Annotated in this window: 109 protein-coding genes (1 of these 109 running past the window's edge); 68 read left to right on the plus strand and 41 right to left on the minus strand. The window is 67.7% G+C overall.

The genetic code is table 11. The annotated features are described in order from the left end of the window. The coding region (locus ACI3KS_RS00005) for a DDE-type integrase/transposase/recombinase (RefSeq protein ID WP_404913889.1) at positions 1–441 on the plus strand (441 nt) is incomplete at its 5' end. Positions 442–602: 161 nt separating this feature from the next. Here the strand turns inward: ACI3KS_RS00005 and ACI3KS_RS00010 are convergent. Continuing rightward, complete coding sequence (locus tag ACI3KS_RS00010; protein ID WP_404913891.1) at positions 603–2,258, minus strand: MDR family MFS transporter; 1,656 nt, start codon at positions 2,256–2,258, stop codon at positions 603–605. Further along, complete coding sequence (locus ACI3KS_RS00015; protein WP_404913893.1) at positions 2,259–2,870, minus strand: TetR/AcrR family transcriptional regulator; 612 nt, start codon at positions 2,868–2,870, stop codon at positions 2,259–2,261. Between the two features lie 96 nt (positions 2,871–2,966). Here ACI3KS_RS00015 and ACI3KS_RS00020 point away from each other — a divergent pair, with 96 nt between their 5' ends. From ACI3KS_RS00020 to ACI3KS_RS00075, 12 genes are all read left to right on the plus strand, one after another. Then, entirely contained in the window at positions 2,967–3,581 is a 615-nt protein-coding gene (locus ACI3KS_RS00020; protein ID WP_404913895.1) for a TetR/AcrR family transcriptional regulator, read from the plus strand. After that, positions 3,571–5,004 (plus strand): MFS transporter, encoded by a 1,434-nt coding sequence (locus tag ACI3KS_RS00025; protein ID WP_404913897.1) that lies wholly within the window; start codon positions 3,571–3,573, stop codon positions 5,002–5,004. Before ACI3KS_RS00020 ends, ACI3KS_RS00025 begins: the two co-directional genes overlap by 11 nt. 3 nt (positions 5,005–5,007) lie before the next feature. Then, the gene (locus ACI3KS_RS00030; protein WP_404913899.1) at positions 5,008–6,201 is read left to right on the plus strand and encodes a M20 family metallopeptidase; all 1,194 of its coding nucleotides are present in this window, start codon (positions 5,008–5,010) and stop codon (positions 6,199–6,201) included. 160 nt (positions 6,202–6,361) lie between these two features. Beyond that, positions 6,362–6,796 (plus strand): Asp23/Gls24 family envelope stress response protein, encoded by a 435-nt coding sequence (locus tag ACI3KS_RS00035; RefSeq protein WP_404913901.1) that lies wholly within the window; start codon positions 6,362–6,364, stop codon positions 6,794–6,796. Beyond that, positions 6,793–6,984 (plus strand): hypothetical protein, encoded by a 192-nt coding sequence (locus tag ACI3KS_RS00040; protein WP_404913903.1) that lies wholly within the window; start codon positions 6,793–6,795, stop codon positions 6,982–6,984. Before ACI3KS_RS00035 ends, ACI3KS_RS00040 begins: the two co-directional genes overlap by 4 nt. Further along, complete coding sequence (locus ACI3KS_RS00045; RefSeq protein WP_404913904.1) at positions 6,981–7,328, plus strand: hypothetical protein; 348 nt, start codon at positions 6,981–6,983, stop codon at positions 7,326–7,328. Before ACI3KS_RS00040 ends, ACI3KS_RS00045 begins: the two co-directional genes overlap by 4 nt. Beyond that, positions 7,325–7,891 (plus strand): hypothetical protein, encoded by a 567-nt coding sequence (locus ACI3KS_RS00050; RefSeq protein ID WP_404913906.1) that lies wholly within the window; start codon positions 7,325–7,327, stop codon positions 7,889–7,891. Before ACI3KS_RS00045 ends, ACI3KS_RS00050 begins: the two co-directional genes overlap by 4 nt. Next, entirely contained in the window at positions 7,888–8,505 is a 618-nt protein-coding gene (locus ACI3KS_RS00055) for a hypothetical protein (RefSeq protein ID WP_404913908.1), read from the plus strand. The genes ACI3KS_RS00050 and ACI3KS_RS00055 overlap by 4 nt, the downstream gene beginning before the upstream one ends. 109 nt (positions 8,506–8,614) lie before the next feature. Then, complete coding sequence (locus ACI3KS_RS00060) at positions 8,615–8,788, plus strand: CsbD family protein (RefSeq protein WP_404913910.1); 174 nt, start codon at positions 8,615–8,617, stop codon at positions 8,786–8,788. A 150-nt stretch (positions 8,789–8,938) separates the two neighbouring features. Next, on the plus strand, positions 8,939–9,505 hold the full coding sequence (locus ACI3KS_RS00065; protein WP_404913912.1) for an RNA polymerase sigma factor: 567 nt from the start codon (positions 8,939–8,941) through the stop codon (positions 9,503–9,505). After that, positions 9,502–10,128, plus strand: coding sequence for a hypothetical protein (locus tag ACI3KS_RS00070; RefSeq protein ID WP_404913914.1), 627 nt, complete (start codon positions 9,502–9,504; stop codon positions 10,126–10,128). The genes ACI3KS_RS00065 and ACI3KS_RS00070 overlap by 4 nt, the downstream gene beginning before the upstream one ends. Then, positions 10,125–10,475, plus strand: coding sequence for a hypothetical protein (locus tag ACI3KS_RS00075; protein ID WP_404913916.1), 351 nt, complete (start codon positions 10,125–10,127; stop codon positions 10,473–10,475). The genes ACI3KS_RS00070 and ACI3KS_RS00075 overlap by 4 nt, the downstream gene beginning before the upstream one ends. Positions 10,476–10,478: 3 nt before the next feature. Here the strand turns inward: ACI3KS_RS00075 and ACI3KS_RS00080 are convergent, their stop codons facing one another. Together ACI3KS_RS00080 and ACI3KS_RS00085 are read right to left on the minus strand one after the other, a co-directional pair. Further along, positions 10,479–11,039, minus strand: coding sequence for a hypothetical protein (locus ACI3KS_RS00080; RefSeq protein ID WP_404913918.1), 561 nt, complete (start codon positions 11,037–11,039; stop codon positions 10,479–10,481). A 133-nt stretch (positions 11,040–11,172) separates the two neighbouring features. Beyond that, positions 11,173–12,018 carry an SDR family oxidoreductase gene (locus ACI3KS_RS00085; RefSeq protein ID WP_404913920.1) on the minus strand — a complete coding sequence of 282 codons (846 nt, stop codon included), beginning with the start codon at positions 12,016–12,018 and terminating at the stop codon, positions 11,173–11,175. A 94-nt stretch (positions 12,019–12,112) separates the two neighbouring features. Between ACI3KS_RS00085 and ACI3KS_RS00090 the strand changes: the two genes are divergently transcribed. From ACI3KS_RS00090 to glmM, 8 genes are all read left to right on the plus strand, one after another. Further along, positions 12,113–12,478, plus strand: coding sequence for a winged helix-turn-helix transcriptional regulator (locus ACI3KS_RS00090; protein ID WP_404913922.1), 366 nt, complete (start codon positions 12,113–12,115; stop codon positions 12,476–12,478). A gap of 99 nt (positions 12,479–12,577) precedes the next feature. After that, entirely contained in the window at positions 12,578–14,116 is a 1,539-nt protein-coding gene (locus ACI3KS_RS00095; RefSeq protein WP_404913924.1) for an APC family permease, read from the plus strand. A gap of 57 nt (positions 14,117–14,173) precedes the next feature. Next, the gene (gene truA / locus ACI3KS_RS00100; protein WP_404913926.1) at positions 14,174–15,019 is read left to right on the plus strand and encodes a tRNA pseudouridine(38-40) synthase TruA; all 846 of its coding nucleotides are present in this window, start codon (positions 14,174–14,176) and stop codon (positions 15,017–15,019) included. Positions 15,020–15,188: 169 nt separating this feature from the next. Further along, the gene (locus ACI3KS_RS00105; protein ID WP_404913928.1) at positions 15,189–16,070 is read left to right on the plus strand and encodes a hypothetical protein; all 882 of its coding nucleotides are present in this window, start codon (positions 15,189–15,191) and stop codon (positions 16,068–16,070) included. Positions 16,071–16,131: 61 nt separating this feature from the next. Then, on the plus strand, positions 16,132–16,800 hold the full coding sequence (locus ACI3KS_RS00110; protein ID WP_404913930.1) for an endonuclease/exonuclease/phosphatase family protein: 669 nt from the start codon (positions 16,132–16,134) through the stop codon (positions 16,798–16,800). Positions 16,801–16,970: 170 nt separating this feature from the next. Then, complete coding sequence (gene rplM / locus ACI3KS_RS00115) at positions 16,971–17,417, plus strand: 50S ribosomal protein L13 (RefSeq protein WP_404913932.1); 447 nt, start codon at positions 16,971–16,973, stop codon at positions 17,415–17,417. A 27-nt stretch (positions 17,418–17,444) separates the two neighbouring features. After that, on the plus strand, positions 17,445–17,927 hold the full coding sequence (rpsI, locus tag ACI3KS_RS00120; RefSeq protein ID WP_404913934.1) for a 30S ribosomal protein S9: 483 nt from the start codon (positions 17,445–17,447) through the stop codon (positions 17,925–17,927). A gap of 14 nt (positions 17,928–17,941) precedes the next feature. Next, positions 17,942–19,300 (plus strand): phosphoglucosamine mutase, encoded by a 1,359-nt coding sequence (gene glmM / locus ACI3KS_RS00125; protein WP_404913936.1) that lies wholly within the window; start codon positions 17,942–17,944, stop codon positions 19,298–19,300. A 69-nt stretch (positions 19,301–19,369) separates the two neighbouring features. Here glmM and ACI3KS_RS00130 read toward each other — a convergent pair whose 3' ends face one another. From ACI3KS_RS00130 to ACI3KS_RS00185, 12 genes are all read right to left on the minus strand, one after another. After that, positions 19,370–20,089: a hypothetical protein gene (locus ACI3KS_RS00130; protein WP_404913938.1), complete on the minus strand. Its 720-nt coding sequence runs from the start codon at positions 20,087–20,089 to the stop codon at positions 19,370–19,372. Positions 20,090–20,194: 105 nt separating this feature from the next. Continuing rightward, positions 20,195–21,973 (minus strand): DUF4012 domain-containing protein, encoded by a 1,779-nt coding sequence (locus ACI3KS_RS00135; protein ID WP_404913940.1) that lies wholly within the window; start codon positions 21,971–21,973, stop codon positions 20,195–20,197. Positions 21,974–22,077: 104 nt separating this feature from the next. Beyond that, a complete protein-coding gene (locus ACI3KS_RS00140) occupies positions 22,078–23,475 on the minus strand; it encodes a UDP-glucose dehydrogenase family protein (RefSeq protein WP_404913942.1) in 1,398 nt (465 codons plus the stop codon). A gap of 196 nt (positions 23,476–23,671) precedes the next feature. Continuing rightward, entirely contained in the window at positions 23,672–24,460 is a 789-nt protein-coding gene (locus ACI3KS_RS00145) for a polysaccharide pyruvyl transferase family protein (protein ID WP_404913944.1), read from the minus strand. 9 nt (positions 24,461–24,469) lie between these two features. Beyond that, the gene (locus ACI3KS_RS00150) at positions 24,470–25,945 is read right to left on the minus strand and encodes a lipopolysaccharide biosynthesis protein (RefSeq protein WP_404913946.1); all 1,476 of its coding nucleotides are present in this window, start codon (positions 25,943–25,945) and stop codon (positions 24,470–24,472) included. 978 nt (positions 25,946–26,923) lie between these two features. Next, positions 26,924–27,976: a glycosyltransferase family 4 protein gene (locus tag ACI3KS_RS00155; protein WP_404913948.1), complete on the minus strand. Its 1,053-nt coding sequence runs from the start codon at positions 27,974–27,976 to the stop codon at positions 26,924–26,926. Then, complete coding sequence (locus ACI3KS_RS00160) at positions 27,966–29,033, minus strand: glycosyltransferase (protein ID WP_404913950.1); 1,068 nt, start codon at positions 29,031–29,033, stop codon at positions 27,966–27,968. The genes ACI3KS_RS00155 and ACI3KS_RS00160 overlap by 11 nt, the downstream gene beginning before the upstream one ends. Continuing rightward, complete coding sequence (locus ACI3KS_RS00165; protein ID WP_404913952.1) at positions 29,033–30,100, minus strand: glycosyltransferase; 1,068 nt, start codon at positions 30,098–30,100, stop codon at positions 29,033–29,035. The genes ACI3KS_RS00160 and ACI3KS_RS00165 overlap by 1 nt, the downstream gene beginning before the upstream one ends. Continuing rightward, positions 30,097–31,293, minus strand: coding sequence for a hypothetical protein (locus ACI3KS_RS00170; RefSeq protein WP_404913954.1), 1,197 nt, complete (start codon positions 31,291–31,293; stop codon positions 30,097–30,099). The genes ACI3KS_RS00165 and ACI3KS_RS00170 overlap by 4 nt, the downstream gene beginning before the upstream one ends. An 88-nt stretch (positions 31,294–31,381) precedes the next feature. Further along, positions 31,382–32,539, minus strand: a complete 1,158-nt coding sequence (locus ACI3KS_RS00175) for a glycosyltransferase (protein WP_404913956.1) — start codon at positions 32,537–32,539, stop codon at positions 31,382–31,384. Continuing rightward, the gene (locus ACI3KS_RS00180; RefSeq protein ID WP_404913958.1) at positions 32,536–34,095 is read right to left on the minus strand and encodes a sugar transferase; all 1,560 of its coding nucleotides are present in this window, start codon (positions 34,093–34,095) and stop codon (positions 32,536–32,538) included. The genes ACI3KS_RS00175 and ACI3KS_RS00180 overlap by 4 nt, the downstream gene beginning before the upstream one ends. A gap of 119 nt (positions 34,096–34,214) precedes the next feature. Next, positions 34,215–35,696 (minus strand): polysaccharide biosynthesis tyrosine autokinase, encoded by a 1,482-nt coding sequence (locus tag ACI3KS_RS00185; protein WP_404913960.1) that lies wholly within the window; start codon positions 35,694–35,696, stop codon positions 34,215–34,217. Between the two features lie 105 nt (positions 35,697–35,801). On the opposite strand from ACI3KS_RS00185, the gene ACI3KS_RS00190 reads away from it, so the two are divergent. Further along, on the plus strand, positions 35,802–36,542 hold the full coding sequence (locus ACI3KS_RS00190) for a CPBP family intramembrane glutamic endopeptidase (protein ID WP_404913962.1): 741 nt from the start codon (positions 35,802–35,804) through the stop codon (positions 36,540–36,542). Between the two features lie 67 nt (positions 36,543–36,609). On the opposite strand, the gene ACI3KS_RS00195 is transcribed toward ACI3KS_RS00190, so the two are convergent. After that, positions 36,610–39,405 carry a fibronectin type III domain-containing protein gene (locus ACI3KS_RS00195; RefSeq protein ID WP_404913963.1) on the minus strand — a complete coding sequence of 932 codons (2,796 nt, stop codon included), beginning with the start codon at positions 39,403–39,405 and terminating at the stop codon, positions 36,610–36,612. A gap of 152 nt (positions 39,406–39,557) precedes the next feature. Between ACI3KS_RS00195 and ACI3KS_RS00200 the strand changes: the two genes are divergently transcribed. Together ACI3KS_RS00200 and ACI3KS_RS00205 are read left to right on the plus strand one after the other, a co-directional pair. Then, on the plus strand, positions 39,558–40,229 hold the full coding sequence (locus ACI3KS_RS00200) for a response regulator (RefSeq protein ID WP_404913965.1): 672 nt from the start codon (positions 39,558–39,560) through the stop codon (positions 40,227–40,229). Continuing rightward, the gene (locus ACI3KS_RS00205) at positions 40,226–41,449 is read left to right on the plus strand and encodes a sensor histidine kinase (RefSeq protein ID WP_404913967.1); all 1,224 of its coding nucleotides are present in this window, start codon (positions 40,226–40,228) and stop codon (positions 41,447–41,449) included. Before ACI3KS_RS00200 ends, ACI3KS_RS00205 begins: the two co-directional genes overlap by 4 nt. A 60-nt stretch (positions 41,450–41,509) precedes the next feature. Here ACI3KS_RS00205 and ACI3KS_RS00210 read toward each other — a convergent pair whose 3' ends face one another. Both ACI3KS_RS00210 and ACI3KS_RS00215 read right to left on the minus strand, forming a co-directional pair. Then, positions 41,510–42,307: a low molecular weight phosphatase family protein gene (locus tag ACI3KS_RS00210; protein WP_404913969.1), complete on the minus strand. Its 798-nt coding sequence runs from the start codon at positions 42,305–42,307 to the stop codon at positions 41,510–41,512. A gap of 10 nt (positions 42,308–42,317) precedes the next feature. After that, positions 42,318–43,274, minus strand: a complete 957-nt coding sequence (locus ACI3KS_RS00215) for a Ppx/GppA phosphatase family protein (RefSeq protein WP_404913971.1) — start codon at positions 43,272–43,274, stop codon at positions 42,318–42,320. 28 nt (positions 43,275–43,302) lie between these two features. Between ACI3KS_RS00215 and coaA the strand changes: the two genes are divergently transcribed. Together coaA and glmS are read left to right on the plus strand one after the other, a co-directional pair. Further along, positions 43,303–44,256: a type I pantothenate kinase gene (gene coaA / locus ACI3KS_RS00220; protein WP_404913973.1), complete on the plus strand. Its 954-nt coding sequence runs from the start codon at positions 43,303–43,305 to the stop codon at positions 44,254–44,256. A gap of 57 nt (positions 44,257–44,313) precedes the next feature. Continuing rightward, complete coding sequence (gene glmS / locus ACI3KS_RS00225) at positions 44,314–46,161, plus strand: glutamine--fructose-6-phosphate transaminase (isomerizing) (protein ID WP_404913975.1); 1,848 nt, start codon at positions 44,314–44,316, stop codon at positions 46,159–46,161. 188 nt (positions 46,162–46,349) lie between these two features. Here glmS and ACI3KS_RS00230 read toward each other — a convergent pair whose 3' ends face one another. Beyond that, positions 46,350–46,529 carry a hypothetical protein gene (locus ACI3KS_RS00230; protein ID WP_404913977.1) on the minus strand — a complete coding sequence of 60 codons (180 nt, stop codon included), beginning with the start codon at positions 46,527–46,529 and terminating at the stop codon, positions 46,350–46,352. A gap of 143 nt (positions 46,530–46,672) precedes the next feature. On the opposite strand from ACI3KS_RS00230, the gene ACI3KS_RS00235 reads away from it, so the two are divergent. The 3 genes from ACI3KS_RS00235 to tsaE are packed head-to-tail and all read left to right on the plus strand — an operon-like array spanning position 46,673 to position 48,614. After that, on the plus strand, positions 46,673–47,032 hold the full coding sequence (locus ACI3KS_RS00235; protein ID WP_404913979.1) for a holo-ACP synthase: 360 nt from the start codon (positions 46,673–46,675) through the stop codon (positions 47,030–47,032). Beyond that, on the plus strand, positions 47,029–48,135 hold the full coding sequence (gene alr / locus ACI3KS_RS00240) for an alanine racemase (RefSeq protein WP_404913981.1): 1,107 nt from the start codon (positions 47,029–47,031) through the stop codon (positions 48,133–48,135). The genes ACI3KS_RS00235 and alr overlap by 4 nt, the downstream gene beginning before the upstream one ends. Next, complete coding sequence (tsaE, locus tag ACI3KS_RS00245; protein WP_404913983.1) at positions 48,132–48,614, plus strand: tRNA (adenosine(37)-N6)-threonylcarbamoyltransferase complex ATPase subunit type 1 TsaE; 483 nt, start codon at positions 48,132–48,134, stop codon at positions 48,612–48,614. The genes alr and tsaE overlap by 4 nt, the downstream gene beginning before the upstream one ends. 3 nt (positions 48,615–48,617) lie before the next feature. Here the strand turns inward: tsaE and ACI3KS_RS00250 are convergent, their stop codons facing one another. Next, a complete protein-coding gene (locus ACI3KS_RS00250) occupies positions 48,618–49,529 on the minus strand; it encodes a hypothetical protein (RefSeq protein WP_404913985.1) in 912 nt (303 codons plus the stop codon). A gap of 92 nt (positions 49,530–49,621) precedes the next feature. On the opposite strand from ACI3KS_RS00250, the gene tsaB reads away from it, so the two are divergent. Genes tsaB through ACI3KS_RS00275 form a run of 5 tightly spaced genes read left to right on the plus strand, consistent with a single transcriptional unit; the run spans position 49,622 to position 53,503 of the window. After that, a complete protein-coding gene (gene tsaB, locus ACI3KS_RS00255; protein ID WP_404913987.1) occupies positions 49,622–50,257 on the plus strand; it encodes a tRNA (adenosine(37)-N6)-threonylcarbamoyltransferase complex dimerization subunit type 1 TsaB in 636 nt (211 codons plus the stop codon). Next, complete coding sequence (rimI, locus tag ACI3KS_RS00260; RefSeq protein WP_404913989.1) at positions 50,254–50,754, plus strand: ribosomal protein S18-alanine N-acetyltransferase; 501 nt, start codon at positions 50,254–50,256, stop codon at positions 50,752–50,754. The genes tsaB and rimI overlap by 4 nt, the downstream gene beginning before the upstream one ends. Beyond that, complete coding sequence (gene tsaD / locus ACI3KS_RS00265) at positions 50,751–51,845, plus strand: tRNA (adenosine(37)-N6)-threonylcarbamoyltransferase complex transferase subunit TsaD (RefSeq protein ID WP_404913991.1); 1,095 nt, start codon at positions 50,751–50,753, stop codon at positions 51,843–51,845. The genes rimI and tsaD overlap by 4 nt, the downstream gene beginning before the upstream one ends. Beyond that, positions 51,842–52,297, plus strand: coding sequence for a hypothetical protein (locus ACI3KS_RS00270; RefSeq protein WP_404913993.1), 456 nt, complete (start codon positions 51,842–51,844; stop codon positions 52,295–52,297). Before tsaD ends, ACI3KS_RS00270 begins: the two co-directional genes overlap by 4 nt. 3 nt (positions 52,298–52,300) lie before the next feature. Beyond that, positions 52,301–53,503 carry a hypothetical protein gene (locus ACI3KS_RS00275; RefSeq protein WP_404913995.1) on the plus strand — a complete coding sequence of 401 codons (1,203 nt, stop codon included), beginning with the start codon at positions 52,301–52,303 and terminating at the stop codon, positions 53,501–53,503. A gap of 13 nt (positions 53,504–53,516) precedes the next feature. Here ACI3KS_RS00275 and ACI3KS_RS00280 read toward each other — a convergent pair whose 3' ends face one another. Beyond that, a complete protein-coding gene (locus ACI3KS_RS00280; RefSeq protein ID WP_404913997.1) occupies positions 53,517–54,716 on the minus strand; it encodes a THUMP-like domain-containing protein in 1,200 nt (399 codons plus the stop codon). Positions 54,717–54,865: 149 nt separating this feature from the next. Here ACI3KS_RS00280 and groES point away from each other — a divergent pair, with 149 nt between their 5' ends. The 3 genes from groES (at position 54,866) to ACI3KS_RS00295 (ending at position 57,661) form a co-directional block, all read left to right on the plus strand. Then, a complete protein-coding gene (gene groES / locus ACI3KS_RS00285) occupies positions 54,866–55,162 on the plus strand; it encodes a co-chaperone GroES (RefSeq protein WP_017203655.1) in 297 nt (98 codons plus the stop codon). 173 nt (positions 55,163–55,335) lie between these two features. Then, positions 55,336–56,271 carry an EamA family transporter RarD gene (gene rarD / locus ACI3KS_RS00290; protein WP_404913998.1) on the plus strand — a complete coding sequence of 312 codons (936 nt, stop codon included), beginning with the start codon at positions 55,336–55,338 and terminating at the stop codon, positions 56,269–56,271. A gap of 127 nt (positions 56,272–56,398) precedes the next feature. Next, positions 56,399–57,661 (plus strand): ABC transporter substrate-binding protein, encoded by a 1,263-nt coding sequence (locus tag ACI3KS_RS00295; RefSeq protein WP_404914000.1) that lies wholly within the window; start codon positions 56,399–56,401, stop codon positions 57,659–57,661. 254 nt (positions 57,662–57,915) lie between these two features. On the opposite strand, the gene ACI3KS_RS00300 is transcribed toward ACI3KS_RS00295, so the two are convergent. The 5 genes from ACI3KS_RS00300 to ACI3KS_RS00320 all read right to left on the minus strand — a co-directional run bounded on the left by ACI3KS_RS00300 (position 57,916) and on the right by ACI3KS_RS00320 (position 63,279). Beyond that, positions 57,916–58,902 (minus strand): hypothetical protein, encoded by a 987-nt coding sequence (locus ACI3KS_RS00300; protein ID WP_404914002.1) that lies wholly within the window; start codon positions 58,900–58,902, stop codon positions 57,916–57,918. 274 nt (positions 58,903–59,176) lie between these two features. Further along, positions 59,177–59,953 (minus strand): ABC transporter ATP-binding protein, encoded by a 777-nt coding sequence (locus tag ACI3KS_RS00305; protein WP_404914004.1) that lies wholly within the window; start codon positions 59,951–59,953, stop codon positions 59,177–59,179. After that, positions 59,950–60,912 carry an ABC transporter ATP-binding protein gene (locus tag ACI3KS_RS00310; protein ID WP_404914300.1) on the minus strand — a complete coding sequence of 321 codons (963 nt, stop codon included), beginning with the start codon at positions 60,910–60,912 and terminating at the stop codon, positions 59,950–59,952. Before ACI3KS_RS00310 ends, ACI3KS_RS00305 begins: the two co-directional genes overlap by 4 nt. A gap of 37 nt (positions 60,913–60,949) precedes the next feature. Next, positions 60,950–61,927 carry a branched-chain amino acid ABC transporter permease gene (locus ACI3KS_RS00315; protein WP_404914006.1) on the minus strand — a complete coding sequence of 326 codons (978 nt, stop codon included), beginning with the start codon at positions 61,925–61,927 and terminating at the stop codon, positions 60,950–60,952. 2 nt (positions 61,928–61,929) lie between these two features. After that, a complete protein-coding gene (locus ACI3KS_RS00320) occupies positions 61,930–63,279 on the minus strand; it encodes an ABC transporter permease subunit (RefSeq protein ID WP_404914008.1) in 1,350 nt (449 codons plus the stop codon). Between the two features lie 254 nt (positions 63,280–63,533). Between ACI3KS_RS00320 and guaB the strand changes: the two genes are divergently transcribed. Both guaB and ACI3KS_RS00330 read left to right on the plus strand, forming a co-directional pair. Next, on the plus strand, positions 63,534–65,036 hold the full coding sequence (gene guaB, locus ACI3KS_RS00325; RefSeq protein ID WP_404914010.1) for an IMP dehydrogenase: 1,503 nt from the start codon (positions 63,534–63,536) through the stop codon (positions 65,034–65,036). Positions 65,037–65,155: 119 nt separating this feature from the next. Then, positions 65,156–65,470 carry a DUF2277 domain-containing protein gene (locus tag ACI3KS_RS00330; RefSeq protein WP_404914012.1) on the plus strand — a complete coding sequence of 105 codons (315 nt, stop codon included), beginning with the start codon at positions 65,156–65,158 and terminating at the stop codon, positions 65,468–65,470. A gap of 70 nt (positions 65,471–65,540) precedes the next feature. On the opposite strand, the gene ACI3KS_RS00335 is transcribed toward ACI3KS_RS00330, so the two are convergent. Continuing rightward, positions 65,541–66,977 carry a DHA2 family efflux MFS transporter permease subunit gene (locus ACI3KS_RS00335; protein WP_404914014.1) on the minus strand — a complete coding sequence of 479 codons (1,437 nt, stop codon included), beginning with the start codon at positions 66,975–66,977 and terminating at the stop codon, positions 65,541–65,543. A gap of 94 nt (positions 66,978–67,071) precedes the next feature. On the opposite strand from ACI3KS_RS00335, the gene ACI3KS_RS00340 reads away from it, so the two are divergent. Both ACI3KS_RS00340 and ACI3KS_RS00345 read left to right on the plus strand, forming a co-directional pair. Beyond that, positions 67,072–67,707 (plus strand): TetR/AcrR family transcriptional regulator, encoded by a 636-nt coding sequence (locus ACI3KS_RS00340; RefSeq protein ID WP_404914016.1) that lies wholly within the window; start codon positions 67,072–67,074, stop codon positions 67,705–67,707. 89 nt (positions 67,708–67,796) lie between these two features. Then, positions 67,797–69,485: an ABC-F family ATP-binding cassette domain-containing protein gene (locus ACI3KS_RS00345; RefSeq protein ID WP_404914018.1), complete on the plus strand. Its 1,689-nt coding sequence runs from the start codon at positions 67,797–67,799 to the stop codon at positions 69,483–69,485. A 219-nt stretch (positions 69,486–69,704) separates the two neighbouring features. Here ACI3KS_RS00345 and ACI3KS_RS00350 read toward each other — a convergent pair whose 3' ends face one another. Together ACI3KS_RS00350 and ACI3KS_RS00355 are read right to left on the minus strand one after the other, a co-directional pair. Then, complete coding sequence (locus tag ACI3KS_RS00350) at positions 69,705–70,787, minus strand: FAD-dependent oxidoreductase (RefSeq protein WP_404914020.1); 1,083 nt, start codon at positions 70,785–70,787, stop codon at positions 69,705–69,707. 84 nt (positions 70,788–70,871) lie between these two features. Further along, complete coding sequence (locus ACI3KS_RS00355) at positions 70,872–72,239, minus strand: hypothetical protein (RefSeq protein ID WP_404914022.1); 1,368 nt, start codon at positions 72,237–72,239, stop codon at positions 70,872–70,874. Positions 72,240–72,619: 380 nt separating this feature from the next. Here ACI3KS_RS00355 and ACI3KS_RS00360 point away from each other — a divergent pair, with 380 nt between their 5' ends. The 11 genes from ACI3KS_RS00360 (at position 72,620) to ACI3KS_RS00410 (ending at position 87,628) form a co-directional block, all read left to right on the plus strand. Next, complete coding sequence (locus ACI3KS_RS00360) at positions 72,620–73,216, plus strand: hypothetical protein (protein WP_404914024.1); 597 nt, start codon at positions 72,620–72,622, stop codon at positions 73,214–73,216. 96 nt (positions 73,217–73,312) lie between these two features. Then, on the plus strand, positions 73,313–73,831 hold the full coding sequence (locus ACI3KS_RS00365; protein ID WP_404914026.1) for a hypothetical protein: 519 nt from the start codon (positions 73,313–73,315) through the stop codon (positions 73,829–73,831). 334 nt (positions 73,832–74,165) lie between these two features. Further along, positions 74,166–74,948, plus strand: a complete 783-nt coding sequence (locus ACI3KS_RS00370) for a hypothetical protein (protein WP_404914028.1) — start codon at positions 74,166–74,168, stop codon at positions 74,946–74,948. Positions 74,949–74,953: 5 nt separating this feature from the next. Continuing rightward, positions 74,954–76,246: a type IV secretory system conjugative DNA transfer family protein gene (locus tag ACI3KS_RS00375; protein ID WP_404914030.1), complete on the plus strand. Its 1,293-nt coding sequence runs from the start codon at positions 74,954–74,956 to the stop codon at positions 76,244–76,246. A gap of 79 nt (positions 76,247–76,325) precedes the next feature. Then, positions 76,326–77,447, plus strand: coding sequence for a GuaB3 family IMP dehydrogenase-related protein (locus ACI3KS_RS00380; RefSeq protein WP_404914032.1), 1,122 nt, complete (start codon positions 76,326–76,328; stop codon positions 77,445–77,447). Positions 77,448–77,505: 58 nt separating this feature from the next. Further along, entirely contained in the window at positions 77,506–78,285 is a 780-nt protein-coding gene (locus ACI3KS_RS00385) for an SURF1 family protein (protein ID WP_404914302.1), read from the plus strand. Between the two features lie 406 nt (positions 78,286–78,691). Further along, a complete protein-coding gene (locus ACI3KS_RS00390; RefSeq protein ID WP_404914034.1) occupies positions 78,692–83,410 on the plus strand; it encodes an ExeM/NucH family extracellular endonuclease in 4,719 nt (1,572 codons plus the stop codon). Between the two features lie 135 nt (positions 83,411–83,545). Then, entirely contained in the window at positions 83,546–84,340 is a 795-nt protein-coding gene (locus tag ACI3KS_RS00395) for a DeoR/GlpR family DNA-binding transcription regulator (protein WP_404914304.1), read from the plus strand. Further along, positions 84,337–85,278 carry a 1-phosphofructokinase family hexose kinase gene (locus ACI3KS_RS00400; protein WP_404914036.1) on the plus strand — a complete coding sequence of 314 codons (942 nt, stop codon included), beginning with the start codon at positions 84,337–84,339 and terminating at the stop codon, positions 85,276–85,278. The genes ACI3KS_RS00395 and ACI3KS_RS00400 overlap by 4 nt, the downstream gene beginning before the upstream one ends. Before the next feature lie 25 nt (positions 85,279–85,303). Next, positions 85,304–87,313 (plus strand): fructose-specific PTS transporter subunit EIIC, encoded by a 2,010-nt coding sequence (locus ACI3KS_RS00405; protein ID WP_404914038.1) that lies wholly within the window; start codon positions 85,304–85,306, stop codon positions 87,311–87,313. A 45-nt stretch (positions 87,314–87,358) separates the two neighbouring features. After that, positions 87,359–87,628 carry an HPr family phosphocarrier protein gene (locus tag ACI3KS_RS00410; RefSeq protein WP_404914040.1) on the plus strand — a complete coding sequence of 90 codons (270 nt, stop codon included), beginning with the start codon at positions 87,359–87,361 and terminating at the stop codon, positions 87,626–87,628. A gap of 98 nt (positions 87,629–87,726) precedes the next feature. Here the strand turns inward: ACI3KS_RS00410 and ACI3KS_RS00415 are convergent, their stop codons facing one another. Next, a complete protein-coding gene (locus ACI3KS_RS00415) occupies positions 87,727–88,533 on the minus strand; it encodes a DeoR/GlpR family DNA-binding transcription regulator (RefSeq protein ID WP_404914042.1) in 807 nt (268 codons plus the stop codon). A 226-nt stretch (positions 88,534–88,759) separates the two neighbouring features. On the opposite strand from ACI3KS_RS00415, the gene ACI3KS_RS00420 reads away from it, so the two are divergent. The 8 genes from ACI3KS_RS00420 to guaA all read left to right on the plus strand — a co-directional run bounded on the left by ACI3KS_RS00420 (position 88,760) and on the right by guaA (position 97,122). Next, positions 88,760–90,049, plus strand: coding sequence for an ABC transporter substrate-binding protein (locus ACI3KS_RS00420; RefSeq protein WP_404914044.1), 1,290 nt, complete (start codon positions 88,760–88,762; stop codon positions 90,047–90,049). Positions 90,050–90,131: 82 nt separating this feature from the next. Continuing rightward, positions 90,132–91,055 (plus strand): carbohydrate ABC transporter permease, encoded by a 924-nt coding sequence (locus ACI3KS_RS00425; protein WP_404914046.1) that lies wholly within the window; start codon positions 90,132–90,134, stop codon positions 91,053–91,055. Between the two features lie 2 nt (positions 91,056–91,057). After that, positions 91,058–91,903 (plus strand): carbohydrate ABC transporter permease, encoded by an 846-nt coding sequence (locus ACI3KS_RS00430; RefSeq protein ID WP_404914048.1) that lies wholly within the window; start codon positions 91,058–91,060, stop codon positions 91,901–91,903. A 38-nt stretch (positions 91,904–91,941) separates the two neighbouring features. Next, complete coding sequence (locus ACI3KS_RS00435; protein WP_404914050.1) at positions 91,942–92,805, plus strand: ketose-bisphosphate aldolase; 864 nt, start codon at positions 91,942–91,944, stop codon at positions 92,803–92,805. Between the two features lie 23 nt (positions 92,806–92,828). Next, entirely contained in the window at positions 92,829–94,031 is a 1,203-nt protein-coding gene (locus ACI3KS_RS00440) for an ADP-dependent glucokinase/phosphofructokinase (protein WP_404914052.1), read from the plus strand. Beyond that, positions 94,028–94,993, plus strand: coding sequence for a class I mannose-6-phosphate isomerase (locus ACI3KS_RS00445; protein WP_404914054.1), 966 nt, complete (start codon positions 94,028–94,030; stop codon positions 94,991–94,993). The genes ACI3KS_RS00440 and ACI3KS_RS00445 overlap by 4 nt, the downstream gene beginning before the upstream one ends. 57 nt (positions 94,994–95,050) lie before the next feature. Beyond that, positions 95,051–95,539, plus strand: a complete 489-nt coding sequence (locus ACI3KS_RS00450) for a DUF3817 domain-containing protein (RefSeq protein ID WP_404914056.1) — start codon at positions 95,051–95,053, stop codon at positions 95,537–95,539. Further along, positions 95,536–97,122, plus strand: a complete 1,587-nt coding sequence (gene guaA / locus ACI3KS_RS00455) for a glutamine-hydrolyzing GMP synthase (protein ID WP_404914058.1) — start codon at positions 95,536–95,538, stop codon at positions 97,120–97,122. Before ACI3KS_RS00450 ends, guaA begins: the two co-directional genes overlap by 4 nt. 93 nt (positions 97,123–97,215) lie before the next feature. Here guaA and ACI3KS_RS00460 read toward each other — a convergent pair whose 3' ends face one another. From ACI3KS_RS00460 to ACI3KS_RS00470, 3 genes are read right to left on the minus strand one after another with little or no spacing between them, the layout of a single operon-like run. After that, positions 97,216–97,929 carry a hypothetical protein gene (locus ACI3KS_RS00460; RefSeq protein WP_404914060.1) on the minus strand — a complete coding sequence of 238 codons (714 nt, stop codon included), beginning with the start codon at positions 97,927–97,929 and terminating at the stop codon, positions 97,216–97,218. Continuing rightward, positions 97,926–98,897: a zinc-binding alcohol dehydrogenase family protein gene (locus ACI3KS_RS00465; RefSeq protein WP_404914062.1), complete on the minus strand. Its 972-nt coding sequence runs from the start codon at positions 98,895–98,897 to the stop codon at positions 97,926–97,928. The genes ACI3KS_RS00460 and ACI3KS_RS00465 overlap by 4 nt, the downstream gene beginning before the upstream one ends. Positions 98,898–98,899: 2 nt before the next feature. Beyond that, positions 98,900–99,337, minus strand: coding sequence for a MarR family winged helix-turn-helix transcriptional regulator (locus ACI3KS_RS00470; protein WP_404914064.1), 438 nt, complete (start codon positions 99,335–99,337; stop codon positions 98,900–98,902). A gap of 130 nt (positions 99,338–99,467) precedes the next feature. Here ACI3KS_RS00470 and ACI3KS_RS00475 point away from each other — a divergent pair, with 130 nt between their 5' ends. After that, a complete protein-coding gene (locus ACI3KS_RS00475) occupies positions 99,468–100,244 on the plus strand; it encodes a CPBP family intramembrane glutamic endopeptidase (protein ID WP_404914066.1) in 777 nt (258 codons plus the stop codon). Between the two features lie 42 nt (positions 100,245–100,286). Here the strand turns inward: ACI3KS_RS00475 and ACI3KS_RS00480 are convergent, their stop codons facing one another. Both ACI3KS_RS00480 and ACI3KS_RS00485 read right to left on the minus strand, forming a co-directional pair. Continuing rightward, positions 100,287–102,305: a TPM domain-containing protein gene (locus tag ACI3KS_RS00480; RefSeq protein WP_404914068.1), complete on the minus strand. Its 2,019-nt coding sequence runs from the start codon at positions 102,303–102,305 to the stop codon at positions 100,287–100,289. Between the two features lie 87 nt (positions 102,306–102,392). Beyond that, the gene (locus tag ACI3KS_RS00485) at positions 102,393–103,067 is read right to left on the minus strand and encodes a DNA alkylation repair protein (RefSeq protein ID WP_404914070.1); all 675 of its coding nucleotides are present in this window, start codon (positions 103,065–103,067) and stop codon (positions 102,393–102,395) included. Between the two features lie 130 nt (positions 103,068–103,197). On the opposite strand from ACI3KS_RS00485, the gene ACI3KS_RS00490 reads away from it, so the two are divergent. Both ACI3KS_RS00490 and ACI3KS_RS00495 read left to right on the plus strand, forming a co-directional pair. Continuing rightward, complete coding sequence (locus tag ACI3KS_RS00490; protein ID WP_404914072.1) at positions 103,198–103,626, plus strand: YciI family protein; 429 nt, start codon at positions 103,198–103,200, stop codon at positions 103,624–103,626. A gap of 18 nt (positions 103,627–103,644) precedes the next feature. Continuing rightward, positions 103,645–104,925, plus strand: a complete 1,281-nt coding sequence (locus ACI3KS_RS00495; RefSeq protein ID WP_404914074.1) for an RNA polymerase sigma factor — start codon at positions 103,645–103,647, stop codon at positions 104,923–104,925. A 54-nt stretch (positions 104,926–104,979) separates the two neighbouring features. Here ACI3KS_RS00495 and ACI3KS_RS00500 read toward each other — a convergent pair whose 3' ends face one another. From ACI3KS_RS00500 to ACI3KS_RS00510, 3 genes are all read right to left on the minus strand, one after another. Next, complete coding sequence (locus ACI3KS_RS00500) at positions 104,980–105,297, minus strand: NIPSNAP family protein (RefSeq protein ID WP_404914076.1); 318 nt, start codon at positions 105,295–105,297, stop codon at positions 104,980–104,982. Between the two features lie 309 nt (positions 105,298–105,606). Beyond that, entirely contained in the window at positions 105,607–105,879 is a 273-nt protein-coding gene (locus tag ACI3KS_RS00505; protein WP_404914078.1) for a GlsB/YeaQ/YmgE family stress response membrane protein, read from the minus strand. 165 nt (positions 105,880–106,044) lie between these two features. Then, positions 106,045–106,965 (minus strand): Bax inhibitor-1/YccA family protein, encoded by a 921-nt coding sequence (locus tag ACI3KS_RS00510; RefSeq protein ID WP_404914080.1) that lies wholly within the window; start codon positions 106,963–106,965, stop codon positions 106,045–106,047. Between the two features lie 87 nt (positions 106,966–107,052). On the opposite strand from ACI3KS_RS00510, the gene ACI3KS_RS00515 reads away from it, so the two are divergent. Further along, positions 107,053–108,039, plus strand: a complete 987-nt coding sequence (locus ACI3KS_RS00515; protein ID WP_404914082.1) for a glycerophosphodiester phosphodiesterase family protein — start codon at positions 107,053–107,055, stop codon at positions 108,037–108,039. Positions 108,040–108,043: 4 nt separating this feature from the next. On the opposite strand, the gene ACI3KS_RS00520 is transcribed toward ACI3KS_RS00515, so the two are convergent. Both ACI3KS_RS00520 and ACI3KS_RS00525 read right to left on the minus strand, forming a co-directional pair. Then, entirely contained in the window at positions 108,044–108,349 is a 306-nt protein-coding gene (locus tag ACI3KS_RS00520) for a hemerythrin domain-containing protein (RefSeq protein ID WP_404914084.1), read from the minus strand. Positions 108,350–108,376: 27 nt separating this feature from the next. After that, positions 108,377–108,772, minus strand: a complete 396-nt coding sequence (locus tag ACI3KS_RS00525) for a YccF domain-containing protein (protein WP_404914086.1) — start codon at positions 108,770–108,772, stop codon at positions 108,377–108,379. 149 nt (positions 108,773–108,921) lie between these two features. Between ACI3KS_RS00525 and ACI3KS_RS00530 the strand changes: the two genes are divergently transcribed. The 4 genes from ACI3KS_RS00530 to ACI3KS_RS00545 form a co-directional block, all read left to right on the plus strand. Next, entirely contained in the window at positions 108,922–111,747 is a 2,826-nt protein-coding gene (locus tag ACI3KS_RS00530) for a lamin tail domain-containing protein (RefSeq protein ID WP_404914088.1), read from the plus strand. Positions 111,748–111,846: 99 nt separating this feature from the next. Beyond that, positions 111,847–112,791 (plus strand): ABC transporter ATP-binding protein, encoded by a 945-nt coding sequence (locus ACI3KS_RS00535; RefSeq protein WP_404914090.1) that lies wholly within the window; start codon positions 111,847–111,849, stop codon positions 112,789–112,791. Further along, a complete protein-coding gene (locus ACI3KS_RS00540) occupies positions 112,788–113,810 on the plus strand; it encodes an ABC transporter permease (protein WP_404914092.1) in 1,023 nt (340 codons plus the stop codon). The genes ACI3KS_RS00535 and ACI3KS_RS00540 overlap by 4 nt, the downstream gene beginning before the upstream one ends. Positions 113,811–113,853: 43 nt before the next feature. Next, positions 113,854–114,728, plus strand: the 5' portion of a protein-coding gene (locus tag ACI3KS_RS00545; protein ID WP_404914094.1) for a hypothetical protein. Its footprint extends 2,188 nt past the window's final position; 875 of the gene's 3,063 nt are visible here — the first part of the coding sequence; it begins with the start codon at positions 113,854–113,856; the stop codon falls past the right edge of the window.

Consider the following 114,728-nt stretch of genomic DNA (forward strand, 5'->3'; position numbering starts at 1 on the left):
GCGACCGTCATCGATCTCGCGTCCCGGATGGTGCTCGGCTGGGCGACCGGGAAGACACAGACCGCTGAGCTCATCGTGAGGGCGATGAAGAGAGCCCAAGCGAGTGGACGTATCGAGCCGGGAGCGATCTTCCACTCCGATCACGGCACCCAATACCGGTCCCAACGATTCACCCGATTCTGCGCCCGCCACGGCATCCGCCGCTCGATGGGAAAGAACTTCGAGTGCTGGGACAACGCCGTCGCGGAATCGTTCTTCTCGAAGATCAAGAACGAACGACTCCGCTGGCTGCGGCTGACCACACGAGGCCACGCGACCCGCGAGATCAGCGACTACATCCGCTACTTCAACACCCAACGCCGGCACCAGAGCCTCGGCTACACGACACCCGCCGAGACCCTGACCCGGCTCACCACACAACCCGCCGCGAACGCGGCCTGACACGAAAGGAACAGGGACCAACTCCACGACACGCGGACCACCCCAGCAGCATCCGTCATGATCTCGCGCGGTTGACCTGTTCTCGTGCCGGTCGGAACCTTCTCGTGCCGGCCGGAACCTGGACGTGCCGGCCGGAACCGGGAACCGCCGCCCGGAACCGATCAGCGCTGCGGCGGAGCCTCCTGGCCCACGGCATCCGTGCTCGAACCCGAGACCGCGACGCCGCGCTGCTCGGCCTCGAGGCGTTCGGCCTCCTCGCCGCTGATCGCTTCGCCGCGGGCGACGAGCCCTGCCTGATCCGACAGCGGGATCTGCTTGAGGAACAGCGACAGCAGCAGCGCGACCACGACGAACGGGATCAGGTACCAGAACACCGGCGCGAGAGCGTCCGCATAGGCCGTCACGATGCCGTCGCGCACCTCGTCGGGCAGGGTGCTCAGCGTCGCGGGGTCGATCGTCGACGCGGCCTGAGATGCGGCATCCGACGATGCACCCGCATCCGTGAAGACGCCGAGCAGGTTCTCGGTGAGACGCGTGGTGAAGATCGTCCCGAACACCGCGGTGCCCAGCGACGCGCCCACCTCGCGGAAGTAGTTGTTCGTCGAGGTGGCGGTACCGATCTCGTTCGCGGGCACCGCGTTCTGCACGACGAGCACCACGACCTGCATGATGAGGCCGAGACCCGCACCGAAGAAGAACAGGAACACGCAGATCAGCCAGATCGGGGTGCTCGCCGACAGCGTCGTGAACGCCACCATCGCGAGCCCGGTGATGATCGTGCCGAGGATCGGATACACCTTGTACCTGCCGGTCTTCGAGATCGCGATCCCCGAGTAGATCGACGTTCCCATCAGGCCCGCCATCATCGGGATCATCAGCAGACCGGATGCCGCCGCCGAGGTCCCGGACGACATCTGCAGGAACGTGGGGATGAAGCCGATCGCGGCGAACATCCCGATGCCCAGGACGAGACCGATCGCCGTGGCGTTGAGGAAGATCGGGTTGCGGAACAGGCTCAGCGGGATGATCGGATCCTGTACGCGCGACTCGGTGAAGATGAAGGCGGCCGCAGCGGCGACGAGACCGGCACCCCAGGCCCACGTGGCGAGCGAGTCCCATCCGAACTCCTTGTCGCCGCCGAAGTCGGTGAAGAAGATCAGGCAGGTCGTCGCGATCGAGAGGAAGATCACACCGAAGATGTCGATCGGCTTCTCGGCCTTCTTGCTCGGCAGCTTCAGGGCGACCAGAGCGATGATGAACGCCGCGATCCCGACCGGGATGTTGATGTAGAACGCCCACTGCCAGGTGAGGTGATCGACGAAGAAGCCGCCGAGCAGCGGACCGGCGATCGCGGAGAGGCCGAAGACCGCGCCGAGCGGACCCATGTACTTGCCGCGCTCGTTCGCGGGCACGATGTCGGCGATGATCGCCTGCGACAGGATCATCAGACCGCCGCCGCCGAGACCCTGGAGAGCGCGGAAGACGACGAACATCCAGAAGTCCGTCGCGAAGGCGCAGCCCACCGAGGCGAGCGTGAAGAGCGCGATGGCGATGAGGAACAGGTTGCGCCTGCCCAGGACGTCACCGAACTTGCCGTAGATGGGCATGACGATGGTCGTCGCGAGCAGGTAGGCGGTGGTGATCCAGACCTGGTGGTCGACGCCTCCGAGCTGGCCGACGATGGTCGGCATGGCGGTGGAGACGATGGTCTGATCGAGGCTGGAGAGCAGCATCCCCGCGATGAGGGCGCTGAAGATGATCCAGATGCGGCGCTTCGTGAGCAGGAAGGGCGCATCCTTCGTGGCGGTGGCGGACATTCAGTCGGCTTTCTCTGACGTGGTGAGGAGGGAACGGGCGATCGCGAGGCGACTCGTGAGCAACTCGCGGAAGGGCACGGGGGACTGGTGGTGGAGCAACTGGTCCATCGACAGGCGCAGCAGTGCGCCGACCGTCTGGACCAGGACCTCGGCGCGGAGTGCGGCATCCGGCCCCTCGCCGAGCCGCTGGACGACGAGGTTCGCATCGCGACGCTCGCTCTCTGCGAACTGATCGAGCAGCGCTTTGAAGAGCCGAGGTTCCGTGTCGATCACCGCGAACAGGGCGCGCGCATCGTGGACAGGGTTGAACAGTTCGAAGCGCGTGATCGTGAGGTCGACGAAGTCGTCGAGCAGGTCGCCCGACTGTGCGACGAAGCGCTCCTCCAGCTTCTGCTGTCGGGAGTCGATCACGGCGAAGCCGAAGACGGCGTTCTCCTTGGAGGCGAAGTAGTTGAAGAACGTGCGGCGGGAGACGCCCACCTCGGAGCACAGCTCTTCGACGGTGAAGCCGCCGAAGCCCTTCTCTGCGGTGAGCCGACGCGCCGCGTCGGTGAGCGTGCGCGAGGTCTCGCGCTTGTTGCGCTCTCTCAAGGATTCTGCACTCGTATCCATAGAGTGCAATTATGCACCATTCCTGCCATAGTGCACGAATCCATCGTGATCCATCCGTAACACTTACGAAACACGTCGTACCGTATCGTTTGTGACATGACCTCGACCGCCTCGGAGCGCACCGGCCGTCCGACCGACGAAGACCTCACCCGTCGCATTCTGGAGAATGCCGGACGGCTGCTGGGCGAACGCGGTTACGCCGCGCTGAGCGTGGAACAGGTCGCGAAGGCAGCCGGGTGCGGAAAGACCGCGATCTACCGCCGGTACGCCGACAAAGGTGCGCTCGTGGCAGCCGTGCTGCAGTCGCAGGTGCGCCTGGGGGAGACCCCCGACACCGGCGACGTGCGCACCGACCTGCTCGAGCACGCCCTGCAGAACCAGCGCAATCAGGAACTCTCTCCCGAGCAGAGCCACGGGCTGCGGGCGATGTTCGAGCCCGACGTCTTCCCGTCCCTCTGGGACGGATTCTTCCAGCACCGCAGAGCGCAGGGGATCGAGATCATCGACCGCGCCATCGCCAGAGGCGAGCTCCCCGACGACGTCCACCGCGACGTCCTCCTCGACACGATCGCCGGACTCACCCTGTACCGGCAGTCGGTCAAACGCATCCGCATCGCCGAGCCCTCGTACGTCGACATCATCGACGCACTCGTCTCCCGCCCGCCGCGTCGCTCCGGCGACTCCGACGAACAGGTCCACCATGTCCACTGACGCTCCCGTCACCCAATCCCTCCCCAAGGTCAGCGCTCGCGCCGTCGTCGGGTTCCTCATCTTCTGCGAACTCGCGAGCGGCTTCGTGCAGGGCTTCTATGCCCCGCTCCTCGGCGAGATCGCCGGCCACCTGCAGGTCTCCGATGCAGACATCACCTGGTTCCTCACGGTGCAGACGCTCGCCGCCGCCGTGTGCGTGCCTCTGCTGTCGAAGCTCGGCGATATCTTCGGACACCGCCGGATGCTGCGCATCGCCGTGATCGCGGTGCTCATCGGCACCGTCGTCACGGCACTCCTGCCGAGCTACCCTCTCGTTCTCGCGGCGCGGATCCTCGTGGGCCCGCTCGCCGTCTGGCTGCCGCTCGAGATCGCCCTCGTGCACAACCGGATCAAGGGTGAGACGGCACGTACCTCGATCGGTCTGCTGGTGTCGTGCCTCACCGGTGGCGCGATCCTCGGCACCATCTCGGCCGGTGTCTTCTCCTCGCTGCTGCCGAGCCTGACCCTGACCCTCTTCATCCCGGTGCTCTTCGTCGCGGTCAGCGTGTACGCCGTCTTCTTCAAGGTGCCCGAGTCCACCTCGCGCACCGGCGCGAAGGTCGACGTGCTCGGCTTCGTCGGCATCGGCCTTGCGATGGTCGTGCTGCTGTTCGGACTTCGACTCGCCTCGAGCGAGGGATTCGGCTCACCTGCGACGATCGGGACACTCGCGGCCGCGGTCGTGATCTTCGCGCTCTGGGTGTTGTGGGAGCTGCGGACATCGTCGCCCGCGATCGACGTCCGACTGATCGTGTCTCCCCGGATGGGCCCGGTGTACCTCACCGCGTTCCTCTTCGGCATGGTGATGTTCGGGGCGCAATCGCCGTCGACGACCTTCCTCACCGCCGACCCCGCGCAGACCGGATATGGCTTCGCCGCCAGCGCAGGAACGGCATCCGCCGTCACCGCCGTGGTGACGATCCTCGCCACGATCGGCGCCGCCACGTTCGCGCCGATCGCGAGGAGGATCGGCATCCGATCCGTGCTGGTGAGCGGAGCTGCGGTGGCGGCTGCGGGATCGCTCGTCCAGATCGCGTTCCACGACGAGCTCTGGCAGATCTTCCTCGTGTCGGCGATCAACGGCATCGGCATGGGGCTGCTGTTGGGCGCGCTTCCCGCGCTGGTCGCCGAGCTCGCCCCCAGCGACCAGACCGGCATCGCGACCGGCGTCTACAACTCGCTCCGCACGCTCGGCGGCTCCGCGGCGGGCGCCGTGTTCGCCGTGATCCTCGCTGGATTCACGGCATCCGGTTCGCTCTCGTCGTCGATCGGCGGCTACGTCACGATCTGGAGCGTCTGCGCCGGCGCCTTCCTCATCGCGGCCCTCGCGTTGGCATTCATGCGGATGCCGGCACAGGCCGACACCACCACCACGAAAGGCTGAACCATGACCGCACCGGACTTCACCGCGGATGCGGTCGGCATCCTGCCGGAGCTCGTCGCCCTGCGTCGGGCCCTGCATGCCGACCCCGAACTCGGACTCGACCTTCCCCGCACGCAGCAGAAGGTGCTCGACGCGCTCGAGGGTCTGCCGCTGGAGATCACCACAGGCACGGCGACCACCTCGGTCGTCGCTGTTCTCCGCGGCGCACATCCAGGACCCGTCGTCCTGCTCCGCGGGGACATGGACGCCCTGCCCATCGACGAGGCGACGGATCTCGACTTCGCCTCGACGAACGGCAACATGCATGCCTGCGGGCACGACCTGCACACCGCCGGTCTGGTCGGCGCCGCGAAGCTGCTCTCGGCCCGACGAGACGAGCTCCACGGGTCCGTGATCTTCATGTTCCAGCCGGGTGAGGAAGGCCATGGGGGAGCCAAGGTCATGCTCGACGAGGGGCTGCTCGACGCCGCCGGCGAGCGTCCGGTCGCTGCCTACGCGATCCATGTCGCCCCCGGACCCCGGGGTGTCTTCGCGACGCGCTCGGGCGCGGTGGCCGCAGGATCCAACCAGCTGTACGTCACGGTGAACGGTCGCGGCGGGCACGGCTCGCAGCCTCAGCAGACGCTCGACCCGGTGCCGGCCTCCGCCGAGATCGTGCTCGCTCTGCAGAGCTTCGTCACGCGCCGCTTCGACGCCTTCGACCCCGTCGTGCTCTCGGTCACCCGCCTGTCGACGGGAGAGGGGGCCGTGAACGTCATCCCGGAGAAGGTCGAGCTCGCCGCGACCGTCCGCAACATGTCGCCGGCATCGCTGAAGACCCTGCAGGACGGTCTTCCGCGGGTGATCGAGGGAGTGGCGAGCGCGCACGGCCTCACCGCAGACGTGCGCTTCGAGACCATGTACCCCGTGACGGTCAACGCGGCGGCGGAGACGGCGGAGACCGTCGATGTGCTGCGCGACACCTTCGGCGAGCAGCGCGTGATGATCATGCCGACGCCCATGATGGGGTCCGAGGACTTCGCCTTCGTCCTCGACGAGGTGCCGGGGACCTTCATCGCGCTGATGACCTCACCTCCGGATGCCGACCTCTCGAGCGTCGAGTGGAACCACTCGCCGCGCGTCGTATTCGATGACGCGGTGCTCGGAGATCAGGCGGCCGCGCTCGCCGCGGTGGCATTCGCCCGCACAGCACGCTGATCCCAGATGAGGGGCGTGTCGTCGGTTCGCCGACGGCACGCCCCTTCGCCATGTCCGCGAATTTCTTTGTGACGTTTCGTCGTCTGCATCCGTCTCAGTAGTGTCGCTGAACCGCGACCCGCGTTCCGCACCGGATGCGGAGACGATGAAGGAGCACATCATGGCGAACGTGACCACGGCGACCCCGTCCACGACCCGGGCGACGGCCGCGACCACGGCGGGCAAGACCACGATCGAGGACGGCGTCGTCGCGAAGATCGCAGGAATCGCGGCACGCGAGGTCTCGGGCGTCCACGCTCTGGGCGGGGGAGCAGCCCGCGTCGTCGGAGCGATCCGCGACGCTCTCAACACCACCGACCTGTCGCAGGGAATCAGCGTCGAGGTCGGCGAGACCCAGGTCGCCGTCGATGCGACGGTCGTCGCCGAGTACCCCGTCTCGCTGCAGAAGGTCGCAGACGACGTCCGCGCCTCGATCGCCCGGGCGATCACCGACCTCGTCGGCATGGATGTCGCCGAGATCAACGTGACCATCAACGACGTGCACATCCCCTCCGATGACGACGAGGACCAGGCCCAGGAGGCACGAGTCCAGTGAATGCCTCGGTGATCGGCGCGGCGGCGGCCGCGGTGCTGGTGCTGACGTGGATCGCCTTCGGCTTCTGGGCCTTCGCTCTCGTGGCTCTGGCGATGCTCGTCGGCGCGGCGGCCGGCCGGATCGTGGACGGCCGCCTCGACGTCCGCGCTCTCGCGGATGTCGTCAGGGGACGGCGTTCGTCGTCATGACCGTCGAGCTCAGTAGCGATCGGGCGAGCGACAGGGTCGCGGGCGTGACGGTCATCAGCTCCCGTGCACTGAAGCGGGTCGCCTTGGGGCTCGTCCGCGATGCGGCCCGGGTGCCGCTGACCGAGGTGTCGGTGGACGTATCCGATGACCGCGGGGCGTTGCGCCTGTCGGTGGTCACGCCGTTGGCGCTTCGTGCCGGTCATACGACGACCATCGCCCAGGACGGCGACTCCGTGCGCAGAGGCCTCATCGACGGCATGCGCCGGCTCGCCGGCCGCACGGTGTCGACGGTCGACCTGCGGTATTCAGGAGTTCAGCGGATCGCGGAGAGGAGGGTGACATGAGCAGCGACGCACGCATCTACCGACGGGTGCTCAGACGCGAGACGCATGCGTCCCGGTCTCTGCCGGCGGCCACGGTCGCCGCGGTGGCGGCGATCGTCATCGTCCTGCTGCTCTCGGCGGGTGTCTGGTACCTCGCAGACCCGACCGCTGCGTCTCTGCTGCGCGCATGGGTGACACCGGTGACTGCTGGGCAGGGCAGCGGCGTCGTGTTCGCAGTGATCGCCGCAGGAGCGGCTGTCATCGGGCTGGCCCTCACGCTCGCCGCTGTTCTTCCTGGACGGCTGGCTCGCCGGGGACGGGTCACCGATCGTGCGGCGCTCATCGTCGATGACGGCGTGATCGCCGACTCCGTCGCACGGTCGGTCGGACGCCGGGTCGGCGTTCCCACCGGTCAGGTCCGCGTGGTCGTCGGTCGACGGGCGGTCAGCGTGCGCATCACCCCCACCAGCGGCGTGTCGGTCGACTCCCGCGCGGCCGAGGATGCCGCGGGGGAGACGGTGCGGGCGATCGGATTCCCCTCGGCGGTGCGCGTCGCCGTCGCCGCAGAAGGGGTGGTCGCATGAACGCCGCGAACCGCGTGGTCAACCGTCTCGTGCTGTTCGTCGCGGGTATCGCCCTGCTCGTCGTCTCCGCGGCCGCCGCCCTGCGGTCCGCATCAGCGGCAGAGGTCCGCCCGGCCTGGTGGCGTGACGCCGAGGCCGCTCTGAGCGCGGCCTGGGGCGTCGCCTCGGGATGGACGGTCGAGCTGGGCGATCCGGCATCCGTCGCCGTTCTGCCGGTGATCGCGGTCGCGACGGCCCTGGTGGTGCTCGCCATCGCTGTCGTCGTCATCGCGACGCGGAGGCGGGGGCGCACCCACGACGTTCTGGAGCTGGCGTCGGATGCCGGAAGGACCGTGGCCGACCGCCAGGTCGCGGATGCCGTCCTCTGCGCCCCGCTGCTCGCCCGACCGGACGTCGTCTCGGCTCGTGCCGAGGGCTATCTCATCCACGGACGCAGAACCATCGGGCTCGCCGTTCGCGTGCAGCCGGGCGCGACGCTGGACTCGGTGCTCGAGACCGCCGACGCCGCGATCGCCGAGTGGGATGCGCTCAGCGGCGACAGGCAGCCGGTGGTCGTGCATCTGTCTGATCGCTCGTGGCGTGACGCGCTGCGACCGAAGACCCGAGTCCGGTGATGACGAGGTCGTGACCGTCGCGACGTCGCGACCGGGCGACCCAGGCGGGAAGGCCCGCGAGGATTCGACCCCGAGATCCGGGGCCGGTGAGAGAAAAGGGAGAGACACCATGAGTGCAGAAGACAAGATCAAGGCCGCAGCCGAGAAGATTGCCGGAAAGGCCAAGGAAACGGTCGGCAAGGTCATCGATGACGACAAGCTCGTCGCCGAGGGCAAGGCCGAGCAGGCCAAGGGTGACGTCCGTGACGCGGCCGAGAACGTCAAGGACGTGTTCAAGAAGTGACCAGGGGAGGGGAGCGTCGGCAGGGGCGCTCCCCTCTCTCCGGCGACCGAGGAGTGACGTATGGGCGAACGTAGAGGACACCCGGCCGATGCCATCCGAGTGCGATCCGGCTCCGAATCCCTGGAGAACGCCGGATGAGGGAGTGAACGCATGCAGGAGGACCGCTTTCGCAGCGCGCTGGAGGCCGCGGACGACGCGATCATCGCGGGCCGCGCGATCGACGGCGACGTCGCCGCGTTCGCGGTGCTCGTGCGGCGGTACACGCCGCTGATGCGCGCCTACGTGCAGCGCATGATGAACGCGTCACAGGATGTCGACGACATCGTGCAGGAGACGTTCGTCACCGCGTGGCAGCGCTTCGCCGAGCTCGAGGATCCGGGCAGGGTCAAGAGCTGGCTGATGAGGATCGTGAGCCGCAAGGCGGTCGATCGCATCCGTGCGCTGCGTCCGACGGTCGACGTCCTCGAGATCGAGCGCGCCGCGCCGGAGCACACGGCACCGGCACGAGTCGCCGAGGTGCACGCCGGGATCGCGGCGCTCGGCGCCGCGCTGCAGGAGCTGCCCGACGCCCAGCGCGAGAGCTGGGTGCTGCGGGAGATCGGGGGCTACTCCTATGACGAGATCGCCGAGGAGCTGGGGACCTCCCCGTCGACGGCGCGCGGACTGCTCGCTCGCGCGCGGAAGTACATGCTGGTGAGGATGGAGGACTGGCGATGAGCGACGACGAACAGCTGCCCGCTGAGATCCGTCGACTGGGTCTGGAGCCCGATGATCTCGACGGCCACACGCTCGAGGATCTCTCGGACTACCTCGACGCCGGGCGGACGCCGGCTGACGCATCGATCGACGGTTCGCCGGGATGCCAGCTCGCGCTGGACGCGTTGGAGCGTCTACGCCGGCTCGGCGGTGAGCTGCTCGAGGCGGATGCCGCGGCGCACCCTGCTGTCGACGAGAGCTGGGTGGATCGCATCCTCGGCGGCATCGCACTCGATGTCCGCGCCGGTCGTCGGATCCCTTACGCGGGCGATGACGTGACGGTCGACAGCGGTATCACGGAGGGAGCGGTGCGCGGGGTGATCCGGTCGGCGGAGAACGCCGTGCCCGGCATCCTCGTCGGGCGCTCGACGCTCGTCGGCGATGTCGAGACGATCGGCGCCCCGGTGCGGATCGGCCTGGAGATCAGCGCGCTGTACGGCACGCCGATCCCTCGTGCGGTCGAGAGCCTGCGGCGTGAGGTCGCCGATCGGCTGCACCGCCAGACGGACCTGGTGATCGATGCGATCGATATCACGGTGCGCGATGTGCAGAGGTTCGAGACATGGACGGAGGGGGGAGCATGAGGGCATCCGACGTGGAGCAGCTGGCCGGACGCATCCATGCGGCGGTGAGCGCGGTGGCCGGCGTGGAGCGCATCTACGGTGCCGGCGGTCTTGCCTCGACGGTGGTGCGCGCGGGTGCCGCTGCGCTCGGCGTCGATGCGGGGTCGCCGGTCAGGGTGGCCGACGGGGAGTCCGGCACCCGCGTCGACGTGTCCCTCGGGGTGGACGGATCCCTGAGCGCCGCTGACGTCCTCCAGGCGGTCCGCGCCGCGATCGACGGGGTGCTCGCGAGCGAGGGGCTCGTGACGGAACGGGTCACGCTGACCATCGCCCACGTGCATCCGCGGGAGGGGGCGGACCGCTCCTGAGACTCAGGTCCAGCCGAGTCGGTGGACGACGAACTCCGACGACGCAGGGCACGTCGCATCGGCCACTCGCGAGACAGGCTCGTGGCGACGCAGCGCGGCATCCGCCGCGAACGCGTGCTGCAGCTGCGCGTAGGCCTTGGCCATGAGAGGCCGGACCTCGCCCTCCCTGCCGAAGGAGCGCGAGGGCGAAGGGTGCGCGAGCAGCACGAGTTCTGTTCCCCCGAGATCCGGACGTGCGCAGACGATCGCGAGAGTCGGCACGACGAACGACCACGTGAAAGGCAACAGCAGATCATCGGGGTCGCCGAGGCCGGGGGCGTGGAAGAGTCCCCGCGACGTCGGATGCCCGATGTGAAGGTCCTGTCCGATCCACGAGGATCCTGACCGAACGAGCTCGTGCGACAGCTCGGGGCTGCCCACCGTGAAGCGGTTCTCCGTCAACGCCGTCACAGCCCTCTCGAGGGCGGCATGCGCTGAGGCGCTCACGATCAGGCGGGCTCCGTCCACTCCATCACGACGCGTGAACGGGGCGATGCGGGTGCGGCGTCCTCGACCGGTGTACACGTCAGATCCCGATGCTCGGAGCAGGCGACACCGCTGCGTATCCGTTCATCCTCGGCCTCCGATCCGCTGAAGGCTAGCCCGCACGCGCCCCGTCCCCGACGGGTCGAGGACGGGGCGCGTGCGGGCGGCGCGGTCAGGATGCCGCGCGGAGTCCCTCGAGCAGGGGAGTGGTCGGGCGACCGATGAGGCGTGCCAGCGTGCCGTCGGTGTCGGCGAGAGCGCCCGCGCGGATGCCGGCATCCAGTGCGACGACGAACCCAGCGGTGCCTTCATCCAGACCCGCCTCCTGCAGAGCGGCGAGCTGCTGCTCGGCGGTCAGCGGCGTGTAGACGACCTCGCGACCGGCGAGCTCGGTGAAGGCCGCCGCCAGGTCGGAGTACGTCCAGGCCACGTCGCCGCCGAGCTCGTAGACCTCGCCGACGTGGCCGTCCTCGAGCAGCACGACGGCCGCGGCGTCCGCGAAGTCCTTGCGGCTGGCCGAGGCGACGCGTCCGTCGCCGACACCGGCCGCGAGCACACCCGTCTCCTTCGCGACGGCGAGGTCGCGGACGTAGTTCTCGGTGTACCAGTTGTTGCGCAGGATCACGGAGGGGAGCCCGGATGCCGTGATCGCCTCTTCGGTCGCCTTGTGCTCGGGGGCCAGAACGAGGTCGCTCGTCGTCGCCTTCGGCGCGCTCGTGTAGACGAATTTCGTGACCCCTGCGGCGACGGCGGCATCGATGACGGCCTTGTGCTGCGCGAAGCGCTGACCGACCTCGGAGCTCGACACGAGCACGACGGAGTCCACACCATCGAGTGCGGCAGCGACGGACGAGGGATCGGTGTAGTCGAGACGCGCCGTGCGCACGCCGAGGTCGGCGACCTTCGCGACGTCGCGTGCTCCGGCGACGACCTGGTCGGCGGAGGCGCCGCGCTCGAGCAGGCTCTCGACGATGAGGCGGCCGAGGTGTCCGCTGGCTCCGGTGACGAGGATGGTCATTGTTGGTCCTTTCGTAGGTGACACCAGAGCCAACCCGCGGCGACGGCTCATGCATTCCACCCAGAAGGTACCCACTTTCAGGTAAGGTACCCACATGTCGGTCAGTTATGCACAGATCCGCGAGTCCACGCCGCAGATCTTCGAACCCGGATGCAGTTCGCGGGTGGTCCTCGACCACATCATGAGCAAGTGGGGAGTGCTCGTGCTCTCCGCGCTGTCCGACGGCACGCTCCGCTGGGGCGAGCTGCGACGCGAGGTCGCCGGCATCAGCGAGAAGATGCTGGCCTCGACCCTTCGCACTCTCGCCGACGACGGCATCGTGCACCGGGAGTCGTTCCCGACCGTGCCCCCGCACGTCGAGTACAGCCTCACTCCGCTGGGCAGGGATCTCATGGAGCGGATGCTGCCACTCGTCGAATGGGTGGCGGATCATTCGGATGCGATGATCGGACGCCCCTGATTCTGCGGAAACGGTCGCGCGAGGCGGCATCCTCCCGCTGATTTCGTCGTCTCAGAGAATGGTTGACGCGATTACGGTGGTGGCCCTACTGTTCTGAGCATGGCTACGACGCCCATTCATCTGGAACATCCCGACGGCAAGGGGCTGGCAGCCGGGACCCTGGGACTGTGGGGTTCGACCGTCATCGGTCTCGCCTCCACCGCACCGGTCTACTCCCTGGTCGCCTCCCTCGGCTGGGTGGTGATCGCTGTCGGTGCGCAGGCCCCGATCGCGTTCGTCATCGCCTTCGTCCCGATGCTGCTCATCGCCTTCGCGTATCGCGAGCTGAACAACGTCGTGCCGGACTGCGGTACCACGTTCACCTGGGGCACCAAGGCATTCGGGCCGTGGGTCGGCTGGATGGGCGGCTGGGGTGTGGCGGTCGCGGGGATGGTCGTTCTCGCCAACCTCGCCCAGATCGCCTCGGTCTACTTCTGGTCGCTGATCGGTCAGGATCTCGAGAACAACGACTGGCGCGTGATCGTCGTCGCCGTGGCGTTCATCGCCGCGATGACCTGGGTGAGCTGGCGCGGTGTGGAGATCGGCGAGCGCATCCAGAACATCCTGCTCGCGATCCAGTACCTCGCCCTCGCCGTGTTCGTCGTCGCGGCGCTCGTGCAGTTCGCTGCGGGCACCGCTCCCAACCCGACGCCCTTCGACTGGCAGTGGCTCAACCCGTTCGGCTTCACCGACTGGTCGGGCTTCACCGAGGCGATCCTGCTCGCGCTCTTCATCTACTGGGGCTGGGACACGTGCCTCGCCCTCAACGAGGAGACGAAGGATCCCAAGCGGATTCCCGGACGAGCCGCCGTGCTCACCTGCGTCATCCTGCTCGTCACCTATGTCGCCGTGACCATCTCGGCGATGATGTACGCGGGTCTGGGCGAGACCGGCACCGGCCTCGGCAACGAGGCCAACGCCGACGACTTCTTCCTCGGCATCAAGGACGGACTCCTCGGTCCGTTCGGCTGGCTGCTGGTGGTGGCCGTGATCATCTCGGCGATCTCCTCGACGCAGACCACGATCCTGCCGACCGCACGCGGCACGCTCGCGATGGGCGTCTACCGCGCCCTTCCCGAGCGCTTCAAGAAGGTGCACCCGCAGTACAAGACGCCCTCGTTCTCGACGCTCGTCATGGGTGTCGTCGCGGTCGCCTACTACGTCGGCATGACGCTCGTGAGCGACAACATCCTCCAGGACTCGATCCTCTCGCTGGGCCTCGCGATCGCGTTCTACTACGCGATCACCGGATTCGCCTGCGTCTGGTACTTCCGCAAGGAGCTCACCCGCTCGACCAGGGACCTCTTCTTCAAGGGGATCTTCCCGCTGCTCGGCGGACTGATGCTGACGGCCGCCTTCGTGCAGTCCGCGATCGACATGTGGGACGTCGACTACGGCTACACGGTGCTGTTCGGCATCGGCGGCACGTTCGTGGTCGGCATCGGATCGCTCGCCATCGGCCTCGTGCTGATGTTCGTCTGGTACCTGTTCCCGCGCTCGAAGCGGTTCTTCCGCGGCGAGAGCCTGAACCGCGAGACCGAGGTCATGGTGCCCGACGAGCCCGCAGGATTCACCCGTTCGATCGACGGCGGAATCTGACGCGAGGGCGGATGCGCACGGCATCCGCCCGTCCGGATGCTGTCCTAGTGTGGTTCCGTGCGCATCCGGCTCGACATCGCTTACGACGGCACCCACTTCCGTGGCTGGGCCAAGCAGCCGACGCTGCGCACGGTGCAGGGCACACTCGAGAGCGCCCTGGCGCGGATCGTCGGCTCCGATGTGCAGTTCGTCGTCGCGGGGCGCACCGATGCCGGTGTGCACGCGAGCGGGCAGGTCGCACACGTCGACCTCGATGACGCGCAATGGACTCGCGTCGAATCGCGCCACGGCAAGGCCGCGCAGGATCCGGCCGCGTCGATCGCCGGGCGCATGCGCGGCGTGCTCGGTGCGTACCCGGATGTGACGGTGACGCGCTCATCGATCGCCCCGGAGGGCTTCGACGCGCGATTCTCGGCCGTCTGGCGGCGCTATCGCTACCGCCTCGCCGACGAGACCACAGGCTACGACCCGCTGCGCCGCGCGAACACGACGACGCATCGAGGGCACCTCGACGGCGACGCGATGGATGCCGCCGCGCAGACCCTCATCGGTCTGCATGACTTCGCCGCCTACTGCAAGCCGCGCGAGGAGGCGACGACGATCCGCACACTCCTGGAGTACCGGTGGACGCGCGACGCCGACGGCGTGCTCGTCGCCGAGCTGAAAGCCGATGCCTTCTGCCACAGCATGGTGCGCGCTCTCGTCGGCGCGTGCGCGGCGGTAGGGGAAGGGCGTCTGGACGTGGCCGATGTCGTGCGGCTCCGGGATGCCCTGGCGCGCACCAGCGAGTTCAAGGTGCTCGCCGCGCGGGGGCTCACGCTCACCGAGGTCGGGTATCCCGAGGACGCGCTGCTCTCCGCACGAGCAGAGCAGACGCGCGCGCGCCGCTCGATCGACGACTGAACGTCACCGTTGCGGTCGCCCACCCCCAGGAAGGCGACCGCAACGGTTCGTGCGCGGGGTCTCAGACACCGCCGCGCGGTCTCGGACCATCTCTCTGAGGGGAGAGGAGAGACGACTGGTCCGTAAGCTGACTCTAGAAGACGGGCGTTCACGCAAGGTGAGGGGAACCGTGACGGGTGAAGGATCGGCGTTCGCGAGTGCTCTGCGGCTCGCGATCTCGGAGCGGGGGATCTCTCTGGGGCGGCTGCGGGAGCAGTTGCTCGCAGACGGCAATCCTGTGTCCATGGCGACGCTCAGTTACTGGCGGTCAGGGGACCGGCAACCGGAGGGCTCGCAGTCCCTCGCCGTCGTGGAAGGTATCGAGGATCGTCTCGGTCTCGCTCGTGGACACCTCACGAGCCAGCTCGGGCCCTCCACACGTCTCGGCACAGTGGCACCTCCGAAGCTGCCCTTCGACGAGGAGCGCGTTCAGCGCGAGGCTCAAGAGACGCTGCAGGCTCTGGGAGCCGCGCCTCAGGAGCATCTGCGGGACATCTCCACGCAGTACGTCGTGTACGTGGGCCGTGACGGCGCCGTGGACCACACGGTGACCCGGGCGCTCGTGCAGGCCACCAAAGGGCGGATCGCGGAGATCCCCCTCATCGATGCGACACCCGTCGAGACCGACGTGATGTCCGTCATCAGTGACGTCGTGGGAGGCCGACTGGACCGGGAGTACCTGCATCCGGGGCATCTGCTCTCCGGGTTCGTGATCGCGCTGGACGTGCCGATCACGACGGGGGGCACCGCACTCTTCGAGTTCACCGAGACCTATCCTCCGGGGCATCCGCCCCGGCAGTCCGCGTGGCATGCGACCTCGCGGGCCGCGCGCGAGACCCTGATCTGGGTGCATTTCCATCCCGATGCGCTCCCGAGCTGGTGCGAGGAGTACCTGGAGACCGAGGACGACTACTCCTCGGCCATGCGCTCGGTGGCCTCCGGGTCGGTGCACCTGGCCCGACATGGATTCGGCCCCGGCGTGCTCGGCATCCGCTGGGGATATGACGACTGAGTCCTCGAGGGACACTGATTCCTCGACCCCGCACAGAATCGGCGAGTAGCGTGGCCCTGTCATGAAGGTGATCTCGTACAACCTCAGGAAGCACCGCGCAGCAGGAGAGCTGGTGCAGCTCGTCACCGCCCACGACCCCGACGTGCTGTGTCTGCAGGAGTGCGACGTGGTCGAACTGCCCGACCGGATCGGCGATCTGGTGCTCGCGGACGCGACGCAGGGGAACCGGCTCGGCCTCGCGCTCTACTACCGCACGAGCACGTTCCGCATCCTCGGGGTGAAGACGATCGGACTGAAGAAGTCCCTGCACGACCGCATCGCCAAGCCCGCCCATGAGCGGGTTCTCGGGGCTCGGCTGCATGACATCGACGAGGGACGCGACCTGATCGTCGCGTCGTTCCACGCCGCACCCCTCACCGCGCTGAACTCGTTACGGCGGCACCAGATCCGCGCGGCGCTCACCGAACTCGCGACCCTCGGGGAAGGGCTGCCGCAACTTATGGTCGGCGACTACAACTACCCCGTGTTCAAGGAGAACCTCGGGCACGCGGTGCGCGCGCACGGGTACGCACTGACCCTCAGCGACGACCACACGTACACGCGCTACCGGGTCTTCCGCGGGCACTACGACTTCGCCACATCCGCGGGCTTCGAGATCGAACGCGTCACGACCCTGCCTCAGGGCACGAGCGATCATCGGCCCATCCTCGTGACCGCGCGCCTGGACTGACCGCACGGTTTGGGTTCCGGCTCCGCATGACGTAAGCTGTCTCTTTGGTACTCGACTGCCGAGTGCCACGAACGTGAGCCCTCCACTGGCGTGTTCTCTTCTGTCGAAGAAGAACCACCCCGGAGCGGGATTCACGAACTCCTCCGTTCGATCAAGAAAGCAGCACTATCGTGACGCGCACTTACACCCCCAAGGCTGGCGAAGTCCAGCGCGACTGGGTCGTCATCGACGCCACCGACGTCGTTCTCGGCCGTCTGGCATCGCACGCCGCCGCACTCCTGCGTGGCAAGCACAAGCCGACCTTCGCCAACCACATCGACTCGGGTGACTTCGTCATCATCGTGAACGCTGACAAGGTCGCGCTCACGGGTCAGAAGCTCCAGAAGAAGATCGCCTACCGTCACTCGGGCTACCCGGGCGGACTCAAGGCGACCAACTACGCCGAGCTGCTCGAGAAGCACCCCACCCGCGCTGTCGAGAAGGCCATCCGTGGCATGCTCCCCAAGAACAGCCTCGGCCGTCAGCAGCTGGCGAAGCTCAAGGTGTACGTCGGTGCCGAGCACCCGCACGCCGCCCAGCAGCCCACGCCGTACACCCTCGACCAGGTCGCGCAGTAAGCGCCCTAAAGACTTAAGGACATACTCGTGGCTGACATCCAGGACACCACCGAAGCTCAGAACTACTCCACGTCGACCCCCGAGACCGAGACGGTCGAGGCGGCTCCCCGCCCCGTCCTCAGCGTCCCGGGCGCAGCCGTGGGTCGTCGCAAGCAGGCCATCGCCCGCGTGCGTCTGATCCCCGGTTCGGGCACCATCACGGTCAACGGCCGTGCGCTGGAGGACTACTTCCCGAACAAGCTGCACCAGCAGCTGATCAACGACCCGTTCACGGCTCTCAACCTCGTCGGCGCCTACGACGTCATCGCCCGCATCTCGGGCGGCGGCGACTCCGGCCAGGCCGGCGCGCTGCGTCTCGGCATCGCCCGTGCGCTCAACGAGATCGACGCGGAGAACAACCGCCCGACCCTGAAGAAGGCCGGATTCCTCTCGCGCGACGCTCGCGTCAAGGAGCGCAAGAAGGCCGGTCTCAAGAAGGCCCGCAAGGCGCCTCAGTACTCCAAGCGTTAAGGTTCATCCGACCGATGCCGATCTTTGGCACGGACGGTGTGCGGGGGCTCGCCAATGGCATCCTCACCGCCGATCTTGCGCTCACCCTGGCCCAGGCGACTGCTGTCGTCCTGGGCCAGGGCCGTACTGCGGAGGCTCGCAAGGCCGAAGGCAAGCGCCTGACCGCAGTCGTCGCCCGCGACCCCCGCGTCTCGGGGCACTTCCTGACTGCAGCCGTCTCCGCAGGACTCGCCTCCTCGGGTGTCGACGTGCTCGAGGCGGGCGTCATCCCGACGCCGGCTCTCGCGTTCCTGGTCGCCGACCGTGACGCCGACTTCGGCGTGATGATCTCCGCCTCGCACAACGCCGCCCCCGACAACGGCATCAAGATCTTCGCCCGCGGCGGCGTGAAGCTCCCCGACATCGTCGAGGAACGCATCGAAGCCGCGATGGCCGGTGAGAAGCTGCGTCCGACGGGTGCGGGCGTGGGGCGGATCATCCGCTTCGCGGACGCGGAGGACCGCTACGTGGTGCACCTTCTCGGTTCGCTGCCGCATCGTCTCGACGGCATCCACGTGGTGCTCGACTGCGCGCATGGCGCGGCCGCAGGCGTGTCGCCGGAGACATTCCGGGATGCTGGCGCCGAGGTCACCGTCATCGGGGCGGACCCCGACGGGCTCAACATCAACGACGGGGTCGGATCGACCCACCTGGACAACCTCGCGGAGACCGTCGTCCGGCTCGGCGCCGCCATCGGGATCGCGCACGACGGCGACGCCGACCGCTGCCTGGCGGTCGACGCCGAGGGCAACGTCATCGACGGCGACCAGATCATGGCGATCCTCGCGGTGTCGATGAAGGAGCGCGGTCGACTCACCGATGACACGCTCGTCGCCACCGTCATGAGCAACCTCGGCCTTCACGTGGCCATGCGCGAGCATGGCATCATCGTGCGGCAGACCGCCGTCGGCGACCGCTACGTGCTCGAGGACATGAACGCCGGCGGCTACGCCCTCGGCGGCGAGCAGTCCGGTCACGTGATCATGAGCGAGTACGCGACCACGGGTGACGGTCTGCTCACCGGTCTGCACCTGGTCGCCGAGATGGCGCGCCAGGGCAAGACGATCGCCGAGCTCGCCGCCGTCATGACCGTGTATCCGCAGGTGCTCATCAACGTTCGCGGCGTCGACAAGGACGCGGTGGACGCGAACGAGGACGTGCAGGCTGCTGTGCGCGCGGTGGAGGCCGAACTCGGCGACACCGGCCGTGTGCTGCTGCGCAAGTCCGGCACGGAGCCGCTCGTGCGAGTGATGGTCGAGGCTGCGGACGCGGAATCCGCGCATGCCTATGCCGAGCGTCTCGCCGACGTGGTGCGCACGCAGCTCGCACTCTGACGAGCAGCCTCATGTAGAAGCGCCTCAGCCGTTCACCGGCCGAGGCGCTTCTGCATGTCGGAAGGACTGTCAGATCGTGCTGCGCTTCGCGTTGCGTCGAACGGTCGACGCAACGGCGATGCCGCCGCCGACGAGCGCGAGCGCGCCGCCGCCGACCCAGAGCGCGAGAAGAGCCTCGCCGTCGGTGCCGGTCGTCGCGAGGCCGTCGGCCACGGGGGCCGTTGCCGAGCCGCCGTCGGCCGGGCTCGAGCCGTTCGCCGTGCCGGCGGTGCCCGTTCCCCCTGTGCCCGCAGCCGTGCCGGTGCCGGAGGCGGTAGCGGATCCCTCGGCGGTGCCGGCGCTTGTGGATGATCCGCCGTCGGCGTCCGCCGTGGGCTCGGGGTCGCCGGCGCTCACCGATGCGGCGACGCCGATCGGGTTCGACGGTGAGGTCGCGAGCACGGTGTAGGGGCCGGAGGCGTTCGCGGGGAGTCGGATCGAGACGCCGCCGAGTCCACCGCCGTCGGTCGCGGTGACCGTGCCGAGGATCGCTGTCTCGACCGCGAACTTCACGAAGCCGAGAGAGGCGCCGCTGGCGTTCTCGCCCGTGAGCGAGATCGCGACGGTCTCTCCGGGGAGGAAGTTGGCGGGCGGTGCGGTGAACTCGAATGCGCCGCCGGGCTCGACGTTGGGGTTGCTGACGCCGCCGGTCTCCGGTGGCGTGTAGGCGATCGCCGACGTCGACACGGACAGCACCGCCGCGGCAGCGATGGCTGCGATGGCGGCGGTCTTGATGATCGCGTGCTTCATGGTTCCCTCCGGAACGTGTGGTGGATCGCTGTGTGGGGGACTGCGTCGTGAGAAAGTGCCGCGATCGAACGGATGTGAAATTCCGATATGCCGCTTCCGTCTTGATTATTCAGGATTTCCACAGGTGGGCGCAAACCCCTCTGTAACAAGTGCGTGAACAGTCGGGGTGGAGCGCACAGCGATGGTCTCGGTGCGGGGCGCCCGTACGCGCAGGTCGAGGGTGACCTCTTCGCCGGGTGCGAGTCGGGTGCGCCAGGTCAGAACCTGCCTCCCGGCATCCTCTCCGCCTCCGAAGACGGTCGTGTCTGCCATCGGCGTGCTGGTCGTCGACGTGAGCACGCCGTCGACCGGGAGATACACGTAGACCATGGTCTCGACCTCGCCCGGCGGGACGCCGTGCGTGCCACCCCCGGTGAGGTAGTCGGGCAACTGCGCCGCGTCTGCCGGAGCCGTGTTCCGCAACGTCACCGTGAGCGCCGCATCACTGCCGCACCAGGCAGCACCGCTGTCGAGCTGCATGTAGAAATCCATCTTCGAGCTCGTGGCGTCGTTGGCGTAGATCCCGAACTGCGTGACGTCTTCGGCGGTGTCCAGCGAGCCCTGGAGGGCTGTGCCGTCGAGCACCGCCTGCTCCTCGGCATCCGCATTCCACAGCAGCAGGCGGTTCTCCGTGCCCGCCGTCGCGAGGGCCGACACGAAGACCGACGGGTCGAGACGACCGCCGGTGATCGCGTCGAAGACGGCGGCGGCGGCCGAGGCGAAGATCGCGTCCTGCACCCGCGGATCCTCGTAGTCGATGTACACCTGGTTGAGTAGCACCTGCACGGCGTTGTCGGACGTGAGCTGCACGCCGTTGCCGAGGGTCACGGGTCCTGTCGCCCGCAGCAGGTAGGACAGGGCCACCGGGTCGATCGAGAGCACGCCGTCGACGGTCATGCCCTTCTCACGCTGCCACATCGCCTGCATGATCGGGCCGTCGCGGGTGAAGTCGGGGATCTGCGTCACGTTCTGCACGAACGTCGCGGGCTGCGTGCCGAAGATGCGGATCTGCTCGTCGGAGAGCTCGACGACCGGCTCTGCGTAGGTGGGGAAGTCGCCGGTCGATGCCTGGTCGGCGAGCGTGACGCGCCCGCCCTCGGCGTGCACGAGCACCATGGCGCCGACGATGCCGCCGAGTGAGCGCCATTCGGCGTTGTTCTGGAAGACGATCAGATAGTCGCGGGGGTCGTCGCGTCCGAGCATGGCGGGCAGCAGGGTCGCGGTGCGGCTGAGGGTGTCGACGCTGCCATAAGCGTCGTGCACGAGTTCGGCGACCTGGTCGACGGCCGAGGAAACCGGGCCGAGCAATGCGGTCCGGTCGATGCCAGCGAGGTCGCTGTCGGCCGTGCCGAGCGCGGTCGCTGCTGCGGATGCCGCACTCTCGAGCTCGGTGAACGCGGCCAGATCGATCGCGCCGTCGGTGGGGCGGATGCTGTCGAGCGAGAACGTCGCGGCGACCGAGGACAGCGGCACGAGTGCCGTGGTGGCGACGTCGTCGAGAGTCGCAGCCACGGTCGAGACGGCCGAGAGCTGCGGGCCGACCCAGGGGAGCTGTTCGGCGAGCGCCCAGACGGGGTCGCCGGTGAGATCACGCGCTGCGGCCGTGTGCGTCGAGACCGTGGCGATGAGTTCAGGAGCGGATGCCGGGTCGGCGAGCACCGTTCCGGCGTCGGTCGCCGCCGCTCTCGCCGCGTCGAGGTGCTGGTAGGCGAGTGCGGCGCGAATGCCGATCCAGGCTAGGGCCGCGAGCGACAGCACGAGGATGCCGCCGAGCACCCATGCCGAGATGCGCCCCGCGCGCCGGCGTCGACGCGCGGCGGGGCTTTCGGCGGTGGCGTCAGACACGGCGGATGACGGTCGTGATGGAGGAAGAACTCATCTGTGGGGGAGGCGCCGTTCTGTGCAGGGAGGAGTCGACTCGGCGGATTCCGCGTCGGATGGAACGGCGATCAGGGACGCCCCATACCGAAATACTGCCATCCCGCAGCCCGCCACGCGGACGCGTCGAGGCAGTTGCGTCCATCGACGACGAGGCGGCCGGCGGTGAGCGACGCAGCGTGTTCGGGGGAGAGCTGGCGGCGGTACTCGTCCCACTCGGTGACGAGGAGGACGACGTCGGCACCACGCAGCGCTTCGTCGCGGTCGTCGACGTAGTTGAGCTGCGGATGCTGACGGCGTGCGTTGTCGATCGCCTCAGGGTCTGTGACCGTGACGTCGGCACCGAGTCCGCGCAGTCGCACGGCGGCGTCGAGGGCAGGAGAGTCGCGGATATCGTCGCTGTGCGGCTTGAACGCGGCGCCGAGAACCGTGACCTTCTTGCCGACGATATCGCCCTGAACGGCGTCGACGACGAGAGTCACGGCGCGTTCGCGGCGACGGAGGTTGATCGCATCGACCTCGCGGAGGAAGCTGACGGATTCGCTGCGGCCGAGCTCCTCGGCGCGGGCGGCGAAGGCACGGATGTCCTTGGGGAGGCAGCCGCCGCCGAACCCGATCCCGGCCCCGAGGAAGCGGCGACCGATGCGGACGTCGTGACCGATCGCGTCGGCGAGCTGGGTGACATCGGCTCCGGTGACCTCGGCGATCTCGGCCATCGCGTTGATGAAGGAGATCTTGGTGGCGAGGAACGCGTTCGCCGCGACCTTCACGAGTTCGGCCGTGGCGAGGTCGGTGACGAGGAACGGCGTTCCCTTGGCGACGGCGGGGTGGTAGACCCTGCGTAGGATCTCCGCCGCCCGCTGGCCCGGGTCCTCCCGCTCGGTCGTTGAGCGAGCGAAGCGAGACGAAACGTCTTGACTCCCTGAGCCGCTCTCTTCTTGGGTCCCTGATCCTGCCGAGAGGCCCGCTACTCCGACCACGAGTCGGTCGGGATCGATCGTGTCCTGTACGGCCCATCCTTCGCGCAGGAATTCCGGGTTCCACACGAGCGTGGCGCCGGCGTCCTCGACGCGCGGGGCGAGTTCGGCGGCGGTGCCCACAGGAACGGTCGACTTGCCCGCGACGATGTCGCCCGGCCGCAGATAGGGGAGAAGCCCGTCGATCGCCGCGTTCACATACGTGAGGTCTGCGGCGTAGCCGTCCTTCTGCTGCGGGGTGCCGACGCCGACGAAGTGCACGTCTGCACCGTGCGCCTCGGACATGTCGGTCGTGAAGCGGAGGTTCCCCGCTGCGACGCCCTGCGTGAGCAGCTCAGGCAGTCCCGGCTCGAAGAACGGTGCCTGGCCAGCCGAGAGCGCCTCGATCTTGCGCTCATTGACGTCGATGCCGACGACGTCGTGCCCGATGGATGCCATTGCGGCGGCGTGGACGGCACCGAGGTAGCCGCAGCCGATGACGGAGAGTTTCATTGGGGCTCCTTGTTGAAGGGCGTATGGTGGCGGGGCTCCGGTGATTGGGCCGAGCTGCCTCGGGGAGGACGAACCGCTGACGTCTTGGAGCCGTCGAGACTGGGCCTATCACACCCTGATCGTGCGTGACGCCCCCTCGCGCTGACGCCATTCGGAGGAAGTGCACTGACAGACAGGTGCGAGCTTCGACAGTAGGTCACCTGCTGTGACCCCACAGATCTACAGGAAAGGCAGTGAGGAGCTCGCCTTCGTCATACTCCGCCGGGGGCTCTCCGCCCAGGTCGAGTGCCTCAGCGACGCTTTCAGCTGCTCGGTACCCGGGTCGTCCGGTGCCGGCATAGTAGTCGTCGTACTTGAAACGGGGCTCTGTTCCTGGCGATATCAGACGCGCAGGAATGCCGAACGACTCCGCGATGACGATTCCATGAAGCGACGACCCGCAGACGAATCGACTCATCGCGATCCGACGGATCACATCGAAGGGCGATCCGATCGGACTGACGATGCTCTCGTCTCGCTGTCCGCGGAAGTCGTGCAGGTTGGGCACGACCGTCACCTCCGTGAGATCGCCCTCCGAAACGCCATCGCGATACCCGGCAAGCGGCCAGAATCGCGACCAGAGAAGCGCAGGGTCTCCGTACACGGCGGGCGTATCGATCCCTTCAGCCTGCAGAACTGCGCGTGTATGAGGCCCTCGAACCGCGCGCACATCGAGCCCGCCCGCGAGGGGTGTGTCTAGTTCCTTACCGTTGACGCCGGCGCCCCATACGACATCACCGGCTTGCGCGAGATGCAGGATCGAGCCCACCGACACGAGACGTCGGTTGTCTCGCGGATCGTCGAGGCGCAGTTCTTCCGCGATACGGGCGACGAGGATAGGGCCGATGAGATCGCCGAAGTTGTTGACAGGCTTCTTCGGGAGTACCGCGCCCAAGACGCCAGAGCGACGACGAACTGGATTCCAGTGAACGACTTCTACGGGCATGGGTTCCTTTCAAGATCGCAGACGCTTCGCGGAGTCCCAGATGCTCGCATAGTCTGCGCGAACGGCGGGAACGACGGCGCACAGCGCTGCGTATGCCGAGGCTGTGATGACCAGAATGAAGAGTTCAAGCGGGGCGGAAACGTCATGCAGCAGGAACACTGAGAGAAGCCAGAGCCCTACCGAGAGCGGACCGAAAACGGCAATAGGGCGCAGTGCTGCCTTGATCAGGGGAAGACGCCTGACTTTCGCCGCTCGCACCGGAAAGAGAGTCAGGAGCGACCAATTCAGGAGCTGTCCGATACTGGATGCGACTGCCACTCCGATCGGTCCCCACGTTACGCCGATGACCATGAGTGCGATGCTGAGTGATCGAGTCAGTATCGACCAGCGCAGCTGCACCCCAGTAAGCGCGCGAGACTGGAAAATCCAGTAGTACACGTAACCGATGCCTTGAAAAACTCCCCCCACTGCCAGTGCCGCGAAGATGGGTTTTGCGGACTCCCATCCCGGGCCGAGCAGTATGTCGATTATTGGTCCAGCGCAGCCCGCGAGGAGCAGGAGCGAGCCAGCGAACGTGTATCCGAGCATCGTCTGAGCGCGAAGAAGGTAGGGCTCGTATCTGGGGTCGTCCTGCAGTTTGGAAAGCACGGGCATGGCTACACGGGTCATCGGTGCGGCGATCTGTTGCAACGGGAGGCTGAAGAGTCGGAAAGCCCGATCGTAGATGCCGAGTTGCTGAGCTCCCCACGTCCGTCCGATTAGCACTGAGTCGATGTTCCCCGTGACGTAGGCGAGGGTCTGTACGGCGAAGGAATTGGCGCCGAACGTGTACAGAGCCTTCATGCCGTGCCCGCGGCGGGGCAGTCCAGGCACCCACTTTGCAGCGGCGATGAGAATCAGAAGGGTAAGCGCGGCAACCATCACCTGCTGCGCAACGAGCGCCCAGTATTCTGCTCCGGCCGAGGCGAGAAAGACCGCGGCTACCAAAGCCACGGCGGGCGGAACGATGTCGGAGACCGCAAGCCAGGTGAACCGTAGTCGAACAGTAGCCTCGGCGCGAAACTGCGCGGACACCGCTCCAAGCAGGAATGTGGTGGCTAGCACCTGCGTAATCGGCAGAACATCCGGCTGGTCGTAGAAATCAGAGATCCACGGTGCGGCGAAGAACGTGGCTGCGAAAAGCGCTACGCCGATGCCGACGTTCGTCCAGAACAGATTGCTTCGCTGCTGGTGCGTGATCGTCTGTGACTGGATCGCGGCCATGGAGAGACCGAAATCACTCACGACGGAAGCGACTCCCACGATTGCCAATGACATCGTGACGAGTCCAAAGTCTGTCTGGTCGAGGAGGCGCGCGAGTACCGCAATACTTGCAAACTGTATGGCGGCCCGGATCAGTTGCGCGGTCAGGGTGGCGAACCCGCCTCGAGCTGCCGCGCCGGCGAGGCTCAGGACGCACCTCCGGGGACAACGTGAGCCTCCCACGCCAATCGGTAGGCGCGAATATGTGCCGTCGCCTGCTCTGCCCAAGTCCGTTCTGGAGCGATCGGGCGGAAGGCGCGTGCTGCCGTGGCCGTCAGAGCATGTCTTATGGCGTCCGCCGTCAACGGCGGAGCGAACAACTGGACCCAATCTTCACCGAAATCGGACTGAAGTAGTGAGGCCGTGGGGCCTTCTGGCACCAGAATCGGCGTCCCAAGGTCGAGCGCGAGCAGCGCCGCACCCGAGTTCTCGAATCTGGCGTAGGGGAGCACTACCAGCCGGGCTCCTTCGATGTAGGAGCGGAGCGAACTATCCGGAACGTGTCGAAGGTCGAGATGTACGTTTGGTTGAACGTCACGGGTGGCGATCAGTCTGGATTTCAGCTCAGGGGAGGTCGGACGTCCCGCGACCATAAACGTGAGAGTCGGTAGATTCCGGGACGCTGCGAGGAGCGACTCTGTCCCCTTGTAGGGCCTGATGAGCCCGAAGCTGAGCACGTCGAACTGTTGCGATGTTGGTTCTCTATCCACGCCCTCATACCAACTGGCGAGCTCTCCGTGGGGGATCAGGAGCGCAGGCGCTTGTGAGGGACATTCGGAGAGGGGATTCAAGCAGATCCATACGTGCGTGGCACGGTCGAGCATCTCTAGCAGAAGCTGGTCTACCTTCGAACGGGCCTTCTCGTGGGGGCGGAGATTGTGCAGAGTCCGTACGACCCGGGTGAGCCCGAGGAACGATCGAACCAGGAGTCCGGCGAACAACACGCGGTTCGCGGTGCGCCCCAAACGGCTGTTCCTTTGGAGCATGGTCTCTGGCCAATGAACATGAACTGTTCGGACCCTTCCGGTAAGGAGTCGCCACCAGTTCAGGAACTCGATTTGCTGTCCGGCGCCTGTGAGCGCGGCCACGAGCAGGTGCACGTAGGGGTTGGCCGTGGAACTAGGGCTCGTAAACGACATCATCACGATGTCTGCGGGCCTGTTAGCTCGTGATCGCCGCAAGATAGCGCCTCGCATAACTGTTCGGATCTGTCAATACAACCGCGTGATCACGGGCGCGGATGGCGATCGCCGAGACATCTGCTGATCGGAGAAGGTCAATCTGCTGAGCCAAAGAGTCCGGATCGTTCGCCCGATACCTCACCCCGGTTGCGCCGTGGTCGATGAGTTCAGACGACCCGCCTTGGTCCGGAACCAAGGCGATCACCCCGCTGAGCTGTGCTTCAAGCACAGTCCGCCCCATCGGTTCGGCGGAGTTCGCCACGATCACAACGTCGAGACCCGACAACGCAGTACTCCACGGGCGGGGTCCCTCGAAGTAGAACCTTCGTCCCAAGAGCTGCCGACCTCTCAGCCGGATGTTCTCGGCGAACGTCTCATCATTTCGTGCGACGGGTCCTCGGACGATGAGATCGACGGCATCCGTTCGCGCCACGCCGTCAATGGCGAGTGCGATGTTCTTCTCAGGGGCGACTCGGCCGACTACTCCTACTCGCATATTCTCGGAAGCGGTCGACGGAAGCGTGAATGCGAGAGGGCGCACGGGACGAGTGAGCACCCGGCAGATGCGCTTTCGGAGAACAATCTGAGCCCCTGTGTACTCACTTACCGCCACCACTCGATGAATACGCAGCGCGCAGATGTTCAAGGCGAACCGTCCGAAACCGGCGGTAAGCGTGTCATGGAGATCGAGAACGATGTGAGGGCGCCCACGGGACCACCTGCGAGGAAAGAGCACTCCCGCAGAAAGAACGTAGGAAAAGAGCACAAGGACGTCGTTGCCGGTGCATATGCGACGCAGCTCTCGCCAGAAATCACGGACCAAGCTCGCACGTCCTTCATTCACACGCGCGTCAATGAGGATCGCGTCGCTCGAGGTTGCCTCGTGCCAGGCCTCCGCGACTGCTCTGTCGGTGCAGACGAGAGCAACATTGTGCCCCTGTTCTCGCAATGACGCAGCCAAAGTGAGCATGCTCTGTTCGGCACCCCACACGCCGGTTGCGATGGACGAGAAGACGATCCGGTCAATTGACATGAGAGTCCAATGCAGTTTCGTACGCGCGAATCACATCTTCTCCGTAGGTGTCATCCGCGAATCGATATCTGAGCGCCCGAGAGTTCTCCTCGAGGACCTTCAACTCCGAGGGATTCCTAAGCAACCTGCGCAGGATGGCAATTGCCTGATCCTCGTCCGAAGCCACGTGGCCAGTCACCCCATCGATGACGACATCTCGCACCCCGATGCAATCCATTGCGACAGCCGGGACGCCCGCTGCCTGCGCTTGCATCAGCCCGACAGGCATCCCCTCCCACCGAGAGGTGAAGTAGATCACAGACGCGTCTTCTAGCTCGCTCCACACAGCGTCAGAGTCGATCCACCCGCTTGTGGTCCATCGACTCGCACCGTCGATCTGACCCGGACCAATCCACCGAAAGTCCGCGACATCGTGGAGCAAGCGGGCGGCGCGCGCGAATCGTTCGGGCGCCTTCTGCGGGCCCCATCGACCGATGTTGACGACCTTAGGCCGTCGACGAGCTGATCGCGTTCCCGCGAGGTCTATCTCCGATCTCGAAAGAACGTTGCGAACGGTGAGTGCGCGGACCCCGACGAGCTCTCGTGTGGTGCGTTCCTCATCGACGGACACGCAGAGCGTTAGGTCATGCTGGGGTCCGAGCAGGCGCTCCATCGTCCGGAAGACGGCGGCGGACGCAGGAGCGACATCCTTGCGGAGAAATGAGTATCCGTGAGGCGAATACACGATCGGGGCGCGCCGTCCGCCGACTCTTCCGACGAGACCTGCGAATGTCGAGTGCAAGTGAATGATGTCCCATTCCTGCGTGTGGACAAGCGAACGGTAGAGCGAGCCCAGCGCTAACACGCGGCGAATCCTCGGGTTCTCTCGTGCACCCCGAACATGCACTCTGGAAGCGCCGCTAAGGCGATGGGCTACTGCGGTGCAAGCTGGCCCGTCCGGGTGTGGCGAGTACGCGACCTCGACGTGGTGTCCCAACTGAGCTTGGTGTGAGGACATGCGTGCGATGACATCGAGAACCCCCGTGGCCATCGCTTCCGTGACGTGCAGGATCCGCATCAGTGGTCCTCCCGCCCAGTCATATCGCGGTAGATGTCGTAGTAGTGCTCAGCGGTTGTGTCGATGTCGAACGTGGACTCGGCGAGGGCGCGTGCGGCGTCAAACCAATCGGTGTCTTCCTCGAGAGTCGTGCGGATCGCAGCGGCGAGAGCGAGGGGGTCCTTTGGCTCCACGAGAAGGTCAGGTGAGATCGCAAGAAGCTGAGAATCGCCGACGTCGGTTGTGATGACAGGAATGCCAGCCGCGAGAGCCTCGATGCCCGCCATCGGAAGTGCCTCGCCGTGTGAACTTGAGATGACCAACGCACTGCTTTGACTGAGCGCCTCGCGAACGTTGTTGATCGGCCCCCTTAGTTCGACTCGCACCTCTTTGAATTCCTCAAGCAGGGAAGACAGCTCCTCGTTCTCTTGAGTCATCCCAGCCCCGGCACACACCAGCAGCGGTGCAGATTCGCCCATCCGTGACAGGGCCGCCAATAGGCTCCTGTGGTCCTTCATGGGGTGCCATCGCGAGAGACAGAGCAGTTGCGGTCGCTTGCCAGGTGCGTCACGGCCTGCTGCGCCAAGACTCGTTCCGTTGAGAACGGTGAGATCGACTTCTCGTCTATACCTCCGACGTGCGAATGCTGCCGCGCTTGGCGAGCAAGCGATGAGGCGATCGATCCGGGTAGCGACGCGGCTGACCAGGAAGGTCACTAGGCGCGACGTTGCCCCTGACTCGTGCCCCCCGCTGGTGTGAATCGTTGACACGTGCGGAACCCTGCTGCGACTCAAAGCGACAAGTAGGTCTGATTGAAGCAGATGGGAATGCACGATATTCGGTCGGGACGAAACGATCAGTTGCTTGAATCGACGCCAAGCAGACATGAGCGCAATTGGAGACTTCTTCAGATCGAGATAGTGAACTCGATCTGCCGCAAGGTCCAGACGATCGCTCAGGCTGTCCCTGCCGAGCAAGACGACCACTTCTGTTTGAATGCCGAAATTGCGGTGTCGAACAGCTAGCGCCTCGATGAGTGTCTGGGCGCCACCAGTGTCGGCGCTATTGATCACATGGAGAATCTTCATCGCCGCTCCCTGCCTCCTACTGATTTCGGAGATTGACGGCGTGCCAGGGTGAGAAGACCGAGGCATCCGCCAGCAAACGCCCACACCCACGCCGCCGAGTCGTAACTGATTGTCAATGCTCCGATCAGGACCCAAAGCGCCAGGGCGAAAGCAGCCGTGACTGGCCGTGTCCACCGGGATACGGAACCGACGATCAAGAGAAGGCCGAGCAATACGAAGCCACCAGCAAGCAGGCCAAACTCGAAGAGGATCCTGAACTGTGCGCTGAAGACGTCCAACGGCTGCTGCACGAAGGCGAATTCGATGAGGCCGACGTCTCCCGCGCGGAACGCTGCGGCCATGCCACCGCGGCCGGTGCCAAACACTAACCTGCTAGGTTCGTCGCTCCAGTAATTCAAACCTGCCAGGATCGAGCCGAATCGATCGCTCCATGAAAAGTCAAGCGGCGAACTCCGTTGCCCGAAAACCCAGGTCGCGGTCACACAGGCTGCGGTGATAAACAGCAGTGCCGTGATCTGATTGCGGAGTGACTTCGTAGCGGAAGTGATGATGACGCCGGCAACGAGCCCGAGCCCTGCGATGGCGCTACCGGATTCGCTCGCCGTGATTATCGCTCCGCCTGCAACTACCGCTGTCCATTCCCATCGTGAAAGGGAACCACGAAGGCACCGTGCGACGAGGACCATCAATGTAATCGCGAGCAACAGTGTTCCCGCCATGAAGGACGGTTCGGGAAACTGCGCGAAGGGGCGTTGGATATAGTTCAAGATTGCGGTGGAGTTGTTCTCGACGCTCGCGTATCCGGGAGCCCGATACAGCGTGACGAACGGAATGTAGCCCGCCCGGATCGCGATCATTTGCAAGCCTCCGAAGAGCGAGGTCCCGATGACGAGCCAAGCGAGTAGCCGGCTGAAGTCCGTATGCAGGGAGAGGACACCCAGCGTTCCTGTGAGAAAGTTCCCGATCACGCCGATCCAGGTCAACACCCCGGTCGGTGGAAATGTCACCGAGAAGAGCACCGTTGCTATCGCATTTGCTGCTAGCGGGATCAAAGCAAGTGAGATCGTGATCGCGTCCAGCCTGGGGTGCCGAGGTCCGACAATCCACGCTGCGATACCGAGTATCGCGCTCACGGAAATACTTGTGTTGGCTCCCAGCCCCAGGGCTGCGTAGGGGAAGAAACTGAAGAACACAGCGAGAACCGATATCAGTCGACAAAGGCGACTCGTCTGCGGGAACCGCTCTACAGGAATCGGTCGTGGCGTACTAGCCCGAAGGTGATCAGCCGAAGATGCGGCGTGCAACGTCATCCCATTCCTGTTGGGTCTCCCGATGATGCTGAGCTGTCTCGACGGTCGTGGCGTTCCTCAGGGCCGCGAGGCGTGAGGCGAGTTCATCAGTACTTCCCGGGTCGACGAACTCGATCAGCGGGTAGTCTCCCGCCTGCTCGCGAAGGGAATCCAGGTCGGAGGCGATGATCCGACGACCGTATTGCATGGCTTTGGCAAGGACGCCGCTTTGGGCAGAAAAGTGCGTGTATGGCAAGAGCACGACTTCTGCGCTGGCCAGCGTGGTGTTGAACTCATCAGCATCCAAGTAGCGGAAATCGACGGTGGCCGTGGAGCCCCGTACGTGGTCGCGGAGCTGGTCACCGTACGAATCAGGCTGGGGTGCGCCGATCACACGAAGGGGGATAGTTGCCGAAGTTGCAGCCTGGATGGCGTTCTCAAGGCCTTTGTTTGGACGCACCTCACCCAGGCAAAGCGCTCCAGGCACTTGTTCCGAAACAAGAACGGTTCGCGAATCGCCGGGAAGAGGCACAACGACGATCCTCCGGGCGCGCCATCTGGTCACGATCGCCCGTTGTGCTTCACCGTGCAGGGCGGTCAGTGTCGCCCGGCGAACTGTCCGCTGCTCTTGTAAGAAGAAGAGCCGGTCGCGGAGCGTCATTTGTTTCGCTTCATGTGGGATCGCATTGTGGAGGAAAAGTACGTTCTCGACCCGACTTGTGCGGCGGGTCAACCCGTACTTGCTTGTCTCCCAAAGAATTGTCAGCGCGGCGGCGCCCTGAAGGGATCCGACCAACCTGCGGATGTGCGCGCGTTCGCGGAGAAGATCGATCGTCTGCGAGACTCTTCGCCAAGGAGAAGTCGAAGGTCGGCGCGGGAGCAGGGTCTCGTGCAACTCGAAACTGTCCTTCCATCCCGAGGTCGCCTCCCGGGCTCCCGGGCGGGACAGCAAGATGACTCTCGAGAACATCGCTGTCCGGCTCGCCGCCGCCGCGATCTCCGCAGCATGCTCGATCTGGCCGCCGTACTCGGTCGGGCAGACGACAAGGAGGGACCGGGAGAGTATCGCCTCATTCGTGTAGCCACGTCTCAACTCCGACCACCGTCCTCGGCTTGACACGACGTTTTGCACCCGTGTGACCTTCTTCAATGTGCCGATTCTCCGGGGGCGACGACGGCCTTCAGAGTCTTGAACAGAATGACGATGTCGCCGATCATCGACCAGTTCTCCACGTAATAGAGGTCGAGGCGGATCGTCTCGTCCCACGTCATGGACGAGCGGCCGCTGACCTGCCACAGACCGGTGATGCCAGGGCGCGCGAGCAGCCGGCGGTGCGCGGCATCCGTGTACAGGGCGACCTCCGCGGCGATCTGCGGACGCGGACCGACCAGGCTCATCGATCCACCCAGCACGTTGAAGAACTGCGGGAGTTCATCGAGAGAGTACTTGCGGATGAATCTGCCGACCGGCGTGATGCGCGGGTCGTTCTTCACCTTGAACAGCGGCTGCTCGCTCGTGCCCTGAGCCTCGAGCAGCGCCTTGAGCTCGGCATCCGCTCCGACACGCATCGAGCGGAACTTCAGCATCTTGAACGGCTCGCCCTTGAACCCGATGCGCTCCTGCTTGTAGAGCAGGGGACCGGGGCTCGTGAGTTTCACTGCGAGGGCGACGGCGATCAGCACCGGTGAGGCGAGGATGATCAAGGCCAGCGAGCCGAGGATGTCGGTCTTGCGCTTCGCGAAACGCTGACCCGTGCTGAAGCGCGGCGTCTCGACGTGGATGAGCGGCAGCCCCGACACCGGACGCGTATGGATGCGCGGACCGGCGATGTCGGTGATGCTCGGCGCCAGCACGAGATGCTGCTTGCCGGCCTCGAGCGCCCACGAGATGCGCTTCACGCCTCCGGGCGGCAGGTCCCCGCTGCTGGTCACGATGACGGTGTCGGCGCCGGTCGCCGCGAGCGCCCGCTCGACGGCATCCACCTGACCGAGGATCGGGATGTCGGTTCCGGTGACGGTCGCCCCGACCAGATCGGTCGGGATGCAGGCGCCGATCACCCGGTAGCCGGCGTCGGGCGCGCGACGCAGCTCGCCCGCGATGTTCGCCACCGAGCGCTCCGACCCGACGAGGAGCACCTGCGCCGAATAGGCGCCGGTCGATCGGCGCACCGACACCAGCCACTGGCGCCAGAGCCAGCGGGTGTAGACCAGGGTGAGGATCCCGATCGGCAGGCTGAGCAGCAGGTAGCCCCTGGCGATGTCGATCTTGGTGAGGAACGCCACGATCGCGATCGCCCCGAAGATCGTGAAGCTCGCACGCGCGATGCGCACGTACTCCGCCGTGCCAGTGCCGATCACCCGATCGCTCCGCGAATCCACGAGGTCGAGCGCCCACATCCACAGCGCGACGAGTCCAGCGGAGAACAGCCAGTAGGAGATGTCCGGCACATCGAGCACCTCGAGACCGCCGGTCACGATGCGCACCTCGCCGAGCCCCAGCCACGCGATCTGGGTGCCCAGCACGACCCAGACCAGCACGAGCAGGTCGGTGAGCCAGAGGCGGCGCGCGAAGCGGCGACGCCACGTCGAGCGGGGGCGTGCCAGGGGCCCGGATGCCGCATCTCGAGTGTCGGTATCCGTGGGCGCAGTGTGCGCTGGATCGGGCTGCGGCAGCGTTGACGCGTCGATGGGAGTGGTCGACGTCACGACGAACCCTTCGCGGTATTCAGGTATTTCGGTCTGCTTCTGATCGGACAGTAGCAGACTCAGCGAACGTTCAGGTTTCCGGATTACCGCGAAATTCGTGACGATTCGGCAACGCTGGATCAGCGCGGGTCGAGCATGTCGTCGAAGGACTTCTCGTCCGCGGTCGCACGACGGCGGATCCCCACCGGCTCCTCATCGGAAGCCGCGCCTCGACGGCCGGCCCTGACGGGCTTCGAGGGTGTGGCGAGATAGGCGCCGTAGCCGTATCCATAGCCGTATCCGTACGCGTCGGCGCCCTTGGTCGGCACCATCGACAGCACGAGCCCGGTGACCTTGGCGCCGACGGTGTCGAGCGTCCCCAGGGCGGCTTCCAGCTGATGCGTCGTGGTACGGCCGACCGACACCACCATGATCGCTCCGGACGTCCACTGCGTGAGAACGGCAGCGTCGGTCACCGGGAGCAGGGGAGGGGCGTCGCACAGCACGACGTCGAACTCTTCGCCGAGCGCGTTCATGAGCTTCTGCATGCGCTCCGAGCCGAGCAGCTCGCTGGGGTTCGGGGGAATCCGCCCGGCGGGCAGTACGTGCATCGACCGGTCGCCCCACGGCAACAGGACGTCGCCGAGGCGAGCTCGTCCGATGAGCACATCGGTGAGTCCGGTGCCGCCCTCGATGCCGAGGTACTCGGCGACCTTGGGCTTGCGAAGGTCTGTGTCCACCAGTGCGACGCGGCGGCCACTGTCGGCGAGAGCGATCGCCAGATTGATCGCAGTGGTCGACTTGCCCTCGGTCGAGATGCTCGAGGTGATCACGAAGGTGTTGCCGCTGTCGACCTCGAGGAACTGCAGGTTCGTGCGCAGCGAGCGGAACGCCTCTGAGCGGGGGTTGAGGGGATCCTCCTTGAGGATCAGCGGGCGCTCCTTGGCCTTCGGGTCGTGCGGGATCGCGCCGATGATCGGCCGGTCGGTGATCTCCGCCACGTCGCGCGGCGTGCGCACTTTCGTGTCGAGCACGGCACGCAGCACCGCGACACCGATCCCGAGCGCCGGACCGACCAGCAGTCCGAGCGAGAGATTCAGCGGCGTGTTCGGGCTCACGGCGTCGCTGCTCGCGAGGGCATCCCGAACCCGCGTGAGCTTGATCGGACTCACGTCAGACCCTGCGGGGGTGTCGATGCGTTCGACCGCTTCGGCCAGAGCCGTGCCCAGCGAGTTCGCGATCTCCGCGGCGAGGGCCGGGTCGGCGTCTTCGACGGTGATCCTGATGAGCGTGCTGTTGAGCGGGCTCGCGGCGGTGACCTGCTCGCCCAGCTCGTCGGCGGTGCTGCTCAGACCGAGCGTGCGAATGACCGGATCGAGGACGACCGGTTCTTTCACCAGGCCGACGTACGTGGTGATGCGCGACTCGGCGAAGTTCGATCCCTGGGTGAGATCGCTCACGGTGCTGCCGGCCTGCGACTGCACGAACACGACGCTCGTCGACGAGTAGATCGGTGTGCGCGTGAACGAGTACGCCGCCGCCGCGGCGAGCCCGATCAGAGTCATCGCGGCGATGATCAGCCAGCTCTTGCGGAGGATTCGGATGTAATCGCTGAGCTCCATGACGCCTCTCGAGGGATCGCACTGCACACCGAACGGGATGGACCCCTGTGGACGCGTTCATTGTCGCACACGACCGGCATACCGGTAGACGGTAGCCTTCTCGACATGTCACACGAGACCCTCGAGCGCGGTCCGCGCGTCCGCCGACACCGCCCGTGGTGGCGCGGCGGTTCGTCCGTCCAGCGCTGGAACGGCGAGGTGCTGTCGTGGGCGCTGATCGGACTCGGCGCCGGCATGCTCCTCGGCGCATTCGTCGGCGGCCTGCTCGGCACCGTCGCCCTCTGGATCGCTCTCCTCGTGCCCGTGATCCTCGCCGCTCGCCGCGGCATCCCTCGGGGAATCCTCCTGTTCCGGCCCGTCGATCTCCTCTACGGCATCGTCCTCGGCACTGTGCTGCGGCTCACCCAGGGCTGGCTCGCCGTCGCTCTGGGCGGCAGCGGCGCCCTGCCCTCGTACGCCTCCCTCGACGGTCGGCTGCCGAACCTTTGGTGGCTCAGCGACGGCATCGGTGGCATCCTCGTCGCGCCCGTCATCGAGGAGTTCTTCTTCCGCGGAGTCCTGCTCATCGCGATCCTCACTCTCGTGCGCCGCCTCGCCGGTCACACCGGGGCGGCGATCGGCGTCGGCGGGGCGGTCGCGGTCGTCGCGTCGACCGCGCTGTTCGTCATGGCGCACCTGCTCACCGGCCAGATGACGATGGATGCCGTCGGTGGACTGATCCTGCTCGGCCTGATCGCAGGTTGCCTCGTCGCATTCACCGGGCGGATCTGGCCGGCGGTGCTCGTGCACGTCGTCTACAACGGCCTCGGTGTGGGGCTCACCGTGGTGGGGACGCTGCTGGGCTGAAACGGGAATCGCCCGGTGAGCCATGAGGCTCACCGGGCGGCTCCCGTCATCACGCGGAGGCTTCGGATCAGCCCTGCGAGACGGTTCGATCTGCGCGACGGCGCGAGAGGAGGAACACGGCCCCTGCGGCCAGCAGCACGGCGCTCAGGCCGGCGAGGCCGAGTGACAGCTCGCCGCCGGTGGTGGCGAGTCCGCCGGCTGCGGGCGTAGCGGCCTCGGGCGCGAACACAGCCGCCGCGGGTGCGATCACGACCACGCCGAGTGCGACGCTGCGCACCTCACCCGAGGCGCTCAGACCGTTGACCTGAAGGGTGTCGGCGCCGAGCGCAGCATCCGTCGGCACGGCGACCCGGGTCGAGAACGTGCCATCGTCACCGACGGTGACCTGCCCCAGGAACAGGTTCGACTCCAGCAGCCAGAGGTCGACGACGCTGCCCGGAAGGTAGCCTTCGCCGGACACGACGAGCGATCCGCCCTGCACGGCCTCGAGCACGCCGTCGCGCAGAGCGACCTGTGCGCCGGCGGGATCCAGGCTGCTCGCGCGGACCTCGAAGCCGTCGCCGGTGACCACGGTGTCCGATCCCTGAGCCGCCACCTCGACCGGCGTTTCGGCGCCGGCGAGCGTCGCCGCGACCGCACCGCTCGGCTGGACGGGCAGCACGGGCGTGCCGTCCTGGTCGAGGAAGTGAATCGGCGCGAGCGCGGGCGTGCCCGTGGCGGTGACGGACTCGCCGTCGCCCGCGGCGTTCACCGCACGCAGCAGAACGTCATAGGCCACGTCGTTGCGCAGACCGGTGATGGTGAGTGGGCTCGACGAGGTGGGAGTCCACGTCTCACCCCCATCGAGGGAGTACTCATATCCGGTGACCTCGGCACCGCCGTCGTCCTCCGACGGCGTGAACAGCACGGTGAGCGCTCCGTTGGACGGGAGCACGTGCTGCAAAGTGGGAGCACCGGGGGTCGTGTACGCGGTGACCGCTGCGCTGGGCTCGCCGGCGGGACCGGTGCCGTTCACGTTGATCGCGGACACGCGGAACTGCGCGGGTACGCCGACCGGCAGTCCCATGACCGCGTACGACGTGTCTGCCGAGCCCGTGTCGGCGACGGCCTCGGTCCAGGATTCGCCCCCGTCGAGCGACTGCTCGATCCGGTAGCCGGTGATATCGGATCCGCCGATCCACGCGGGTGCCCGCCAGGAGACGACGGCCGACTCCGCGCCGGCCACGACCTCGGTCGACGTCGGAGCACCGGGTGCGCCGGCCGTCACCTGCAGCGACACCGCGAGAGTCTGCCGGGCCGTGAGCACGGGCGGGTTCGCGGCGCCGGAACGCTCATCGGTCGACGAGACCTCGAAGACGAACTCCTCGGTGTCGTCCGTCTGCTGCGCGTCGGCGGCGGCGGCATCCGGCACGAAGACGTAGCGACCCGTCTGCTCGTCGATATGCAGGGTCCCGAACCGGCCGGTGCGCGCGTGCGTGTACGACTGGCCGTCGATCGTGGCCGCTTCGGCGTGGTCGCCGAGGATGCGGTGCGAGATCTCATCGGAGTCGGGATCGGTCGCGGTCAGGGTGCCTTCCGAGGGGGCGTAGTCGTCCACCCCCTCGGAGTTCACGAAGGAGATCGGCGCGACGGCAACGAGCGCAGGGGCGTCGTCGACCGCCGTGATGTCGATCTCGACCTCGCCCGACGCGGTCTCGGAACCGCCCTGGTCGGCGACCGTGATCGCGACCGTGCGGCTGCTCGCCGGGTCGTCCGACGTGCTGGCGTAGCGCAGCTTGTTGCCGATCGAGGTGACGACCTCGTCGGTCACCTTGCTGCCGTACACGCGCACGTTGTCGATGAGCAGCCGCGCCCCAGCGGCCATGCCGCAGCTGAGGTCGTGGGTGCCGCCGACGAACACGAAGCGGTAGGTGCCGCTCGCGGGGATCGTCGTCTCCTTGGTCTGGAACGCGCTGTTGTCGCCTCCGGTCGCGTCGAGCACCGTGGTCTGCTCGCCCGTGACCGTGTTCAGGATGTACCCGAAGACGTGGTAATTGTCAGCGCCGTAGTACGCGCGCCAGTCGAAGTAGATCTTGTCGTTCGCCGCGGCGGTGAACGGATCGCTGTAGACGGCCGGACCGTGCACCACGTCGCAGCTGCCCATCGTCGTCATGGACGAGCTCAGCTCGAGGCTGTGCCCGCCGTCGCTGGCGTCCGCGCTGTTGAGATTCACACTGTACGTCGCCTGGAACGGAGCGTCGTCATCGTTCCCCGGGGCGTACTCGGCGGGGAAGCCGGGGTTCAGACCCGCGTAGGTGCTGCGGTCGATGCTCGTGAAGCCGGCGATCTCGGTGACGCCGAGGTCGACGCGGTCGTTCAGCACCGTCCAGCCCTCGATCTCCTCCGAGCCCTCGAAGCTGGGGTTCGCGAACGGGCTGGTGAAGGTCACGCGCAGGGTGCCGTCCGCGCCGTTGCGCGCCGGGTCGACGGCACCGATGACCTCGGCGCGGGAGCCGGTGCCGATGTACACGGTGTCGCCGACGATCGACACCGCGCCGGTCGTCGTGTCGGCGACCTGGGCGGTCAGCAGCGACAGCACGTCGTCGCCGGTGGCGTCGTCGACGGTGAAGTCGATGTAGCCGCCGCCGTAGGCGCTGCCGCCGGTGACGGTGATGTCCTCACCGACGAGCACGGGATCGCTCTGTTCGGTGTAGGCGATCGCGGTCGCGGGCGTGCTCACCCCGACACCGGCGGCAGCGGATGCCGCGGCGGGGAAGGCCACCAGCGTCAGGGCGGTCAGACCGCCGAAAAGGGCCGCGGTGCGGGATCCGGGCCGGAACCGAGGCGCGCGATGCGCGCGCGCAGGCACGGTCGTGGGGGGCATGTTCGTCTCTCTCTGAACCCGATCAGGATTTGGGGGAGCACGGGTCCACGCAGAGACTGACACAGCCGGCGAGGGCCTGCGCCGGATGACGGGGTGCTTTCTCCTGGCGTTCCGGTATATGGATGAGACGGGCGCGCACTAGCATTGTCCGCGTGACCGAGTCCCCCATCCGGGTCGCAATCGTCGAAGACCAGGCGATGTTCCGATCCCTGGTCGTCTCCGTGATCGACGCCGCTCCCGGCTTCACCGTCGTCGCCGAGTGCGGCACGGTGCGAGACGCGCGCGCCGAGCTGGGCGGGGGAGGAGTCGACGTCGTCGTGATGGACATCGGGCTCCCCGACGGCAACGGCTTCGGTCTGGCGAGGTCGCTGCGCTCCCGGCATCCGGATCTCGGGATCGTCCTGCTCTCTGCGCACGACGTGATGGACCTGCTCCTCGCTCTCGACCCCAAGGAACGGATCGGCTGGAGCTATCTGTCCAAGACCTCTGCGGCATCCGCTCCGGCACTGCTGGACGCTCTGCGCGTCACGGTGCGAGGCGGCAGCATGCTCGACCCGGAGCTGCTGAGCGCGCTCGAGCCGCGGGCGCAATCCCCGCTGGCGAAGCTGACCAGACGGCAGTTCGATGCGCTGCGGCATCTGGCCGCCGGCCGATCGAACTCCGCGATCGCCAGGGAGATGGAGATCACTCCGCACTCTGTGGAGAACCTCCTGAACACCGTGTACGCCGTTCTCGGGGTCCGCAGCGAGGTGGAGCTCAACAGCCGGGTGTCCGCCGCGTTGATGCTGATCCGGCACGGGGTGCCGCAGACGGATGCCGGATGAGCCCGCATACCGCGAATCGGGCGCGGGACGCGGCCGACGACCGGCGTCGGCTGTTGAACACCGCGGGCGTCGTCCTCGCCGTCTTCAGTGTCGGCGCCGCGATCCAGACCGCCTTCGTGCACCAGGTGCCCGTAGCCGGCGCGCTGCACGGTGCCGCGCCGATCGGCTTCCTCCTGCGCGTGACGATCAACCTCATCGCGTGCGCCGCGGCGCTCGGAATCGCCGCCTGGCTGAAGCTGGCGGCTCTCGCGGGCCGGAGGCTGACGTTCACCGCCCTGGGCATCGCCGTCATCGTCGCCCTGGTGCGCTTCTCGATGCAGGTCGCCACGGGCATCTACGTCGCTCCCTCGCTGACCGTCGCCCTTGTGGAGTTCTTCTCCGGAGCGGTCGTCGTGCTGGTCGCGTTGGGCTTCGGGATGATGCAGGTGCGCGCCCAGGTGCGGCTGCGCCTGCAGGAGCGCTCGCTCGCCGAACAGCGGCTCCGTGCGTCCGAGGCTGTCGCCGCGCTCGCCGAGGAAGAGCTCGAGGTCCGTCGTACGGTCGCCGAGGGGCTGCATGGCGGACTGCAGTCTCGACTGGTGATGCTGAGGGTGCAGCTCGACCACGTGATCGGGACGTGGGATGAGGTGCATCCCGGATCGGCGGAGGTCGATGTGCTCCGGCGGGTGCGCCGGGAGCTCGACGCCCTCCGCGAGGATGAGGTCCGCAAGCTCAGCCATCTCCTCTACCCGGACGGCGTCGACATCAGCCTCTCGCACGCTCTGACCCAGCTGGTGCGCCGTATTCCTCCGCAGATCGCGGTCGAGGCACTCATCGACCCCGTCTCGGAACAGGAGGCACGGGTCGACCCCGAGCATGGGGCGAAGCTCGTCGCCTGGCGCGTCGCCGCCCTGCGTGCCGCCGAAGAGGGCATCAACAATGCGCTCAGGCACGGCGGTGCGGCCCGTCTCCGGGTGACGTTGAGGGGCGTGCCCGACGGCGTCGAGCTGATCGTCGACGACGATGGCGAGGGGATGCCGGAGCCGCCGCCGCGGATGCGTGGGCTCGCTCGATCGGCAGACCGACTGTCGCGTTTCGGAGGGACGCAGCGGATCGCGGTGTCCGACCTGGGCGGAGTCGCGCTGGCGGTGACGCTCCCGACGGCGGGCGGAGCGGTCTCGGGCGGTCAGGTCGCCTCTGCGACGCCGGATCACGGGAGCACGCCGCGCGCGACGTCGTAGGCCGTGGGCGGGAGGACCGCCATCCGGGGTCCGCGGACGTGCGTCGACGTGGAGCGCGGATCAGCGCAGCGCCGAGCGCAGCACGCGGGCGACCTCGTCGACGGCAGGCACCAGCTGCGCGGCGGATTCCTCGTACACCTCGTGTGCGCGACGATACGGATCGACCACGTCGTCGTCGGCAGCGACCCCGGGTGTGGTGTGTCCGCGCCGCCCAGACACCAGTGCGATGACGGCGGCGAGGCGTGCGCGCGGTGCGCTGCCCACGGCATCCGCTGTCCGACTGATCGCGTCGTCATCGATCGATGACGACAACCGCGCGAATTCGCGCACCGTGAACGTGCGGCGCAGGTGTCGAGGGCTCAGTTCGACCGCTGCGGTGCGGTGCTCGCGCGACATCGCCAGCACGAGATCGGCATCGTCGGCCAACGACTCCCGCAGCTGACGGGCGCGGTGCGCGGCGGCCTCCTCGCTCGCTCCTCCGTGTCGCAGTGCGACCTCCTGCATGGTGCGATCCATCTCATGATCGATGAGGGCGCGGGTACCCGCGCTGTGAACCCGTGCGCCGACGCCCGGGAGTCGTGCGCGCAGCAGCACCTCGGCCATCGGCGAGCGGCAGATGTTGCCGGTGCACACCATGAGGATCGTCACGGGCGCCTCGTCGTCCGAGGGGGATTCCGCGCCGGCGGGGCGCTCTGCGGCGCTCGCTCCACCGTTCGCGGGCGACGATACGAAGACGTCGAAATCGAACAGCGGGGCGGACGAGCGCTCCGAAGCTCGATTGTCGCGACGGGCTCGAATGTCGCGACGGGCCCGGAGCTCGCGCCTGCTCGGCGGGAGCGTCGCGCCGGAGTCGGTCATGCTGACCAGACTAGAACCGTCGCCCGCTCTGCGATCCGCTCCAGCTCAGCTGCTCGATGTAGCGCAACAGCACGCCCTCGCGCAGCGCCCACGGCGATACCTCGAGCTCATCGATGTCGAGCGCTGTCATCGTCGTGTGCAGCGAGACGGCCGCGGCGACGATCTGGAAGGTGCGATCGGGGGTGATGCCGGGCAGCTCCTGGCGGGCCGACGCGGGAAGCCGCGCGAGCCGAGGGATCCACGACCCGAGCGCGGCCCTCGGCAGCAGCATCCGTTCGTTCCCCGACCACCCGGGAACCGGATAGCCGACGAGCTTCGCGAGCGAGCGGATCGCCTTCGACGAGCCGACGATGTGATCGGGACGGGGGAGCGCAGCGAAGTCCGGCAGGACAGGGGCGAGGGTCGCTCGTGCGTGCTCGCGCAGGCGCTCGACGTCGTCCTCGCCCGGCGGATCGTTCGGCAGGAACTGCACGGTCATGCGTCCGGCGCCCAGCGGGACGGATGCTGCGGCATCCGGCAGCTCATCGGCCCCGGCCGCGATCTCGAGCGACCCGCCACCGATGTCGAGCAGCAGGATCTGGCCCGCCGACCAGCCGAACCAGCGCCGGACGGCGAGGAACGTCAGCCTCGCCTCGGTCTCGCCGTCGAGCACCTGCAGCGGTTGACCGAGAGCGGCCTCGATGCGGGCGATCACCTCGGCACCGTTGCGAGCTTCGCGCACCGCGCTGGTCGCGGTGGCGAGGAGCTCGTCGACGTTCTCCTGCTCCGCCACGCGCCGGGCTCTGGTCACGGCGTCCTCGAGAGCGCGGACGCCCTCCTCGGAGATCGCGCCGTCATCTTCGAGGTAGCGCATGAGGCGCAGCACCGTCCGATCGCTCGTCGTCGCGAGCGGCCGGCCGCCGGGATGGACGTCGGCGGCGAGCATGTGGACGGTGTTGGATCCGATGTCGAGGACTCCGAGGCGCACGGGAAGAGACTACCGGCGCACGGATACGATGGGTGCCGTGACCACCGTCGACCCCACGCTGCCGCTCTCCCCGTATCGGCAGATCGACCGCGCGGACTGGGCGCGACTGGCTGCAGGCCTCGACCAGCCGCTCACCGAGACCGAGGTCGTCGAGCTGCGCGGCATCGGCGACCGGCTCGACCTCGACGAGGTGCGCGAGGTGTATCTGCCGCTGAGCCGCCTGCTCAGCCTGTACGCGACATCCACCAAGCAGCTGGGAGCGGCGACGTCTTCTTTCCTGCGCGAGGACGACACCACCACGCCGTTCGTCGTGGGCGTCGCGGGTTCGGTCGCGGTGGGGAAGTCGACGATCGCGCGCCTGCTCCGCGAGCTGATGAGCCGGTGGCCGGGCACGCCTCGAGTCGAGTTGGTGACGACGGACGGGTTCCTCTACTCGAACGCCGAGCTCGAGCGTCGGGGGCTGATGGAGCGCAAGGGGTTCCCGGAATCCTACGATCGTCGTGCGCTGGTGCAGTTCCTCACAGAGGTGAAGAGTGGCGCTCCCGAGGTGCGAGCGCCGTTCTACTCGCACATGCGGTACGACATCGTCCCTGACGCGCATGTCGTCGTCCGCCGCCCCGACGTGGTGATCGTCGAGGGGCTGAACGTACTGCAGCCGCCGGCCGCTCCGAACGACGTCGCCGTGAGCGATCTGTTCGACTTCTCGATCTTCGTCGACGCCGACAGTGCGCACATCGAGAAGTGGTACGTCGACCGCTTCCTCGCGCTGCGGCAGGGGGCGTTCTCGAACCCCTCGTCCTACTTCAACGTGTTCGCGCATCTGACGGATGCCGAGGCGATCACGACTGCGCTCGGGTACTGGAACGACATCAACATGCCCAACCTCGTCGAGAATGTCATGCCCACCAAGCACCGGGCGCGGCTCGTGCTGAACAAGGGTGCGGACCACAACGTCGAGAGCGTGCTGCTCCGCAAGCTCTGAGCGCGGGTGCGCTTTCGTTCAGCGTCCTGTCAAACCCCTGCGCTTATCCTTGAGCGCATGTGTGGAATCGTCGGATACGTGGGCCCGCGGCCCAGCCAGGACATCCTCCTCGCCGGTCTTTCCCGGCTCGAGTACCGAGGGTACGACTCTGCCGGGGTCGCGGTCATCGATGGGGCCGGAACCCTCGGCATGCGCAAGAAGGCGGGCAAGCTCAGCGTGCTGCGCGACTCGCTCACCGAGAACGCCCTGCCGGACGGCACGACCGGAATCGGTCACACCCGCTGGGCCACGCACGGTGGTCCCACCGACCTCAACGCGCACCCCCACCTCGCCGACGACGACAAGCTCGCGCTGATCCACAACGGCATCATCGAGAACTTCGCCTCTCTGCGCGACGAGCTCATCGCTGACGGGGTCGCCTTCCGCAGCGAGACCGACACCGAGGTGGCCGCGGCTCTGCTCGGGCGCGAGTACGCCAACAACGGCGGAGATCTGCAGTTGGCCTTCCGCAGCATCGTGAATCGCCTCGAGGGCGCGTTCACGCTGCTCGCGATGCACCAGGACCACCCCGGCCTCGTGGTCGGCGCTCGCCGCAACTCGCCGCTGGTCATCGGGCTCGGCGAGGGCGAGAACTTCCTCGGCTCCGACGTCGCCGCGTTCGTCGAGCACACCCGCAAGGCCCTCGCGATCGGTCAGGATCAGATCGTCTCGATCACGCCCTCCGAGGTGACGGTCACCGATTTCGTCGGCACCCCGGTCGAGGCAGAGCCCTTCGAGGTGTCCTGGGACGCCGCCGCCGCCGAGAAGGGCGGATGGCCGTCGTTCATGGCGAAGGAGGTCGCCGAGCAGCCCGAGGCCGTCGCGAACACCATCCGCGGACGCATCCAGGGCGACGCCGTCGTGATCCCCGAGCTCGACGGTCTCGACGACCTCTTCCTCGGCATCAACCGCATCATCATCACGGCCTGCGGCACGGCATCCTACGCAGCACTGGTCGGCAAGTACGCGATCGAGCAGTGGGCGCGTGTTCCCGTCGACGTCGAACTCGCGCACGAGTTCCGCTACCGCGACCCGGTGATCGGCGCCGACACCCTCGTCGTGTCTATCAGCCAGTCGGGCGAGACCATGGACACGCTCATGGCGGTCAAGTACGCCCGCGAGCGCGGCGCACGTACGCTGTCGATCTGCAACACACAGGGTGCGACGATTCCTCGCGAGTCGGATGCCGTGGTCTACACGCACGCCGGCCCCGAGGTCGCCGTCGCATCGACCAAGGCGTTCTCGGCGCAGATCACCGCTCTGCTGCTGCTCGGTCTGCACATGGGGCGAGTGCGCGGCTCAGTCGCAGATGCCTCTGTCGACGTGGCCGAGCTGCAGTCGCTCCCCGAGAAGATCGCCCGGGTGCTGTCGGAGGAGCAGGAGCACGTCCAGCAGCTGGCCGGCTGGATGGCCGACACCCGCTCTGTGCTGTTCCTGGGCCGTCACGTGGGCTACCCGATCGCGCTCGAGGGTGCGCTCAAGCTCAAGGAGATCTCGTACATCCACGCCGAGGGCTTCGCCGCCGGTGAGCTCAAGCACGGACCGATCGCGCTGATCGAGCCCGGCCAGCCGGTGTTCGTGCTCGTGCCGTCGCCGCGCCACTCGGCGCTTGTGCACTCGAAGGTCGTGTCGAACATCCAGGAGATCCGCGCTCGCGGCGCCCGGGTGATCGTCGTGGCCGAAGAGGGCGATGCCGCCGTGCTGCCGTTCGCCGACGAGGTGATCCGCATCCCGCTCGCGGGAGCCCTGTTCGAGCCGCTGCTCGCAGTCGTGCCGCTGCAGGTGTTCGCGATGGCGCTCGCCACCGCGAAGGGCCTCGACGTCGACCAGCCCCGCAACCTGGCGAAGTCCGTCACGGTCGAGTAGGTCTTTCTGTTCGGACGCCCGGTCGCCTCTTCGGGGGCGGCCGGGCCCCGCGCCGTGCGCGCCTGTCCACTCTGGCGGCAACGCATGCGCTTTTGCAGGTGAGCTTCTCGGGGGATAGATCCTGCAAAGTGACCTTCGCACCGACGAGATGTCACGCGCGGGTCTTCTCCTGTGTAGGTCGGCCGCTGTCACGGCCGCGTCCGAAGGATCGCCGCGCGGATCGCGGCGAGTACAGCAGGCCAGTTGTGGATCACCATCGCATAGTCGAAGCGCAGAGTCTCGAATCCGTGCGCGGATGCCGCCGCGTCGCGCGCGAGATCGCGGTGCCGCTTCGCCGGTGCGGCGTGCGGAACCCGTTCCGACGTCACTGCGGCGGCGAGGCGAGCGGATTGCAGGCGCGGCTCCGGTGGTATGCGCCGACAGAACGACCCCCGCGCCTGCAAAACGACGGCGGTGGGGACAGAACGTGCCGGCAGGAAAGCGCCACACCTCGCGCGACTAGGCTGATTGGGTGATCATCGGGACCGGAATCGACCTCGTCGACATTCCGCGGTTCGAGCGGACGATCGAGCGCACCCCGCGACTGCGACAGCGACTCTTCACCGAGAGCGAGCAGAAGCTGAGACTGCCCTCGCTCGCGGCCCGCTACGCCGCGAAGGAAGCCCTCATCAAGACTCTCGGCGGCTCGGACGGCGTGCACTGGACCGAGATCGAGGTGGCCTCGGCGGCCTCCGGCAAGCCGCACTTCGTCCTCACCGGCACCACGGCCCAGGTGGTGGAGGACCGCGGCATCACCACTCTGCACCTGACCCTCACCCACGACGCCGGCCTCGCCGCCGCGTTCGTCGTCGCCGAAGGAGACCCGCTGTGACCGCACCCTTCCGAGAGGCCACCGTCGACATCGATGCGATCGCCGACAACGTGCGGCACTTCCGCCGTCTCACCGGCGCGGAGGTCATCGCCGTCGTCAAGGCCGATGCCTACGGCCACGGTGCCGCCCACACCGCCGTCGCCGCGCTCGCCGGCGGTGCGACCCGCCTCGGCGTCGCCGAGATCCCTGAGGCCCTCGACCTGCGCCGCCAGGGGATCACCGCCCCGATCATGGCGTGGCTGCACGCTCCGGGCGAGCGCTTCGTGCAGGCCGCCGCCGAGAACATCGAACTCGGCATCTCGTCGTTCGACCAGCTCGAGGCCGCTGCGGCCGCGGCATCCGTCGACCGACCCGTCGCCGTGCACCTGAAGTTCGAGACCGGCCTGTCGCGCAACGGCATCGCCCCGAGCGACTGGGGGCGAGTGCTCGCCGAGGCCGCCCGCCTCGAGCGCATCGGACGCATCCGCGTCGTCGGGCTCTTCAGCCATCTCTCCAACACCACGCTCGACGACGATCGGGCGGCGCTCGCGAAGTTCGAGGACGGAGTCTCCGCCGCCGCGGCCGTCGGCATCCGTCCCGAGATCCGGCACCTCGCCGCCACGGCCGCCGCGATCGACCTCCCAGAGGCGAGGCTCGACGCGGTGCGCATCGGCATCGGCATCTATGGGCTCTCGCCCTTCGACGATCGCACCTCCGCCCACCTCGGACTGCGACCCGCCATGACACTTCGCGGCGCGATCGCCGCCGTGCGCCGGGTACCCGCGGGAACCGGCGTCTCGTACGGCTACGATCACCGCACCGACCGCGACACCACGCTCGTGCTGGTGCCGCTGGGCTATGCCGACGGCATCCCGCGGCACGCCTCCGGCCGCCTGCCCGTCTCGATCGCCGGGCGGCGGTTCACGAACGTGGGCCGCATCGCCATGGACCAGTTCGTCGTCGATGTGGGCGACACCCCCGTCTCGATCGGTGATGAGGTGGTGCTGTTCGGCGATCCGACGCTCGGCGTGCCATCGGCGCAGGAATGGGCGGATGCTGCGGGCACGATCGACTACGAGATCGTCACGCGCATCGGCGCGCGGGTGGCACGGAGGGCGTCATGAGCGTGCCCGAGGGCTTCCTCGGGCGTCGCGAGGTGGCGACGTCGGAGGAGATGGAGCGCATCGGACGGGAGATCGGCGCGCAGCTCGAAGCCGGCGATCTGCTGATCCTCACGGGTCCCCTCGGCGCGGGCAAGACGACGTTCACGCGCGGGCTGGCCGAGGGGCTTGGGGTGCGCGGTCCGGTGCAGAGTCCGACCTTCGTGATCGCCCGTACCCACCCGTCGCTCGTGGGACGGGCGCCGCTGGTTCACGTCGACGCCTACCGGCTCGGCTCGGGTGCGGAGCTCGACGACCTCGATCTCGAGCTCGATCGTTCGGTGGTGGTCGTCGAATGGGGCCGTGGCATGGCGGAGGACCTCGCCGACGCATGGTGGGACCTCGAACTCGAGCGTCCCGTCGGCGTCGGCGATGATCTCGATCCCTCGGATCTCGACTCCGATGCCCCGAGGATCCTCACGATCACCCGGGGCGGTGCCTGAGCCTCACTCCGGTCGGTGCAGGCCCATCCCTGCGAGGGTGGCGTCGACGTCGTAGCCGAACTCCTCGGCGGTGTCGAACTGCGCGGATGCCGCGACGGGATCGGCGGGAAGGCCGTCGTCCCCGGTGAGCAGCATGACTCCGGCGACGAACGCTGCGCGCGCGTTGCCAGACTCGCCGGCGCGGCGGTACCAGTCGACCGCGAGAGCCGCGTCCTTCGGCACTCCTCTGCCGGTCGCGTACATGCCGCCGAGGTTCGCCTGCGCTCGCGGACTCCCGAGTTCCGCGGCGCGGAAGGTCCACTGCTGCGCGGCGTCGGGGTCGGCGGGGACACCGTCTCCGGTGGCGTACAGGATGGTGAGCTCGAAGGCCGCTGCCGCGTCGCCGCGCGCCGCCGCCGCCTCGAAGAAGCGCGCAGCCGCCGTCGCGTCTGGTGCATAGCCGTACCCCTGATGCAGGAAGTAGCCGAGGAACAGCATGAGGCCGGCGTCCTCGGGCGACTGCGTGTGCAGTTCGCCGAGGCGGGTCGCCGCCGCGGTCGCGAGATGCTCGTCCCGCGCGAAGTACGCGGCTCGGATCCACCCCATCGCGCCCTCCGGCGATCCGAGCGCGTCCGCCCGGCGGTAGAGCTCGATCGCCGCCGGCACATCGCGCGCCGGAAACGGGGCCCACGGGGCGATGCTCCCGCGCTGGAACAGCAGCGCGAGCGTGAGCAGCGACGGGATGTGCCCCTGATCGCCGCCCGCGCGCAACGCGCGCACGAGCAGTTCGGGGGCATCGCCCGGCAGCAGGCCGATCGAGTGCTCGTTGCGCATGAACGCGTCGCGCAGCGCGATCGCGGCGTCGTGCAGCTGCTCACCGGTCGCGCCCGGTGTCCCGAGAGTGCGGACGACGTTCTGATAGCTGGTGACGGGCATCCTGTCACGATAGGGACGCAGACCGGAATATGGGAGTTCGACGTCCGGCGGCTCTCGACTCGCTCCCTTCAGGCGCCGACTACCCTGGAGAGGTGATCCTCGCCGTCGACACCTCCCTGGGCACCGCCGTCGCCCTCATCGATGCGGACGGCGCCCTTCGTGCGTCCGCATCCGCGACCGACCCGCTCGGTCATGCGGAGGTGATCGGCGACCTGCTCGCCACCGCGCTCGCCGAGGCGGGCGAGGGCGACATCACGCATGTCGTCGCGGGCATGGGGCCCGGGCCGTTCACGGGTCTGCGCATCGGCATCGCGGCTGCGAGGGCGTTCGCGCTCGGCCGCCGGATCCCGGTGATCCCGGTGCCGAGCCACCTGGCCGCCGCGCTCACCGAACAGGCCGCTCTGGCCGCGGCCGGGCGCAGCGACGAGACGTTCGCGATCGTCACCGATGCCCGGCGCCGCGAGGTCGCCGTCACCGTGTTCGCCGGGACGGATGCCGACGGCCTGCCGATCGTGCACGCCGACACGGTCCTCGTCCGCGCTGCCGATGCAGACGAGCATCTCGACGGCATCCGCCGCGTCGACGTCGTCACGCTCGATGCCGCCGACCTCGCGCGCGCGGGAGCGCGTGCTCTCGCGGCCGGAAAGACGCTGATGGGTGACGAGCCCCTGTACATGCGCCATCCGGACGTGGTCGTTCCCGGCGCCCCGAAGAAGGTGGGCTCGTGAGTCTCAGGCCGGCGACGGCGGCCGATCTTGGCGGGATCATGGCGATCGAGCACTCCTCGTTCCCGACCGATGCCTGGAGCGAGGAGTCGATGCGCGCCGAACTCGACAGCCCGCACAACGTCTACCTCGTTGACGACGACAGCGGCGCCCTGCGCGGGTACGGGGGAGTGCGCGCCCTGCGGGGCGGAGCGGATGCCGACATCCAGACGATCGCGTTCGACGCGCAGCATCGCGGGCGCGGACTCGGCCGTGCCCTGCTGCGAGCGCTGCTCGCCGCGGCATCCGATCGTGGTGCCCGCGAGGTGTTCCTCGAAGTGCGCGACGACAACCCCTCCGCTGCGGGGCTGTACCTCTCCGAGGGCTTCACTGAGATCGGGCGGCGCCCCCGCTACTATCAGCCGGACGACGTGGACGCGATCGTGATGCGCCTCGACCTGCGGGCCTGGCATGCGCAGCCTGTTTCCGCGCAGACGAACCGTGAGGAGCCCGACGCATGACCGCTGCACCCCTGGTCCTCGGGATCGAGACGAGCTGTGACGAGACCGGCATCGGAATCGTCCGCGGCCGCGAGCTGCTGTCGAACACGATCGCATCGAGCATGGAGGAGCACGCCCGCTACGGAGGCGTCGTCCCCGAGGTCGCGGCCCGTGCCCACCTCGAGGCCCTGCAGCCGTCGATCGACGCGGCCCTCGCCGAAGCCGGCGTCACCCTCGACGACCTCGACGCCGTGGCCGTCACGAGCGGGCCCGGGCTCGCCGGTGCGCTCATGGTCGGGGTCGGCGCGGCGAAGGGGCTGGCGGTCTCGCTGCAGAAACCGCTGTACGCCGTGAACCATCTCGTCGGCCACATCGCCGCCGACATCCTCACTCCCGACTCCGATCCGCTCGAGTATCCGACGGTCGCACTGCTCGTCTCCGGCGGGCACACCTCGCTGCTGCACGTGCGCGATCTGACCAGCGACGTCGAACTGCTCGGTGAGACCGTCGACGACGCGGCGGGAGAGGCCTTCGACAAGGTCGCCCGCCTGCTGTCGCTGCCCTACCCGGGCGGTCCCGAGATCGACAGGGCGGCGCTCGACGGCGACCCGAAATCGATCCGCTTCCCCCGAGGGCTGTCGAAGGCGTCCGACATGGCGGCGCACCGCTACGACTTCTCGTTCTCGGGCCTGAAGACCGCGGTGGCACGCTGGGTCGAGCGCTGCGAGGCCGACGGCGTGGAGGTACCAGTGGCCGATGTCGCCGCGAGCTTCCGTGAGGCGGTCGTCGACGTGCTCGTGACGAAGGCGCTCGCGGCGTGCGCGGACCTCGGCGTCCCGCGCCTGCTCCTGGGCGGTGGAGTGATCGCCAACCGGCGGCTGCGCGAGGTCGCTCTGGCCCGTGCCGCCGACGCTGGAGTCACGGTGCGCATCCCCCCGTTGTCGCTGTGCACCGACAACGGCGCCATGATCGCCGCTCTCGCCGCCGAACTGATCGCGTCGGGGCGCCAGCCGTCGACGCTCGCCTTCGGAGCCGACTCCACTCTGCCTGTGACGGAGATCCAAGTGGCGGAGAGTCAGGTGCTGGAGACCCAGGAGCCGGAGCGGGCATGACGACACAGGGCGGGGGGCCCGATCCGCAGATCGAGGAGCCGAGCGGCGAGGTCGAACGCCCCGCCCGCCCCGCCAAGCTGCCCGGTGCTCGTCGTGACGGATACACCTCGTTGCCCACGGGGCCGGTCGGCATCGACCCCGTGATCGCCCGAGGCCCCCAGCTCGACGACGCGGGGGAGTGGGAGCCGGCCGCGCCGCCGGAGCCGGTCGACGACGTTCGGCTCGCCCCGTGGGCGCTGCTGGCGGCCATCGTCGCGCTCGGAGCATCGTTCTTCGTGGGCTGGGTGATCCCGGTCGCGATCGTCGCCGTGATCTCGGCGATCATGTCGCTGCGGAGACCCGTCGAGAGTCGAGCCATCGCGGTGTGGGCTCTCGTTCTCGGGCTCATCGCGACGCTCTACAGCGTCGGCTGGCTCGTGTGGGCCGGAATGCTGTTCGAACGGGTGGGATGACGGATGCTCGAGACCGATGCGCTCGCGGAGCTGCGGGCGCTGCAGCGCAAGGCCTACGGTCGCGACGGTGCCCTGACCGCAGCCGACTCCGCGCGTCTGACAGAGCTCGAGTCCGCACGCACTGCCGCGTCGCAGGAACTGAGTGCGGCATCGACGGAGGAGAACACCGCGTCGGGAGGAGCACCCGCCGCAGATCTTCCGCCCGAGCGTGAGAACTCCGCCCGGGAGAATGCCGAGGAGTCCGAAGTCGCGGCCTCGCGCGAGCACGATGCCGGATCGGATCCCGAGGACTCGGTGGACGCGGATTCGGATGCCGCGCCCGACACGACCTCGTGGCGCGTGCTGCTCCGCCGCAGCTGGAAGCCCGTCGCTGCAGCATCCGCTCTGCTCCTGGCCATCGGCATCGGCGCGGGTTGGATGCTGTTCGCCCCGAAGGGCGACGACATCCCTCTGAGCTCCGCCGAAGCGGAGCGGCGCAGCGAACTGTCGAGCGGCGGGATCTACGATCCGGGATCCGTGCGGGCGATCGGACGCGACGACGACGCTCTGGTCTGGACCGCGACGAAGAGCGGCCCCGATCAGGTGTGCCTGATCCTCGACGTGGGGGAGCGTTCGCAGGCGGGCTGTGCGGATCCGGACTTCGACGTCAACATGGGCGGACTGAACGCGAGTCTGTCGGTCGAGGATCCGGATGCCGTCGAGGGAGGGACGTTCGGCGGCGAGATGGTGAATGCGTCCGGAGTGCGGGCGGCGAACGGTGAACTGGTCGTGGTGATCCAGCGCTGGAACTACGACAGCTCGTTCCTCTCGCAGTTCGAGGGGGCAGAGCGGGACCGGGCCGAGGCGCTCATCGACGAGGGTTACGAGCAGGGGCTTTCGATCCTCGGCTACTTCCGGAACGAGCCGGTGTGGTTCGCGCAGAGGTTCGATGACGACGCGGCGACCGCAGAGCGATGCCTGATCGTCGATGCCATCAGCGACGTCGGCAGCTGTGCGCCCGATGACGGCGACTACAGCTCCACCCTGGGGGTGACGACGGCGGACACCGACGGGACGGCGGCCAGCGTCGAGGTGGCCTTCACCCAGTGGGGCTCTCCGTATCTCACTATCACCGAGGGGCTCACGTCAGGGACCGGTGTGGTGACCGACACGCAGACGGGCGATCCGATCGAGATCGGGACACCGAACACTGACCCCGACGACTGAGCGCCGTGCGCGGTCAGGCGGCGGCCGACACCCGATCGGCGAGGATCGCCAGGCGGTCGTTCCCGATGCGCGCGAGGATCAGCGTCGCCGCGGCATCGCCCTTCAACTTCAGCTTCTTCCGGAACGCGGCCGGATCGATGTCGACCCCGCGCTTCTTGATCTCCACCGTGCCGATGCCCTCGCGCACGAGGACCGCGCGGATCGCCTTCGGATTCGCGGCCATCGTCTCGCGTACCCGGAACGACTGGACGAACGGGCTCGTGAGCGCGGCATCCGAGGTCAGATAGGCGATGCGCTCGTCGAGCATCCCGGCCTCCAGGCTGCGCGCCACGTCTCCGATCAACCGAGCCCTGATCACCGCGCCGTCGGGCTCGTGCAGGAAGGCGCCCAGCTCACGCACGGGCGCATCCTCGGCGTCCGCGGCTGCGGTCAGCTCCCACGAGCGCTCGCCGCGGATCACCAGGGCGGCCCGGCGCACGCCCTCGCGCGCGAGGGCTCTGCTCCAGACCACCAGCTCGACGACGCTGCCGTCCGCACTGACCCACTGGGCCTCGACGTCGTCGGGAAGCGCGTCGCGGTCGTGGGCCGGGCCGAGCTTGATGCCCGTCGGAGTCCGAGCCGCGACATCGAAGGCCCAGTCCAGCGAGGGAGAGTAGTCGTCGGCGGACACGCGCCGGGTCTCGCTGTGCCCTGACGTGCGGCGCGCAGGATCCATCCACACGGCGCCGCCCGGCTCGAGGCCGCCGAAGGCCGCTTCCGCCGTGGCATGCCGCACCTCGGCGCCGAACGGCGCGAGGTTGAAGCCGGCGATCGCTGCGGTGACCTCATCGGCGTCGACGGCGAGCACGTCGAGCCCCGCTCCGGCGAACGCTAGGGCGTCTCCACCGATACCGCTGCCGAGGTCGGCGACGCGCGCGAACCCGGCGCTGCGGATGCGCTGCGCATGGCGGGCGGCGACGCCGAGTCGGGTCGCCTGCTCGAGCCCTGCGCGGGTGAAGAGCATCCGCCCGGCGAAATCGCCGAACTTCGCGGTGGCCCTGACCCGCAGCCGCGCCTGTCCGACGACGGCCGAGACGAGATCAGGGGAGTAGCCGGCGGCACGGAGCCTCGAGACCGCGGCGGCGACCTCAGCGGTGGAATCGATCGGCCCCACGGCGTCGAGCAGGTCGAGCCCCTCAGGGGTGAGCAGGGCGCGCAGCTCGGACATCTCCACACGCCCAGCTTAGGCGCGCGCGATGTGACGCGCGGCTGGCACTCGCATTGCGTGAGTGCCAGCCGACCGCATAGACTGGATTAGCACTCTCGGGTTGAGAGTGCGAACACAAGTCTTTCGTGTCAGCGTCAAGAAAGAAGAGGTAGACCGTGTCGGTTTCCATCAAGCCGCTCGAGGACCGCATCGTCATCAAGCAGGTCGAGGCCGAGCAGACCACCGCGAGTGGCCTGGTCATCCCCGACACCGCCAAGGAGAAGCCCCAGGAGGGCGAGGTCGTGGCCGTGGGTCCCGGCCGCATCGACGACAACGGCAACCGCGTCCCGCTCGACGTCGCCGTCGGCGACCGCGTGCTCTACAGCAAGTACGGCGGCACCGAGGTGAAGTTCGGTGCGGACGAGTTCCTCGTCCTGTCGGCGCGCGACGTCCTGGCGGTCGTCGTCCGCTGATCCAGCGCGATATCGGGAAGGGCCCGGATGCTTCGGCATCCGGGCCCTTCATCGTTCCCGCATCCTCATCGACGAGGCCGTTCCGAGATGCAGGCCGGACGACCGGCATCCGATTCCTGCCATTCCCTCGCCCGCGAGCGGGGGCGTCGCGCAGCCGGGCATAGGGTTGTGCGGTGACCCCCGACGCCCCCGCCCGCAGCAGCCAGCCCGCCGGCATCGCCTACGCCGGCAGTGCCTATCTGCTCTGGGGCTTCCTGCCCCTCTACTTCATCCTGTTGGTGCCGACCGGCCCCTGGGAGGTCGTCGCCTGGCGGGTCCTGATGTCCTTCCTCTTCTGCGTCCTGCTGCTCTCGATCACCCGCGGCTGGAGGACGCTCGGCGCGATCATCCGCCAACCCAAGCTGCTCGGGCTCACGGCGCTCGCAGGCCTGCTCATCTACGTCAACTGGCAGGTCTTCCTCATCGGAACGCTCTCCGGCAACGTCGTGGAGACGAGCCTCGGCTACTTCATCAACCCGATCGCCACGGTGATCCTCGGCGTCCTCGTGCTCAAGGAACGCCTGCGCAGGCTGCAATGGGTGGCCATCGGCATCGCCGCGGTCGCCGTCACGGTCATCATCGCGTTCTACGGGAAGTTCCCGTGGATCGCACTGAGCCTGACCGCGTCCTTCGCGATCTACGGACTCATCAAGAAGCAGATCGGCCCCGCCGTCGACGCGATCAGCGGGCTCACGCTGGAGTCGTTCTGGCTGATCCCGATCGCCGTCGTGCAGCTCATCATCGTCGCGACGACCCCTGCGGGCATCACGATGGGGCAGAACGGGGCCGTGCACACCATCCTGCTGCTCGTCGTCGGAGTCGCGACCGCGGTGCCGCTGCTGCTCTTCGCCGCCGGGGCGCGCCGTGCGGATCTGACGGTGGTGGGAATGCTCCAGTTCATCGCCCCGATACTGCAGTTCATCCTCGGCGTGTTCGTGCTGCACGAGGCGATGCCGCCGGCTCGATGGATCGGATTCGTGCTCGTCTGGATCGCGATCATCGTCTTCGTGATCGACGTCGTCCTCGTCGCACGACGGGGAAGGGCGAAGGTCGAGTACGAGCCCGTCTGAGCAGGATCGCTCCCCGTCAGGATCGTTAGCGCACTGAAACCTCCGCGAAACCTGTCGCGTTCTAGGGTTAGAGCACTCGATCGTGGACGTGGACCTTCGTCCACGTTCCGTTACGTAAGGGAGCAACATGAATGCACTGAAGGGCTCGCGCGCCGCGAAGGTCTTCGCGGGAATCGCGCTTGTCAGCGCATCCGCACTCGTGCTCGCCGGCTGCAGCAGCACGCCGTCGGACTCGTCCACCGGTGACTCGGGAGGCTCGTCGGGAGCCGACCTCACCCTCAAGCTCGGATCACTGCTGCCGCAGACCGGGTCGCTGGCCTTCCTCGGCCCGCCCATGGAGTCCGGCGTCGGACTCGCGGTTCAGGAGATCAACGACGCGGATGCCGGAATCACCATCGACCTCACCGCCGAGGACGAGGGCGACACCGACACCAAGGCGTACGAGACGTCGATCACCAAGCTCCAGGGCGCCGGCGTCACAGCGATCGTCGGTGCGGCGGCATCCGGTGTCTCGAAGCTGATCCTCGACGGCAACGTCGCCGCGGGCATCCTGCAGATCTCGGCATCGAACACGTCGCCGGACTTCACCGACTGGGATGATGACGGACTCTACTTCCGCACCGCCCCGAGCGACCTGCTCCAGGGAGAGGTGCTGGGCAACCTGATCGCCGAGGACGGCGCGAAGTCGCTGGGCATCATCTACCAGAACGACGCCTACGGCACCGGACTGGACGCCGCGATCAAGTCGACGTTCGAGAGCACCGGTGGCGAGGTCGTCGCCGAGGCATCCTTCAACGTCGGTGACGCGCAGTTCGACGCCCAGGTGGCGACCATCGCCGCGGCGAACCCCGACGCGGTCGCGATCGTGTCGTTCGAGCAGTTCAAGACCATCGCTCCGCTGCTCGTCAACGCGGGTGTCTCGGCTGACAAGTTCTACATGGTCGACGGCAACCTGTCCGACTACGGTGACGAGCTGCCGGTCTCGCTCGAGGGCGCACAGGGCACGAAGGCCGGCCCCGCGCTCGCCGACGACTTCACCGAGCGTCTGCAGACGTTCTGGACCGGTGAGGGCAACGCCGAGGTCAAGGACTTCACCTACGCCGGTGAGGCCTATGACGCGGTCGTCCTCGTCGCTCTGGCGTCGCTCGCCGCCGGCTCGACCGAGGGTGCGGACATCGCGGCCAAGATGCAGGAGGTGTCGGGCGGTTCGGGCGACGGTGAGAAGTGCACGACGTTCGCCGACTGCGCGAAGATCATCAACGACGGCGGCACGGCCGACTACGACGGCTACTCCGGCGACGTGACCTTCGACGAGAACGGCGACCCCCAGGGCGCCTCGATCGGCATCTACAAGTACGGCGCCGACAACACCATCACCCGCGAGAACTGACACGGTTCACGACGGCCCCGGATGCGCGCATCCGGGGCCGTCGTCGTGTTCGCGGGCGTCCGCTGCGCGTCGTGTCTGGAGGGCGCGGCATCCGCATCGGTATCCGCATCCGTTTCCGTCGCCCATCCGCCGACGCCCCCGCCGGCCTACGACGCCCCTGCTGAGTCACGTAACTCAGCGGGGGCGTGGTAGGCCAGCGGGGGCGCGGGTGGGGCGTGAGAGTTCAGCGGAGCGTGGCGGGCGCGGCGAGATCCTCAGCCCGGCGGACGGATGCCGAACGTGCGGAGCCGAGCTCCCAGAGCATCCGCCGACGCGATATCGGTTGAGTCCCACCGCACCGTGCGCCAGCCGGTCACGCCACGGATCGCGTCCTCTCTACGCTTCTCCGCCAGCACGACCTCCTCGGCGCTCCGATCTGCGCGCAGTTCGTCGTCGATGTACTTGCCTTTACCGTCGAACTCGCCGAAGCAGCGCGCTCGCGGGAATCCGAAGTCGAGCCAGTAGTCCTCTCCTTCCGGGCCGACGACGTGGACCTGAAGTTCGGGTCGCATGAACCCGAGTCTGGCCAGCTGGAGGCGACTGACGCTCTCGCCGGGGAGTTGCGCGCGGCCGTCGGCGAACTCGATGATTTCGCGTGCCTTCCTGATGCCGCGAGCGTGCGACTTCGCCGCACGCTCCGTGAGCCGGGCGATCCAGGCCGCCGCGGCATCGGCATCCTGAACATGCCCCGTGACCGCTTCGGCTCGCAGCGCGGCGTCCGCTGCGGAGAGCGATGTCTCCGCTGGCGTCGTTCGGGCGAGATCGAGCAGGGTGCGGTCGAGCGACGTGCATCGGATGCCGTCGACCACGATGACGTCACTCGGGTCGAGAGCCACGTTGTGCCAGACCACGCCGGCAACTGTGCGGCCGTGACGTGACCCGGATATCACCGTGTGGACGCCCGTCGGCCGGAACCTCCAGAGCGGCAGACCATGGAGCACCGCTGCGGATGGCCCCCAGAACACCGGTCCCGGCTCCGCACAGTTGAGCTGAGTGGCGACGACCTCGACGAGATGTCGTCCCTCGCCCCACAGCTGGATCCAGTCGGAGTTCCAGACGTAGCGCCCGTTCCGGACGCGACGCAGGATGCCGTCGCGCACGAGGTTCTCGATGTCGCGCTCTGAGAGCCCGCGTTCGAGGAGGTCGGCCCGCGTCTCGAGCAACCCCTTCGCCTCGGTGAGATCGACTGTTCTTCTCGGCATCCGCCGATCTTCGTCGGTGCGGCGGCGCCGTGCGCGTTCTCCACAGGCCGCGTGGGTGTGTCGGGAGATCCGCGCACTGTGGACGGCCGGTCGCACTGCCCCGTCGCCCGTCCGCACGTCGACGCCCTCGCCTGCACGTCGACGCCCCCGCCTGCCTACGACGCCCCCGCTGATTCACGTGAATCAGCAGGGGCGTCGTAGCCCAGCAGGGGCGTCGGCGAACAGGTATGCGCGGGTGCGAGTGGGGTGGATGAGGGAAGGGAACGAGCGGCGCTCAGGCGGCGTCGGTGCCCAGCGTGCCGAGGTACAGCCCGATGACCTTCGGATCGTTCAGCAGGTCGCGCCCCGACCCCTCGTACGCGTCCTTGCCCTGGTCGAGCACATAGCCGCGGTCGCAGATCTGCAGGCAGCGGCGGGCGTTCTGCTCGACCATGATCGTCGTGACGCCCGCCTTGTTGATGTCCGAGACGCGGATGAACGCATCGTCCTGCCGCACGGGGGAGAGGCCTGCCGAGGGCTCGTCGAGCAGCAGCACCGACGGGTCCATCATGAGCGCGCGCGACATCGCCACCATCTGGCGCTCGCCGCCCGAGAGAGATCCGGCGCGCTGCTTGAGCCGCTTGCCGAGCTCCGCGAAGATGCTCGTGACGAACTCCAGTCGTTCCGCGAAGATCTTCGGATTCTGGAAGAGCCCCATCTGCAGGTTCTCCTCGATCGACAGCGAGGGGAACACATTGTTCGTCTGCGGCACGAACGCGACACCACGGCGGACGAGCTTGTCGGCCTTGAGACCGACGATGCTCTCGCCGTTCACGGTGATGTCGCCGCTGCGCACGTTGACCATGCCGAAGATCGACTTCAGCAGCGTCGACTTGCCGGCCCCGTTCGGGCCGATGATGCCGATCAGCTCGCCCTGACGGGCGACGAGACTCGCACCGTTGAGGATGTTGACGCCGGGCAGATAGCCCGCGTGCACATCGGTCAGCTCGACGACGACGCGGTCCTCGGGAGAGGCGGGTGACGCCGGGGTGGCCGGGATGTTCTCGCTCATGCGTCGCCCTTTCGCGAAGAGTCGTCGTCGTCCGTGAAGACCTCGGCTTCGGCCTCCGCCTCGATCTGCTCGCGCAGTCTCACAGCAGCGGTGTCGGCGAGCACGGGAACCCGGCCCGTCACGGCTCCGAGGTCGACGTCCTGGTGCGCGCCGAGGTACGCGTCGACGACCGCGGGGTCCTCCATCACGTCCTCCGGCGGCCCCTCGGCGACGACCTTGCCCTCGGCCATCACGACGACCCAGTCCGCGATGTGGCGGACCATGTGCATGTCGTGCTCGACGAAGAGGACGGTCATGCCCTGCTCCTTGAGGTCGAGGATGTGGTCGAGCAGCGACTGCGTCAGCGCCGGGTTGACCCCGGCCATCGGCTCGTCGAGCATCACGAGCGTCGGGTCGCTCATCAGCGCCCGCGCCATCTCGAGCAGCTTGCGCTGTCCACCGGAGAGTGCTGCGGCGAAGTCCTGCTCCTTGGCGTCGAGCTTGAACCGCGTGAGCAGTTCCTTCGCCTTGGTCTCGATCTCGGCATCCTGTGTGCGCCAGAGGAAGGGGAACAGACTCGACCAGAATCCTTCGCCGCGCTGACCGGGTGCTCCGAGTTTCATGTTCTCGAGCACGGTGAGCAGCGACAGCGACTTGGTCAGCTGGAACGTGCGGACCTGACCCATGCGGGCCACCTTGAACGACGGAACGCCCGCGATGTTGGTGCCGTCGAACGACCAGGCCCCGCTGTTGGGCTTGTCGAAGCCGCAGAGCAGGTTGAACAGCGTCGTCTTGCCCGCGCCGTTCGGTCCGATCAGTGCGGTGATCGCCCCCCGCGGGATCTCGACGTGATCGACATCGACCGCGGTCAGACCGCCGAAGCGGCGCTGCACGGCGTCGACGACGAGGATCGGGTCGACCTTCGCGACACCGGGTGCCGCCGGACCCTTGGCGAGGCCTGTCGTCTTCGGGCGGCGGATGCTCCCGGTCGACGGTGCCGCGGACTCGGGGTTCAATTCACTTGACAAAGGTCATCTCCCTCTTGTCGCCCAGAATGCCCTGAGGGCGGAAGATCACGAGCAGCATGAGCGCGATGCCGACGAACACGAAGACGAGCGTCGAAGCCTGGCTGTCGGTCATCGGCAGGACGCCGTTCTTGGCCATGCTCGGCAGCAGGTTCGCGAGGAACGCGAACACCACCCAGAACAGCACCGCACCGAGCGTCGGCCCGAAGACCGTGGCCGCACCGCCGAGCAGCAGGATCGTCCACAGGAAGAACGTCAGCGAGGTCGTGTAGCTGCCGGGCACCACGGCCGACGGCAGGACGAACACGATGCCTCCGGCCGCGCCGATCACACCGCCGACCATGAGCGCCTGCATCTTGTATGCGAAGACGTTCTTGCCGAGCGAGCGCACCGCGTCCTCGTCCTCGCGGATGCCCTTGAGCACGCGTCCCCACGGGCTGCGCATGAGCGCCCAGACGAGCAGGATCGCGACGGCGAGCAGGATGATGCCGAAGACACGGTTCCACAGGTCGTCTGCCGTGTATGTCCACGGGCCGAAGCCGTAGGTGCCGTCGGGGAAGGGGTTCGCATCGCGGAAGCCGCCGTTGTACTGCGCGAGACCGTCAGCCGAGTTCGTGTACTCGTCGAACAGTTGCGTGGTGAACAGCAGACGCACGATCTCTCCGGCCGCGATCGTCGCGATCGCGAGGTAGTCGGCTCGCAATCGCAGGGTCGGGATGCCGAGGAGCACGGCGAACGCCGCACCGCCGATGAGGCCGATGAGCATGCCGAGCCACCACGGGAGCCCGAACGAGAGCACCGAGATCGCGTAGCCGTATCCACCGACGGCCATGAACGCCGCCATGCCGAAGTTCAGCAGACCCGCATACCCGAAGTGCACGGCGAGACCAGTGGCCGCCAGCGCGTAGGCGATCGTGACCGGGCTGAACAGGTAGACCGCGGTGTTGGAGAAGATGCTTCCGAAGTCCATCGTCAGCCCAACCTTTCCCTGCGCCCCAGCAGACCCTGCGGCCTGACGAGAAGGATGATGATGAGCACGACCAGGGCGCTCGCGTACTTCAGATCCGAGGGGATCCAGAGAGTGGACACCTCGACGGCGATGCCGATGATCAGCGATCCGATGAAGGCGCCGAAAGCCGTGCCCAGGCCACCGAGCGTGATGGCGGCGAACATCAGCAGCAGCATCTGCCCGCCCATGTCCCACTTCACGCCCGGCCGGAAGTAAGCCCAGAGGATGCCGGAGATCGCGGCGAGTACGCCGGCGAGGATCCAGACGACCCTGATCACGCGGTCGACGTCGATGCCGGATGCCGCGGCGAGCTGCGGATTGTCGGAGATGGCGCGGGTCGCCTTGCCGATGCGGGTCCGCGTGAGGAAGAACGCGACACCGAGGATCGCGATGATGCTGACGCCCATCGCGATCAGGTCGATGTAGGAGAGCGAGATCGGTCCGAATTGGATCGGCGTGGGGCTCGCCCCCGGCAGCTGCTGGGTGCCGCCGCCGATGAAGTACTGGAAGACGTAACGCAGAGCGAGCGAGAGACCGATGCTGACGATCATCAGCTGCACGGTGCCGAGCCCGCGACGCCGAAGGGGTCGCCAGATGCCGGCATCCATTCCCCAGCCGAGCAATCCGCCGCCGATCACTGCCGCGGCGATGCCGGCCCAGAGCGGAAGGTGCCACATCGTCGTGGTGACGAGGGCGACGAGGCCGCCCCAGGTCACCATCTCGGCGTGCGAGAAGTTCGACAGTCGCGTCGTGCCGTAGATCAGTGCGGCGCCCATCGAGGCGAGAGCGAGGAGCAGGCCGAAATTCAATCCGCCGACCAGCCGCGATGTCAGCTGATCGATGAACGACGTCGTGATCCGCTCGCCCTCCCCGAGGAAGAGGTTCATGATCTTCGTGCCGGTGAGGCCGAACTCGACCTCGAAGGAGGCTGTCGTTCCGGAGATCGGTTGAGTGCCCTCCGGAAGCTGAGCCGCATCGACGATGACTCCGTCGGGCAGGGTCTCCTCGTCGACGGTCAGTGTGTAGGTCTCCTTCTCCGGGACGTAGAGGCGCCACTTGCCCTCGGCATCCGTCTCCGTCTCGCCCTCGAAGCCCTTGCCCTCGATCGTCATGACGACGCCTTCGACGGGTTGGTCGTCGAAGGTGATCACGCCGGCGAAGTAGAAGTCGGTGATCTCCTGGCCGTCATCCGTCTCTTCGGCCGAGGCCGAGGAGGGTGCCTGCATCCAGAGAAAAGCGAGGGCGAGCAGCGAAGCGAGCAGGGCGACAGCCCACCGCCTCACGGGTCGCGTCGCCGGGATCGTCGGACTCACAGAACCTCCCAGTCCAGTACACAGACGACGACAGGGTTGTTCATCGGCCTTGATGTACGACGCTATGAGCGTAATGTGTCGAGTCTGTTTCGGCCAAGGCACGATCTGCTCACGGTGAGAACGTTCCCACGAACATCGACGCCCTGTGGTCTCCTGCGGCCCCGCATCTCGGCGTCCCACGGGAATTTCCCGCTCCCTCCCGCGTTTAGAATTGGTACACCTTCTCCCCAGACCCGCCCCCAGGAGGACGATCAATGGAACAGCACGACCCCTTCGGCTTCGTCGGACTCACCTACGACGACGTGCTGCTCCTTCCGGGGCACACCGACGTGATCCCCAGCGAGGCGGACACCTCCTCGCGGATCACCCGCCGCATCTCGGTCGCGACCCCGCTGCTCTCCAGCGCGATGGACACCGTCACCGAGTCGCGCATGGCCATCGCAATGGCGCGCGAGGGCGGCATCGGCATCCTGCACCGCAACCTCTCGATCGCCGATCAGGCCGCGCACGTCGACCGCGTGAAGCGCAGCGAGTCGGGCATGATCACCGACCCGATCACGACGACGCCGGACGCCACGGTCGAGGAGGTCGACGCGCTGTGCGCGAAGTACCGCATCTCGGGTCTGCCGGTCGTCGACCCCGACGGTCGCCTGGTGGGCATCATCACCAACCGTGACATGCGCTTCGTCTCGGGCTTCGAGCGCCAGTCGACGTTCGTCAAGGACGTCATGACGAGCGAGAACCTCGTCACCGCTCCGGTGGGCGTCGCCGCCGGCGAGGTCATCGCACTGTTCGCGAAGCACCGCGTCGAGAAGCTGCCCCTCATCGACGAGGACGGCCGACTCGCCGGGCTCATCACGATCAAGGACTTCGATAAGAGCGAGAAGTACCCGCTCGCCACCAAGGACGAGCAGGGCCGCCTGCGCGTCGGCGCCGCCATCGGGTTCTTCGGCGACGCTTGGGAGCGCGCCGAGGCTCTGCGCGACGCGGGTGTCGACGTGCTCGTGGTCGACACGGCCAACGGCCAGTCCCAGGGTGTCATCGACCTCGTGCAGCGGCTGAAGGCGGACGAGTCGTTCGCCCACATCGACATCATCGGCGGCAACGTCGCGACCCGCGAGGGTGCGCAGGCGCTCATCGACGCGGGTGTCGACGCCGTCAAGGTCGGCGTCGGTCCCGGCTCCATCTGCACGACTCGCGTGGTCGCGGGGGTGGGCGTGCCGCAGGTCACCGCGGTGTACGAGGCATCGCTCGCCGCTCGCCCGGCCGGCGTCCCGGTGATCGCCGACGGCGGTCTGCAGTACTCGGGCGATATCGCCAAGGCACTGGTCGCCGGTGCGGATGCCGTGATGCTGGGCTCTCTTCTCGCCGGCACCGACGAGTCTCCGGGCGAGATCGTCTTCCAGTCGGGCAAGCAGTTCAAGCAGTACCGCGGAATGGGTTCGCTCGGTGCGATGCAGACGCGTGGCAAGCAGACCTCGTACTCGAAGGACCGCTACTTCCAGGCCGACGTCCCCAGCGACGACAAGCTCATCCCCGAGGGCATCGAGGGCCAGGTCCCGTATCGCGGTCCGCTCGCGGCGGTCGCCTACCAGCTCGTCGGCGGCCTGCGTCAGTCGATGTTCTACGTCGGCGCACGCACGATCGAGGAGCTCAAGACCCGCGGCAAGTTCGTCCGCATCACCTCGGCGGGCCTCAAGGAGTCGCACCCGCACGACGTGCAGATCGTGGTCGAGGCACCGAACTACAAGAAGTGATCTGACCTGATCCCGGAGGGGACGGATGCTGCGGCATCCGTCCCCTCCGTCGTGCAGGGAGGACGGCCCAGGGGACTCAGGGGTTGGGGGATGGAGAGAACCGGCCTACCCTGTGCAGCATGTGCCGCAACATCGTCCCGCTGAACAACTTCGAACCGGCCGCGACCGACGAGGAGTGCCACGACGCCGCACTGCAGTTCGTGCGCAAGATCGCCGGCACCACCAAGCCGTCGCGCGCGAACCAGGAGGTCTTCGACCAGGCCGTCGCCGAGATCGCCAGGGCCACGCGGATGCTCGTCGACGGACTGGTCACCACGGCGCCGCCGAAGATCCGCGAGGACGAGGCGGCCAAGCGCAAGGCGCGGTCGGCCGAGCGCTACGAGGCGATCCGCATCTACCAGGAGGAGAAGCGCGCCGCGAGGGCGTCGTCGTGATCGCCGGCCCCTGATCCGCAGACGCAGGAGGGGACGGATGTCGCAGCATCCGTCCCCTCCAGCACGAAACTCAGAGGGCGAGCACCGGTTCCTCCGCCGCAGACTCGGCGGGGACAGAGGTCGTCGATCTGCCGGAAGGGAGCCACAGCGCGATGACGGTCGCCGCGAGCACTACGGCCGCTCCCGTGAACACCGCGGGCTTGGCCGCGTCGACGTAGAGGTCGGGAGTGAGCTGGCCGCCCGCACCGACGAAGATGGCGGTCATCACCGCGGTGCCGAGCGCGACGCCGAGTTCGCGGACCGTCGAGTTCACGCCGGACGCCTTCGCATGGTCGACGAGTCCGAGCGTCGCGAGCAGAGCCGTGGCCGACGGCGCGAAGACGAGGCCCATACCGACGCCCGCGAGGATGAACGGGGCGATGAGGTTCGGATACGCCAGGTCGGGAGCGGTGATCTGCGCGATCCAGGCGAGCGCGACGCCCTGCAGAAGAAGCCCGGGCACGAGCAGCGCCCGCGTGCCGACGCGGGGCGCGATCATGCCGGCGAGCGGGGCGACGAACATCGGGGCGAGTGTCCACGGCGTGGTCTGCACCGCGGCCTCCAGCGGGGTCGCGCCCTGCACGACCTGCAGGTACTGGATGAGGATGAACACCGAACCGAACGTGCCGAAGCTGAAGGCGAAGCCGATCACGTTCGTGATCGAGAAGGAGCGGTCACGGAACAGCCGTAGCGGCACGAGCGGTGCCTTCGCCCGCATCTGCCAGAGCACGAAGGCGGTGAGCAGCACCGTGCCGAGCACGAGCTCGACGATGACGCCGAGGGAGTCCCAGCCGTCGTCGTTGCCTCGGACGATCGCGTGGACGAGAGCGAGGACTCCGGATGCGGCGAGCAGTGCCCCGGGGATGTCGATGCGGGAGCGCGCACCGAAGTCGTTGCGCAGCACGAGCAGAGCGAGCGGGATCGCGATGATCGCGACGGGGATGTTGATCCAGAAGATCGCCTGCCAGTTCCAGCCCTCCATGATGGATCCGCCGACCAGCGGCCCGACGGCGACGCCGAGTCCGGAGACACCGCCCCAGATGCCGATCGCGAGGGGGCGACGGGAGACGGGCACGGCTCCGGTCAGCAGCGCGAGGGAGAGGGGCATCACCGCGGCGGCGCCGAGACCCTGGACGGCTCGCGCGGCGATCAGCTGACCGGGGTCGGAGCTGAGGGCGGCGAACAGAGAGCCCACGCCGAAGAGGGCGACGCCCAGCGTGAACACGGTGCGGCGGCCGAACCTGTCGCCGAGAGCGGAGGCGATGAGGATCGCACCGGCGAACGCGAGGGCGTACGCGTTGACGAACCACTGCAACTCCTCGACGCTCGCCCCCATCTCCCGGTGCAGCACCGGCAGAGCGTTCGTCATGACGAGGTTGTCGAGCGTCGCCATGAACATCGGCAGGGATGTCGCTGCGATGACGAGCGCGACCGGTCGACGCCTGATCGCGGAGGTGGGCTGAGACATGAGGCTCCAGTTGTAATTGGATGATTACTTGTTCACCAGAAATGTAGTAATCGAATGATTACAAAGTCAAGTCATTCGCTGATAGCCTTTCGACATGACCTCAGCTGCGGCATCCGACGTCCGCGTCGACGACCCCGGCAGGCGACTCTCCTCGGAGGAGCGCCGCGCGCAGATCGTGCTGGCTGCCCTCGCGGTGTTCGGCGCGCGCGGCTACGAGGGCGCCAAGACCGATGAGATCGCCAGAGCAGCCGGGGTGAGTCAGCCGTATGTCGTCCGACTGTTCGGCTCGAAGGAGAGCCTCTTCCTCGCCGCGGTGGAGGAGGCTCTCGCTCGACTGCTGACGTCGTTCCGGGCGGCCCTCGTCCGCGAGGACGACGACGCCACCGCGGGCAAGCGCATCGGCGAGGCCTACGTCGACCTCATCGAGGTGCGCGGGCTGCACCAGACACTGGCGCACTCCTATCTGCTCGGCAGCCACCCCGTGATCGGGCCCGCGGCCCGCCGCGGGTTCGCGCGGGTCTGGCGCTTCTTCCGCGACGAGGTGGGGTTGGATGCCGACGAGGCGAGGGCCTTCTTCGCGGAGGGCATGCTCATCAGCACCATGATCGGGCTCCGCATCGTAGACGACTACGGCTCCGACCCGCAGATCACCGAGCTGTTCCGCTCGTGCTTCCCCAGCGAACTCCCGCACGTGCTGGACGTGCTCCCGCGCGGCGCGGAGCGCTGGTAGCGGGAGCCGAGCCGGTCGCTCGGGGCCCGGCATCGATTCTGATAGCCTGGTCGGCTCGCTGTCCGCGGGCGGAAGGATGGCCGCGCACCGTGGGCTACATCGATGTCTCGGGCGTCTCGCTGACGCTCCCCGACGGCAGACCGCTTCTCGACGACGTCACGTTCCGCGTCGGGGCCGGGTCGACCAGTGCCCTGATCGGGCCGAACGGAGCGGGGAAGACGACGCTGCTGCGCATCATCCGCGACGATCTGGCACCGGACGCCGGTGTCGTCACGATCGACGGCGGTCTCGGAGTGATGGACCAGTTCGTCGGACACGGCGAGGTCGGGCAGACCGTCCACGAACTGCTCGTCGGCGTCGCTCCGCGGCGGATCCGCGCCGCGGCCGAGGCGCTCGAAGCCGCCGAGAACGCGCTGATCGAGCGGGACGAGCACGACACGCAGATGGCGTACGCCGCAGCCATCTCGGAGTACGCGGATGCCGGCGGCTACGAGCACGAGACGGTCTGGGACCAGTGCACCGTGGCCGCGCTCGGAGTGCCGTTCGAGCGCGCCAGATTTCGGGAGCTCACCACCCTCTCCGGCGGCGAGCAGAAGCGCCTGGCGCTCGAGGCGCTCCTGCGCGGTCCTGACCAGGTGCTGCTGCTCGACGAGCCGGACAACTATCTCGACGTGCCGGCGAAGCGCTGGCTCGAGGATCAGCTGCGTCAGACCCCGAAGACGGTGCTGCTCGTCTCGCACGACCGCGAGCTCCTCGCCCGAGCAGCCGACCGCCTCATCACACTCGAACCCGGCGGGGCGGGCGCCTCCGCCTGGGTGCATGGCGGCGGCTTCGCGACGTACCACCAGGCACGCAGCGATCGGATGGATCGCCTCGACGAGCTGCGACGGAGGTGGGACGAGCAGCACGAGAAGCTGCGGATCCTCGTCGCGACGCTCAAGGTCAAGGCATCCGCCAACGACGGCTTCGCCTCTCGCTATCAGGCCGCGCAGACACGGCTGCGGAGGTTCGAGGACGCCGGGCCGCCGGAGGAGCGTCCACCCGCACAGGAATTCGACATGCGTCTTCGCGGAGCGCGCACGGGCAAGCGCGCCGTCGTCGCGACGGATCTCGAGCTCACCGGGCTCATGCGTCCATTCGATCTGGAGGTGTGGTTCGGCGACAGAGTGGCGGTGCTGGGCTCGAACGGATCCGGTAAGTCGCACTTCCTCCGGCTGCTCGCGAGAGGCGGCTCCGATCCCGATCCGGCGCTCGGGCACGTCACATCGACGGGGGAGCAGCTCGCAGCGGTAGAGCACTCGGGCTCAGCGGCGCTCGGCGCTCGAGTGGTGCCGGGACTGTTCGCCCAGACGCATGCGCACCCGGAGTTCCTCGGGCGCACGCTGCTCGAGATCCTGCACCGCGGCGACGAACGCCGAGCGGGCCTGCCCCGTGACGCGGCGAGCTCGGCGCTGGACCGTTATGGTCTCGTCCGCCAGGCGCAGCAGAACTTCGACTCGCTGTCCGGTGGGCAGCAGGCCCGTTTCCAGGTGCTGCTGCTCGAGCTGTCGGGAGCGACGCTGCTGCTGCTGGATGAACCGACCGACAACCTCGACCTGGAGTCGGCGGAGGCGCTCGAGGACGCACTGACGCGATTCGACGGCACGGTGCTCGCGGTCACCCACGATCGCTGGTTCGCAAGGTCGTTCGACAGGTTCCTGGTCTTCGGCGCCGACGGAGAGGTCTACGAGTCCGACGCCCCGGTCTGGACGGAGAGCCGCGTCGCGCGGGCGCGGTGAGCGGCGACGCGAGTCGAAACGGGGGTGCGCGTCCGGTCGTTGAGCGAGCGAAGCGAGACGAAACGGTGGGACCGGTGGGTGCGCGTCCGGTCGTTGAGCGAGCGAAGCGAGACGAAACGGGGTGACGATGAGTGCGCGTCCGGTCGTTGAGCGCCCTTCGTCTCGTCGCTGCGCTCCTCGCTCAGGAACCGCGAAGCGAGACGAAACGAGGGAACTCGATCAGCGGAGACGGAACGGTTCGGCGGCCCCGGCGCGCGGGTCCAGGGCGAGGTCGGCGAGCACGGCCCCCACACCGGGTGCGAACTTGAATCCGTGACCGGAGAAGCCCGCCCCGACGACCAGCCGGCCCACCCGATCGAGCACGAAGGTCGAATCGTCGGTCGACGTGTACGTGCAGCTGATCGGCGTCGCGGATGCCGGAACGAGCCCCGGCATCCATTCCCGCACGTAGTCGGCGAGCTCGCCGACGAAGGTCGGCCGATGCGGGCGAGCATCCGGATCCACCTCATCGCCCACGAGGTGGAATCCGACCTTGATCCCCTCGCCGGGAGTGGGCATCCCGTACACGGTCGCCGGGTACCGATCCGGATCCGTGTAGTGGTTGAACGACGGCCAGGCATCCGTCCCGGTCGGGCGGAAATGCGCGGGGGTCTCCTCGGTCACGGTGAGCCGGGGGAGCGCGATCGACGACAGCAGCCGCGAGGTCCAGGCGCCGACGGTCACGACCGCCGTGTCGGCGCGGACCGTTCCGGTCGGCAGCGTCAGAACGACGCCCCGGTCCGCGTCCTCGATCGCCGAGATCGGCGTCTCCCAGCGGACCTCACCACCGCCCGCGACGATGCGCCGCTCGAGCTCGCCGAGTGCCGCGGACGCCCTGGCGACTCCGGCATCCGGCGAGAACAGGACATCGCTCGAGAACCGCATCCCGCTCCAGCGCGCTGCGGCGTCCGCGGGCGAGAGGAGGGATGCCGGGATCCCGCGGTCGCCGAGCGCGCCGGCGATCCGCTCCACATCGACGTGCCCGTGCGTGACGAGCCCATGCAGGCGCAGGAGCGGCTCGCCGTCGACCGAGCCCAGTGCGTCCCAGCCCGCCCGAGCCCGCACCAGCAGGTCGAGGTAGTGGTCCTCGGAGTATGCGTTGTTGAAGTTGCGGGTGGCGCCGTGGGACGCGCCCTCGTGGTGGCCGCGGGCGAACCTCTCGAAGACGACGGGACGATGTCCGCGGCGGGTGAGTTCCCATGCCGTGGCGAGTCCCATCACGCCGCCGCCGATCACGGCGATCTCGATCGCGTCCACTGGCATCAGTCCTCCCGGGGTCACGACCAGTCTTCCAGCCCTCGCGTATAGACGCTCTCGCTGCTCAGCGGTCGATGGGCGAGCGTTCCGTCAGTACCAGCTGCCGCTTCCGAAATCGATCACGGGTTGGCCGTCCACGAAGTCGATCGTTCCGGACAGGGAGAACTCCACATCACGCGCGGGCGGAGCATAGAAGCTCGACGCTTCGCTCTGGATCGTGATCACAGCTTCGGTCGTTTGGAAGCTGCTCGTCGTCAGATCATCGAATCCTTCGGGGAGTGACTTCAGCTGCAGCACGGAAAGGTTTGTCGCCTGAACGGAGTACGGGCAGATCTCGTTCAGATTCGTCGGCACTGTAGCGCATGCGGTTGCCTCCGCCTGAGCCTGGGCGAGGATGAACTCAGATAGCGCAGGAGAGGGCGCCTCTTCGATATCCACGAAGCTTTGCGAGTACTCATCGGAGGCCGCGACGATTCGCGTGGAGGCGGGGGACGACTCGAGATACTCGTTCGGGGTGCCCGAGAAGGAGTACACACCGGGATACGCATACAGCGTCGTGTCTCCTGCGGTCACAGGTACCTCAATGTCGCCGAGAGCGACCGAGTCGGAGACCGTCGCTCCCACAGACAGCGGAACGATCATCGGGTTCGTGAGGCGCCACGTGTCAAGGACCAGAAACTCCCTCTCCCCGCTGACAGCGTCGAAGACGAACGAGAACTGCTCCCCATCGACGGACATGGTTGCGAGAACCGTTGCGCCGGTATCGCTGCGCTGCACGAGTTCCACCGATCTCACCACCAGGCGGGCGTCAGCGGCGGCGAGAGCATCGTCGCTGAGCAGAAGTCTCTGGTCGTTCGGAACGCCTGGATCGATGATCCGGGCGGCGGCCGAAGCGTTGCCCGCCGCGAGGTGCGCAAGGTATTCCTCGGCGACGACTTGCGGTCCACGCGTCGAGTTCAGGACGCCGACCCCTACAACGCCGGCGATGACCAGGACGATTGCGCTCCCGGCGATGATGCTCCAGAGACGGATCCGGTGCTTGGCTACCGGGCTCAGAGGCTTCCGTGGTGCGCGCGGCTCAGCACCGGCGAACGGTGAGACGAACGCCGTGGCCTGTGCGGATGGTGCTGTGTTTTCGAGAGAAGCTTGCGGAGACTGCACGAGCGGAGCGGGTGCACCTCCCGGCAACGGAACGGGAGGCGTGGCCGGGCTAGCACGACGAATCGGGTCGTCGTATCCTTGCGCCACGTGCGCGCTCGGTTCGCGGGTCCATTCCTCGTCTGCAGCATCGAAGAGCGATGGATTCGGGAGATTCTCGCGTGTCGCACTCACCCGCGAGAAATCGAGAAGAGAGGGTCGCGCAACCGCTCCGCGTGTCGCGCCCGGGTCAGCGTCGAGCAAACTGGGACGGCGCTCCTCGCCTGGCGAATACGGTTGCTGCGAGTTATCTTCGCGCACGTGTGTCTCCCCCCGAGAACAGTTGCGACAGGCCGCGATGCGGCTGTGGTATCTCTTTCTGGAGACAATAGCAGTCGGCGACCAGAGCCAGGAGAACCATGTTCACCCCGGAGAATTCCCATGATCCCGCGCAGACCACAGGCCCGGCAGCCCAAGCGCCGTATGCGCCGCAGGCGCAGCCGACCGTGAACCACGACACGTACGCGCAGCCAGCGACATATGCTCAGAGCGGGGCACCGGCGCAGCCGGAACCGGCGTCCTCTCCATATCCCTTCCGACTGCTTCGCGACGAGGCGGTCCTCGGCGTGTTTCCGGTCGCGCGTGCAGACCGGCTCTTCGGAAAGCTCGCGAGCTTTCTGTTCGTCACCGATTCTCGTGTCGTGTATTCCGCAGAGGCCAAAACGATCACCTCGACGTCGGTGCACAACATGGAGTTCCATGTGCAGAAGATCGAGGGCATCGAGGTCAGCCGTCACACCGGGTACGATGCGCTCGGGCTTGTCGCGGTTGTCGGGTCGGGGTTGAACTTTCTCTTCCTGCTCATAGCGGGTCTCCTCGTGAACGGTGCGACGAGTTCGTTCATGAGCAGCTTCGGGTCGAGCTCGAATCCGTTCGGCTGGCTCTCGATTCTGTTCCTGCCGTTCGCCTTCACATCGCTGTTCGTCGGCATCGTCGTGGCCTTCGCGTTCCGCCGTCCAGAAGCGAGCATCCGGATCCTGGGCCCGGGGGAGCCGAGAACGCTCGCCGCGGAACGTGATCTCCCGCGCTTGCTGGTGATGCTTCTGCTCTTCCTCGTCTTCGGGTTCTTCATCGGGCTGGTGGTGCTCCTCTGGCTGGGTGTGCGCGAGCTCGGGATCTTCCGAGCGACGGATGCCCAGCGCTTCGCGCCCGTTGCCAATGTCGATCGGGTGGCGTTCGACGCGGGCGCCCTGATCCTTGACATCCAAGCGCGGGGCACGCTCGCTGACCGGATCTGAGTTCGCATCTTGGAGACGTTTGATTTCCGAGTATTTCACGAAGCGAGGCACATTCTTGTCTTCGGAATGCTCAGTTGGGTTGGCGACAAGGGGAACTTGACGATCGATCATCGTAAGGCGCAACGTCAGCAGGGATTTACTTTCGAACCCCATTGGTTCGAGTTTCTCGCAAGCGTCATTCCGGCGGAGGCAAATCGCGTCTACTCACCGGAGGAACAAGCTTTTCTAGCTGGTCTGGTTAATCGAGGAGCGATCCGGATTTTTTCGACCAACGCGACATCCGATGACCTCAATTTCGAATTGGTTCCCCGTGCGGCATTTTCTCTGAGGAGAGAAACGCATGATGGCTACGAGTTTAAAACGGATCGCGGCCTGTTTACGACGTCCGAGATTGGACTTCGTCTCCTGGGCCGAGTGGGAACGCGCGAGACGGTAGGCGAAATGGCTGGGGCTGTGATGAGCGCGGCACTGCGCGACCCGCAAGACCGATCAGCGATCGCCGAGTCGGAAGCGTCGACTGGGCGTTCCTTTGTGTCCTTGATGTTTGATGAGTGCCTCAGGCTGATCGGGACGTTACGCGAGTTCGGCGTCGCGACCGCAGAACCTTTGGAGTGACCCGATGCTCGGGGGAATGAAGCGGTCGGGCGCGGTTGCAGCAGCGGCCATCGCTATCGCTGCAACGGCGGCAGTGTCTCCAGCGAGCACAGTTACAGGTCAGGACTACGCGCCCATTAGCGATCTGGTAGAGCAGAGCGTTGAAGCGCTAAGAATCCGCGAAGAAAACAAAAAGGCGTTGAATCGCGACGACCGGAGCAAGGCGACGGAGAGTTCCCCGACACCGCCGAGTGAAAGTGCATGGACGGCTGGGGAGCGATCATCAAATTGGCCCCAAGAGTCGAGCCCTGGGTCGCACAGCGCGGGGCGGCATGACTTCGCAGGAGTGCTTCCGATGTTCTCCGGCCCGGCTGGCGGCCCCGCGAATCTCGGCATCGGTCCAAATCTCGAGTCCGGTATTGAAAGCGTGGAGCACGAACAACGGCACGGCGAGGCCGACTTGATGGATAGGGAAATTGATCCAGGAGCGGCCGCTGAACAGCCCGCGGCCACCGCGATTACGCGGCGTCCCTCAACGATTCCTGCGGAGCCGGACCCGGAGCTTGAGCCTGAGCCTGAGCCGGAGCCGGAGCCGGAGCCGGAGCCGGACCCGGAGCTTGAGCCGGACCCGGAGCCGGAGCCGGAGCCGGAGCCGGAGCTTGAGCCGGACCCGGAGCTTGAGCCTGACCCGGAGCCGGAGCCGGAGCCGGAGCTTGAGCCGGAGCTTGAGCCGGAGCTTGAGCCGGAGCTTGAGCCGGAGCCGGAGCCGGAGCCTGACCCGGAGCCGGAGCCGGAGCCGGAGCCGGAGCTTGAGCCGGAGCTTGAGCCGGACCCGGAGCCGGAGCTTGAGCCGGACCCGGAGCCGGAGCTTGAGCCGGAGCCGGAGCTTGAGCCGGAGCCGGAGCTTGAGCCGGAGCTTGAGCCGGACCCGGACCCGGAGCCTGAGCCGGAGCCGGAGCCGGAGCCGGAGCCGGAGCCGGAGCCGGAGCCGGAGCCGGAGCCGGAGCCGGAGCCTGAGCCTGAGCCTGAGCCTGAGCCTGAGCCGGAGCCTGAGCCGGAGCTTGAGCCGGAGCTTGAGCCGGAGCTTGAGCTTGAGCTTGAGCCTGAGCCTGACCCCGACCTTGAACCTGATTGGTGATCCACGTGTACCTCGAAGAAGTCGTGAGCGGAACGCCGCTGACCGATGCCGCCGGTTACATCGGCACTGTCGCTCCCGAATTCGGAGCGCATGGCAGAGGTGACACATCGATCGGCTTGGACGACGCGGCGCTGGGGAAGCATGTGCTGTTCCTGGGCGGAATTGGCACCGGCAAGACAGTTGGGATGACTTCGCTTGTCCGGTCGATTCGTCACTCGGCATCCGCGGACGATGTCATCGTGTTCTTCGACACGAAAGGCGACTATTACGACGCGTTCTTCCGCGAGGGTGACGCGGTGATCTCGGCTTCTTCCACGCAGCAGTTCGCTGGGCAGGTGCGATGGAACCTCTTCAGCGAGTTCGCGGATCTCCCGCCGGGGCGTGAGCCGGAAGACGAGATCTTCGAAATGTCGAGCGGCCTGTTCTCTTCGCTGATATCGCAAGCCGGTGACAACTCCTACTTCGCGAACGCTGCAAGAGACGTCTTTGTAGCGCTGGTCACCGCACTCTTCCGAGATTCACCGCATCGAACGAACCAGGACATCCGCGAGTATATCTCCGGGCTGTCCGTGCCACAGATGCACGAGTTGTTGGACCGGCCCGGCAACGAGGACCTCTTGGGCGCCAAGCTCTACATAGCCAAAGAAGGCAGCAACTCTGCCCTGGCGACCCTTGCGTTCATGCAGCAGGTCATCCAGGAGTCTTTTCGCTCCTCATTCGGTCAGGCAGGAGACTTCTCCATCCGGCAGTTCCTGCGTGCGAAGGGCGGGCGATCTTTGTTCCTAGAGTTCGACATAGCCTCGGGGTCCGCGCTGGTTCCGATCTACAAAGCGATGCTCGACGTCGCAATGAAAGAGTCCATGTCCCGCTCGCGATCGGCGGGACGTGTCTTCTTCGTCTTGGATGAATTCGCGCTTCTGCCCGAACTCACCCACCTTTCGAATGGTCTCAACTTCGGCCGTTCGCTCGGTTTGCGCTTCATCGTTGGCACACAGAACATCAAGCAGGTACAGCACATGTACGGCGAGTGGATGGCAGCATCCGTGCTCTCCGCCTTCGGTACCGTCTTCGCGTTCCGGCTGTACGACGGCGATTCGCGCACGTTCGTTCAGAACCGATTTGGCAAGACACGCAAGCTCACTCGATTCGACTCAGTGGTTCGCAATAAGGGCATGTCTGAAGAAGTGAGCGATGGGAACGTCGTCGAGGACTGGGATCTTTCCTCCCTGCCCGTCGGCACGTGCATCGCTGCCATTCCGGACCACGCACCGGTGCGATTCGGGTTCCGTTTCGGATGATCATCGCCCGCGGCCTCATCGCGACGGCTGACCAGTCTCCCAGCCATCGGCTCCCATCCACGCCGGGTAGGCTTGTCGGGTGACCACAGAGATCGAGCTGGGCCGAGGAAAGCGCGCACGCCGCGCGTACACGTTCGACGACATCGCGGTCGTGCCGTCGCGGCGCACGCGCAACCCCGAGGACGTGTCGACCTCGTGGACGATCGACGCGTTCGGGTTCGACATCCCGGTGCTCGGCGCTCCCATGGACTCGGTCGTCAGCCCCGCGACGGCGATCATGCTCGGCCAGCTCGGCGGTCTCGGCGTGCTCGATCTCGAGGGTCTGTGGACCCGGTACGAGAACCCCGAGCCGTTGCTCGCGGAGATCGCCGGCCTCGGTGACGACGTCGCGACCGTGCGGATGCAGGAGCTCTACTCCGAGCCGATCAAGCCCGAGCTGATCACGAGCCGTCTGGCCGAGATCCGCGATGCCGGCGTCACGGTCGCGGGCTCGCTCACTCCGCAGCGCACCCAGGAGCACTACGACACCGTCGCCGCCGCGGGTGTCGACCTGTTCGTGATCCGCGGCACCACGGTGTCGGCCGAGCACGTCTCGAGCGTCGACGAGCCGCTCAACCTCAAGAAGTTCATCTACGACCTCGACGTGCCGGTGATCGTCGGAGGCGCGGCGACCTACACCGCCGCCCTGCACCTCATGCGCACCGGTGCGGCCGGCGTGCTCGTCGGCTTCGGCGGAGGAGCGGCGTCCACGACCCGCGCGACGCTCGGCATCCACGCTCCGATGGCTACCGCCGTGTCGGACGTCGCCGCTGCACGCCGCGACTACCTCGACGAGTCGGGCGGCCGTTACGTGCATGTGATCGCCGACGGCGGTGTCGGCACGTCCGGTGACATCGTGAAGGCGCTTGCGATGGGAGCGGATGCCGTCATGCTCGGCGTCGCGCTCGCCAGGGCGACCGATGCGCCCGGTCGGGGCTTCCACTGGGGACCGGAGGCCCACCACTCCAAGCTGCCCCGCGGTCGCCGCGTCGAGGTGGGCGGGATCGGCACCCTCGAGGAGATCCTCTACGGCCCGGCCCCGGTCGCCGACGGTACCGCGAACCTCATCGGCGCGCTCCGCAAGTCGATGGCGACGACCGGATACTCCGACCTGAAGGAGTTCCAGCGGGTCGAGGTCGTGCTGGCGCCCTACGAGGCCTGAGGATCGCTCGCCCGTCGTGACGTCTCCTGAAGTGTTCCCACCGACCCTGCGCGAGGTCATGCTGCGCGGTCGGTGGATCGCGATGCTGCTGCTGTGCCTCGTGGTCGCCGGCGTCTTCGCCTTCCTCGGGCAGTGGCAGCTGGGCAGGGCGATCGACACCAGTCCGCCGCCTCCCGGCGTGACCGAGCAGGTGCGTCCGCTGGCCGACGTGGTCGAGCCGGGCCAGTACCTCAACGAGCCGCTCGTCGGTCAGCGCGTGGAGACCTCGGGGCACTGGATCGCCGGCGACTTCATCATCGTCTCGACCCGCTTCAACGACGGTGTGGAGGGCTACTGGGTCACCGGGCAGCTCCGCGTCGAGGAGCGGACATCGATCGCCGTCGCGATCGGATGGGCGCCCGACCTCGAGACCGCGCAGTCCGCGGTCGAGGAGCTCGAGGCCTCGGCCGACGGGCAGGACGTCGATGTCGCGGGTCGCATCATCTCGGACGAGGGCGTGACCGTTCCGCCGCGCGCCGACCCCGAGCGCCTCGATCGGATGTCGCCGGCGGCGTTGCTCAGTCGCTGGCATGACATCGACCAGTTGGACGTCTACCGCCCGTACCTCGCCTCGAGCACCGCGGCCGCCGGTCTCGACGACATCTCGTCGCCCGCGCCGGAGGAGAGCTCGCCGATCAACTGGCTCAACATCTTCTACGCGGCCGAGTGGGTCATCTTCGCCGGCTTCGCCTTCTATCTCTGGTACCGCCTGGCGAAGGACGCCTGGGAGCGCGAGGTCGAGGAGCTCGAGGACGCGGCCGCCGCGCCCGCCTCGGACTCTGCCGCCGGCCCGGGCTGACAGCGCCGGCCCCGGCGGCCGACCGAGCCCTCTCTGGCGTGTGAAAAGTCGGAGTTCCGCGCCGACACGCCGGTGGTGGCATCCGTGGGGCGGCGTGTCGCGTCGAGGCTCCGATTCTTCGCACCGGCGCGGAGGGGGAGGACGGCGGATGCCGCGGCGCACGCACCCGCCACGAATGCGCGTTCGCGCACCGCGGCGTGCGCATCCGAGCGCCGAATTTGTGTGCAATCACCAGCCCATTTGTCGAGGTGGTGAGCACTTGGTGACGAACAGGCGAACACCGTTGATTCGTGTCGGAGGGCCTACGTAGGCTCCCTCTCATATGTGTTCCCTGGGAGTCCGGTGAGCATGTCGGAGGATCGCAAGATCGCTCCGGAATCCGAGTCGCAACGAGGAGATCTGCCGAATGAGTTCCGCCCCCCGAGACGACGCCCGGCAGGGCGGCGTCTTCTTCCCCCGAAAGAAGAGAGGGCGCATCGGCGCTCTCGCCGCGACCTGCGTCGCGACCCTGAGCCTCGGCGCGCTGGCGGCCGCCCCCGCTTTCGCCAGCCCCGACGGCACCGGCATCGTCATCAACGAGGCCTATCTGTCCGGCGGCAGCGCCGGTGCCGCGTTCACGAACAAGTTCGTCGAGCTCTACAACCCGACTGACGCAGCCGTCACGCTCGACGGCATGTCGCTGCAGTACCGCAGCGCGACGGGGACCGGTGCCTCGAACACCGTCGTGGCGCTCACCGGTTCGATTCCCGCCGACGGGCATTACCTCGTCCAGGGCAGCAGCAACGGTGCGAACGGCACCGCCCTGCCGGCTCCCGATGCGACCGGTGCCCTGAACTTCAGCGGGGCCAGCGGCACGATCGCGCTCGTCGAGGGCACGGCGGCCGTCACTCTGACGCCTGGCTCCACGGCCGGGGCGGCCGGTGTGGTCGACGTGCTGGGCTACGGCTCCTCGAACACGTTCGAGGGCACCGCCGCGACCGCTCCGAGCGGCAACACCGACGTCAAGTCGCTCAACCGCGCGAACGGCGTCGACACCGACGTCAACAGCGTCGACTTCGCTCTGTCTGCGACGATCACGCCCACCAACGCGGCGGGCGCGACCGCTCCCACCGACCCGACCGATCCGACCGACCCCGTCGAGCCCGTGAAGAAGACGATCGCCGAGGTGCAGGGAACCACCGACGTCTCGCCGCTCAACGGCCAGGTCGTCACGGTCGAAGGCGTCGTCACCGGCGACTACCGCACCGGCGGCTACAAGGGCGTCACCATCCAGACGCAGGGCTCCGGCGGGGCCACCGACGCGACGCCCGGTGCGTCCGACGGCGTCTTCGTCTACCTCGACGCACTCGCGCCCAGCCTCTCGACCGGCGACCTCGTCTCCGTCACCGGAACGGTCAGCGAGTACTTCGGCCAGACCCAGATCAACCCGGCGAACGTCGCCGCCGTCACCACCGTCCAGGCGGGCGTCGGGGTGCCAGAGGCGACGCCGCTTCCCGACACGGTGCTCGGCTCCGACCGCGAGCAGTACGAGAGCATGCTCGTCGCCCCGACCGGCACGTACCGCGTCGCTTCGAGCCACCAGCTCTACAACTTCGGCACGCTCTGGCTGAATGCCGGCGAAGAGCTCAACGTCAAGAGCACCGAGACGGTGCTGCCGGGAACGGATGCCGCGGCCGTCGCGGCCGCGAACAGGGCCAACCGCATCCTCCTCGACGACGGATGGTCGATCCAGGTCACCAACAACGGCCACCCGAACGACCAGCCGTACTTCACGAAGGACGTCGTCGTCCGCAACGGCGACACCGTCGACTTCAGCGACGATGGCTACGTGCTGTCGTGGGGCTTCGATGACTGGCGCCTCCAGCCGGTCGCTCCGATCGACAGCACCACCCCTGCCGAGGCGAAGGCCGGCTTCACCGCCACCAATCCTCGCGTCGACACCGCCCCCGAGGTGGGCGGCGACGTCCAGGTGGCCTCGTTCAACGTGTACAACTACTTCACGACCCTGACGAGCGAGAACTCCAACGCGCGTGGCGCGGCGAACGCGGCGCAGTTCGAGATCCAGAAGTCGAAGATCGTCGCGGCGATCAACGGGCTGGATGCCGACATCGTCTCGCTCATGGAGATCGAGAACTCGATCAAGCTCGGCGGCACCCTCGACGAGGCGCTCTCCGACCTGGTCGACGGACTCAATGACGACGCCGGCAGCGACGTGTGGGACTTCGTGCCGACACCTGCGGCGCTGAACAACGCCGCGACGACCGACTACATCACCAGCGCGATCATCTACAAGAAGGCCGCGGTCGAGACGGTCGGCGACAGCATGACCGTCACCGACGAGTCGGTGTGGGGCAACGCGCGCGAGCCGATCGCTCAGGCGTTCGATGTCGACGGCCGTGTCGTGACGGTCGTGGCGAACCACCTCAAGTCGAAGTCGGCGCCCTCAGGCGGCGGCACCGAGCCCGCTGACGGTCAGGGCTTCTTCAACGCGGACCGCGTGAAGCAGTCCCAGTCGATCCTCGCGTTCACCGAGACCATCGAGGAGACCACGGGCAGCAGCGACATCCTGCTCATCGGCGACTTCAACGCCTACGCCAAGGAAGACCCGATCCGGGTCTTCACCGATGAGGGCTGGAGCGACGTGGCGCGCGAGAAGGCCGCCGACCAGCACACGTACTCGTTCGACGGCGAGCTCGGCTCGCTCGACCACGTGCTCGCCTCGCCGTCGCTCGCGTCGTCCATCACCGGTGCCGGCGTGTGGACGATCAACTCTCCCGAGTGGAGCGACCGCGGCTACGCGTTCGGCGCCACCGAGGCGGGGACGCCGTTCCGCTCCAGCGACCACGACCCGATCATCGTCGGCGTCTCCGCCGACGAGCCCCCGGTGAGCATCGACGTCGTCACCGTGAACGACTTCCACGGTCGCATCGAGGCCGACGGGGCCGCTGCCGGCGCCGCCGTCCTCGCGGGTGCCGTGAAGCAGTTCCGTGCCGAGAACCCGAACACGATCTTCGCCGGAGCCGGTGACCTGATCGGTGCGTCGACGTTCACCTCGTTCATCAACGACGACAACCCCACGATCGACGCGCTCAACGCCGCCGGTCTCGAGGTCAGTGCCGCCGGCAACCACGAGTTCGACCAGGGCTGGGCCGATCTGCGCGATCGCGTGCAGGATCGGGCCGACTGGGAGTACATCTCCTCGAACGTGTTCGTCACCGAGACCGGCGAGCCTGCGCTCGCCCCGGCCTGGGTCAAGGAGCTCGACGGCGTGCGCGTCGGATTCATCGGTGCGGTCACCGAGGATCTCGACTCGCTGGTGTCGCCGGACGGCATCGCCGGGCTCGAGGTGCGCAGCATCGCCGACTCCGTGAACGCGGTGGCCGCCGATCTCCGCGACGGCGATGACACCAACGGCGAGGCGGATGTCATCATCCTCCTGGTCCACGAGGGAGCCGCCACTGTCGAGCTGTCCAGCATCACGCCGGACTCCGCTCTCGGTGAGGTCGTCTACGGCGTCGGCGACGACGTGGACGCGATCGTCTCGGCGCACACGCACCTGGCGTACAACCACGTGATCGACGGCCGCCCCGTGGTCTCCGCGGGTCAGTACGGCGAGAACCTCGGACTCATGAACATCCAGGTCGACCCCTCGACGAAGGAGCTCCTCTCGATCACCAACGAGATCAAGCCCCTCACCTCGGGCGGTGTCGCGCTCTACCCGGCGGATGCCGGCGTCGCCGAGATCGTGGCGAAGGCGAAGGCGGATGCCGACGTCCTCGGTGCCGTCAAGGTCGGCGACATCACCGGTGACTTCAACCGTGCGCGCCAGAGCGACGGCAAGACGGAGAACCGCGGTGGCGAGTCCACCATCGGCAACTTCGTCGCCGATGTGCAGAAGTGGTCCACCGGCGCGGACATCGCGCTGATGAACCCGGGCGGCATCCGTGCCAACCTGACCTACGCATCGACCGGCGCGGCGGATCCGAACGGCAACGTCACCTACCGCGAGGCGGCGACGGTCCAGCCGTTCGCCAACACGCTGGTGACTCTGACGCTCACGGGTGATCAGCTCAAGAGCGTGCTCGAGGAGCAGTGGCAGCCGGCCGGCGCCGCGCGTCCGTTCCTCAAGCTCGGCGTCTCGAAGGAGCTCACGTACACCTACGACCCGAACGCGGCGCAGGGACAGCGCATCACCTCGATGCTGCTGAACGGCACCGCGGTCGATCCGGCTGCGGAGTACACGGTGGCGGCGAACTCGTTCCTCGCGGCGGGCGGCGACAACTTCGCCTCCTTCAAGCTGGGGTCGGGCAAGCGCGACACGGGCAAGATCGACCTGCAGTCCATGGTCGACTGGTTCGACGCGAACAAGACCGCGACCCCCGACCTCGCGCAGCGTGCGGTGGGCGTCTCGATCACCCCGGCGGATGCCGACGGCTACACCGCCGGTGACGAGATCACGCTCTCGCTGTCGTCGCTCGCGTTCAGCGCGGGCGAGCAGGCGCCGGGCGAGGTCACGCTCTCGCTGGGGGACAACGTCCTCGGCACGGGGACGGTCGACACCTCGATCGTGGACGCGAGCGATGAGGTGGGGCGGTCATCGATCACGTTCACCGCTCCCGAGGACGTGCACGGCGCACAGGTGCTGACGGCATCCGTCGCCGGAACCGGCACGGTCGTCGAGATCCCGGTCCGATTCGCGGCCGCCCCTGCGAGCGGTTCGATCCAGCTCAGCAGCGACAGCGTGGCGGCCGGCGGACAGCTGGTGGTGACAGGAACCGGCTTCGAAGCAGGAGTCGAGCTCGACATCGAGCTGCGCTCGACCCCGGTCACGATCGGTGCGGCCAAGGTCGCTGCCGACGGCACCTTCTCGGCCACGGTCACCATCCCGCGCGACACCGCGGTCGGCGAGCACACCATCGCCGCGGTCCTCGCCGACGGCTCGGAGGTGACCGCACCGCTGACGGTCACGGCCGCGGGCACCGGAACCGGCACAGGCACGGGAACCGGCACTGGCGATCTCGCCACCACCGGTGCCGACCCGACCGGGCTGCTGATGATCGCGATCATGCTCATTCTGATGGGCGGTGCGATCTACGCGATCCGTCGCAAGGTGATCGCCGGCTGACGCACGAGCGTCGTCACACGGAGGCCGTCGGGAGAACATCCCGGCGGCCTCCGTCGTATGCGATCAGAGACGCATGTTGTTTCATGTTGTTTTATGTTGTATCTTGTGGGAATGGTCACGGGCAACGGTGTCGGCATGTACGCGATGGAGCGCCAGCAACTCATCGAGCGTCTGCTGGGTGAACTCGGTCGCGTGGCCGTCGTCGACCTCGCACGACGATTCGATGTCACCACCGAGACGATCCGGCGTGACCTCGCCGCGCTCGAGGAGGCCGGTGCCCTCGTCCGCGTCCACGGCGGAGCCGTCGCGAAGGACGCAGACAGCACGAGCGAGCCGACCGTCGGCGAACGCGCCTCCCGTCACGGCGAGGCCAAGGCCGCCATCGCGCGGCGAGCGCTCAGCGCCCTGGGGGAGGGATTCCAGGGATCGATCTTCGTCGACGCGGGAACGACGACCGCCGCGGTCGCCGCACACCTCCCGGAGCGGCTCGGCGTCGTGCATCCAGGTTCTCGTCGCGTCGAGGTCGTCACCCACTCGCTCACGATCGCCCCCGTGCTCGCTGCACTCGACGGGGTCTCGTTGACCGTCGTCGGCGGCCGGATCCGCGGTGTCACCGCGGCCGCGGTCGGCGCGGAGACCGTCGCCGCCGTGCAGCGGATGCGCCCTGACATCGCCTTCATCGGCACGAACGGGGTCTCGGCCGGCTTCGGTCTCAGCACCCCGGATCCCGACGAGGCGTCGGTCAAGACCGCCATCATGCGCTCGGCGCGCCGGACGATCGTGCTCGCCGACGCCAGCAAGCACGATCGCGAGCTGCTCGTGACGTTCGCCGCGCTCGACGACATCGACGTGCTGGTCACCGACGCCGCGCCGCAGGGAGACCTCGCGACTGCACTCGCCGACGCGGATGTCGAGGTGTGGATCGCATGATCGTCACCGTCACGGCGAACCCCGCCCTCGATCGCACCGTCACCCTCGTCGCTCCCCTGCGCACCGGAGAGGTTCAGACGGCGGTCGCGGTCCGCGAGGACGCGGGAGGCAAGGGTGTCAACGTCTCGGGGGTGCTGTCCGCGGCCGGGGTCGCCACGCTCGCCGTCCTGCCCGTCGCCGCCGACGACCCGTACGCGGCCGTCATCCGCGCGGCAGGCGTTCCGGTGCGCGTCGTCCCCGTCGAACGGCACGTCCGCACGAATCTCGCGCTGACGGATGCCGACGGCGAGACCACCAAGATCAATCTCATCGGCGCACCACTCACCGACACAGACGCCCGCGCGCTGACGGATGCCGTTGTCGCGGCGACCGAGGGCGCCGACTGGCTCGTCCTCGCCGGATCCCTCCCCGCGGGTGTCGCCGATACCTACTACGTGGAGATCGTCGATGCCGTCCGCGAGCGCTGGGGTGCGGATGCACCGCGGATCGCCGTGGACACCTCGGGGCCTGCGCTGCGGGCCGTCGTCGAGAGCCGCGCGGCAGACCTCGTCAAGCCCAACGACGAAGAGCTCGCCGAGCTCGCCGGGGCGGTGATCGACGTCGACTCCCCGCGGGAGTCCGTGCGCCGCATCGCGCAGCGCATCGTGCCGGAGTTCGCGGCATCCGCCCTCGTGACGCTGGGGGGCGCCGGCGCCGCGCTCATCACCGCCGAGGAGGCGTGGTTCGTCGCGGCCCCGCGCATCCGTGTGGCCAGCACTGTGGGAGCGGGCGACAGCTCGCTCGCCGGATATCTGTTGGCCGAGCGCGCTGGTCTCGACCCAGCGGAGCGCCTGCGTTCGGCCGTCCGTCACGGCTCCGCCGCGGCGGCGCTGCCCGGAACCAGGGTGCCCGCCCCGGCCGATCTCGGCCCCGCCGTGTCTGCCGCCCTTCCCTTGTAATCCCTCACGACCACTGGAGGTCACCGTGTCCGACACCATCTCGGTCGAACTCGTCAGCATCGATGCCGACCTCGGTCCCGACAAGGCGGCGGTCATCCGCGCCCTCGCCGACCGCGTCGCCGCCACCGGTCGCGCCGGCAGCGGCTCCGCCCTGTTCGACGACGCCTGGGCGCGCGAGCTGAAGGACGAGACCGGCCTGCCCGGCGGCATCGCCATCCCGCACGCGAAGAGCGCGTCGGTGAGCGTTCCGACCCTTGCCTTCGCCCGTCTCACCCCGGGCGTCGACTTCGGGGCGCCGGACGGCCCCGCCGACATCGTCTTCCTCATCGCCGCCCCGGATACGGCAGCGGAGGCGCACCTCGCGATCCTCTCGAAGCTCGCCCGCAGCCTCATGCAGGACGAGTTCACGGATGCTCTGCGTGCGGCATCCGGTGCCGACGAGGTCGTCGCGATCGTCGACCGGGCGATCGCGGACGAACCGCAGTCCGAGACCGAGGCTCCGGCCGTCGCCCAGGCCTCTGCGCCTCCCGTAGCCGCGGAAGGCCGACGTCCGCGTATCGTCGCCGTCACCGCCTGCGCGACGGGCATCGCGCACACCTTCATGGCCGCCGATGCGCTCACCGCCGCCGGGAGAACGGAGGGCGTCGACCTCGTGGTCGAGCCACAGGGCTCGAGCGGATACAAGGCGCTGCCGCAGAGCGTGATCGACGAGGCGGATGCCGTGATCTTCGCGGTCGACGTCGACGTGCGCGAGCCCGAGCGCTTCGCCGGCAAGCCGGTGGTGCGCTCCGGCGTCAAGCGCGGCATCGAGGAACCGGCGCGCATGATCGCCGAGGCGGTCGCCGCGTCGACCGACCCCGCGGCCCCGCGCGTCTCGGGCGAGACGACGACGACGGCGACGCCGGCCGCGACGCAGTCGTGGGGCTCCCGCATCCAGCGCATCCTGCTCACCGGGGTGAGCTACATGATCCCGTTCGTCGCGGGCGGCGGTCTGCTCATCGCCCTCGGCTTCCTGCTCGGCGGCTTCCAGGTGAACCAGGACGACCGCGCCTTCGACGTCGTGCTGAACAATGCGCTGTGGGCGCTTCCCGATGGAGGACTCGGTCAGTACTTCGGCTCCGTCTTCTTCGTCATCGGCGCCACGTCGATGGGCTTCCTCGTGTCGGCCCTCGCCGGATACATCGCCTTCGCGATCGCCGACAGGCCGGGACTCGCGCCCGGCTTCGTCGCGGGCGCCGTGGCCGTTCTCATGAACGCCGGCTTCATCGGCGGCATCGTCGGCGGACTGCTCGCCGGGTTCATCGCCTGGGCGATCGGCCGCATCGACGCGCCGAGATGGCTGCGCGGGCTCATGCCGGTCGTCATCATCCCGCTGCTGGGATCGATCGTCGCTTCCGGTCTCATGCTGCTCTTCCTCGGTCGGCCCATCGCCTGGCTGATGCAGGTGCTGAACGACTGGCTCACCGGCCTCGCCGGGAGCTCGGGCATCATCCTCGTCGGCGTGATCCTCGGCCTCATGATGTGCTTCGATCTCGGCGGGCCGGTGAACAAGGTGGCCTACGCCTTCGCGACCGCCGGACTCGCCTCGGCCTCGACCGACAACCCCGCGCCGTACCTCATCATGGCGGCCGTGATGTGCTCGGGCATGGTCCCGCCGCTCGCGATGGCGCTGGCCTCGACCATCCTCGACCGTCGCCGGTTCACCCCGGTGGAGCGCGAGAACGGCGTGGCCGCCTGGTTGCTCGGGGCGTCGTTCATCAGCGAGGGTGCGATCCCGTTCGCTGCGGCAGACCCACTGCGCGTGATCCCCGCGTCGATGCTCGGCGGCGCCGTCACCGGCGCGCTCAGCATGGCCTTCGCAGTGCAGTCGCTGGCCCCGCACGGCGGCATCTTCGTGTTCTTCGCGATCACCCCGCTGTGGGGATTCGCGATCGCCCTCGTCGCCGGAACCCTGGTCAGCGCCCTCGCGGTCGTCCTGCTCAAGCGCTTCGCGACGAAGAGGACCTCGTCGACCGTCGACGCCGTCGCTGTCTGACCCCGTACCACCTGCAGCATCCCGAATCGTCCCGAGAGGAACACCATGACCGAACGTCAGGCCATCGTCGCCAGCGCATCCGGACTCCACGCCCGCCCCGCTAAGCTCTTCGTCGCCGCCGTGCAGGAGAAGGGCATCCCGGTGACCATCTCGGTCGACGGGGGAGCGGAGCTCAACGCGGGCAGCATCCTCGCCCTGATGGGGCTCGGCGCGGGGAAGGGCTCCGTCGTGACGCTCCGCTCGGATGCTGAAGGCGCCGAGGCGGCGCTCGACGAACTCGTCGCACTGCTCGAGACCGACCTCGACGCCGTCTGAGCGATCCTTCGAGGAGGACGCTCGGGGAAAGACGCCGCGATCGTCGGGGCCGCTCCCGACGATCGCGGCGCGTCTGTGTGCGGGCGCTGCCCGTCGGGTCAGGAGCTGACCACCGACACGTCGGCCTGAGCCAGGGCGTCGGCAAGCGGTCCCTCGGGTGCGGTGTCGCACACCAGATAGTCCGCTCGATCCAACGGCGTCACCTGAGCGAAGAGCCGGCGGTTGAACTTCGAGGAGTCCGCGAGGATCGCGGTGCGCTCGGCCCGCTGGATCATCTCCGACATCATGGCCGCGTCGCCGAGGTTCGAGGTCGAGTAGCCGGCGTTGTCCACGGCGCCGACGGCGATCAGTGCGAGGTCGCACCGGAGGTCGACCTCGGGTCCGCCCGCGGTCATCGTGAACGTCACCGGGCCGGTCGTCGCCTGCGTGATCGAGCGCACCGCGCCTCCGAACACGTAGAGGTCGCGGAAGGCGGACGGAGAGATCTCGGCCGGAATCCGGAGGTTGTTCGTGGCGATGGTGAGGTCGCGATGGTTGCGCAGCGCCCTGGCGAGCGCGAGCGTCGTCGTCCCGGCGTTGAGCATCACCACGGAGCCGTCGTCGATCAGGCCGGCGGCGAGCCGGGCGATCTTCTCCTTCTCCTCGGTCTGCATCTGCAGGCGGACATCGAGCGCCCGATCCTTCAGCTGGCGTTCACTCGCGCTCACCGCACCGCCGTGCGTGCGTATCAGCACGCCCTCCTTGTCGAGCTGATCGAGATCCCGTCGGATGGTGTCGATCGACACGTCGAAGTGCTCCGCCAGATCTGCGACCGTGACCTGCCCCGAATGCTCGACGTAGGCGGCGAGATCCGCCTTGCGACCAGCGGGGAGGCGACGTCGGCGACTGTTTCCGGATACGTCCATGCAGAATTCTTAGCACAGAATCCGCCGATTCCTGCATAGTGCCGCACAAAACGGCATTCCTTGATGACAGAAACAAGCGATCGATGCCCCGGATGTCGGGTCGCTCGCTGGCTCGGGCGGAATTCTGCCCCTTGACGACCATGCATATCTCTGCATAACATTGCTCAAAACCGCATGAACAAGCATTGAGGCGCGTGATGCGGCACGATCTCGAAGAGGAGAAGTGATGGTCACAGTGGTACGAAGGAACCGTGTGCTGAGGCTCGCGGGTGCCGCGACGGCAGCGATGACCGTGCTCACGGTCGCGGGGTGCTCTGCGGGTGGGGGCGAGGAGGCGACGGGCGGCGACGTCACGATCGAGTTCGCGCAGTGGTGGGAGCCGGAACTGCCGGACGGAGAGTTCCGCGCGCTCATCGACCAGTTCGAGGAGGAGAACCCCGGCATCACGGTCGATCTCGTCAGCGGTCCGTATGCCTCCACGAAGGAGCAGCTGTTCGCCGGCGCAGCGTCGGGCACCATGCCGGACGTCGTCGGCCTCGACGGCGCCTGGGTGAACGACTTCGCCTCCCAAGGCGTCATCGCCGACCTCAGCGCGCTCATGGAGGAGTACGACTACGACGACAGCGAGCTGGCGAGCCAGATCCAGGTAGACGGCAGCACCTACATGATCCCGGTGGTGAACTTCGTCTACCCGATGTTCACGAACGACGCGCTCCTCGCGGATGCCGGTGTGACCGCTCCGCCCACCACGCGCAGTGAGTTCGCCGACGCGGCGGCCAAGGTCTCGGCCCTCGGCGGCGACGTCTCGGGCTGGGTGCTCCCGCTGTCGCTCGAAGCTCCGAACGGCGTGCAGAACGACGTGATGTCGTGGGTGTGGGCCTCGGGAGGATCCATGCTCGATGACGGGCAGCCTGATCTCACCAACGACGACGTCACCTCGGCGATCGAGTACATCGGCGGCCTCTGGGACGACGGAGTGATCGCCTCCGGCTCGTTCACGATGAAGGAGCAGGACAAGGTCGAGGAGTTCTCGAACGGCCGCGTCGGGATGATGATCGACTCCCTCGCCCACATCAACCTCATCCGCGAGAGCAACCCCGATCTGACGTTCTCGATCTCGGAGATCCCAGCCGAGGACGGCTACGAGGGCGAGCGCGGCATCCCCTACGCCTCGTGGGGCATCGGAGTCGCGGAGAACTCCGAGCACAAGGAGGCGGCGTTCAAGCTCGTGTCGTTCCTCATGAGCCAGGAGAGCAACTCCACCCTCTCGACCATGGCGAAGGCGTTCCCGGGCAACTCCACCTCGGTGCCGGATTTCGTCAACGACGACGAGCTGTTCCAGACCGCCTTCGACATCTACCAGGCGGGATACCCGGCGAACGAGTTCACCGGTCTCCCCGTCGCCGAGGATCTGATGCGTCAGCTCGGCGAGCAGCTGCAGGCCGCCTTCGACGGGCAGCAGTCGATCGAGGAGGCGCTGAAGAAGGCGCAGGAGTCCTGGACCGCGGAGTTCTGACCTCCCGTCCACCCGCATGAACGGGGTGCCGCATCGCGATCGATGCGATGCGGCACCCGACCAACCGAGGAGCACCGGGTCCATGAGCCTGAGAACGTCCGACGACACCGAGGTGATCGTCACCGGAGTGCCGCTGTCGCGTCGTCGCCGCCAGCTGCGCAAGACCACCGAGTCCTACGCCTTCCTGTCGCCGACGATGATCCTCCTGTTCGTCCTGATGATCGTGCCGATCGTCATGGTGATCGGGTACTCGTTCCAGGACAACGTCATCCTGTCGAAGTCGCCCGAGTTCGTCGGAGTGGCCAACTACGTCGAGATCCTCACGGACTCGACGTTCTGGAAGGCCACGGGCAACACCCTGCTGTTCACCGTCGCGAGCGTGATCGCGCACCTGGTCCTCGGCCTCGCCTTCGCCATGATGCTCAACAGCCCGCTTCTCGGCCGGGTGTCCCGCTCGCTGTTCCGTGCGCTGTACATCCTGCCCTGGCTCTTCACCGTCGCCGTGATCGCGGTGCTGTGGCGGATGCTCCTCGCGCCAAACGGCGTGATCAACTTCCTCCTGCACACGGACATCGAGTGGCTCGCCTCCCCGCAGCTGGCGCTCGGCACGATCATCTTCATCAACATCTGGGCCGGCTACCCGTTCTTCATGGTGAGTCTGCTCGCGGGTCTCCAGGGCATTCCCAACGAGCTGAACGAGGCGGCCACCGTCGACGGCGCCGGCGCCGTGCAGCGGTTCTGGAACGTCACCATCCCGCAGCTGCGGCCGATCATCGTCAGCCTGGTGCTGCTCGACCTCATCTGGACCTCGCAGCAGTTCGCCCTCATCTGGATGACCACGGGCGGCGGACCGATCGACGTCACCGAGGTGCTCAGCACCTTCACCTACAAGCTGGCCTTCGCGAAGTACGACTTCTCCCTGGCCGCGACCTCCGCCGTGCTCGTGCTGCTCATGTCCATGGTGCTCGCCGTGTTCTACGTGCGTCACCAGAAAGCGAGGGACTGATCATGGCTCTCACCGTCCCCCACCGCCGTCACGTCGCGAGGGCCGGCCTCCTCGTCGGTCTCGTGATCGGGGCCGTGTTCGCCGCCGGGCCCGTGCTCTGGATGCTCTCCAGCTCGTTCAAGTCGAACACGCAGATCTTCGAGCTGCCGCCGCGCCTGATCACCGACACCTTCTCCTTCGACGCCTACGTCGCGATCTTCACGAACCCCGAGACGATGAGGTTCTTCCTGAACAGCTACATCGTCGCGGGCGCCGTCACCGTGCTCACTCTCGTCGTCGCGATCCAGGCGGCCTACGCGTTCAGTCGGTTCGACTTCCGCGGCAAGCGGGTGCTCAACGTCATCATCGTCAGCGTGCAGGCCGTGCCGCCCATCACCCTGCTGATCCCGTACTTCGGTCTCATGGTCGCCCTCGGTCTGTACAACTCCTACCCGGGCCTGATCCTCACCTACATGGTGTTCACGCTGCCCTACGCGATCATCATGATGACGGGCTACTTCAATACCCTGCCCAAGGAGCTGGACGAGGCCGTCCGCGTCGACGGCGCCGGCTCCATGACCGCGCTGTGGCGGGTCCTCGTGCCGATCTCCGTCCCAGGGATCGTCTCGATCGGGATCTACACGTTCATGATCGCGTGGAACGAGTACCTCTTCGCCCTCACGCTCACCAAGTCGATCGACATGCGCACCGTGCCCATCGGTATCCAGCTGCTCATGGGCCAGCACTCCTACGAGTGGAACCAGATCATGGCGATGAGCGTCCTCGGATCGATCCCCGTGCTCATCCTCTTCCTCTTCTTCCAGCGGTACTTCATCAGCGGCCTCACCGCCGGCTCGGTGAAGAGCTGATCCTTCCGACCTCATCCATCACCACACAGGAGAAACACGTGCTCTACACCGGCAGATCCATCCTCGACGTCGCCAACGAGAACAACTTCGCCATCCCCGCCTTCAACATCAGCGACTGGGCGATGTTCAACGGGATCATCGACATCAGCGAGGAGCTCGAGGCACCCGTCATCATCGCGATCCACCCCGACGAGGTCTCTCACATCACCACCGACCTCATCGCCGCCATGCATGCCCGCGCGCACCGTGCGAGCGTGCCGGTCGCGATCCACTGGGACCACGGCGGCACCTACGAGCAGATGATCCAGGCCATCCAGGCGGGCTTCACCTCGGTCATGATCGACGCCTCGCTGCTGCCGTTCGACGAGAACGTCGCACTCACCCGCAAAGTCGTCGAGGCGGCCCATGCCGTGGGCGTGCAGGTGGAGGGCGAGCTCGGCACGATCGGGGCGAACGACAGCTACGGCGAGTCCGGAGCCGCCGAGATCATCTACACGAATCCCGCCGACGCAGTGCGATTCGTCGAGGAGACGGGCGTCGACAGCCTGGCGATCGCGATCGGCACGTCGCACGGCCTCTACCCGAGCGACAAGAACCCCGAGCTGCGCCACGACCTGCTCGAGCAGATCAAGGCCGCCGTCGGCATCCCGCTCGTGCTGCACGGCGGATCGGCGAATCCCGATGCGGAGCTCCGCCGCGCGGTCGAGCTCGGCATCAACAAGATCAACATCTCCAGCGACATCAAGGTCAGCTACCACAACCGGATGCGGGAGATCCTCGGGACCGACGAGCGCCTGCGTGAGCCGAATGCGATCCAGCCCGAGCCCGTCGCGGCCATGAAGACGACGGCGGCGGAGAAAATCCGTCTGTTCGGCGCCGACGGCAAGGCCGGACTGTACTGAGCGCGCGCGACGGGAGAGAGCAGATGACGAACGACGTGGACGGGCACCTCGTGCTCGGGCTCGGCGGCACGGTGGACTACGAACTGCGATGGGATGCTGGGACTCTCGAGGATATCGCCGCGGAGCACGCGGTCCACCGCGGCGAGCTCACCGGCAGCGCGCCGATCATCGATGAGCGCTCTCTCCTGGTCGCGGTCCTCGCCTTCGTCTCGCAGGGCGTGGGCGCCGAGCGCTTCGTCGCCTCCTCGGAGATCGTCGAGCGGTTCGCGTCGCGCTTCGCGCACGACGTGACTCTCGGAGGAACCGGGGTCAGAGCGGGTCTCGTGCTCGACCGCCTCGGCATTCCCAGCGTCCAGCACCTCGTGAGCATCGACGACAACGTCCGACGGCTTCTCCCGCCCTCGATCACGATCCTGTGCTCGGCCACCCGCGACACGCTCGATCCCCATCTGATCGTCCAATACCCTGCCGGCACCCGGATCCGGCTGCTCGACGGCGAGATCCAGGCGCCCGCGTCCAACCGCCTCATCTTCGCGAACGACCCGCCGAACCGTGAGATGGCGCTCGCCGCGGAGCTGCCCGCCGCCCTCGCCACGGCATCCGCCTTCCTCATCTCCGGGTTCAACACGATGCAGGACCCGCAGCTGCTCGAAGAGCGGCTCGTCGCCCTCACCCGTGCTCTGCGTGCGCTGCCCGACGGCGCCCTGGTCTACTACGAGGACGCCGGGTTCTACACCCGCGCGTTCTCGGAGATCGTCCGCTCGCACCTCGGGGCGCGCATCGACGTGCACGGCATGAACGAGGACGAGCTGCAGGAGCATCTCGGCCGATCCGTCGACCTCCTGGATGCCGATGACGTGCGCAGCGCGCTCGACGATGCCCGGAGGATCGTCGGTGCCCGGGTGCTGCTCGTGCACACGCGCTACTGGGCGATCGCGATCGGACACGATGCCGAGCGACACCGCTCGGCGGTGGAGAGCGCCGTGCGCGTTGCGGCCACGAGATACCGGCTCGGCGACGCCCTCACGGCGAGCGCCGTCGAAGCGACCTCCCGGATGCCGCGTCATCCCGGTGGAGCAGCGGTGGTCGCGGCGATAGAGTCGTCGCCGGAGACCGTTGGCGTTCCCGCCCACGTGCTCGACGTCCCGCACCCGACCACGATCGGGCTGGGCGACAGCTTCGTCGGCGGATTCCTCGCCGGCACGACTCGAACGGATCGACGATGACCATTCTTCTGCCGCGGAACTCCCCGCACGACCGCTTCTACCGTGGCGGGGCCCGTCTCACCGCGATGCGCGGCGGCGACGCCTCTGCGACGCACGAGCCGGAGGACTGGATCGGGTCGACGACGACGGTCCGCGGCGAGGCGACCGACGGGCTCAGCGTGCTGCCCGACGGACGGCTGCTGCGCGATGCGGTCGAGGCGGATCCGGTCGGCTGGCTCGGAGCGGAGCACGTTGCGCGCTGGGGTGCCGACGTCCGCCTGCTGGTGAAGCTCCTCGATGCGGGGCAACGGCTGCCGGTGCACGCGCATCCGCACGACCGCTTCGCCGCCGAGCACCTCGGGTGCGCGCACGGCAAGGCCGAGGCGTGGTACATCCTCGAGGGCGGCACGGTCCACATCGGGCTGCGGGAGGATGCGGATCCCGCCCACCTCGCCGAGCTGGTCCGCACTCAGGACACGGCCGCCCTCCTCGCCCTCCTGCACCAGGTCGAGGTCTCGCCGGGCGACGTGGTCTGGATGCCGCCGGGCGAGCTCCACGCGATCGGCGAGGGCGTCCTGCTGCTCGAGCTGCAGCAGCCGGAGGATCTCTCGATCCTGCTCGAATGGGAGGGCTTCGCGATCGACGGCGCCGTCGAGGGGCACCTGGGACTCGGGTTCGACCTCGCCCTCACCGCCGTCGCCACGGGTCGTCGAGAAGTCGCGGAGCTCCTCAGCACGGCACCCCGATCGGGGAGCGTCCTGCCTGCCGCCGCCGACGAGTACTTCGTCCTCGAGAGGCTGCCGCTCTCGGGCCCGGCGAGCATCGATGCGGGCTTCTCCGTCATCACGGTCGTCAACGGCCATGCCGAGATCGCCGGGCGTCCGCTGACGGCCGGCGACGTCCTGCTCGTCCCGGCCGAGGCTGGAGTGCTCGAGGCGGACGGCGACGGCGAGGTGCTGGTTGCGCGACCCCCGCGACCGTGAGCGCGCGAAGGTTCGGGAGAATCCGAGCGCTCTCCGCCCCCGGCTAGACTGGGAACCATGCCCGAACCGAAAGTCGCCAGTTTTCCGGCGATCCGCGGTGCGCTGAAGTTCTACCAGATCGCGTCGATCATCACCGGAGTCATGCTGCTCCTGCTGGTCGCCGAGATGGTGCTCAAGTACACGCCGATCCGACTCGAACTCTTCCTCGGCGGCTCCGGAGGCTTCCTCTGGTTCGCGCCCGTCGTCGAAGGCGCCGAGGGGCTGGTCTCGACCGGTGACGGTGCGAACCTGTCGCTGGGCATCCTCGTCGCACACGGCTGGTTCTACGTCGTGTACCTCTTCGCCTGCTTCCGCGTGTGGAGCCTGATGCGCTGGCCGTTCCTGCGCTTCATCTTGCTCGCGCTCGGCGGTGTCATCCCGCTGCTGTCGTTCTTCATGGAGGCGATCGTGGCGCGCGAGGTGAAGACCTATCTCGCCGGCCGCGAGAGCGCGGAGGCGTCATCCGGCCAGGTGCCTCAGACCTCAACCACGAAAGGTGTCCGGTGACCGAACAGACCGAGACCCAGCAGCGCCCCGCGCTCGTCGTCGACTTCGGCGCGCAGTACGCGCAGCTGATCGCGCGCCGAGTGCGGGAAGCGGGCGTCTACAGCGAGATCGTGCCGCACACGGCCACGGCCGAGGAGATCGCGGCCAAGAACCCGGTGGCCATCATCCTCTCCGGCGGACCGTCATCGGTGTACGAGGAGGGCGCACCGCGTCTCGACCCCGCGGTCTTCGACCTCGGCGTTCCGACCCTCGGCATCTGCTACGGCTTCCAGTTCATGGCGCAGACCCTGGGCGGCGAGGTCGCGAACACCGGCCTGCGCGAGTACGGGGCGACGGATGCCGTGATCACCGCTGACGGCGGAACGCTGCTCGGCGGTCAGCCGGTGGAGCAGAACGTCTGGATGAGCCACGGCGACCAGGTCGCCACCGCCCCCGAGGGCTTCGAGGTGCTCGCCACCACGAGCGCGACCAAGGTCGCCGCCTTCGCGAACGAGGAGCGTGGCTTCTACGGCGTGCAGTGGCACCCCGAGGTGAAGCACTCCGACCACGGTCAGGCGGTCATCGAGAACTTCCTCCACAAGGGCGCGGGCCTCGCGTCCGACTGGAACAGCGGCAACGTGATCGCCGAGCAGATCGAGCGCATCCGCGAGCAGGTCGGCGACGCCCGCGTGATCTCCGCCCTCTCCGGCGGTGTCGACTCGGCGGTCTCCACGGCCCTGGTGCACAAGGCGATCGGTGACCAGCTCACCGCGGTCTTCGTCGACCACGGGCTCCTTCGCAAGGGTGAGCGCGAGCAGGTCGAGAAGGACTATGTCGAGTCCACCGGCGTCCGTCTGATCACGGTCGACGCGGCCGACACGTTCCTCGGTCACCTCGAGGGCGTGACGGATCCCGAGGAGAAGCGCAAGATCATCGGGCGCGAGTTCATCCGCGCCTTCGAGAAGGTGCAGCTCGACCTCGTCGCCGAGGCGAAGGCCTCGGGCGGCGCTCCGGTGAAGTTCCTCGTGCAGGGCACGCTGTACCCCGACGTCGTCGAGTCCGGCGGCGGTGCAGGCACCGCGAACATCAAATCGCACCACAACGTGGGTGGACTTCCCGACGACCTCGACTTCGAACTGATCGAGCCGCTGCGCGCGCTCTTCAAGGACGAGGTCCGTGCGATCGGCCGTGAGCTCGGCATCCCCGAGGCGATCGTGGGCCGCCAGCCGTTCCCTGGTCCCGGGCTCGGCATCCGCATCATCGGCGAGGTCACGAAGGATCGTCTGGAGATCCTCCGCGAGGCCGACGCGATCGCCCGCGAAGAGCTCACCAAGGCGGGCCTCGACCAGGAAATCTGGCAGTGCCCCGTGGTGCTGCTCGCGGACGTCCGGTCGGTCGGCGTCCAGGGCGACGGTCGCACCTACGGTCACCCGATCGTGCTGCGTCCGGTGTCCAGCGAGGACGCGATGACCGCCGACTGGACCCGTCTGCCCTACGACGTGCTGTCGAAGATCTCGAACCGCATCACCAACAGCGTGCGCGACGTCAATCGCGTCGTCCTCGACGTGACCTCCAAGCCGCCGGGGACCATCGAGTGGGAGTGAGCGCTGTGCGCTGACTCCCTGTCGTACGCGAAGACCCCGTCTGGATTCCAGGCGGGGTCTTCGCGTCTGTCGGCCCGGCGCCGGGCCCACGCATCACTGCGAGATCGTGAGATTCGAGAAGAACGCCTCGGTCCCGATGTCGACGAACAGTCCGACCGCTCCGTCGATCGGTGCTGCCAGCAGACGCTCGACCCGGAGGACGGCTGTGCCGTCGACGCGAGCGGTGATGACGTCCTCGTCGATCCGCACGTTGAGAGTGATCCACTCGTCCGGTCCGATGTCCGCCGCGGCTTCATAGCCTTCATCCGGCCGCTGATCGCGCAGCGTGTCGAACGGCCACTCCGGATAGGCGAAGTACTGGATCGCCCGTCGGTCTCGCGGCGGTGGCGGGTCGGCTTTTCGTCCGTTCAGGGGACGGAGGTAGACGGACTGGAACGCGGAGGCGTCGGCGGAGGCGTGGAAGGCGATGCCGGCGAACGCGCGCGAGTCGAACGTCGTCTTCCTGTTGAGGCGAGACAGAATGTCGACCTCGATCGAACCGGTCCGAAGTGTGACGGGAAGCTCCACGTACGTGGGCTGGTCGACGTAGTCCACGCCGGGGATGCCCTGCGTGGTGATCTGATCGGTGAGCTCGACGCGCAACGCGTCTCGCCCCGCGACGGAAGCCGATCGTGCGGTCACTCCGCGCAGGGTGGATCCGTCCGGCAGCGTCTCGAGCGTCGCCGCGTACTCGCGACCCGCCGCCTTCGTCGTCTGCGATCGGCTCGCCAGGAACCGCGCGTGAGCGATCTCGGGGGAGGGGATCATGGCAGCACGACACCCTTGCCGCCGACCGCTCCCGCCTCCATGTCCTCGTGCGCGCGCACGATGTCATCGATCCGGTAGGTCCGACCGAGCGGGATCACGGCCTCGCCGGTGGCGACGGCGTCGAGGAACTCCTCCAGGGTCGCGGCTGAGAGGTCCGTCCCTTCGCCGGAGTATGCGGTGAGCCGGACGCCGTTGGGCAGCCAGTCCATGGGGTAGAAGTCCGGGATCGTCCAGTTGTCGGAGAGCATGCCGGTGAAGCACACGGTGCCGCCGGTGCGGACCGCCTGCAGGGTGTCCTTCATCACATCGACGCCGACGAGCTCGACGGCGCCGTCGACGCCCTCGGGGACGAGCTCTCGAATCTGCGCGGCGACCTCGCCGTCATCGATGAGGACGTGGTCGACCCCGACCGATCTGAGCTGCTCGACGGCCTCGGGACGGCGGGTGGTGGCGTAGACCGTGAGACCCTGCAGCTTCGCGAGGACGGCGATCGTGAGGCCGACGGAGGATGTGCCGCCACGGATGAGGACGGACTGCCCACGCTGCGCGTCCAGTCCGACGCGGAGGGATCCGGCGGCGGTCTGCAGCATCTCGGGCACCGCGCCCAGCTGTTCCCACGGCAGTTCGCTTCGGAACGGGATCACCTGATGAGCGGGGACGACGACATACTCGGCGTAGCCGCCGTCGAACTCGCGACCCATCCCGCCCATCATGGTCATCACGGTCTGCCCGGGTGCGAACTCGCCCGAGGGTGCGGCGACGACCACGCCTGTCGCTTCGATCCCGGGGATCCGGGGGAAGGAGCCCGAACTGCCGACGCCACGTCGGAAGTGGAGCTCGGACCGGTTGAGCCCGAACGCCTCGACCCGGATCAGCACCTGCCCCGCTGCTGCTTCGGGGCGGGGCACCTCGCGAATCCTGAGGACGTCCGGACCGCCTGGTTCTTCGACGAGGACGGCGCGCATCATGGTCATCCTCGTGCCTCCGCTCGTTCTGCATCCGCTCTCTCGATGACGGCCGCGATCGCGGCGAGATGCGCTGCCGCGTTCGGTCCCAGGACTTCGCGCAGCGCGGTGTCGATCGCGGGGTTGGTGGCGGTCAACGCCGTGCGTCCGGCGGTCGTGAGGAAGATCCGCGAGCTGCGACGGTCGTCGGGGTCGGATCGTCGTTCCACGAGTCCGTCGCTCTCCATCCGATCGATGAGCCGGCTCGCTCCACCCACGGTGATGACGAGGGAGTCGACGATGTCCTGAATGCGCACCCCGGCGTCGGTGTCGGCGAGTTCGAGAATGCCGTGTCGCGCGAGTGAGGCCGTATGCGGGATGGAGCGCACCGAGCGCTCCACGTCGTTCCAGAGTGCTGTCTCGAATCGGACGAGTCCGATGAAGTCGTCGCGCAGGTTGGCCATGCCAACAATCTAACACGGAAGATACTTACATGTAATTCTTATCGGAGAGGATGTTTGCGATTCACTCCATCTGATGTCGCCCGATATATTGAATCCGCGGGTTCGCTCGCCGACTGAGAGGAAGCAGCTCATGCGCATCACCCCTCGCGTCTGGATCGGCTTGGCGATCTACGTCGGCTATGTCCTCGTCATCTTCGTGGTGTCGAAATTGAGCGGGGTGGCGTATACCGACATCGGCAAGTCCGCCGACTTCACGTGGCGTGGTGCGGTGCTCGACCTCGCTGTCGGCGCGGTGCTGCTCGCGATCACGACGTGGCTCCTGGGGTGGTGGAAGCCTGCACTGTTCGAGCGCAAGCGCTCGCAGCACACGTGGCCGATCTTCGTCCCCGCGCTCATGCTCGTCGTCGCGGTCGTGAACCTCTCCAGCACCGACTGGTCGAAGTTCGACGCGTCGTTCCTCCTCTCGCTGCTCGCCCTCGGGGTCGCTGTCGGATTCTGCGAAGAGCTGCTGTCGCGGGGCCTCCTGCTGACCGCGTTCCGCTCCCGCCTTTCTGAGGTGTGGGTGTGGCTGCTCACCTCCGCACTCTTCGGCGGGATGCACATCATCAACGCCGCACTCGGCGCGCCCCTCGGAATCACCCTCGGACAGGTCGTCATCGCCGCGATGTCCGGTACCTGCTTCTACATCGTGCGGCGGGTCACGGGTTCGCTCATCTGGGCCATGGCTCTCCATGGAATCTGGGATGTCTCCGTCTTCGCGGTCGGCTTCGCACCCCTCGGAGGAGCATGGGCGAGCGTTCTCGGGCCGGTGATCGGCATTCTCGCAGTCGCTGTCGTCTACTGGGTCATCAAGGGAACCGACGAGAAGCCGGTGGCTTCGGCAGGGGCCACAGAATCCGCGCGGTGATAGACCTCAGCTAGAACCTTCGCCCGCCGGAGCGGCCGGGCGCTAGAACCTTCGCCCGCCGGAGCGGCCGGATGACCGGCTCCCACCGCCGGACGACCTGCCTCCGGAGCGGCTTCCCGAGCTGCCTCGCGAACGGCTCCCGCCGGATGACCACCCGCGGGATGAGGAGGACGATCCACCCCAACCCGAAGAGCTGCCGCCTCCGCCGCCGCTCCCGTTGCCGAACGCGCCGACGAGGGCACCGAACACGGCACCGCCGAGGACGAAGAACACCACGGCGCCGGGTTCGTCGCCCCCGAGGCTCAGACCGCTGACGAGTCCGAGCGCGCCGCCGCCGACCCCGCCGATCACAGCCTGCCCGCCACGGCCTTCATCGTCGGCGTACGCAGGCGAAGACGAGGGACTCGACCCGGAGGTGTCGCCCGCGCCGGACGAGTCGTACATGACGGGCTCGTCGGCAGCGGCCCGGGCCGGTCTCACGAACCGCCCCCTCTCGGGTGCGGTCGGCGCCGCGACCAGGGACTGCACCTGCTGTGCGGCGGTGAGAGCAGCCTTCGCGTGCAGATCCCCGTTCTCGGTCCCGGCGGCCTCGTGCGCCAGGGAGAGCTGTCGGAGAGCGGAGTTCAGGCGCATCAGAGGGAACGATCCGACCTCGCCGGGGCGCGCCTGCACCGACTTCTCCGCGGCTCGCACCGCTGCGGTGGCCTGCTCCAGCACTGAGCCCGCTCCAACGGACAGAGATTCACTCGGCTCACCCGACGGTGACGTCGCATCCCCATCCGTCGGCACCGGCGTCGTCGCTCCGGTGGGCGCCGACCGACGTGCGGCGAGCGCATCAGCCTGCGCGTCGACGGCGTCATGCAGGTCCTTCGCCTCCGCGAGGAGCCGCTCGATCTCGTGCACGGCCTGGGTCACTGCGCGGGGCTTCCGACTGTCGACGGCCTTCTGCAGAGCCTCGAGTTGCACGTCGGCCGCGCGCAGCCGCCTGTCGATCTCCTCGGCGTTGCCCGCGACGCCGACGAGATCGGCGGGCGGGAACGCTGCAGTGAGGGATGCGAGACCTTCGGCCGCGTCGCTCTGGAGGCGCGTGCTGTCCGCTCGCGCAGCCCTCAACCGGGAGAGGTTCTCCGACGCACCGTCGACGAGGGCGCGCAGCGAGGCGATTCGCTGAGTACGTGCGTCGAGATCCGCGTCGATCTGCGCGCACAGGCGGAGGATCTCGTCGGTCCACGACCGCGTCTCCTGGGGCGTGTCCTCCTCGGCATCCTGGAGTCTCTCCAGAAGCCGGAATCCCTGCTGCAGGCGCGTCTTGTTCTCGGCCAGCACGGCGGCGAACTCGGCTGTCGTCTCCTCGCCGAACTCGGCGGTCACGAAGCCGAGCTCCTGCTCGCTCGTGCGAATCGCCTCATCGGCCTGGACGAGTCGCTGTGCGGTGCGCTTCTTCTGCCCCTCGAGCGTCCGCAGCTCGGCGGCCAGGGCCGCGCGACGGCGCAGGAACACGACCAGGCGAGTGACGGCGAACACGAGCAGCGCGAGTGCGACGATGCCCAGCATCCATACCCACCACGGCCAGGAGGTCTCCGAGAACTCGTCTGCGACGTAGTCGATCCCGCCCGCCCAGTCGTCATCCGACAGATGGTCCGAACCCAGCCGATCCTCGATCTCGAGGATCCTCGACTCCGAGAGCGGGCCCGCCGCGACGCCGTCGCCGCCGTACTCGGCCGAGATCGCGAAGCCGCGACCCTCGGTCGCGATCGCGAGAAGGTACTGGTCGGCGGCGAGGTTGTTGAGCAGCGCGGTGTCGTCCGCCCAGGCGAGCGCATTGTCGGGACTCTCGAACTCGGGAACGAGGATGACGAACAGCTCGGGAAGGTCGGCGGCGGATGCCAGCTCGTCGAGCCGCACCTCGAGTCGCGCCTCCTCCGCGTCGCTGAGCACATCGGCGCGATCGCTGATGTGCCCCGGATCGAGCGGCGGCGGAGTCTCTGCCCGCGCGGCCGATCCGAAGACGAGTCCGGCCAGCAGGGGCAGCACCACCGCTGTCGTCGCGGTTCGCAGCATCCGGTTCCTCATCGCGCCCCCTCGCTCCGAATTCGGTTCCCGGACATCATGACACGGCTCTCATCGACCAGGCACGGACCGCCGCGGTCATGTCAGGTGCTTGAGCGCCTCTCGCCGCGACAGCCCACTGAGCTCGGCCCCGTGCGCGGCGACGAAGGCGCGCACCCACTCCGGATCGGTCTTCGCGTACTCGCGCAGCGCCCATCCGATCGCCTTGCGGATGAAGAACTCGGTGTCGTGGATGTTGGACTCGATCGCGATCGTCAGGAGCTCGCGGTCGGTGGCGGACTTTCTGCGCAGTTGCGAGATGATGCTCGCACGGCGGATCCACATGTCGTCGTCCCCTGTCCACAGCAGCATGAGCTGTGTCACCTCGAGAGGGTGTGCGGCGAGCACCTCGGTGACGCGGGCGGACACCTCGTCGACGTGATCCCACCAGGCTCCGGTGCGGATCATCTCCTCGTGGAGATCGAGCATGTCCAGCCGTGCGCGCAGCGGGCGCAGACCGATCACCGTCGTCGCGGCATAGCGCTCCTCGCGATGCGTCGCCTCGCGCCACAGGGTCGTCGCGATGGCTCGGAGCTCCTCCGGGTCGTCAGTGCCGCGGACGACCTGAGTGGTGAGACTGCGGGTGACCGGCATCGTCACTCCCAGAAACGGCATCGCCGACTTCATGTAGGCCTGCTGACCTGGAGCGATGGACGGATCGGCCGCCTCCCGCAGCGCCATGCAGATGCTGTCGACGAGGTCTGCGGCGGTCACGCAGCGAGTCTAGGCCGGGGCAGGGACACCTCTCCGAAACTTTTTTCGCGCTGATGTCGATCGCGGCCGTTCCCGTTCGACGTCTTCAATGAGAGGGTCGAATCACGATCCTGACATCAAGGAGAACATCATGAAGTACATGCTCATCATGCGGGCGACCGACGAGGCACTCGAGGCGTCGAAGGAGATCCCGTTCGAGGAGATGATCGAAGCCATGGGGCGCTACAACGAGTCGCTCATCAAGGCCGGTGTCATGGCCGGCGGCGACGGACTCACGGATGCCGCTGAGGGAGTCGTCGTCGACTTCGCGAGCGAGCCGCCGCTGGTCACCGACGGTCCCTACGGAGAGACGAAGGAGCTGTTCAACGGCTTCTGGATCCTCGAGGTCTCGTCGAAGGAAGAGGCCGTGGAGTGGGCGACCCGCTGCCCGCTCGGACCCGGCTCGAAGCTCGAGATCCGCCGCATCCACGGCGTCGAAGACTTCCCGCAGGACAACGAATGGGTCCAGAAGGAGAAGCAGTGGATCGAGGATGCCGCGGCTGCGGCATCCGAGAACTGAGCGCTGCGGAATCCGGCCATGGACCCGCAGGCGACGGCGCGCTCCGTTCCCGATGAGGGGGCGCGGCGCGCCGTCGATGCGGTGTGGCGCATCGAGTCCGCGAAGATCGTCGCGACGTTGACGCGCATGGTCGGCGACTTCGGCCTGGCCGAGGACCTCGCGCAGGATGCCCTGATCGACGCGCTGAGGCAGTGGCCGGTCGACGGTGTGCCGCGCAACGGCGCCGCCTGGCTGACGGCGGTCGCCAAGCGCAAGGCCATCGACGTCTGGCGCCGTCAGGAGCGTCTCGACGACCGGATCGCGGTGCTCGCCCATGATCTCGAACGCGAGCAGGCGGAGGGCACCGATGCCGTGCCGTGGGATCCGGATGCCGTGGACGACGACGTCCTGCGCCTGATCTTCATCGCCTGCCATCCGGTGCTCTCACGCGAGGCGCAGGTGGCGCTGACGCTCCGCGTGGTCGCCGGGCTCTCGAGCGAGGAGATCGCCAGGGCGTTCCTCGTGCCGACGGCGACCGTCCAGCAGCGGATCGTGCGCGCGAAGAAGACGCTCGCCGCGGCACACGTCGAGTTCGAGATGCCGTCGAAGAACGAGCATGCCGCGCGTCTCGGAGCAATACTCGGGGTCGTCTATCTCGTCTTCAACGAGGGGCACGCGGCCAGCAGTGGATCCGACTGGATGCGACCGGAGCTCGGGGCCGAGGCGATCCGGTTGGCGAGGGTGCTCGCCGCTCTGATGCCCCGTGAGCGCGACGTCCACAGTCTGCTCGCACTCATGGAGCTCACCGCGGCGCGGTTCCCTGCGCGGGTCGACGCCAAGGGCGACCCGGTGCTGCTGGGCGACCAGGACCGGACGCGCTGGGATCGCGGGTCGATCGCTCGGGGCAGGGCGGCGCTCGCCACCGCCGATGCGCTCGGCGGCGGGCGTAGCGCCTATGGACTTCAGGCGGCGATCGCGGAGTGTCATGCCCTCGCGGCGTCGGTCGAGGAGACCGACTGGGAGCGCATCGTGATCCTGTACGAGGCGCTCGGCCGGATCGCGCCCTCACCGATCGTCGAGCTCAACAGGGCGGCGGCGGTAGCGATGGCGACGGGACCGGCATCCGCACTGCGGATCATCGACGCCCTGGGGGAGTCGGGCGCACTGCCTGGATACCACCTGCTCCCGGCGACCCGCGGTGAGATGCTCCTCCGCTTGGGGCGTGAGGAGGAGGCGCGGAGCGAGTTCGCTGCGGCCGCCGCGCTCGCCGGCAACGATCGTGAGCGCGCGCTGCTCGAAGCGAAGGCGGCGGTGCGCTGACCCTCTCAGCGAGGCGCCCAGGCCGGGGTACGCCAGTGGTGCAGCGGGGACTGCTCAGTCGGCGTCTGCCGAGAAGACGGGGCTGAGGAAGCGGCGCTCGTAACGGCGGATGCACTGGGTTCTGCGCGCCAACTCGAACGCCTCTACGCGCTCGGGGTCGGTCTGCGAGGCCGTGCGGTAGATCTCGTACTCGGCGAAGGAAGGGAAAGTGAACAGCGCGAACGCTTCGTCGCTGTCGCCTTCGCTGGGCATGAAGTAGCCGTGGTGGGTTCCTCCGTGCTTCGTCACCAGTCGGATCCAGGCGCGACCGTACTCGGTGAAGTCGTCGAGCTTGTCCGGATCGATCTCGTAGCGCAGGTGAACCGTGATCATGTCGTCTCATCCTCGCGGGGTGTGGAGTTTGATGCTCGTCAGCCGATGCGGTTGCCAGTGCTCGTCGATCGTCGAGAGTGCGTCGATCACGTTGCGAGCATCGTCTGCCATGTGCCCAGAGTAGCTGCGTGCGCATCGTCATCGCGGGCCGACGGGTGGCTTGTGATCCGCGCGGCCGCGATCGATCCGGGCTGCGGGGCACGGCGATCGCCTTCACCGCATACCCGACTTCTCCAGACACGCGAAAAGCCCGTCCCCTTCGTAGACCGGAGTCTTCGAAGGGGACGGGCGGTTGCCGTGGATGACGGCTCAGTCGTTGACGCGGCTGCCGCGACCCACGATCAGACCGTAGATCAGCAGGACGATGATCGAGCCGCCGATCGCCAGGAGCCAGCTGGAGAGGTCGAAGAAGCTGTCGACGCCCACGCCGAATATGACGCTGCCGAGCCACCCGCCGAGGATCGCACCGACCACGCCGAGGATCAGTGTCACGATCCAGCCGCCGCCCTGCTTACCGGGGAGGATCAGCTTGGCGATGGCACCGGCGATGAGACCGAGAAGAAGGAATCCGAGAAAGCCCATGTTCAGCTCCTTTGTGTGGTGAGCCCTGGGGTGCCGGGGCTCGTGATGACCACTGTCGCGCCAGGTCCCGCCGCCGACCAACCCCCTTGCGCAGAGGTGCCCGGATGTGGCAAGAAGCCCGCCTCCTCGGAAGGAGACGGGCCTCTCGGTGATGAGCTGACGGGGTCAGTTGTTCCCGCGCACGATCGCGATGATGCGGAGGATCTCGACGTAGAGCCAGACCACGGTGACCATGATGCCGAAGGCGCCGAGCCAGCCGTACTTGCGGGGAGCGCCGTTGCGCACACCCTGCTGGATCTGATCGAAGTCGAGGACCAGCGAGTACGCGGCCATCAGCACGACGAGCACGCCGATGATCGCACCGAGCGGGATGCCCATGATCTCGATCTGCCCTCGCAGACCGAAGGGGTTGTCGGTGACGCCGGTCCACATCAGGACGACGTTGAGGAGCGAGAAGACCAGGTAGCCGACCATCGCGATCATGAAGATCTTGGTCGCCCGCTTCGACGCACGGATCTTCCCGCTCGCGAAGAGTGCCAGGGTCACACCGACCACCGAGAGGGTCGCGAGGGTGGCCTGGAAGACGATGCCCGGGTAGAGCACCTCGAAGAACGCCGAGATGCCGCCGATGAAGAGACCCTCGAAGGCCGCGTAGGCGAAGATCAGTGCGGGGCGCACCTTCTTGCGCGAGGTGAAGGTGATGACGAGGGCCAGCACGAAGCCGCCCAGTGCGCCCACGATCCACGGCAGCATGTTGATGGTCGAGTCGGCGTACGGGTCGATCCGGGTGGAGAGACCACCCAGCGTGACGACCCATCCGACGACAGCGGCGACCACGAGGATGCCGAAGAGTCCGGCGGTCTTCCAGACCGTGTCCTCGACGCTCATCCGGTCGGTCTCGATGGCGCCCGCCGGGGGAGCGGCGTACATTCCCTCGAGCTGGGCGTTCGTCGCAGCGTCGATGCTCGCGTGCTGGAACGATGCGGCCTGTGCCCCCTGAGCGCCCTGCGGAGCTCCCGGGTAGGTCGCGACGTTACGCGGATCCTGCTGCTGGAACGCCGGATTGTTGAAAGCGAAATTGCTCATGGTGGGCCTCACTCCAAAGGGGTCGTAGGTCGCTTTCCTCCACGATACCCGGCTCCTCCGACACGCGGGGTGTCCTACGCTGAGAGCGTGCCCAGGAAATCCCCCCTCGTCATCGGGCATCGCGGTGCCCCCGGCTATCGACCCGAGCACAGCCGCTCGTCGTACGAACTCGCGTTCGCGATGGGCGTCGACGCGGTCGAGCCCGACGTCGTCGCCACCGGGGACGGCGTGCTCGTCGTTCGGCACGAGAACGAGATCTCGGGCACGACCGACGTGGCGGAGCATCCGGAGTTCGCCGATCGCAAGACGACCAAGCGTGTCGACGGCGAGGCCATCACCGGGTGGTTCACAGAGGACTTCACCTGGGCCGAGCTCGCCACGCTCCGATGCCGCGAGCGCCTGCCCAAGGTGCGGCCGTCGAGCGCGAGCTTCGACGGCGGCCAGCCGATCCTGCGTCTCACCGATCTGCTCGACCTCGTCCGCGCGGCATCCGTCGAGCACGGACGTGAGATCGGCGTTGTTCTCGAGGTGAAGCACGCCACCTACTTCGCGTCGATCGGCATCGATCTGGTGCCGCTCATCGACCGCGACCTGAGAGCCGCGGGCTGGGCCGACGGCGAGCTGCCGTTGATCGTCGAGAGCTTCGAGTCGACGGTGCTGGGCCGGCTCCGTGAGCGCGGCATCCGCGCCTCGTACATCTATCTCATCGAGGCATCAGGGCGCCCGTACGATCTGGCCGTGGCGCAGGGGCGCCACGCGCTGTCGTACCGGGCGACCGTCGCGCCCCGGGGGCTGGACGGGCTGGTCGGCAGCGTCGACGGCGTGAGCGTGGATCGGAAGATGCTGCTGGCGCGTGGGAACACGATCGTCGAGGATGCCCACGCTCGCGGTCTGAAGGTCTTCACCTGGACCTGTCGACCGGAGAACGCGTTCCTCGCCGCGGACTTCCGCGGCGCGGGGGACAAGGGCGACTTCGGGGACTACGAATCGGAATGGCGGGTCATCGCCGACACGGGAGTGGACGGGGTGTTCGTCGACCACCCCGATCTGGGCGTGGGCTTCTTCCGGAGCTGAGCCGTCAGAGTGGACCGAGGACGCTGGTCACATCGGCCTCCAACCGAAGCACACGCAGCGGTTCGAGGATCTCGCGCTCCTCGAACCGGAAGTGCGACTCCATGATCGCTCCGATGCCGTCGAGGTGCCGTTCGATCGCATCTCGGTTCTCACCGCTCTCGACCGCGCGGCGCAGCTCGGCCAGCAGGTGCGTCAGCATCGAGTGATCCTGCATGAGCTTGTCGATCGCCCCGGAGAGCTCGGGCCTCTCGGTGCGCAGCGCGGGGAACAGCGCACGGTCCTCGCCACGGTGATGGCGATCGGCATCCATCCCGATCACCCTAGCGGCGTGACCGGCTCAGCGCTGGGCGAAGGCGCCGGTACGGGTCGAGACGATCTCCTTGCCGAGCGGCATGAGCGACACCGGGATCAGCTTGAAGTCGGCGATGCCCATCGGGATGCCGATGATCGTGATGCACAGCGCGACGCCCGAGACGATGTGACCGATCGCCAGCCACCATCCGGCCAGAACCACCCAGATGACGTTGCCGATCGCGGACCCTACTCCCGATGTCGGCTTCGCGACCACCTCGCGGCCGAAGGGCCAGATCGCGTAGCCCGCGATGCGGAACGAGGCGATCGCCCAAGGGATGGTGACGATCGGGATGCACAGCAGGATGCCGGCGAGCATGTAGCCGAGCCAGAGGCCGAGCCCGGCGAAGATCACCCAGATGATGTTCAAGATCGTGCGCATGCCCCGATTGTCGCATCGACACGCTGCGATCCCGCCGAGCGCGTGATCGCCACCTGCCGTTCACTTGGCGGACACCGTCCGGGCGGCATCCGTCCACCCGCCGCCGCTGGTCTGGGGAGGACACCCGTCTTCCCCCTCCAGGAGCCCCCATGCCCCGCCTGCACTCCGCGGCGGCGATCACGACGGTCTGCGCGCTCAGCGCCGCCGCCCTGCTCGCCGTGCCGCTGTCCGCCACCGCCGCCGAACCCGGCATCCGCATCAACGAGGTCGAGTCGAACGGAGGGACGCCGGGCGACTGGATCGAGTTCCTCAACACCTCGTCCGCCGAGGTCGATCTCAGCGGCTTCGTCGTCAAGGACAACAAGGACGACAGCACCTACACGATCCCGTCGGGGACGGTCGTCGCCCCCGGCGCCTTCCTCGTGATCGATGAGCTCTCCGGCGGCGCCGGGGACTTCGACTTCGGCCTCGGCAAGGAGGATCAGGTCCGTCTCCTCACGCCCGACGGCGTCCTGATCGATGAGACCTCGTGGACTGCTCACGCTCCGCAGACCTGGGGTGTGCGCGAGGTCGACGGCGTCGCCTCCTGGGCGGAGACGTCGGAGGCCACCAAGGGGACGGCGAACGTCTTCGTGTCGGAGCAGCCGACCGGCGGCTCGATCGCGATCAACGAGGTGGACTCGCAGCCCGCCGACTGGGTCGAGTTCCACAACGCCGGGGACGCGGCCCTCGACATCTCCGGGTACGAGATCCGCGACAACTCCGACGATCACCGCTGGCAGTTCCTGCCGGGGACGTCGATCGCGGCCGGTGCCTTCCTCGTCGTGGACGAGGCCTCGATCGGCCTGGTCGCCGGCGTCGAGACCGCGTTCCGCGACCCGATCGGCATCGGCAGCGCCGACCGCATCCGTCTGTTCGACGCCGACGGCGTGATGATCGACGACACGCTGCCCTGGAGCGGACACGCGGCGATCGACGGCGACGCCGGTGCGGCGACGCTCGCCCGCTGCCCCGACGGGCAGGGAGCGTTCGTGCTCGCGCATCCGACCCCCGGGGCGGCCAACAGCTGCGTCACACCGGACGTCGCCATCAACGAGATCGAGTCCAACGGCGACACGACCGACTGGGTCGAGGTCGTCAACACCGGCACCACCCCCGTGGACATCTCCGGCTGGTCGGTCATGGACAACGACCCTGTCGGTCACGCGTCCGAGACGACGCCGCTGCCCGCCGGTACGACTCTCGAACCCGGCGCCTACCGAGTGTTCGACCAGCCCACCGACTTCGTGTTCGGTCTGGGAGGCGGCGACACCGTGACCCTCCGGGACGCGAACGGGAACGTCGTCGACGAGCACGTGTACGCGGCGCACGCGGCGGGCGTCCTCGCGCGCTGCGAAGACGGCACCGGCGACTTCGTCGACATCGCGGTGTCCACCAAGGGCCTTCGCAACGCCTGCGGCAACCCCGTCCGCCTCAACGAGGTCGAGTCCGACGGCGGATCGCCCGACGACTGGATCGAACTGGTCAACCCCACGACGGATGCTCTCGACGTCTCGGGCGTCATCGTGAAGGACGACGACGACACGCACTCCTATGCGATCCCTGCCGGGACGGTCATCGTCGCCGGCGGCTACCTCGTGATCGAGCGCGATCAGCTCGGCTTCGGGCTCGGCGGAGGCGACGCCGTTCGCCTCTTCGATGGCGACCTGCTGATCGACTCGACGACGTGGGGGGAGGGCCACGCCGCCACCACCTGGGGGCGCTGCCCCGACGCCACCGGCGCCTTCGCCGCGACGGCGGAGAGCACGAAGGGCTCGGCGAACGTCTGCGCCGGCGAGATCATCGTCTCACCGTGGCCCGGTTCCGCCGAGGTCGCGGTGCTCGACAGCGTGCCGACCTTCCTGGAGGACTCCTCGGGGCTCGATGTGCAGGAGACGGCCGACGGAGCCTTCCTCTGGGCGGTCGACAACGGCGAGGGGCGGATCTGGAAGCTCGAGGCGCATGCCGACGGCACCGTGTCGAAGATCGCGGGCTGGGAGTCGGGCAAGCGCGTGCGGTTCCAGAAGGACGCGGCGAACCCTGGCGCGGCGGGGCCCGACACCGAGGGCATCACGGTCGACGGTGAAGGGCTCGTCTACGTGGCGTCCGAGCGCGACAACAGCGCGAAGGGCGTCAACCAGAACCTCATCCTGCAGGTCGACCCGGAGGCGTCTGCCGGTGACCTCATCGCACAGCAGGAGTGGGACCTGACGGCGCTCCTCCCCGCGGTCGGCGCCAATCTCGGCATCGAGGCGGTGCAGTGGGTGCCGGACACGGCTCTCGAGGGCGCGCTCTTCGACGTCAACACGGGTGCTCCGTACTCCGCATCCGGCTACGCCGGTCACGGCGACGGTCTGTTCTTCGTGGCGGTCGAGGACAACGGGCACGTGTACGCCTTCGCGCTCGGTGCGGACGGCGTCCCGACGCTCGTGTCGGAGGTCGCCCCAGGCCTCGCGGGCGTGATGGCGCTCGACTACGACAGCGTGCTCGATGTGCTGTGGGCGGTCTGCGACGACGGCTGCCAGGGGCGCTCGGCGCAGATCACGCTGAACGGCACCGCCACGCCGGGTCTCGCGCACTTCGCCCGTCCCGCGGGCATGCCTGACATCAACAACGAGGGCTTCGCCACGGCCCCGGCGACGCTCGCGGTGGACGGCGAACGTCCCGTCTGGTGGTTCGCCGACGGCTTCGCCTCGGAGTCGCTGCGCACAGGGACGCTGCCCGCGGCCGTCACGGAGACTCCTGGCGAGGGCACGGGAGAGCAGCCTGGTGTCGAGGCGCCGGGAACGATCGATCCGTCTGCGAACGACGGATCGGGAAGCACTCAGGGCGCGCTGGCGGCGACCGGTGCCGAGATCCCGGCCATCGCCGTGCTCCTCGCCGTCGCGCTGCTGATCGCGGGTCTTCTCGTGGTGAGGCGCCGCGCGGCGCGCTGACGTCGCCACACGGAGGCGGGCGGGGGAGCGATCCCTCGCCCGCCTCCGTCTCCTGCGCGGGCTGCAGGGTCTCCGCGTCGTCGATGACAGACTGTCCGCATGACCGGAATCGTCGTCGACAGCGTCAGCAGATCGTTCGGGCAGGTGCACGCCGTGCAGCGCGCGACCCTCCACGCGGCACCGGGTCGGGTCACCGGACTGGTCGGCCCGAACGGCGCGGGCAAGACCACGCTGCTCCTCATGCTCGCCTCACTGCTCGCTCCTGACAGCGGCTCCATCCGGATCGCCGGGGTCGACCCCTCCTCCGATCCGCTCGCCGCCAGGCGACTGCTCGGGTGGATGCCGGATTCGCTCGGCGCCTGGCCCTCTCTCACCGCACGCGAGACGATCCACACGACAGCGCGGCTCTACGGGATGCCCTCGCAGGCGGCATCCGCTCGGGCGAGCCAGCTCCTCGACCTCGTCGGACTCGCCGGTCTCGCCGATTCGCCGGCGAAGGTGCTCTCGCGCGGGCAGAAGCAGAAACTTGGACTCGCCAGGGCGCTCGTGCACGACCCGCAGGTGCTGCTGCTCGACGAGCCGGCATCGGGTCTGGATCCCGAGGCTCGCGTGCAGCTGCGGGTGCTGCTCCGTCAGCTCGCGGCTCAGGGGCGGACGATCCTGATCTCGAGCCACATCCTCTCCGAGCTCGAGGAGGTGATCGACGATGCCGTGTTCCTCGTGTCGGGAACGGTGATCGACGCGGTTCCCGCTCAAGCCACGGTGCGCGCGTGGCGGATACGGCTCGTCGGGGCGTCGGACGCCCGGCAGAACGCGGACGCCTGGCAGATCGCATCCGTGCTCGGCATCCCGCCCGAGACTCTCGGCGTCGACCGCGGCACGGTCATCGTCGGCTTCGTCGGAGAGGACGCCGCCGCCGATGCGCTGCGCGCCCTCATCGGCGCCGGCCTCGCCGTCTCGGAGTACGCGCCGGCGCAGAGCGCCCTGGAGCACACCTTCCTCCAGCTGCATCCGGGGAACGCCCCGATCGGAGGCGCGTCATGAACCTCTCGAACATCGGGATCATCGCCCGGCTCGAACTGACCCAGCGCCTGCGCAGCGTGGGCTGGTACGTGCTGCTCGGAGTGTTCGCTCTCGTACTCGTCGGCGTGACGGCCCTCGCGTTCGCGGTGTTCTCCGGCGGCGACACCGTCGGCGCCGGGGTCTATTCGGTCGTCGTGAACATGGTGCTGCTGCTCGTCATCCTCCTGTCGCCCACTCTCAGCGGCAACGCGATCAACGGGGATCGGGATGCTGCGACGCTGGCGGCCGTGCAGGTCACGAGCGCGTCGACCGGCGACATCATGCTGGGCAAGCTCGTCGCGGCGGTCGCGAGCGGCGGAGCGTTCCTCGTCGTCGCGCTGCCGTTCCTGGCCGGATCTCTGCTCGGAGGAGGGGCGAGCCCGCTCGTGCTCCTCGTGTCGCTGCTCGTGCTCGCGGTCGAGATCGTCATCGTCGCCGCGATCGGTGTGGGTCTGAGCGGACTCATCGCCCGCCCGCTCTTCTCGGTCGCCACGACGTATCTCGCCGTCGCCGCGCTCGCGATCGGCTCGCTGATCGTGTTCGGGCTCGGCGGCATGGCGATCCGCAGCGAGGCCACGAGCTATTCACGGCCCTACGACTACGACACGGGACAGCCCGACTGCGAGCGGTGGGAGACGTACACCCAGGAAGTGCCGCGCTTCGATCTCGTCTGGTGGGTCCTCGCCGCGAACCCCTTCGTCGTGCTCGCCGACGCGACGCCCACCGAGTACTCCGAGAGCGGCTATCCCGTCGATCTGTTCGGGCAGATCAAGTACGGCGTGCGGTCGGCCCAGCAGTCGCCGCTCGAGCAGCGCTACGACGCGTGTGAAGACTCCTCTGGCTACTCCTCGAACGCCCGGGAGGTGATCGACTCCTCGGTGCCGAGCTGGTTCGTCGGCCTCGGGGTCCAGGTGGTCATCGCAGGTTCCTTGTTCGCGGGAGCGTGGGGCCGCACGCGGACCCCGGCGCGGCGGCTGCCGCCGGGTACGCGGATCGGCTGACCCCTCGGCATCCGCCGCCGGCCTGCGCCGCTAGAGTTCCTCCATGGACCGGCCGACGGATGGCGCGAGGCCTCGCGCACGAGGGATCATCGCCGTCGTCACAGTGGTCGCACTGCTCGCCACCGGATTCGGTCTGTCTCTCGCGATCGGCGACGCTCTCGGCATCAGCACGCAGCCGGCGCAGCGGATGGGCGGGACCGCTGCTGCCGTGGTCGAGGCGGCGGCGCCGGTCCCCGCGCCGCGGATCATGCTCGCGGAACAGCCGTCGGATGCGCGTCTGACGGCGGCAGCCGACGATCTCGCCGACGCACTCGACGGCGTGGGGACGCAGGGGGAGATCGCGCTCCGACTCGTCGTCGGAGACGGAGCGGATGCCGGTGACGACTCTTTCGCCTTGAGCGAGGACACCTCGGGACTGCTCATCGATGCCGCCGGGCCGATCGGCGCGGCCAGGGGCGTCTACGAGCTCGCCGATGCCGTGCGTCAGGGGCGGGATGTGCGCGACGGCATCGGAGCGCACCCGGCGTCGCGGCTCGGGCTGAGGATGACCGATCTCGGTGCGGTGGGCGTCGTCGCCGACCCCGAGGAGTGGCGAGACGGCACCGACTATTCGCACGCCTCGAAGGCCTTCGCCGCCGTGCTCACGGCCGACCCGCCGTACATCGACGAGGAGGCACTCGCCGACGCGTATCAGGATTTCGATGACTACCTGCGTCGCGTCGTCTCCGACGGCTACAACGCGATCGCGTTCCCCGGACTGGTCGAGTTCCTCACGTTCGGGGACGCCGGTGTGTATCCCGAGGGCGATGGACACATCGCGAAGGCGCTGGCGCTGCGCGAGGCGTTCACCCCGTTCTGGAATCGTGCCGAAGAACTCGGCGTGCGGATCTTCCTCCGCACGGACATGCTGACCCTCAC

Source organism: Microbacterium sp. ZW T5_45 (assembly GCF_044987415.1).
GTDB lineage: Bacteria > Actinomycetota > Actinomycetes > Actinomycetales > Microbacteriaceae > Microbacterium.

Bases quoted from the DNA above. Each gene is read 5' to 3' on its own strand.
- ACI3KS_RS00395 (WP_404914304.1), top strand. From the start codon at position 83,546: ATGTACGCGATGGAGCGCCAGCAACTCATCGAGCGTCTGCTGGGTGAA.
- ACI3KS_RS00165 (WP_404913952.1), bottom strand. From the start codon at position 30,100: ATGAAGATTCTCCATGTGATCAATAGCGCCGACACTGGTGGCGCCCAG.
- ACI3KS_RS00480 (WP_404914068.1), bottom strand. From the start codon at position 102,305: ATGCTGCGAACCGCGACGACAGCGGTGGTGCTGCCCCTGCTGGCCGGA.
- ACI3KS_RS00300 (WP_404914002.1), bottom strand. From the start codon at position 58,902: ATGCCGAGAAGAACAGTCGATCTCACCGAGGCGAAGGGGTTGCTCGAG.
- ACI3KS_RS00060 (WP_404913910.1), top strand. From the start codon at position 8,615: ATGAGTGCAGAAGACAAGATCAAGGCCGCAGCCGAGAAGATTGCCGGA.
- ACI3KS_RS00535 (WP_404914090.1), top strand. From the start codon at position 111,847: ATGACCGGAATCGTCGTCGACAGCGTCAGCAGATCGTTCGGGCAGGTG.
- ACI3KS_RS00155 (WP_404913948.1), bottom strand. From the start codon at position 27,976: ATGTCAATTGACCGGATCGTCTTCTCGTCCATCGCAACCGGCGTGTGG.
- ACI3KS_RS00055 (WP_404913908.1), top strand. From the start codon at position 7,888: ATGAACGCCGCGAACCGCGTGGTCAACCGTCTCGTGCTGTTCGTCGCG.
- ACI3KS_RS00340 (WP_404914016.1), top strand. From the start codon at position 67,072: ATGACCTCAGCTGCGGCATCCGACGTCCGCGTCGACGACCCCGGCAGG.
- ACI3KS_RS00030 (WP_404913899.1), top strand. From the start codon at position 5,008: ATGACCGCACCGGACTTCACCGCGGATGCGGTCGGCATCCTGCCGGAG.
- ACI3KS_RS00045 (WP_404913904.1), top strand. From the start codon at position 6,981: ATGACCGTCGAGCTCAGTAGCGATCGGGCGAGCGACAGGGTCGCGGGC.
- ACI3KS_RS00130 (WP_404913938.1), bottom strand. From the start codon at position 20,089: ATGAAGCACGCGATCATCAAGACCGCCGCCATCGCAGCCATCGCTGCC.
- ACI3KS_RS00305 (WP_404914004.1), bottom strand. From the start codon at position 59,953: ATGAGCGAGAACATCCCGGCCACCCCGGCGTCACCCGCCTCTCCCGAG.
- ACI3KS_RS00025 (WP_404913897.1), top strand. From the start codon at position 3,571: ATGTCCACTGACGCTCCCGTCACCCAATCCCTCCCCAAGGTCAGCGCT.
- ACI3KS_RS00020 (WP_404913895.1), top strand. From the start codon at position 2,967: ATGACCTCGACCGCCTCGGAGCGCACCGGCCGTCCGACCGACGAAGAC.
- tsaD (WP_404913991.1), top strand. From the start codon at position 50,751: ATGACCGCTGCACCCCTGGTCCTCGGGATCGAGACGAGCTGTGACGAG.
- ACI3KS_RS00185 (WP_404913960.1), bottom strand. From the start codon at position 35,696: ATGGAGCTCAGCGATTACATCCGAATCCTCCGCAAGAGCTGGCTGATC.
- ACI3KS_RS00495 (WP_404914074.1), top strand. From the start codon at position 103,645: ATGGACCCGCAGGCGACGGCGCGCTCCGTTCCCGATGAGGGGGCGCGG.
- ACI3KS_RS00530 (WP_404914088.1), top strand. From the start codon at position 108,922: ATGCCCCGCCTGCACTCCGCGGCGGCGATCACGACGGTCTGCGCGCTC.
- ACI3KS_RS00250 (WP_404913985.1), bottom strand. From the start codon at position 49,529: ATGCCCGTCACCAGCTATCAGAACGTCGTCCGCACTCTCGGGACACCG.
- glmM (WP_404913936.1), top strand. From the start codon at position 17,942: ATGCCGATCTTTGGCACGGACGGTGTGCGGGGGCTCGCCAATGGCATC.
- ACI3KS_RS00490 (WP_404914072.1), top strand. From the start codon at position 103,198: ATGAAGTACATGCTCATCATGCGGGCGACCGACGAGGCACTCGAGGCG.
- ACI3KS_RS00445 (WP_404914054.1), top strand. From the start codon at position 94,028: ATGACCATTCTTCTGCCGCGGAACTCCCCGCACGACCGCTTCTACCGT.
- coaA (WP_404913973.1), top strand. From the start codon at position 43,303: ATGGGTGCCGTGACCACCGTCGACCCCACGCTGCCGCTCTCCCCGTAT.
- ACI3KS_RS00410 (WP_404914040.1), top strand. From the start codon at position 87,359: ATGACCGAACGTCAGGCCATCGTCGCCAGCGCATCCGGACTCCACGCC.
- ACI3KS_RS00420 (WP_404914044.1), top strand. From the start codon at position 88,760: ATGGTCACAGTGGTACGAAGGAACCGTGTGCTGAGGCTCGCGGGTGCC.
- ACI3KS_RS00415 (WP_404914042.1), bottom strand. From the start codon at position 88,533: ATGGACGTATCCGGAAACAGTCGCCGACGTCGCCTCCCCGCTGGTCGC.
- ACI3KS_RS00430 (WP_404914048.1), top strand. From the start codon at position 91,058: ATGGCTCTCACCGTCCCCCACCGCCGTCACGTCGCGAGGGCCGGCCTC.
- ACI3KS_RS00500 (WP_404914076.1), bottom strand. From the start codon at position 105,297: ATGATCACGGTTCACCTGCGCTACGAGATCGATCCGGACAAGCTCGAC.
- ACI3KS_RS00470 (WP_404914064.1), bottom strand. From the start codon at position 99,337: ATGGCCAACCTGCGCGACGACTTCATCGGACTCGTCCGATTCGAGACA.
- ACI3KS_RS00540 (WP_404914092.1), top strand. From the start codon at position 112,788: ATGAACCTCTCGAACATCGGGATCATCGCCCGGCTCGAACTGACCCAG.
- ACI3KS_RS00505 (WP_404914078.1), bottom strand. From the start codon at position 105,879: ATGGGCTTTCTCGGATTCCTTCTTCTCGGTCTCATCGCCGGTGCCATC.
- ACI3KS_RS00015 (WP_404913893.1), bottom strand. From the start codon at position 2,870: ATGGATACGAGTGCAGAATCCTTGAGAGAGCGCAACAAGCGCGAGACC.
- ACI3KS_RS00335 (WP_404914014.1), bottom strand. From the start codon at position 66,977: ATGTCTCAGCCCACCTCCGCGATCAGGCGTCGACCGGTCGCGCTCGTC.
- ACI3KS_RS00205 (WP_404913967.1), top strand. From the start codon at position 40,226: ATGAGCCCGCATACCGCGAATCGGGCGCGGGACGCGGCCGACGACCGG.
- ACI3KS_RS00090 (WP_404913922.1), top strand. From the start codon at position 12,113: ATGTCGGTCAGTTATGCACAGATCCGCGAGTCCACGCCGCAGATCTTC.
- ACI3KS_RS00145 (WP_404913944.1), bottom strand. From the start codon at position 24,460: ATGCCCGTAGAAGTCGTTCACTGGAATCCAGTTCGTCGTCGCTCTGGC.
- ACI3KS_RS00065 (WP_404913912.1), top strand. From the start codon at position 8,939: ATGCAGGAGGACCGCTTTCGCAGCGCGCTGGAGGCCGCGGACGACGCG.
- ACI3KS_RS00160 (WP_404913950.1), bottom strand. From the start codon at position 29,033: ATGCGGATCCTGCACGTCACGGAAGCGATGGCCACGGGGGTTCTCGAT.
- ACI3KS_RS00465 (WP_404914062.1), bottom strand. From the start codon at position 98,897: ATGATGCGCGCCGTCCTCGTCGAAGAACCAGGCGGTCCGGACGTCCTC.
- ACI3KS_RS00270 (WP_404913993.1), top strand. From the start codon at position 51,842: ATGACGACACAGGGCGGGGGGCCCGATCCGCAGATCGAGGAGCCGAGC.
- ACI3KS_RS00190 (WP_404913962.1), top strand. From the start codon at position 35,802: ATGTCACACGAGACCCTCGAGCGCGGTCCGCGCGTCCGCCGACACCGC.
- ACI3KS_RS00330 (WP_404914012.1), top strand. From the start codon at position 65,156: ATGTGCCGCAACATCGTCCCGCTGAACAACTTCGAACCGGCCGCGACC.
- ACI3KS_RS00390 (WP_404914034.1), top strand. From the start codon at position 78,692: ATGAGTTCCGCCCCCCGAGACGACGCCCGGCAGGGCGGCGTCTTCTTC.
- ACI3KS_RS00370 (WP_404914028.1), top strand. From the start codon at position 74,166: ATGTTCTCCGGCCCGGCTGGCGGCCCCGCGAATCTCGGCATCGGTCCA.
- ACI3KS_RS00210 (WP_404913969.1), bottom strand. From the start codon at position 42,307: ATGACCGACTCCGGCGCGACGCTCCCGCCGAGCAGGCGCGAGCTCCGG.
- glmS (WP_404913975.1), top strand. From the start codon at position 44,314: ATGTGTGGAATCGTCGGATACGTGGGCCCGCGGCCCAGCCAGGACATC.
- guaB (WP_404914010.1), top strand. From the start codon at position 63,534: ATGGAACAGCACGACCCCTTCGGCTTCGTCGGACTCACCTACGACGAC.
- ACI3KS_RS00070 (WP_404913914.1), top strand. From the start codon at position 9,502: ATGAGCGACGACGAACAGCTGCCCGCTGAGATCCGTCGACTGGGTCTG.
- ACI3KS_RS00095 (WP_404913924.1), top strand. From the start codon at position 12,578: ATGGCTACGACGCCCATTCATCTGGAACATCCCGACGGCAAGGGGCTG.
- ACI3KS_RS00450 (WP_404914056.1), top strand. From the start codon at position 95,051: ATGCCCGAACCGAAAGTCGCCAGTTTTCCGGCGATCCGCGGTGCGCTG.
- ACI3KS_RS00085 (WP_404913920.1), bottom strand. From the start codon at position 12,018: ATGACCATCCTCGTCACCGGAGCCAGCGGACACCTCGGCCGCCTCATC.
- ACI3KS_RS00520 (WP_404914084.1), bottom strand. From the start codon at position 108,349: ATGGATGCCGATCGCCATCACCGTGGCGAGGACCGTGCGCTGTTCCCC.
- ACI3KS_RS00275 (WP_404913995.1), top strand. From the start codon at position 52,301: ATGCTCGAGACCGATGCGCTCGCGGAGCTGCGGGCGCTGCAGCGCAAG.
- ACI3KS_RS00010 (WP_404913891.1), bottom strand. From the start codon at position 2,258: ATGTCCGCCACCGCCACGAAGGATGCGCCCTTCCTGCTCACGAAGCGC.
- ACI3KS_RS00350 (WP_404914020.1), bottom strand. From the start codon at position 70,787: ATGCCAGTGGACGCGATCGAGATCGCCGTGATCGGCGGCGGCGTGATG.
- ACI3KS_RS00440 (WP_404914052.1), top strand. From the start codon at position 92,829: ATGACGAACGACGTGGACGGGCACCTCGTGCTCGGGCTCGGCGGCACG.
- ACI3KS_RS00425 (WP_404914046.1), top strand. From the start codon at position 90,132: ATGAGCCTGAGAACGTCCGACGACACCGAGGTGATCGTCACCGGAGTG.
- ACI3KS_RS00295 (WP_404914000.1), top strand. From the start codon at position 56,399: ATGAATGCACTGAAGGGCTCGCGCGCCGCGAAGGTCTTCGCGGGAATC.
- ACI3KS_RS00385 (WP_404914302.1), top strand. From the start codon at position 77,506: ATGCTGCGCGGTCGGTGGATCGCGATGCTGCTGCTGTGCCTCGTGGTC.
- ACI3KS_RS00195 (WP_404913963.1), bottom strand. From the start codon at position 39,405: ATGCCCCCCACGACCGTGCCTGCGCGCGCGCATCGCGCGCCTCGGTTC.
- ACI3KS_RS00050 (WP_404913906.1), top strand. From the start codon at position 7,325: ATGAGCAGCGACGCACGCATCTACCGACGGGTGCTCAGACGCGAGACG.
- ACI3KS_RS00510 (WP_404914080.1), bottom strand. From the start codon at position 106,965: ATGAGCAATTTCGCTTTCAACAATCCGGCGTTCCAGCAGCAGGATCCG.
- ACI3KS_RS00110 (WP_404913930.1), top strand. From the start codon at position 16,132: ATGAAGGTGATCTCGTACAACCTCAGGAAGCACCGCGCAGCAGGAGAG.
- ACI3KS_RS00035 (WP_404913901.1), top strand. From the start codon at position 6,362: ATGGCGAACGTGACCACGGCGACCCCGTCCACGACCCGGGCGACGGCC.
- ACI3KS_RS00315 (WP_404914006.1), bottom strand. From the start codon at position 61,927: ATGGACTTCGGAAGCATCTTCTCCAACACCGCGGTCTACCTGTTCAGC.
- ACI3KS_RS00140 (WP_404913942.1), bottom strand. From the start codon at position 23,475: ATGAAACTCTCCGTCATCGGCTGCGGCTACCTCGGTGCCGTCCACGCC.
- ACI3KS_RS00475 (WP_404914066.1), top strand. From the start codon at position 99,468: ATGCGCATCACCCCTCGCGTCTGGATCGGCTTGGCGATCTACGTCGGC.
- ACI3KS_RS00460 (WP_404914060.1), bottom strand. From the start codon at position 97,929: ATGATCCCCTCCCCCGAGATCGCTCACGCGCGGTTCCTGGCGAGCCGA.
- ACI3KS_RS00075 (WP_404913916.1), top strand. From the start codon at position 10,125: ATGAGGGCATCCGACGTGGAGCAGCTGGCCGGACGCATCCATGCGGCG.
- ACI3KS_RS00525 (WP_404914086.1), bottom strand. From the start codon at position 108,772: ATGCGCACGATCTTGAACATCATCTGGGTGATCTTCGCCGGGCTCGGC.
- tsaE (WP_404913983.1), top strand. From the start codon at position 48,132: ATGAGCGTGCCCGAGGGCTTCCTCGGGCGTCGCGAGGTGGCGACGTCG.
- ACI3KS_RS00400 (WP_404914036.1), top strand. From the start codon at position 84,337: ATGATCGTCACCGTCACGGCGAACCCCGCCCTCGATCGCACCGTCACC.